The following is a 108,930-nucleotide window of genomic DNA, read 5'->3' on the forward strand; positions in this document are numbered from 1 at the left end:
TAAATAACTGATCCCAATAGTGCTACACCTTCGCTGTGCCATAGCCATTCCCCGGGAAAGGAGACACGGTATCCATGAAGTGTTTCACTCGGGCCAGCAGGTTTGCCATCCCTCTGCATTGATGATTGCGCGTGATGGTTTCATGTAACTTGTGCCATAGCCGTTCTATGTGATTAACCCAAGGGCTGTAAACTGGCTGGAACACCAGGCAGAACTTGGGATTCTTCTTCAACCATCGCTCGGTCTGTTTGCTTTTGTGAATGATGTAGTTATCGAGGATCAACGTGATGGTTTTGGCTCGTCGGTAGTGGTGGCGCAGCTTTTCCAGCATGGCAATAAACAGCGATGAGTTTTTCTTGATCCCGCTGACGTAAAGTACCCTTCCGTTGCCTGCGTGGAGAACGCCTGCCAGATAATGCTTGGCATTCTGCCCCGGTGTGACAACCCGCTTTTGCTGCGCTCTGAACATCCAGTCGGCTCCTAATTTGGGATTGAGGTCTATATCGACTTCATCCTCATAAAACACCGGATTATCGGCATCACAGCGGGCCAGCGCGGCGTCGATATTCGCCATTTTTTCCTGATAGGCTGGGTCTTTTATCCGCAAGGTCGGCACGGGCCTGCGCCAGACAATGCCCATACGAGGTAACCATCGGCGGAGCGTGGAGGCTGCCACATTGAGCCCTGTTAACCGATTGATTTTTATAGCCAATAGTTCAGTACACCAACGGCTGCGCTGATAACCAAAATCTTGCGGAGAAAACTGCATGAGCAGCACCAGTAGGGTGACAATCTTGGCGATAGGTAAGACTGGGGCACGGCCAGCCGGTAAGGCTTCTAGCGCATCTATGCCTTCATCTCGATACCACCGAAGCCAACGACCGATGGTCGAGCGCGCAGCGCCGGTAAGGTGATGAACATCGGTGATCGTGCGTCCTTCATGTAACAGCAAGATGGCCATCAAGCGACGAGCATGTCCTTTATCACGGGTGGCATGGATGATTTTGTGAATGCGGCGCCGTTGTGGTCGTGGCAGAGGTGGTAGGATAGGCATCAACTCAGTCCTTTGGGTGTGGCTTGTTTTGTTTAGCGACTAATCAGATCGCACAAACTGGACTGAGTTCCCTTCCTCCGGTGATCTACTATTCGGAACAGCTATTTAGGGTAACCGTATCATATTCACCGTAACCATCAATTGTCATAATGGCAGACTCTGAATAACCAGAGCAGAAGAAAGCGCTTGCCGCATGACAGGCATGATGTGCCACTGGAATTACTTGGCACTCTGGAAACATGGCCGAAACATTCGTTATTGTTTGTTGCGTGTAAAGATAACGATTAAGAGACCATTGTATATATCGAAGCAAATCTTTTGACACATCTTTATGAATACCTATGTGTCTCATTAATTCTTCCAGATAATTCATCGGATACATATCTTGCCGACATACCCGTATTTCTGGCAACACAGACAAAATACTGTCCTTGAGTATCAAGGACTGTTCTTTAACACAGAGACTGTCAATATAACTGAATAACTTATCGGTCACATACAGCTCAGGATCATGATTAAGCGCGATATATTTCAAACTCCCAAGCGCATGTTTTTTTATCAAATCGATAATTTTATTGATAGACATAATAGGAAAAGACCCATCATGTTTTATATTAGAAAACCGCTCCTCGGTTAAGCAATATAGAACATCGCCATTCATATTGACCAGCGACACGGCTGAATCATGTCCAAAATAATTAATGCCAAGAACAAGTTCTTTCATCATTGTCGCCCCTGATAGCATATGTTTTTATACCAGATCCCTGGGTGTAAAAAGCGGTGCATCGGGACTCACGATGCACCTGTTGTTTTTAAAAAAACTACAGAATAACACCCATTCGCGGATCAGGAACATGACCACACATCATCCGGTAACCATCGGTGAGGAAATATCTTGGCGGGTGGTAATATTCCAGCAAATCATTCGTCACAAGGAATTGGTCATTGATCTTATCTTTTCGCACAAAGATGGCATTGGTACCATTCAGATTACAACCAACCAATTGATATTGCTTTTTGTCTCCCAATTCGGCTAATGCTGCCAAACTTGCACCCTGATAATCCGTCAGATTCCAGATGTGCTTTTTGTCATATTCAATTGACCACTTCATTGGCGGCGGGAATTTAGCATTATATTCAATGACCACAACCCAGGGTTGCACAACATCAATTTTTTCCCAGACATAATAATCGTTGCCATCGATATCAACACATAACATGCCAATTTCCCCAGTGAAATGAGCACCTATCAACTGGTTGATATTATCTTTATCGATGAACTGATGTTCAAAATGCAGTTGCTCTTCCGCAATTTGTTTTTCAAACCGCTTTTTTATCAAGGTAGCATTAGCATTACTACCTTCAATCCACAAACCTTGCCAGCCCTGCTTCAACAGTAATAATGAATTATTTTCTAGACCATCACCAACGCCAAATTCGACAAATGAACGAGGCAAGCCAGGCCCCAGACGACGGAAAACTTCAGCCAACATTCCATCTTCATCGTGCTGTGAATAACACTTATATCCAAAAGGCTCCAGACGTCGTTTATCTTTATATTTTTCATCAGCTAGCAGCGCACGAATCTCTGACGCACAGAGCAAGGCATTGACTTTATCAATATAAGCAGATGTTCTATCTTCTTTGCCTGCTTCAAAGCCTTCTGATAGATCAATGAGCTTTACATTTTTTGCTAAACAGTCCGCGAAAAAATCACTCATGATTTCATTATGAAATGAAAGCGAGCAGATCAAAATATATTCTGGAGCAGCTTGAAATATGGTGTCACGGCCATATGTAGCAACGTTAAGTGTGGTATCAAATCCATCGCAGCATGATTTATCAGCAATGCCGATTAAATTACAACCTCTAAATACATTCTTTTGTATCAACTCCTTAGTCATAGCGCCAGCAGGATACAATAGCACGCGAGCTTGCGAATGAATGAGTTCGGGTAATAAACTGAATATCTTTTTGTATACACAATCATGGATAAAGGATGTCATCTCAGCTCCAAATTATTTTGTATTTAGCAGGTTATGCATTCCACGGATTAACTCATCACTAACGTGTTCTTGGGCAGCCGAAACACGTATATGTTGCCAATTTGGGTAATCCAGATGCCAATTTTCGCCATCATTAGGTACCCAGACCACAGTTTTAACACCATAGCCGGCTGCAATATGCGCACTCGCAGAGCGAGGAGTCAGTACCAGGGCAGCATGACGAATAAGTTTAAGCATATTCATTTCATCGCCGATATATGAGGCATTAGCCCCAGCAGCGATCAGTTCCTGATTAAATCGCTGTTTATCTTCGTCAGAAATATTATCCGTGGTGTTATTAGTAATATAATTTCCAGTCAGAACAACAGGTAAAGGGGAGTCCTGTATTATGCGCTTTATATCATCTAACGACAGATTTGGTTTAGCCCAATTGGCCGTTGGCTGTAATGCAATATAACTTCCAGGCGTTAGTCCTGTACAGGGGGATACAGTAGGTAACTCGAGGCCTGGATTAGATTCAAAATTAATACCTAAACCGAGATAATAGCATCCCAAATAATTCGCTGCGGGTGATGCATCTTTTTCTCGATGAAACAGCGCATAATTTTCTGGTAATGGATAAGCACCCGAACCCAATTTAACAAGGTCATCACCATAGGCAGAAACAATACTCGGCAAAGTATTGTAATAAACCGACAGATTAGGATTTCGTCGGGCAAACTCGCGTGCAGCGCTCAATGCACATAATTTATCACCGAGCCCCCAACCGGTTTCAATTACAATTTCAACCGCCATAGTATCTGTAGCGTTAATGGTTTCCGGAACATCTACGCAGCCGGGCCTTAATTGACTGATTTTCCGACAATCTAAAAACTCAGCTAATTCCTGTCGGAAAGTGGCATGCTCATAACCTGCGCAAAGATCAACTAATTCGAAATTTAGCTCCACTGCACTTGTGCGCAGTGAATCCATGATTTCATTGTGGTATCGGGTATTGGCTACCACCACCACATCAGGCTTCAAATCCGCGAGCGAGTCATAGCTAAAAGCAAAAAGACCATTGCCTGTTTTACCAATTTTCTTGCTATTCCGATCCAGCGCCCCTAACACATTGAAGTGACGAAAATAGCCACGGTAAACCAAGTTAAAAACTAACTCACAATGTGGAGCGAATACAATTCGCTTGTGTTTATGCTTCAACGGCTCGAGATGCTTCTGGTAGTTTTCAAGCACCACGGAGGGAAGCGGCGCAAGATAGCTCTGCATAAAAAAAGGCATAAAATACTCCTGCAACCATACCGGATTATAAGAATTCACCAAGCACGACTATCTCAATATTGTCTTCGCGCCAGTGCTTCTGTTGGAAATAAATTTCAGTACTATAGGCTGGCGAGAAGATAAGAATCGCATCCGGTTTAATCTCTTCAATTGCAGAATAAGGCAGCACTGGGATATTGACGGGTGGCACTTTACCTTCGGGATTTATATCGCAGAATGCCGCAACGTTCAGGTTGCGTAATTGTGTTTTTTCATACAGATCAAACATGGCCTTGCTGGCGGCCGCAAGCACAACTCTTTTACCTTCTTTAATCCAGCGTAATGCATGGGCATTAACCTGCTCCCGCAACCCCATAATATTGTCACTGATAGGGCCTGTACATTTATCACACAAGGATAAAACTCCTGTTTCCCCCTTATATAATTGCTGCTGCATTTTTTTGTGGCGTTCACCTTGCCAGATATCGACGAGGGTTTCGTTGCGCACATCACCAATAATCTGTTCACCATCGGCATCCCAACAACATGGCACGCACTCCCCGGTCCAAAGCACACATAACTCGGAACGAATTTTGAAACAGGTGCGTTTGTTATGGAATTCATCATCCAGCGCGACCACAGTAATATCGCCCCCTTTCGGGTGCTTGTCCGTGCGTTTTTCTATAAAGCGCACATTGTCATGCTGACCAAAGTGATCCATCATGTTGGTCAAATCTTCATCCATATTATGCGCAGTACGCAAAAACTGTATTGTTATTATGGTATCGGAGTTTCTGCGATCACGCTCGGAAATGAACTTTTCAATATTGTGTTTCACTTTTTCAAAGTGATTGTTGTTTCTTATTTTTTTATAAGCGACAGGATCCATGGTGTCGATGCAGCACAATACATTCCCACCATATTCCAACAACATGTCAATCTTGTCGTCATTCAATAAAATTGCATTGGTAGATACATTTCCAGGGCCATAACCATGAGCTTTGAAATATCGCAATGCTTCGCGCAATTTTGGATAGATTAGGGTGTCACCAAAGTGATGCAACCAATGAATCGGCATTTGATATTCACGGGATTGATCGACAATTTTCTTGAAAAGTTCCAAGTCCATATGCCCGATCGGCCGTTTCAGGCCGGCAGAACGAGCACACATGGTACAATCGATATTACAGTAATTAGTCAATTCAACCTGAAATAAACCTGGTGCCTTAATTGCGTCTGCCATTTTAACTCCTCTTAGCTCACCCCCCATACCGAGAGGTGACGCTATAACAATGTGTCATTATGAACCGAAAGCATCGCCATATTAGTTCATAAATACAGTTACTTTGCTTAAATAAACACCGATATTACTATCTAAAGACAATAATACGCGCGTGTTCTGCTTTATCGTCATAACACTGCCGGATCTCGGCACTTATTTCATTAGCAAAAGCCCGGGATGCGACAGTAAAACATGCCACATTCCGCTTTTTAGCTTCAGCCAACGTGATTACCTCATGCTCACCCAATTGAATACGGCTACTCAACGCCCGCCGATCAATCACACAATTGATGACAATCCCATGTGTCGTCAGGTACTCGTACACTTTCAACCCTAATTCACCCGCTCCATATAGCGCGGTTTGGCTAATTCCAGACTGTTGCAATTTTTGCAGCAACAACGGTGCAACTTTCTCATCATCCTGATAAGCGGCCAGTTCACCGCTCAGCTGTAATTGGTCAGGAAACGCCAAGGCTACGAGTCCGGGATACCAGGCAACACTGCGCAAAATCGGGTCCGAGCCATCCAGTGACAACTGATAGGCCTGTTCACCGCTGTGAACGCGCTCTTTAAGCGCCAATACTGCACTTTCAGCTAACAGCGGTTGGCTCATACCTGGCGCCATCGGCAGGGGTAAGTCGGCCAGCAGTCGGGCTTCGTGCCACATGGGATAAAGAATCAGGCGATAGAGCACCGCTAACAGGTAGTGACGCTGATGAAGTGACGGTTCCGCTATCATCCAGCCGGCAGCCGCAGCTCGCTCCCCCCATGCTAACAGCGTGTGAATAAATGCCTTGCTTGATGGCTGGTTGGCGATGCATTCCTCAGATTGCACCACCGCCAGCGGGATAACCTGGCCATCCGCAGACAATTGGTAACCCCGGGTCGAGCAGAGCGGACCATTGAGCAGGATCTCGCTGACCTCGGGATAGGCTGCCAGTTGCTGTGCCCAGCCGTGGCATGCTGCAGGTTGAAACACCTGCAGTTTTTGACTCAAGGCAACACGACTAGCTCGCTGACTGGCATAAAACATGAAGTAGTTAGCGTCATTCAGCCCTGCTAACTGATGAAGATTTTGCAATAAGCTACCACCACATCCCCAATCGAGAATGGCGATCTCTGGGCTGTTGGTTACCCCCTGCTGTAACAGATATTGCAGCAACCACTGTCGTTGTTGCTGCAGGTGGGCAACGATCTGCGGCTGGCAGCATTCCAACCAGCTCACCAGCTCACGCCAGTTTGGCGTCCGCTGCAAATCCGATAATGCCGAATGATGTTGTTCCGCCCAACGAGCCGGACACGTCAATCCGAGATCCTCTAGCAATTCGGCCAATGTATAGCCGCGACGCTGACAGAGCGAATGCAACAGCTCTAGCGACCAATCTCTGCTTGGCAGATAGCTGGATCGTCGGGAGACAGCCAGCGTCCTGACACTCAGCGAATGTCCGGGAATTTGCTGAATAAGACGCGCGATGACTTCACCTTCGCGCAACAGGCAAAATAGCGTAGAGATACCCTGCTTCTGGCAACGTGCGATGACCCAGCGTGCAAATGCATAAAGCACAGGCGCATAAACACGGCTGGCTATTGCACTGCTGACGGATCCATCACTTAACCAACGCCATTGCCGCCGCAAGCACTCCAATCCAGGGATAGCCAACGGAAAAAGACGCTGTTCGTATTTCAATTGCGCCAGATAATCATCCCCCAGACCAACATGACAGGCGTGTAGTCCTGAGGCCTTTGCCATCTGCAGATCGGTAATCTTGTCGTCCCCAATGTGTAATACCGATGCTGGCTGCCACTGCTGGTTAGCCAGCAGAAGCTGATACAAACGTCCATCCTGTTTGCTGGCTTGATTTTCGCCGGAAACATAGATCTTATGCAGCAACAGTTGGGGGGCCTTGGCCCTGAAGAAGCGCTGCAACAAACTGGCCGGCAAATACATATCCGACAACAGCACGATTGGCAGGCCTCGCTGTTGCTGGCCGACCAACCAATCAACCAGGAGCGAATTAAGCTGCCAACCGTCGTATTCCAGCTGCTGTTCCAGCTGTGCCAACTGCTCACCCTGCACGCTGGGCCAGCAAGCATAGATGTGCTCCAGACGAACCTCGCGGTGCCCCTCATGCTGCATCATCTGCCGCCGAGCCGCCGCTTCAGCCTCTTTCCGGTATTCAACAAAGGCGTCAGGATCCTCGTTATACAGCAATCCGCGTTCGTAGGCCTGCTCGGCCAGCCGCCGCCAAAGCTGCTCTGTAGTCCCGGCGTGACGGAAGATTAGAGTATCGAAAACATCACATGAAATGGCACGGATCGGCTGCGCATGAAGGATCCCATCTAGTTCCGATAGATAATTCATCACGCTTATCTCCTTGTCATCGGCTGGGCCAGGAGCTGATAGTGTTGCAATGCATTGTCCACCGCATCGTCCATATCGAAATAGCGGTATTCGGCCAGGCGGCCTAACGGTATTAACTGGGTAAAGCACTCCAGCCGGGCGCGGCAGTCGGCATAGCGCGCCTGGGCAGTGTCGGTAAACAGCGGGTAATAGGGCTCCAATCCCTGTTCAGGCTCGTAGGCACAGGGATACTCGTAGACGATGCTGGTGCCCGCGTGTACTTGCCCGGTCAGGTGCTTGAACTCGGTGATGCGGGTGTAGGCCTCTTCATTGGGGTAATTCACCGTCGTCACCGGCTGGAATTGCGGCTGCGCCAGGTGGCGATGTTCGAAACGCAGCGAACGGTACGGCAGTGGCTCACTGCCAGCACAGAGCACATCCAGCATGCCGGTGTAGATCAGCGGGCCGGTGAACGGGACACCGTCCAGCATGACACGCCCCTGTTCCCAGTCCAGCGCCACGCGAGCGCTCATCGGCGTCGACAACTGCAATTCGATGTTGGGGTGGGCCAGCATCGCCGCCACCATGGCACTGTAGCCCCCTTGCGGCACCGCCTGGAACGGATCGGTAAAGTAGCGATCATCACGGCTGACCACCACGGGTACCCGGGCGGTCACCTCCGGCGAAATCGCCTCGGGCGGCATGCCCCACTGCTTGCTGGTGTAGTTGACGAACGCCTTTTGATATATGAACTCCGCCAACTCGCCGAGCAGCGGATCGGCCTGCTGACGCAACGTCAGGATCGGCACCCGCGCCCCCTCGCCATAGCGCGACACCAGTGCCGCGATCAGCGCTTGCGCCTTGTCGGCGGGGAAACAACGTTCGATGCTGGTCAGGTTGAACGGCAGCGGCACCAGTTGGCCATCGATACGCGACAGCACCCGATGCTCGTAGGGATGCCACTGGGTGAATTGCGACAGGTAGTCGGCCACCGCCGGCTTATCGGTATGGAACAGGTGCGGCCCATAACGGTGGATCAGCACGCCCGCCGCATCCTGTTCGTCAAAACAGTTGCCGGCCAGATGGTCACGCTGCTCCAGCACCAGTACACGCCAGCCGAGCTGACTGGCCATGCGTTCGGCCATCACGGCGCCAGACAGGCCGGCGCCAACCACAATTGCCTGATAGGTCATGGATTTGCTCCAAATAGCTGTTGTCTGACCTGAACCGGATCGGCCCTGAGTTGCCACGCCAGCTGATGACGGTCGTCGAAGAACCAGCCCGGGGCCAGCGCGGCCACCTCGTTCACCGACTGTTGGAGAAAGTGGTTAAAGCGCGGCGTGTCCTCCTGGCGCAGAAAATAGAGCGCGGTGGAGTAGTACAGGTGAGCGCGCCCCTGGGCGATCACCAGCGGCGATACGCCAAACGCGGCCGCATTGTCACAGGCGCGCAGCATATCTTGCAGCGACTGTTCACGGCGTGCAGCGGACTGCCGGGTCTGGCCGCCAAAACTGTTGGCGTGATAGCGATAACGCCCCAATACCGCGGGAATAAAATCCAGCGTGCCGGGCTGCAACGCCAGATTCAGGATATGCCAGGGATAGTCGAGGATGATCTTGCAACCATCATCGATGGCCTCACCCATGCGCTCATGCCGGCGGAACATGATCGAGCTGGCGTTGACGAAACAGCCATAGCGGATCAGATCCGTGATATCGCCGACCGGGCGTAAATAGCGGTAGTTGTAATAGTCGCGGGTAAACAGCTTCAGCGTCCGACCGCTCTCATCGTCAAACATGTCGGCTTCGTGGTAACACAGCGTGCAGTGCGGATGGTCGTCCAGGTAGGCTGCCTGTTGTTGCAGCTTGCCCGGCAATGCCAGATCATCACCATCGACATAGGCGATATAGTCGCCGCGAGCCTCGCTCAGTAACCGTTTCTGAGTACGCGCCAAACCAATATTCTGCGGATTCTGCAATGCGCGCAGCTGCGGATAACGACTGGCCAGGTGCTGCATGATGGCCCAGGAGCCGTCGCTGGAGCCATCATCGATGGCGATGACCTCATAATCGAAATCGGCCTGTTGCGTCAGCAGGCTCTCGAGACAGGGGGCAATGAAACGCTCGAGGTTGTAGACCGGAACCAGCACACTGACTTTCATTCTTTATCCTATGTTATCGGTTCAATTTGACGCCAAGCGGCCGCGGCAGGCATGGCTACCGCACGACGCGATACGGGGAATGGCGCCTCATGCTGCGGCTCTGTTGCCAGACAGATACAAGTTGTATGCCAGCGCCCGTACACTCAGGGCTAAAGTGCGAACGCTTTCACACTCCGGGTTAGCCGGCACTGCGCTGGGCGCGGCATTAGCCGACCCGGGTCTGCCGGCTCATCTGGGCCAGCAGATCCTGCCCATCCCAGAACCAGTCAAACGCCAGCGCCTGACCTGGCACTACCAGCCGGTCGATGCGGGTGTCGGGATATTGACGCAGCCAGGCCGCCACCGCCGCAGGCGCAATGCCGACACAGACACAGGTCTGCACCTGATCACCGGCGGCCAGCCAGGACGGCACATCGGCGTAGTGCCGTTCCAGCAGCACGCCGCCGCCCGTCGCGATCTGTGTCTGCACCCCGCCAGGCTGCAACAGGCTCAGACTACCGACCGCAGTCTGCGCCAGCACCTCACCGCTGGCCAACGCCAGCTGGCTGTTCACCAGCCGCTCCATGCCGTTAGCCGGATCTTGGGCAAACGGTGCGGCCAACGCCGCCAACAACGCCTCACGTGCCGGAGCCGGCCAGTCACCCAACCAGACCAGCGTGGTCGGTGATGCACAGGCCTGCTGGTTAAACTGGCTGATGTCTTGCGCCAGCGCGGCCTGCTGGCGCTGGCGGCGGGCATCATCCAACGCCAGCCAGGCGGAAGCGTCGAGGAGCGCCAGCGAACGGCGATCCGGAAACACCAGTTCCCGCCCGCGTGGTGGCAGCGCTATGGCCCGGATGGCCGTAACGGTGGCATCGCCCCCCCACACGACGCGCAGATCGCACTGCGCCGATAACGCGGCGGTGATCGCCTCGTCATGGCCGTAACGAATGAACCGCACCCGAGCGGCGATCGCCTGCCACTCAGGCTTGGCTAACAAATCGGCGCACACGGCCAGCAACTGTTGCTGCACCGGATCCTGACGGCGCGAGAGGCGTACTATCGCACTGTTACCAGCCAGCAACGCCATCAGCCAGGAGAACACCCCCAGCGTCGGCACATTGGACGGCACCAGGTGCAGTGTCAGCCCCAGCGGCGAGCGAGAGGCATACGCCGGCAAGTGGGCGCGTAACGCGGCCGGACGCAACCAGAACCCCAACGCCACCAGATCGGGCCACGCCGAGCCCTGTGCCAACAACCGTTGCGACAGTGCGGCACAAAAGGCCATCACGCTGTCATCCGCCACCGGCAGCGGCGCTGGGGTAAAGCCCTGCCAGCCGGACGCCGGTAACACAAATTCGATACCCTGTTGCGGCCAGGACGCCGGTAACACAAATTCGATACCCTGTTGCGGCCAGGACGCCGTCATTGGAATGTGTCGCTGCATCCGCGTACCTCGGCTCCGCGCTGACGGCCCAGCACGCTAAAATAACGCCCGTGACGGCCACAGCGGCAGTCATCCTCACCCAGCAACACGCCGAGATCCTCGCTCAGCAGGCTATGGCCGGGATAGCTCAGTGGCAGTGCCGACAGCAGCTGCAGCAGGCCGGGTTGCCCCATCGGCAGCGGTGCCAGCGTCTGCGGATCGCGCACCAGCACATCGGCCAGCGCTGGAGCATGCAGATGGCCGGCCTCGCACTCGACAAACACGGTACCAACCTGTTCGACCATGCCATAGAAGTTGTGCACCCGGCTTAGCCCCAGCTGCTGCTGGCAACGCGCCTTGAAGGCGGCGTTATCCACCGCCAGGTGTTGCAGTTTCTTCCAGCCGCCGCTGTGGAACAGGATGCCCTGCGCCAGCGGTAGCGTCAGCCCGCGCTGGCGCAGCGGCTCCAGCAGACACTGCCAGACCATGAAGGTGAAGCCGAAGATCAGCACCGGCTGATTGGCATAGCGCTCGCAGAATGCCTCGATCACCGGCCAGTTCGGCTGCATCTGCTCATCCAGCGCATAGTGGTGATCGCGGCCCAGAAACGACAGCCCGAGCGCACCGGCGCCACGGGCCGAGAAGCCGCTGCGGTTCTGGATCAGTGCCGGCTGTTCAATCAGCAGCATCGGCAGCCGCTGTTTACCAAGAAACTCCTGCAGGATGCGCACCAGCACCTTGCTCTGCAGCGCGGCGGTGGTTTTGTCCAGCACGATGCGCGACACGGCGCCGGTGGTGCCGGACGAGGTCAGGGTCTTGAAACGCTCAGCCTCCGGCACGCTGGCCAGCAACAGGTGCTTGAACAGCCGTACCGCGAGAAACGGCAGCGCCGTCGCATCGCTCGCCACGACCGGCCAGCCGTAGCCGGCCAGTATGCGCGCAAATTCCGGACTGTGCTGTTGGTGCCACTGGTTCAGCGCATTGAGGCGCCGCAGCAGCAGGTCAGCTTTTTGTGCCTGGGGCAGGTCATAGACGGGGGCGTCCAGCAGCGCCTGCAGACTGGCCTCCAGCTCAGGCGTGCAGTGGGACTTGGCCTCGAACGCGTCACTCATGCCGTGGCCTCCTCAATCTGGCGTTGCAGCGCCGGGTAGTCGAGTTTGCCGGCAGCCGTCCGCGGCAACGTCGGGAGCGCGGCGACACGAAACAGGCTCGGGTGCAGGCCCAATTGCAGCTGCAGGTAGTCACGCACCGTGGCCACCTCGTCGGCCGCACTGCAGGCGATACGCAGCGCCTGATCCTGGCCACAGGCCACCAGCTCCCAGCCCAGATCGCGGCATTGCCGCTCCAGCGAATCGAGCTGCCAGCGCACACCGGAGAGCTTGATCTGTCGCTTCAGCCGCCCCGTGATAAACCAGAGTCCGTCGGCCGAGCGGTAACCCAGATCGCCGGTACGCAGCAGAGGATTCATGGGAGCAAGCGCCAGATCGGCCAGCGACTCGGCATAGCCGAGCATCACATTGGAGCCTCGATAGCCTAGCTCGCCCTCCACACCAGGCTCGGCAGCCATCTCGTTGCCCTGCTCATCGAGCAACAGTAGCTCACCGCCGGGAATGGCCACGCCGATGCTGTCCGGGTGGTCGGCCGCCAACTCAGGCGGCAGATAGCTGATGCGCGCCGTCGCCTCGGTCTGGCCATACATCACATAGAAGCGGATGCCCTGCTCCCGGCACCAGAGGGCATAATCGTGCACCCGCTCCGGCGCCAGCCGACCACCGGCCTGGGTCAGGATGCGCAGATGGGGCCACGCCTGGCGGCGCAGGCGCAGCTGCTCGTAGATCTGGTAGCTGTAAGGTACGCCGGTCAATTGCGTCACCGGATAGCGCTTGAGGCACTCCCAGAAGCCGCGCTGCAGAGGCGTCTCGTTGGTCAGCACCAATCCTGCGCCACACAGCAGATGGGAGTGGATCACCGACAGACCATAGGAGTAGGCAAACGGCAAGGCGGTCAGCGCCAGATGATCCGGCGCCATCTCAAGATAAGCGACGATGGACTCGGCATTGGCGATCAGGTTCTGCTCGCTCAGGCGAACCAGCTTGGCGCCGCCCGTGGAGCCGGAGGTGGTCAGCAGCAGCGCCAGTTCCGGCAACAGCGACATCGGGCGATGATGGCGGGGCACCGGGGCCGCATCCGGCCGGAGCCAGAGGTGCGGATCATATTGCTGCAGCAGTGTCTCGACGCTGGCCGCCGGCAATTCGGCATTCACCAGCAGCACGGCATGACCCGCCCACAGGCAGGCCAGATAATTGAGCAGGCTCGGCAGGCTGTTGTCCGCCTGCAGCAGCACCAGTTGCCGCCCGCTCGCCCGGGGCGATGCCCCCCAGAGCTGCACGGCCAAAGCCTGACTTTGCGCGCGCAACTCGGCGTAACTCACCATTTGTTCACCGGCATAGGCGGCGATGCCCTCGTGCTCCAGCAACCGCTGCCACAACCTCATATCAGCATGCCTCCATCGACACCGATCACCTGACCGGTGACATAGCTCGACAGCTCGCTGGCCAAAAATAGCGCCACCTTGGCCACCTCGTCGGCCGAGCCGATGCGGCCCATGGCGATGCTCTGCAGCCGCTGTTGGAACTTGTCGTCCGGCAACGAGTGCGCCATGTCGGTATCGATAAAACCCGGCGCAATGGCGTTGACGCGGATCTGCTGTGGCGCCAGCTCCTTGGCCAACGACTGGGTGATACCGATCACCGCCGCCTTGCTGCCACCATAGACTGCCTGACCGGCATTACCAACCCGGCCGATGATCGACGCCAGGTTGATGATGCTGCCGCCACCAGCACGCTGCATCATCCGCGCCGCATACTGGCTGCAATAGAGCACACTGAAGCTGTTGCTGGCGAAAGTGCGCTCCACTTGTGCCGGCGTCACCATGCCAATCAGCGCATCGTCCAGCACCCCAGCATTGTTGACCAATACGTCGAGGGTTTTGCTGTGGCTAAACAGCTCACGAAACAGCGTCTTGACCGAGTCGGCATCCGCTACGTCACAACTCAGGGCGTGACAGTCAATCCCATGTTTTGCCTGCAGCTCACCAGCCAGAACCATGCCCTGCTCGATATTCCGCACCGCCAGAAACAGGGTGGCCCCCTCGGCGGCAAAGCGCTCGGCCATCGCACGGCCGATGCCACGGCCGGCGCCGGTGATCAACGCACTCTTGCCGCTAAGCAACCCCATCAGGCTTCGATCCCGTACTTGGCCAGGATCTGCCGCGCCTTGGCCACCGAGCTCATGTCGATGATGTCATCGGTATCGAGCATGATCTCGTATTCGTCTTCGATGGCGGCAATTAGCGTCATATGAGCCACCGAGTCCCACTGCGGAATGCCCTGATAGGTCAACTCATCGCTGACCAACTCAGGAGCGATCGCCAGGGCATCGGCAAAGATCTGGACAAGGGATTTTTTCATCATCGGTACCTAATAAAACGTGAAACTTGATCGCGGGCCGAACGGTAGTGTTCGGGCACCAGTTGGTAGTGAATTAGCGGACCCTCCGCCTCACCGAATTGCTGGTAACCACAGGCTTCATGAAACCGGATTGAAGCCGGGTTAGTGGTGAAAATCTTGCCATAGAGCCGGGTCAGCCCCAATTGTTCAAACGCCATGTCATTCAGTGCAAAGGCGACACAAAACGGCACCAGGTTGCTGCGGAACTCATCCGGATAGATATACATGCCTGGCTCGGCCGTACCGGCCTGCCAGTCGACGGCGGTCAGGGAGGCGACCCCGATCGGTTGCTGACGAAACCAGGCCACGTAATAACAAGCGGAGTCCGAGCGCTGCAGGCGCTCAAACCAGGCCTGCTGCATCTGTGGCGTGATGAAGGTCTGATCCAGCATCTGGCTGGCAATTTTCGGGTCATTTCGCCATTGGCGTACCAATTCCAGCTCGTCGGCCTGCAACCGTCTGAGTTGCACACCATAACGTTCATAGCTGGGGCTGAAACCCGGGGGGGATACCCCTTGTGACATGCCAGTTCTCCTTACTGCCTGTTGGCGCCCCACTACGCCCGGGGCTCGACCCAAAACGAGACCCACTATACCATCCGAGGAGGTCGATAGCGGGATTGCACACTCATTTTTTGAAATAATTCAGTCAGTTGGTGACAGAGCGTACAGCCGATCCTATTATCGGCAACAAGCGTACTAACTTGAGCTCCACGCCAGGAGGGGCCCTATGACCATCGCCATCATTCCGGCACGCGGCGGCAGCAAGCGCATTCCACGCAAGAACATCCGCCCGTTTTGCGGACAACCAATGATCCGTTATGCCATCCAGGCAGCCCAGGCCGCCGGCTGTTTCGAGCGCATTGTTGTTTCCACCGATGACACCGAGATTGCCGCCCTCGCCCGCCAGTGTGGTGCCGAGACCCCCTTCCTGCGTGATGCGACACTGGCCGACGACCATACCGGAACCTCGGCCGTCGTGGTGGACGCCATTCGCCGACTCGATCGCCTCGGCATCCAGTCCGACCACTATTGCTGCATCTATGCCACGGTGCCGTTGATCCGTGCCAGCGATCTGCTGGCCGCCTACCAGCGACTGACGACCAGTACCGCCGATTATGCCTTCAGCGCCGCCGCCTTTGGCTTTCCCATCCAACGCGCGCTGCAACTAACCGCCAATGGCTGTGCCACGCCCTTCTGGCCGGAGAACATGGGCAAACGCAGTCAGGATCTGACCCCGGCCTATCAGGATGCCGGTCAATTCTACTGGGGACGGCGCGAGGCCTGGCTGGGTGGCCGCGGGGTGTTCGATGGCAACGGACTGGCCCAGGTGCTGCCGCGCTACCGGGTGGTCGACATCGACACCGAGGAGGACTGGCAACTGGCCGAACTGCTCTATCAGGCGCTGCAACAGCATGACGCCGGTTGATTACCTGTTTAGGCTCGATGCCGACAGCCAGATCGGCACCGGCCATCTGATGCGCTGTCTGGCCATCGCCGATGCGCTCCGCGCCCAAGGGGAACTTTGTGCCTTTGCCTGCCGACCACTGCCAGCCACGCTGCAACACAAGCTGCACACCTACCCGCTGCTGGAATTAGACGATGACGCGGCCTTCTGGTCGGCACTGACCGAGCTCACGCCGCGCTGGCTGATCGTCGATCACTATGGGCTGGATGCCGAATTTGAAGCCCAAGCCCGTCGTTTCGGCTGTAATATCTTGGTGCTCGACGATCTGGCCGACCGCCGCCATGACGCCGATCTGCTGCTCGATCAAGGCCCGCTGCGCCGCGCAGACGATTACCGTGCACTGCTCAATGCCGATTGCCAGTTGCTGCTGGGTGCCGACTATGCGCTGCTGCGGCCGGAATTCGTCGCCCGGCGCAAAACCGCGACTACACCATTTCACCGCGGCTTCATCAGTTTCGGTGGCGCCGATCCGGCTCACGCCTGCTTGCGCACCCTGCAGGCGTTGACGGCCACCCCCTGGTGGTCTGGCTGTGAATGGACCCTGCTGGCCGGTGCCGCCAATCCGGACTGGGAGGCGCTGGATCAGTGGCTGGCCGAGCATCCGGCGCGCGTCACCCTGTTGCGCCACAGCGATGAGGTCGCCCGCCTGCTCGCCGAACATGACTTTGCCATCGGCGCCGCTGGCGGCATGATGTGGGAGCGCTGTTGCATCGGTCTGCCAACTTTGAGTATCCCCATCGTCGCCAATCAGCAGTTCAATGATGCGGTGATCGCTCACTTCCAGCTGGGCGAGCGGATGACACTGAGCGAGCTGGACGAGCCGGCACGACTGGACGCTGCGCTCAGCCGCCTGCAGGCGCGGGCCGAACACTATCGCCAGCAGGGACAATCCCTGGTGGATGGTCAGGGGCTGACGCGCCTGACCGCTTTATTGAGGAAACGCCCATGAAGATTGCCGGACGCCCGATTGGGCGTGACCACGCCCCCTATCTCATCGCCGAGCTGTCGGCCAACCACAATGGCTCACTGGAGCGGGCGCTAAATATCGTGCGGGCCGCCAAGGAGGCCGGTGCCGACGCCGTCAAGCTGCAGACCTACCGCCCGGACACCATCACCCTGGATTCCGATCGCCCCGAGTTTCTGATCCATGGCGGTCTGTGGGACGGTAAACGACTGTACGATCTCTACCAGTGGGCCCATATGCCGTGGGAGTGGCACGCACCGCTGTTCGCCCTCGGCAGGCAGCTGGGTATCACCATCTTCAGCAGCCCGTTTGACTTCAGCGCCATCGACCTGCTGGCCGATCTGGATGCTCCGGCTTATAAAATTGCCTCGTTCGAAGCCATTGACCTGCCACTGATCCGCTACGCAGCGCAGACCGGCAAACCGCTCATCATCTCCACCGGCATGGCCAACGAGCGCGAGATCGGCGCAGCGCTGGAGACGGCCCACAAGCACGGCTGTGGCGAGGTGGCGCTGCTGCACTGCGTCAGCGGCTATCCGGCACCGGCCGCCGAATACCATCTGGCGACCATTCCCGACATGCGTCAACGTTTTGGCGTCGAGGTGGGCCTCTCCGACCACACGCTGGGCACGGCCACCGCCGTGGCCGCCACGGCGCTGGGCGCCACCCTTATCGAGAAACACTTCACGCTGCGCCGTGCCGATGGCGGCCCGGATTGCGCCTTCTCGATGGAGCCCGAGGAGCTGGCGCAATTGGCCGCTGATACCCGCACCGCCTGGTCGGCCATCGGCGCACCGCGCTATAGTCTGAGTGCCAGCGAGCAGCACAACATCCAGTTCCGACGCTCGCTCTATCTGGTCCAGACGGTAGCGGCCGGTGAGCGATTGACGGCCGCGCATGTGCGCTCGGTCCGCCCGGGATTGGGGCTACCGCCCGCCGATTACGACCGGGTGCTCAACGCCGTGGCACGCCGGGATCTGACGGCCAACACGCCGCTGAGCTGGGACGACCTGCAACCTCTTGGATGAATGCCGCACCAACAAAAACACTCCAGGCGCGGCCATGACGGCTGCACCTGGGGTGTTTGCAAGCGCTCAGGCCGGGCGCACACTACTGCCGCAATTGCAGATGCGGCCCCTGAATAAAATCCATCCCGTGCTGGTAGTGACGTTTGAGCGTGGCAAAGAACGCCAGGATCTGCGGTACCTGCTCGCGCACGCCCTCCAGCGCCACTGTTTCATCCTCGATACGGTACACAAATACGCTCAACATCGCATACAAGGTATTCAAGGTACCGGTCAGCACATAGGCAATATGACGCTGCCGGCTATTATGAATGGTCTGCAAATATTCTGATTGACGTTGCAGCATGCGAATAAATTCATAACGCGTCGCGGGAATGGTCTGCCACTCCTGTTGCAATTTATCAATAAACCAATTGAAAAAAGGCTGGTCCATATATTCCTTGAGCTGAGCGGCGTCATAATTAACTTCGGTCGTCATCTGCTCATAAATATGCTGAATCAATGTCGCTTTATCAAATTCTGGCCACGCAGTGACGGGCACCTCGGTTAACGGCAACGGTGTGGTTCCCCGAATCATGGCGCCATCACTGCAATTATGACATTCTGCCCGCGGGAAATTAGACAGCAAGACTTCAATCATCATCAACGAGGCGGAAAATAAATTATTGCTGATGACCTCGCCACCGAAATTACCAGGAATGATTTTATCGCCAGAGGCCAGCACCATGGAGGCAAATTCAGGTTTCGGTTTTCCATCCTCACCATAATACATACTGTACGTGGAGTGATGGTGGCCATCGACTTTAAATCCGTTATCCAGGCCAATCAGGAATAGCTTATTAAAGCCAAGATGCAGTGGCATGCTGATACCGATATTACCCACTAATGGATTGGCATGGGTAATCGCCAGCAGCTGGTCGACCGGCTGTTTATTGGCCAGCAACAACGTCAGCATCGGCTCATCGGCTTTCATGGTTAACGCCATATTTTTAAATAAGCGTCGGCACTGCGGGTGCACCACGTCGGTACTTAAAAACAGGACTTTTTCCAGATAGTCTGCCGGAATATTTTCCAACGAGCGCGGCACCACATCTACGCGTTCAGTAGCCACATAAATATCGGCCACTATACCGGCCCGATACAGGGATCCCAGTGCGGTACCACAAGCCAGAATAATCGCGTTACGCTGGTGCTGACGAATAAACGCCATCGCATCCTCATCCAGCGACGGGCCATTGGCAACCACCAGCACCGGCGTCGAGGCCAGGCCAGCTGGCAGGCTTGCGCCTTGGCGGATAAAGCGAATCCCGGCGCTGAGATTATTCAGGCTGTGAGACAAGGAAAAAAGGTTGTCATCAAAAAAGCCCCAGCCCATGCCCAGCTGATAAAAATCACGGATCACTGTTGCTTTAAGACTATTTAACGTCGGTGAATCATAATGCGAGAAATAAAAGCAGTTGGCGCACAGAAAGGTATTATTGCGCTCAGTGGAAATGGCGGCTCTAAGATCGACCATCACGTCGGCTTCTGTCTGGCCGACGAACAGATGCAACCCCATATTTTCCTGTTCCAGGTAACCGAGCAGTGAAGCCCAGTCAAAACAAAATAGCGAGGCGTAGAAAATATCTGCATCCGGCTCAAACACAAACAGATTGGCAACCTGGCATCTTTCATATAAATACGCAAGCTGATAACCCAATCCCAGTCCAAACATCATAGCCAACGGTATGGAATTCGGAATACCCTGAATCAGTTTATGTGTTTGATAGAATGCTTGATGTGTGGTCGTCAGTTTATTGAAAAACACAATATGCTCTTGCCCGAAAGGATCATATTCTTGATTCCGTTCAAACTGCATAATAGGGGTAGAACTGAGGGTGTTGGTGATCTGCTGTTGACAATCAGCAAACGGACTTTGGCCATAAAAGGCGTTCCCGTTATCTTTCCAGCGAACATTTGGCTCGCCATTTTCCGTACAGAAGAATTCAAGCTCGCGAGAAACCTTATAATTTTCAAACTTGTGAAAGATTGATGGAATCAGTCGTTCAAAAGCCTGCATATTTGCACTGAATTGCAGGGGTAAAACCTCCTGCATGGCTTTTTCTTGTTCGGCTAATGTCTTTATTTCTTCAAGCTTTTTTTCAAATTCGCCTAGTTCATTTATCCAGTCAGGCATATCATCACCGATTTTTTTTATATAATTGTGTTGCCTTGTTTCTCGCGGCAAACATTTTTAACTCATCAGCTAAGTTCGTATGCTGCTTAGTTAACTCACCCAGCCACTGCTCATGTTGGCATTTTATTTCCATGCAGAGGTTTCTGATATACTCCTTCTGCTCTGCCGACATATCCTTAACCTCGGTTAACTGATGCAGTATCTCATCACGCCGCGTCATCAGGTCAGCTGCCACCGCGAAATCACGCTCGGCAATAGACGTAACCAGACACGGCATCTGATTTTCCAGTTCTTCAATCAATTGCTGAGTCGTTACCGGATCCCTCATTGCTACACCTTGGCCTGTTGTTGCGCAAACGCCTTTTGCTTCTCAGTTTCCGGAATATTATCCCAGGCTGACTTGATAGTTATGATCAGGTTGGCCACTTCATCGATGGGCTCACACACCATGTTGCGGCTGGCATCCATCAGCCGCTCCTTCATGTAGTCATAGAGGGCATAGAGATCCTGCGGGATCTGGCCAAACGACAGATCCAGCGAATCCTGCAACCCATTCAGGATCGCCATCGCCTTGGAGATGGATGCCGACTTGGCGGCATAATCCCGACGCTCGATCGCGCCCTTGCTCTGCGCCAGCCGCTCCAGCAGCCCCTGCATCAGCATCTGGATAATGCGGTGCGGATCGGCAACCGCCATCTCCGCATCGAGACTGGTCGTTTTATATGCCTTCAGATTACGGTTGTACATGCACGGTCCTCTACATCAACAACACTCGGCGTTGAGAACAGAATAACTTAAGACGTACTCAGCAAGCTCAAATACGAGGCTGAGCTTTGCATCTGCGCCAACAGGGTATCGAGACTACCATATTGCGCCCGCAAGTTGGCTTCATACTTTTCAAGTTGATCGGCGGCGGTCGCCTCGCGAGTACTGAGATCCCGCAGGTCCGAGTTCAGCTGATCCTGACGCTGCGAGATCAGGCCCCCGGTCTTGGTGTACTCCTTGAGCGAGGTTTGCAGTTTGCCGGCAACCCCATTCTCGCCACTGAACAGCGCAACGACCTGTTCGTAGTTGTCATCCAGGGCATCATCAAACTTGTCGGAGTCGACGGACAGCTTGCCGTCGTTATCCATCTTGATACCAAGCTGGAAGATGCTGTTGATACCCGTCATCTCGCTGTTCGGCTCCATGACGGTATTGGCCATCAGGGTACGAATCGAACGCGGCATCGAGTCCCCGGCCAAGGCCCCGCCATCGTCCTGGCTCTCGCCGCCGACAATGGTATTGCGTTTACCCAATTCGGTCGTCTTGTCAATCAGGGTGTTGTAGGCGTCAACAAACTCCTGAACCAGCCCCTTGATAGCACTCTTGTCGGTGGTGATATCTACCTTGTTCGACTTGAGGTTGCCATCACTATCCTTGTCGGAAACGCGCAATACCGTGATGTCCAGCCCCTGCACCTTATCTTCGAAGGTATTGGTATCACTGGTCAGAATATTGCCATCGACGTCAATTTCGGCATTCGTCGATTGCTGGGTGCGCGACATGCTCGAGCCACTGACTGCCGTGGCACTGCTGGTGTCGGCCTCAAACATCTTCAGCTCCGTGGTACTACCACTGATCTTCAGGTCATTGCCTGCACCGGTCACGCCGGAGTCAATCACCAGCTTGGCCTTACCATCCGAGGTATTGACGATGTTGGCGGTCAGACCAAAGTTATCCGACGCATTGTTGATGCGTTTTCGGACCTGCTGCAGCGTGTCACCCTTTTTGACATCGACAGTGAATTCATTACCGTCACCCGCCGTCAACGTCAATGTGCCGTCTTCAGTAATCAATGACTCGGTAGAGCTATCGAAAACCCCTTCCACCTTGCTGGTGGTCGCCAATTTGTTGACGGTGACATTGTACTGACCATTCGAAGCATCGGTGTTGGAGCTAATTTTCAGAATCGGGTCATCGGTATCTTGAGTGATATTGATAGCCCGCTTGTTAAAAGCGCCCGCCGTTGAGAGCTTGGCTAACGTGGTATCGAACGTCGAAATGGCAGACTTAAGCTGACCGACACCGGTCAGCGTAATCTGCGTATTGGTTTTCTTGGTGGTTATAGGTTGCTGAAGCTGGGCCTTCTTGGCCGCCACACTCGCTGAAATAACACTCTCCAGATCCAATCCCGAACCTGCACCGGCTGATGTTATCGTTGCCATCTTCTTTCACCTCCTGAGGTCAGCTCTACCGTCAGGCCTTACGATCGAAAAGCAGCCCCTGCAATCCGCTGGCGCCAATCTCTCCTTCCCGCAATGCCTTGATCCGTTTGCTGATCGTCACTAACTCTTCACTTGGAATCTGACGTATGGTCTTCTGGGTATCGCTGTCGACAACCTTGATGATGGTTTGCTCAAGATCATCGTCAACCCGGAAACTCACCGCCCATCCCTTCGCATCACTAATCTCTTGCAAGTCTTGGGCCTGTTTTTCCATTTCATGCCGCTCAGACTCTTTCTTCTGGATCGCATCCTCCGCTTCAGCGGACTGGACTGTCTGGCTGGTTTGGGCTTTTTCCACGTCAGCCTTACTCACAAGGGCCTCGGTAGAATGAGCTTGAGCGGCCTTTCGGCCGCTCATATCACCTGACACCACAGAAGAAGTTACGGCAGACGAAGGATTGATCATGTCATTTGCCATTTTCCCTTCCCTCCTTTAGTCAGGACTCATCTCAGCTTGTTAGCCCAACAGGGACAGTGCAGCCTGCGGACGTTGGTTGGCCTGAGCCAGAACAGAAGAAGCTGCTTGTTGCAGGATGTTCTGCTTGGTCATGTTGGCCGTCTCAGTAGCAAAGTCAGCATCCCGGATACGGGAACGAGCGGCACTGACGTTTTCAGAGATGTTGGCTTGGTTACGAACCGTAGAGTCCAGACGGTTTTGCACCGCACCGAGATCCGCACGCTTGGAGTCAACGACCTTGATCAGGCTGTCAATGTTCTTCAGTACCGTCTGGGCATTATCCATGGTGGTAATACTGCTGATCTTGGACCAAGTTAACGAACCAGCACCAGAAGTTGTTGTTTCTTTAAAAGCTGATGTTGTCGCATCCCATTTTACTTCCGTATATGACGAGGCCTTACCAGCTAATCCACCTACGCCAAAACTGTTTGAACTCAGGTTAACATTGATGGCTTGACCCGCATCGGCACCGACCTGGAACTTGAAGTAGTTGCTAGAAGAACCGTTCAGCAGGTTTTGACCACCGAAGGTGGTGTCCTTGGCGATACGGTCAATTTCGCTGGACAGCTGGGCGTATTCAGATTGCAGTGCGGCACGGTCGCTGGAGGAGTTACTACCGTTAGCGGATTGTTGCGCCAGGGTGCGCATGCGCTGCAGCATGCTGGTGGTTTCATCCAGAGCACCTTCAGCGGTTTGAGCCAGAGAGATACCGTCGTTCGCGTTACGGTTACCCTGATCCAACCCGTTGATTTGAGAAGTCAAACGGTTGGAGATTTGCAGACCCGCGGCATCATCTTTGGCGCTGTTGATGCGCAGGCCAGAGGCCAGACGGGTGTAGGAGGTATCCAGGGATTTGGTGCTGTTCATCATGTTACGCTGAGCGTTGAGCGATGAAACGTTGGTATTGATATACAGACTCATGATTTTTCTCCTAAGCTATTAAAATTTAACTTTAATTCACTCAGGCTTTATTGTGTTTTGTGCCTGATATGTTTAGTTAACGGCGCCTTTTCACAAGACTTTAATTTCTTTTTTCTGCCTTTCTGGCAGTAATCGCCGCCTAACCTATATATCGGCCTCTATTCCTCACCCTTGAGAAAAAAATCGGGATTTTTTGTCACCTGACAGCCCACCCCCCGGCCATTGTGGCCACAGCCCGCATCAGACAAGGCGGGAGCGTGATCTTCACCCAGCCTTCAGAAACCGGCGCTGGCTCCCACTTTTGCACGCCAGCATTGCTCATCCCCACACCTTGCCCCTAAAATCGCCGCCCCATCATCTATTGGACGTGAGTTGTTCTCCATGCAGACACTGGTTGAGCAGATTGTTTACATCAGCGACATGTTTGGTACTGCGGTATTCGCGTTTTCGGGCGTACTGGTGGCCGGCCGTCTCAGGATGGATGGTTTCGGTGTCATGGTGCTGGCGGCGGTCACCGCCATCGGGGGTGGCACCATCCGCGACATGATCCTGGGGGCAACCCCCGTCTTCTGGGTGCGCGACCCCCTCTATATCTGGGTGGTCATTGCCACGGCGCTCATCGGCATGTGGATGGTCAAACTGCCCCGTCGCATGCCCTGGTATGTGCTGCCGGTGGCAGACGCCTTCGGGTTGGCGCTCTTTACCGTGATCGGTGCCCAGAAGGCCCTCAATTTCGGTACACCCGGGCTCATTGCGGTGATCATGGGCACCATGACGGGGGTTGCGGGCGGCATGATCCGTGACGTGCTGGCCCGGGAGGTGCCCATGGTGCTGCAAAAGGAGATCTACGCCACCGCCTGCATTCTGGGCGGCATCCTCTATACCCTGTCGCTGGAGGTCGGGGTAGACAGGGTCAGCGCCATGCTCATCAGCATGCTCGGGGTGTTTGGTCTGCGGGTGGCGGCCATCTACTGGCACCTCTCCCTGCCCACCTTCTCGCTGCAGCGCAACTGAGAAGCCTCAGAGTGGGCGAGATCCCATCCCGGCAGGGACAAGATTGAACCAAGCCGGCTTTTCTGTTGTCATACAGGGGTCGTTTCAAGCCGGAAAACCTCATGCAAAAACTTGGGCTCATTACCACGCTTGTTCTGATGATGGTGGCAGCGGCTCATGCGGGGGCACAGGCCCTGTTCGGGCGTCTGGCATCCACCCCGGTGCAGCAGTTCAACCAGCAGATCCGTCAGGCGAGCAGCAGTCAGCAAGGCTGGGTCAACGACTATCGCGAAGTGGCTCGCCGCTTCGTCGGCCATAAAGATGTACCCACCCGTATCCATGCTCAACAGCTGGACAACGATCTGGTGCTCTCGGTGGCCCTTGATGGCCAGCGTAGCGACATGCTCTACATCCTGACCCTGTTTCGCAGCAACAACCTGTGGCAGATGCGTCAGGCCGAGATGGGCTGGCGCTGTCAGGGTCAGGAAACCTTCACCCCGGTCCCCTGCCCCTGAGCATCTACCTTCATCCGAGTGAAATAAAAAATCCGGCGCCTTGGCCGGATTTTTTATACGCGTCTTGCCGTCACATCACGGACGGTAGACCTTGACGTTGGCAAAGCCCTTCTCTTTCAGGTAAAGCGCCTGCAGCTTGCTCATCACGCCGCGATCGCAATAGAGCAGGTAGGTCTTCTCTTTCGGCAGATCACCAAAGGCGGTGGCCAGCTTGAAGAAGGGGATATGCATGATCTCGCGCCCTTCCACCACCAGCGGCTTGTCGTCATGCTCCTCCATGGAGCGAATGTCCAGGATCACCTCGTCGTCACCGCTCTCGGCGGTGGTCTCCACCTCCTGCACCTCGGCGGCGGTCTCTTCACCGATGCGACGAATGTCGAGGTAACGGGCCTCGGCCACCACCTTGTCCAGAATGGCAAAGTCGAAGTTCTCCTCTTCCGCCTCGATGCGGGAGAGCTCGGCCTTCACGGTCGGCTTCTTGGAAATCACGCCGCAATACTCCGGCATGGTCTCCGCGAACTCCAGGGTGCCGATGCGGCGGGCTTCGCTGATGATGTCCGGCTTGTCCCAGGTGATGAGCGGGCGCAGGATCACCTTGTCGGTCACCCGGTCGATGACGTTCAGATTGGTGAGGGTCTGGCTGGAAACCTGGCCAACGCACTCGCCGGTCACCAGGGCCGGGATCTGGAACTCGTCGGCCACCTTGGCAGCGGCACGCATCATCATCCGCTTGAGCACCACCCCCATCTGGCCGTTGTCGATCTTCTCGAGGATCTCGGCCACCACCGGCTCGAAGTCCACCGCGGTGAAGCGCACCCGGTGGGAGGAGCCGAAACGGTTCCACAGGTGATAGGCCACCTGCTTGACGCCAATCTCGTGAGCCGCCCCACCCAGATTGAAGAAGCAGTAGTGCACCCGGCAGCCGCGCTTGATGAACTGGAAGGAGGCGACACCCGAGTCAAACCCGCCGGAGAGCAAGCTCAGCACATCTTCCTGGGTGGCGATGGGCATGCCGCTCAGCCCCTGGTGGATGGCGCTGACGATGAAAAGCTCCTCGCCATCGATCTCGAGGTTGATCTTCACATCCGGGTTCTTGAGGCGCACACCGTTGCTCACGCAGTGCTGGTTCAGACCGCCGCCCACGTAGCGTTCAATCTCCAGAGAGGAGAATTCGTGCTTGCCGTGGCGCTTGGCACGCACGCAGAAGGTCTTGCCCTCGAGCTGATCACCCCAGACAGCTTTCACCTGCTCGAAGATGTCGTGGAGATCGGTAAACTTGCTGGCCTGCACCTCGAGGAAGGCCTGAATGCCGGGGATGCAGGCCAGGGCTTCGATGGCCTGCTCGCGGAACTGGTCATTGCGGGAGCTCACGATCAGCTTGTCCCAATCCATCCGCACCCGGGCATCGTCGTCAAAGCGGCGCAGGACATTGCGGATATTGCCCTGCAGGATCTTGATAAAGCGCTGGCGAACCGACTTGCTCTTGATGGTGATTTCAGGGAACAGCTTGATAATGAACTTCATGGTAATGACTCGGGTGGCCTTGATTTAAGGGCGCGAATTATATCAGAACTTTGTGACCAGCGCCTACTGCATGAGCGGCCGCTCACATTCCCCTACGCAAAGTTTGCCGCATCCGGGCAATCATGCGTATATTCCCACCCCTGCATCCTGGCAACACAGCATTCATGAAAACCCATATCTACTACCCCGGCATGGAGGTACGCGACGAGCTCTGGCTCAAGTTTGCCCTGCTCTATCTGGAGCGGCTCGCCTTCGTCTTCACCGTCAGTGAGAAGAGCGGTCTCACCGCCCTGCTGGAGACCCTGCGCCAGCAAACCGACCTGCTGGCCGAGCCGCCACAACCCGCCTTCTTCGCCCATATCACGCCCCAGGTCGAGAGCCAGATTGCCGGCCTGGTCGCCCCCGACTTCGTGCGTCACAAGGTGTTTGGCAACAGGGAGCTCATCGCCCGCTGGCGTTCAGCCCCCAACCACGACTGCTTCTGCCCGGCTCAGGCGGGACTGGAGCGACTGCACGGGTTTTGTCTGACCCACGGCTTTGCGACGCAGGATGAAGGGGGGATCAGAATGGCGCGCCGCTTTGCCAACCTGCTCTCCATGCGCCTCGCCCGTGAGTGGGCACTCGCCAATGACGGCGCCCTCATCACGGATCACGACTATCTGGATCGGCTGCTCCACCTGCTCGAATCCCGCTACCACAACCGGGGCGGTCAGGATTGCTTCCACCTCGAGATCCCGCTGCAAGTGCCCACTCACCTGGCCGACATCCCGTTTGCAGAGCTCATTGCCCTGCGGGGGCGAAGCGGCTTTCGTCAGCAGCTCGCCGAGTTCCATCAGGCCCTCGATGCCCTGCTCGCCATGCTGGGCAGCGGCTACGCCGAACCCGCCGTGTTGACCCGCTTCGAGCAGGCCCAGCAGGGGTTCACACCCTTGCTGGGACCCGAGACCGTCACCCTGCCGCTCACCACGCTCGTCAGTACTGGCTTACCGGCCATGGCGATGATCCACCACCTCAAGGAGAGTCACCCACAGAGCGACCTGGTATTTCATCCCATCAAGAAGAGCCACTTCCACCAGCGCAAGAGCCGGCATTTCTTCACCCGGCTGGGGCAGGTCAAGCCCTGACTCCCCGCCTCTGCCGGGGAATCGACAATCAACTGACGGCATCGGGACCATCCCCGATGCCGTCAATATTCTGGCGCTCACCACGCCCTCAGGAGGGGTTTTCCAGCCGAAACTCGATGCGATCGCTGTTTCCCGCCTCATCCACCACCACCAGCTGATAGCGGCCCGCCTTGCTCACTACTTGATCCCCGTCCCAGCGCAGCCGCTGCCCGTTGAGAAACCAGGCCGGCTTGCCGACACCGCCGAGCACCTTGGGCTGCAGCCGATAGCGCTGGCTGCGGATAAGGTTGCCCTCCCCCAGCGCCAGGATGCGGATGGGGGCCTGCTGCTCGGCGCTCTGTCCCTCCCCCGCGCAGCCCCTGGCAAGCAGCGCCTGACGCCGCTCGCCCGGTGAGCGCCATGGCTCCAGCGACAGCGGCCAGAGCGCTCTAAAAGCGGATTGTGCCGCATCGTGGCAGCGGGTCAGCGTCGGCTTGCCCGCGGCGGTCAGTGCAACCTGGCGCAGCGGCGAGGGCCAATCCATGGGATCCGGCAAGGTGGGAGGGTCGCGCCCTTCCAGCAGCCAGGCGCTCTGATGCTGCAAACAGGCCTCTGGCAGGGTCGCGCTCGTCTTGCGCCCCAGCGGCCAGCAAACTTCGGCCTCGCTCACCGTGTTGGGTTGTGCCGGCAGGGGGCTGTTGTCCGAGAGCCGCGAATAGACAGAGAGCAGCAGCGGCACTGCCGCGCTCTGTCCATAAAAGCCGGGCATGGGGGTGCCATCGGGGCGCCCCAGCCAGACGCCGATGGTCCAGCGACCGGAGACCCCCATGGCCCAGCTGTCGCGATAGCCATAGCTGGTGCCGGTCTTCCAGGCCAGTCGGTTGGCCCGGCCGGTCGCCTCGCTGGCAAAGGGTTGGTCCGCACGTCCCTGGGCGCTCAATATCTGCCAGATGATCCAGGCGGCCCCCGGGCTCAGCAAAGGGCGCGACACCGCCTGCTGCCCCGCCAGCCAGACCGGCATCGCCACCTGCCCCTGCCGGGTCAGTGCGCTGTAGAGCGCCACCAGCTGCTCAAGCCGAATGCCCGCCGCCCCGAGCGCAATGGCCGGGTTGGGTTTGTCTACGAGCGCCAGTCTCACCCCGGCGTTGTCGAGACGGCTGACCAGCTTGTCTGCCCCAAGCGCCTCCAGCACCTGCACCGCCGGCACGTTGAGGGATTGCTGCAGCGCCTGGGCCAGCGTCACCGGTCCCTGAAAGGCACCGGAGAAGTTGGCGGGTCTATAGTCCGAGCCCAGCCTCGGCGCATCGGAGAGCAGGGAGGCCGAGTGCACCAACCCCTCGTCCATGGCCAGACCGTAGATGAAGGGCTTGAGGGTGGAGCCGGGAGAGCGGATCGCCTGCACCATGTCGAGGTAACCGTGGCGACGCAGATTGCCATACTCGGCGCTGCCCACATAGGCGCGCACCGCCATGGTTCTGTTGTCTACCAGGAGCAACGCCGCTGAGGTCTGCTCGGGGAAGCGACGGATATAGCTCGCCACCCGCCCTTCCAACCAACGCTGCAGATCGCCGTCGATGGTGGTATGCACCAAGGCCCCGGCCTGATGGTCGGCGGCGAGGCGGGCAAACAGCGGCGCCTCCATCGGCGTGAAGTGACCGCGGGCCAGCACAGGCTCGATACGCCCCTCCAGCCACACCTGTTCGGGCCAAACGCCCTGTGCCACCAGCCGCTGCATCACCTTGTCACGGGCGGTGCGGGCCCGCTCGGGATGCCGGTCCGGCCGGTTCCGGCTGGGAGCCTGCGGCAGCACCGCCAAGAGCGCAGCCTCGGCATAGGTCAGCTTGGCTGCACTCTTGCCGAGATAGGCAAAACTTGCGGCCTGCACCCCCTCCAGATTGCCGCCAAACGGTGCCCGGTTGAGGTAGACGGTAAGCAAGGTGCGCTTGTCATAGTGCCACTCCAGCTGCAGCGCACGCGCCATCTGGCGCAGCTTGCCGGGCACGCTCCTGTGGTAGGGCTCGATAAGACGCGCCACCTGCATGGTGAGGGTCGAGCCGCCCGACACGGCCCGCCCATAGCGCAGCCACTGACCGATGCCGCGCACCATGGCCACCGGATTGACCCCGGGATGACGCCAGAAGTAGCGATCCTCGTAGCCGAGCAATGCCTCGATATAGCGGGGGGAGACCTGCTCCAGGGTCACGGGGTAACGCCACACGCCGCTGGTATCGGCAAAGGCGCGCAGCGGTCGCCCCTTCATGTCGAGCACCACCCGCGCGTAGGCTGGATCGAGTGGCGGCGGCGGAAATAGTCGATCCAGCGCCAGCAATGACAGGAGCAGTGCTACAACGCCCAGCACCGAGTAGCGCAGCCAGCGTGGCAGACGGCCAATCCGGTGGCGGCAAATGCGGCCACCGTGACACAGTCGCAGCCAGCCGCGCCGCCAGAAAGTGAGCGGGCGAACCCGCTCAAGGGAGGGTTTGTTACTCAGAGATACGCACCTCGTGGATATCCTCACCCACAGCCCGGATCTCGGGTCGGTACATATCCTCCACCTGGGTCGGCGGCACCAGATAGCGACCCGGCGTCACCGCCCGCATCAGGTAGACCAGTTGCTGGTTGCTCCCGGCACTCAGATCCAGCGCCGCCGTGTAGCGGTCATCGCGAAACTCCTGATGCTTGAGGTAGTCATTCCACTCGCTCTGCCACGCAGGTTTCCCCTCGATGGAGAGCTCTTCCAGCTTGATGCTGTTGCCAAGGGCCGGATTCTCCAGCTCGAAGCCGGCGGGCACCATCTCCACCAGCAGGGCATCGGGCACCGCCGATTCACTGCTGACGTTGAGTCGCACCACCACCAGATCGCCCACCTTCACCTTGGTCGGGTCAAAACGCTGACCGTCGCTGTTGAACCAGCTGCGGGTCACGCTCATTCCCTTGCTGATCCGTGCCGGCGCCTGCTCGGGGTAACCGACCAGGGTGCGCTGCACATAGAGGGATCCCTTGCCCTCATTGGTAACCACACTGGCCGCCAGTGCCTCGGGGGTGCCCTGCTGCAGCGGAGCCGAACCGCTCAGGGATCCACTGCCAAGAGAGGAGGTCACCCTGGCCTGCCAGTCGACGGCCGGATCGACGCGGGCGAGTCGCAGCAGAGCGAGCCGCTCCTGAGTGCTGAGCCACTGACGATGGGCCAGGGTATCGGCCACCTTGGCACTGAGGGCCGGCCAGCGCTCCGCAGCCAGCTTGTGCTGGCGCAACAACGAAAGCTCAAGGGCTTCATCGCGCAGCGGCGAGCCGTAATCCCCGAGATAATCGTCCCCGCGCTCGGTCGCCAGTGCCCGGCTGAGGGCCTTGGCGGCGTTCTGCTCATCCCCCATGGCCGAGAGGGCCAGGGAGAGGTGCAAGAGCGGCAAACCCGAGCGGGCGTGATCGGCCTGCTGCTCCCAGACAAGGCGCAGGGTAGCGAGCGGCGCCTTGCCCACCCGGGCCAGCACATAGGCACTGTAAGCCTGATAGGCAAGACGGCTGTGCTCGGGGGCACTGCTCCAGCGCTCGCCATACTGGCTGTCGGTAAGATAGCTTTGCAGCCGATTCAGCGCCTGATTGAGCATGGCCTCCGGCACGGCGTCGCCGGCCTCCTTGCGCGCCAGCAGGTAGTCGGCGGCATAGGCGGTGAGCCACTGCTCCTCGTCGGAGCGGCCATCCCACAGGCCAAAACCGCCGCTTGGCAGTTGCAACCGCTGCAGCCGCTGCAGCAGGGTGCGCTGCACGTCCGCCTCGCTCGCCGCTTTCTTGCCCTCGATGGGTTTGCTCCAGGCGATGCGCTCATCCGCCGTGGTCAACAAGTAAGGCCAGGCACGGGACAAGGTCTGCTCCAGACAGGCGTAGGGGTAGTCGGCCAGCGCCTGCCACTGGGCTGCCGGATCCCAGGGCGGGGTGCCGGAGAGACTGAGCAGCCCCTGCAGGTTGGCGCGATCCAGCCCGGCCAGCTCAGCTGGCGCAAAGCTCATCTGCTGGCTGGGAGCCAGCATCTGGTAGCGCTGGCGAGTCTCGGCCGGCCAGGGAGAGCGTAGCGGCAGAGTCCAGTCGCGGCTGATGACAAAATCCTTGCCGCTGGCCGCCAACTGTAGGCTTGCCACACCGCTTGCCCCAGTCACGGTGAGCGGCAGGGTCAGCCACTGCTCCTCGCCGTTTTTCAGGGCAAGGGTGGGGGGCAGCTCGCCGTTTGCTTTCAGCCCGCCGTTGAGGGTCCAGGCAAGGGAGAGGATCTGATCCTCGCCACTCATGTTGCGCAGCTGCACCAGCGCCCGGGTCTCATCCCCTCTGGCGCCAAAGCGCGGCCAGCCAATCTCGGCCACCAAGGGCGCCACCACCTTGACGGCACGCTCGGCCTCACCGACTTGCTGTTCGTTCCAGGCCAGCGCCATCAGCGCCAGCTCGCCATTGAAGTTGGGCAGTTCGAGCGGGATCACCGCCTTGCCCTGCTGGTCAAAACTCACCTCGCCACTCCAGAGCGCAGCGATCTCGACCCGGCTCTCCAGCGCGCCGCCCTTTTTCAGCGGCGCACGGTCGCCCCCATAGTTGAGGCGGGCCAGCTTGCCATCTTGCGGCGGGATCACTTGCCCGTAGTTGTCGAACAAATCTTGGGCGAAGCGCTTGCGGCCAAAGAAGATCTCGAACGGGTCGAGGGGCTGGTAGTCGCTGATGTTGAGCACGCCCCGATCCACCGCCGCCAGCACCACCCGCCCCTGACTGTTGGGGGTGGAGGTGGCGGTCACTGCCAGTCGGGTGAGCGGCACCGCTTTATCCGGCGCGCTCAGGGTAAGCGGCAGACGACGCGCTTCCCGATCCAGGGTGAGCGGCACCAGACCGACCGAACGCAGGCTCTGCCCCTGCTGCTTGCCGACCGGTTTGGAGGCACTGTCTGGCGCGGCGATCTGGGCCGAGATATGCAGATCATGGCGCTGCCACTCGGGGCTGACCGGGATCTCGAACTCGCCGCGGGCATCCTTGGCATCGTTGCCGGCCCCCTTGAGCTCGATGCGCTGCCACCAGCGCAGGCCGTCGCCATCTTCCACCAGCAGCAACCCCTTGCCGGGGCGCGGGGCCACCAGGGTCACTTTGGCCTTGTCACCCGCCTGATAGGCGCGCTTGTCGAGGGTGATGGCGATCTTGTCAGGCCGTGCCTGCTCGCCACCGCCGCCCCAGGCGTAACTGCCTATTTCCACCCGCAGGCTCGATTGATGGCCCTGACTGTTCTCCACCTCCAATCGATACCAGCCCGCCGCCAGTGGCAGCGTGAGCGGGGTCGGCCCCTTGCCATCCAGCTGCAGGGTCTGCTCCTGCTCCAGATAGGGCTGGCTGTTGAACTCATACTTCCACCCCTCCCCATCGGCGTAGTGCCAGTAGTAGTCGCGGTACTCGTTGATAAGGCGCACTTTCACCACCCCCGCCACCGGCTGGCCCTTGTCATCGAGGTTGAGGATCTGGAAGGGGAGCGGCTTGCCCCCTTCCACCCGATCCGCCACGAAGTCGGCCTTGAGCGCCGGCCACTGGCTGCCCGCGGGCCAGCCATACTGGATGCGGCTGCGATTGACGGCGCGGCCACCGGGCTCGGAGAGCGACACCCGATAAGCCACCTCCAGCGGCCCGAGCGCGCGCACATTATCGAGCTCATCAGCTAACGAAAAAGTCCCCTGCCCCTGCACATCCAGGGTGAGATTCAGCGGCTCGAGATCCCTGGTCTGCTCGGCGAGCAGCACGTCACCCAGAGTGAACTCCTGCCACTGGGTAAAGGGCATGGTGGCGCGGCTTAACTTCACCTCCGCCTTCGCCTTGGTGGCACTGGCTGGTGCGCCGTAGAGATAGTCCCCTTGCAGCGGCAGGGTGAGGGCGGCGTCCAGACTCGTCACTTCCCCATCCGGCCCCTTGCCAAGCTGCAGTTTCAGCCGCTCCGGCAGAAACTCCTCCACCAGGAAAGGCCACTCGAAACGGCTGCCGGCGGCAGTCTTGAGGTTGATGGTCCAGCGCCCCAGCGGCGCATCATCCGGCAGACGCAGGCCGTAGTGGGCCGCGCCAAGATTGTCCGGTAGCAGGCGCTTTTGTTCGAGCAGCTGGCCGTCCGGCTGTTTCACCTCCAGCTCCACCGCCATGCCAGGAAGCAGCTGGCCATCCTGCCCTTTTAGCAGGATCTCGCTGTCGAGCCGCTCGCCGGGGCGATAGAGATCGCGTCCGCTGAACAGATAGAGCTGCTGGGCCTGCCAGGGCTGGGTGCCGAGCTCGAAGGTGGAGAGATCGAGGGCCGCGCCATCGAGGCGCAGCACCGCCAGATGCTTGCCCTGCTCGGCCAGCAGCAGGCGAGCCCCCTGCACCTGATCGAAGCGGCGATGACCTTGGGGGTCGGTGGTTTGCACCTGCAGCCGGTTGCCCTTCTGGTCGAGCAGGGAGAGCTGCACATCCTTGAGGGGGTCGGCGCTGGCCAGGGAGCTGACGAACACCTCCAGCTCATCGCGGTAACGGCGGGCACTGAGCCCCATGTCGCTCACCGCAAAGTAGGTGGTCTCCTTGCGCCAGTCGTAGTTGCCAAGGGGCGACATCACCGCAAAGTAGACGCCGGCCTCCGCCAGCTGCGGCTCCTTCACATTGATGAGGCGGGTCTCGCGCCGGTTGGCATCGAGCTCCAGCGCATAGCGGCCGCTGAACACCCGCTTGGCCCGCTTGGTGATCTGCTCAAGCTCCCAGTTGCCCATGCCGGCACCGGGGCGATACTCGGCCAGGAAACGGGGCAGATACTCCGCATCGACCCGGAAGAAGTCGATATTGACCTCGTCCACATTGACCGCGCTGATGGGCAGGCGCAGCTCGTCGCGCAGCGGCAATACCATGCCGCTCGCGGTAAAGGAGGCCCCCGCCTCCAGCGGCCGGGTCTTGAGGGTCCAGCGCTGGGGGGATGGGCCCAGCCCAGCCTTGAGGCTCACCTCGTAGCGTTTGTCGGGTTGCACGTTCGGGAAATAGAGGGTGCGGCCATCGTCGGCGAGGATCCACTCCCCCTGCACCTGCTTGCCCCCTTCACTCACAGAAAGCCAGCTCTGCCAGTTTGCCTTGGGCGCCAATGGGCCGGAGAAGACCAGCGCCAGCGCCGGGGCATCCCGATACTGGCGGGCATTGGCCTGCACCACGGAGGCGGGCGCCCCCGCCTCCTGCCGGGCCATCGGGTCAGTCGTCGGCTCCTGGCTGACAGGCTTGTCGGGGCCGCAACCAGCCAGCAGCAGCGCCGCCAGCCAGGCCACACGGGGAAGACGAGTCACGGGGCAGGAGAGAGAGAGGTGCATGGTGTTCATCCCGGGTTGGATCGCCGCAGCGCAGGAGCCAATAGAATAAAGCGTCACTCCCGGGAACACCAACTGCCATGTCGGGCGGCATCGGCCCCTGATGAAGAAACGGGCCACTCACTGGAGTGGCCCGTTTGCATACAGAGTGATCAATCGGGCCATTTCAGCCTGGAGGATCTACTCGGCGATCACCGTCTGCCAGGTCTTGAAACCGCCGGAGAGGTTCTTGACCCGAAAACCGTGCTGGCTCAGCAGGCGGCAGGCCACGTGACCCCGCAGTCCCACCTGGCAGCTGATGAGCAGCTCTTTATCCTTGGGCAACTCATCAAGACGGCTGCGCAGCTCGTCCAGAGGAATGTGCAGCGCCCCCGGAATGCGCCCCAGCTTGTCAAGTTCGGGGCCGTTTCGCACATCCACCACCTGCTGATGGGGGTGGCGAGCCTGCACCTCGGCTGCGTGGCAGAGCAGGGTGTCCCCCTTCAGGTGGTTGCTCGCCACGAACCCGGCCATGTTGATCACATCCTTGGCCGAGCCAAAGGGCGGCGCATAGGTGAGCTCCAGATCCTGCAGATCAAACACGGTGAGACCGGCGCGCTGGGCCACCGCCAGCACGTCGATGCGCTTGTCGATGCCATCCTTACCGATGGCCTGGGCGCCGTAAATCTTGCCATCGGGGGCAAACAGCAGCTTGAGGCTGACCGGGTGGGCGCCGGGATAATAGCCGGCGTGGCTGCCCGGGTGGACATAGACCTTCTCGAACGGCAATCCCAACTGCACCAGCCGCTTCTCATTGAGGCCGGTGCTGGCCACCGCCAGATCGAACAGCTTGCAGATGGCGGTTCCTTGCGTCTTCTTGTAGGTTTCGCTTCGCCCCAGCATGTTGTCGGCGGCAATGCGTCCCTGGCGGTTGGCGGGGCCCGCCAGCGGGATCAGCACGGACTCGCCGGTGACGAAGTCGGTCTCCTCCACCGCGTCCCCCACCGCGAAGATGAAGGGATCCGAGGTACGCATCCCGGCATCCACTTTGATGCCGCCCCGCGGTCCCAGCACCAGCCCCGCCTTGGCGGCGAGCAGGGTCTCGGGCTTGACGCCGATGGCGAGGATCAACAGGCCGGTGTCGAGATGAGAGCCGTCGCTCAGGGTCAGGCGCAGTCCACCCCGTTGGGCGGTCGCCACGGCGGCGGTCTTCTCGGCAGGCACCTCCAGGCTCTCGATGGCAGCGAGGCCGGTGCGCAGGCGCAGATCGATGCCCTCCTCCCGGATACGGGCATGGAGCAGGTTGGCCATCTCTTTATCCACCGGCGCCATCACCTGATCGGAGAGCTCAAGCAGGGTGACATCCAGCTTGCGCTGGTGCAGCGCCTCCATCATCTCCAGCCCGATGAAACCGCCCCCCACCACGGTGACGTGGCGGGGCTTGTCGTGCGCCAGCGCCGCCAGGATGCGATCCATGTCGGGAATGCTCCGCAGGGTGTGTACCCCCGGGCTGTCGATGCCGGGGAAGGGAGGCCGGATGGGGGCAGCGCCCGGGCTCAGCAGCAGCACATCGTAGGCTTCGCGCCGCTCTTCGCCGGTCAGCAGGTTGCGCACCAGCAGGCTCTTGCCGGCCCTGTCTATCTCGATGACGTCGTGAAACACCCGCACATCCACGTTGAACCGGCGCTTGAAGCTCTGCGGTGTCTGCAGCAGCAGGGCATCCCGATCCGGGATATCCCCCCCGATGTGATAAGGCAGACCGCAGTTGGCGAAACTCACGAACTCGCCCCGCTCGAACATCACGATCTCCGCCTCTTCGCTCAAACGGCGGGCACGGGCGGCGGCGGACGCTCCCCCGGCCACACCACCCACAATCAGGATCCGTTTCATCTGCAAGACTCCACTCAACAGGAAATGACCAATAAATTAGACTTATCTAATTTAGAATTCAATGAAATTTTGTTTGCCACGGATTTGCAGTATTCTTGCCCTCCGACAATTGCTCAACAGGATAGTGTCAGTTCATGTCGTCTACCGCGCTCAGCCATCTTCCGACCGCCAGCCAGGCGCCCCTGTTCTTCCGCCTGGATACCCGTAGTCAACGGCTGGTCGCCCTGACCGATGTGATGCAGACGCCGCTCCACTGGCTCGACGAGCCCCGCAGTGCCTGGCCGGCCCAATTGCCGGACGCCCTGCGCCAGCCCATCGAGCAGCGGCTGGCCAGCGGCAAGGGGGGCAAGCTGGTGCTGCGCTTTGACGCCCTCCTCTGGCACATTTCCCTCTCCCACGAGCAGGACGCCTTCTGGCTCATCTGCCTGCAGACCCAGTCCCAGGAGAGCGCCGCCAGCCTGTCCCTGCAACTGCCGCGCCTGAGCCAGATGGCCAGCCAGCTGCAGTATGACGCCATGCTGGAGAGCCTCAAGGAGTGCCTGGGGGCCGATCGCCTGATCCTCTGGCACTACCAGGCCCATGGCGCCCTTGGCGGCGAACAGCTGACCCCGGTGTTCACCCTGGGGGTGGACGCGCTCGGTGCCATTCGCGGAGACAGCCGTTACATCCGGGCCCTGCGCGCCCGGGGCGCCCTGAGTTTCTCGGAGGCGGCCCACCAGCCCATGCTGAGCCAGCACTACTATCTGGCCGATGCCAATGTCTGCTCCCGCCTGGACGGCGCCTTGCTGGAGCAGGAGAAGCTCATCGGCGTGCTCAGCCTGGAGTATGCCGAGAGCACCCTCATCAGCGATGACACCCTGCAACTGGTGCGTCATTGCGCCCGCTTGCTCGGCCACTGGCAGCCGGACCCCGTGGCGACCGACGCCCCGGACCTCGCGCCCCCACCCGGGCTTGCCAACCTGACCGGCAACGATTACTGCCGCGCCCTGCTGCGCTGGGCCATGGGCCTGAGCGGTGCCCACAGGGGCTGGATCGGCGAGTTTCAGCCTCGCGGTCAGGATCTCTGGCTCATTCCCCGCTGCGTGGTGGAGGGGGATGCCTTCGCCGTCGTCAAACCCATGCCCATGGACATCGGCCCGGGCCGGGAGATCTTCCAGCACGGGCAGAGTCTCTACGTGGAAGATCTGGCCCTGCGCTATCCCCAGTCCAGCCTGCTGCTGGCCCTCGACGCCAAGGCCTATGTCGGCATCCCCTTCCCGGGGCCAAACGGTCTCCCCCTGGGGCAGCTCACCCTGCTGCTCGCCACCCCCCTGGCCGATCCCGCGCCCCTGCTGGACGTCCTCTACGAACAGCGCGAGCGGGCCGCCAGCGAGTTGCAGCGCCTGGCCAATGACGATGCCCTGCGCCTGGCCGAAGTGGCCTTCAACACCCACGACGGCCTGCTGGTGATGGATCACGGGGGCATCATCCTCAAGGTCAATGCCTCCTTCAGCCGCATCACCGGCTTTGCCAGCGAGGAGATGCTGGGCCTGCACATCGACGCCCTGAGGCCCACCTACTATGGCGACACCCTCAAGGAGGAGGTGATCGCGGCGGTCAACCGGCAGGGATACTGGCTCGGGGAGGAACAATGCCTGCACAGGGAGGGACACCTCTTCCCGGTGCGGCTCATGGTGAGCGGGGTCAAGGACGAGGAGGAGGAGATCAGCCACTTCGTCTGCAGCTTCCACGACATCACCCAGGAGAAGGAGACCGCCCGCCACATCGAGCGCCTCGCCTACTACGACGACCTGTGCGATCTCTACAACAGGCGCAGCCTGACCGACATCATGCAGCGCACCCTGCAGGCCCCGAGTGGTCAGTGGGGGGCCCTGCTGCTGCTGGATCTGGACAACTTCAAATCCATCAACGACTCCCTCGGTCACGCCTGCGGCGATCTGCTGCTCCAGGCCGTGGTGGTGCGACTCAAGTCCCTGCCCCAGGAGAACCTGGTGCTCGCCCGCACCTCGGGTGACGAATTTGCCCTGCTCTTCACGGCACTGGGCCAGGGCTATATCACCGCCAAGATCCTGGCGGAGCACTTTGCCCGGGAGCTGATGGGGATCTTCCGTGCCCCCTTCGACATCGGCGATCACAAGCTGCACTGCAGCGCCTCCGTGGGGATCAGCCTGTTCAGCGATGACGACAAGGATCACCTTGTCCTGATGCAGCAGGCCGATACCGCCGTCCACATGGCCAAGCGCGCGGGCCAGGGCAACCATATCTTCTTCAGTGAAGCCATGGCGGAAAAAGAGAAGAGCAAGCTTTCTCTCAACAACCAGCTGCGCGATGCCCTGCGCAACAACGAGCTGGTGCTGCACTACCAGCCCCAATACCGGGTCGACAACGGCACGCTCTCGGGCATAGAGGCGCTGCTGCGCTGGCAGAAGGCCGACGGCACCATGGTGCCACCCGGGGAGTTCATCCCCATCGCCGAGGAGACCACCCTGATCCAGGAGATAGGCTACTGGGTGATGAAGACCGCCTGCGCCCAGTACAGCTTCTGGCTCAACAACGGTCTCGCCATCCCCCATCTGTCGGTCAACGTCAGCGCCCGCCAGTTCCACACCGCCGGTTTCGTGCAGCAGGTGGAGTACATACTGCGGGACACCGGGGTGCCCCCGTCGCGCCTGTTGCTGGAGATCACCGAGTCCGTGGTGCTGGAAAACCGGCTGGAGAGTATCGCCAGGATCCGCCAGCTCAAGGCCCTCGGCCTGCTCATCTCCATCGACGACTTCGGCACGGGTTACTCCTCCCTGGCCTATCTGCGGGATCTGCCCGCCGACGAAGTGAAGCTCGACAGAAGCTTCATCCAGACCCTGGTCCACAGCGAACAGGACAAGGCCATCGTCAAGGCCATCCTGGATCTCGCCCGGGTGTTTCGTTTCACCGTCACCGCCGAAGGAGTGGAGGAAGAGGAGCAGCTCGCCGTGCTCAAGGCCTTGGGATGCCAGCATTATCAAGGCTTCCTCACCAGTCGGCCGCTCCCCGTCAAGGCACTGGAGAGCCTGCTGGGTGCCACCCCTGCGGGCTAAACTGGTAGGATTTATAGGGCTTTCTGTCATAAAATAACGACCGCTCGAACCTTGTCCGCACCATTGGAGTCGTCTATGTCAGTCATTAACCGGATCCCCGCCGTTGAATCCAAGGGACCTGCCACCCCCGGCACGCAGCGGATCCCGACCGTTGAAGCCAGCGACACCGGCACTACCGACATCATTGGCCGGATCCACTCCGTCGAGACCTGCGGGACCGTCGACGGCCCCGGCATCCGCTTCATCGTGTTCATGCAGGGCTGCCTGATGCGCTGCAAGTATTGTCACAACCGGGACACCTGGGACACCCAGGGCGGCCGCGAGGTCACCGTGCCCGAGCTGATGAAGGATCTCACCAGCTATCGCCACTTCATGAATGCCTCCGGCGGTGGCGTGACCGCCTCCGGCGGCGAGGCCATGCTGCAGCAGGAGTTCATCGCCGAACTGTTCACCGCCTGCAAGGCACAGGGGATCCACACCTGCCTCGACACCAACGGTTTCGTGCGTCACTACGACGAGTTGCTCGACCGGGTGCTGGACAACACCGATCTGGTGCTGCTCGACATCAAGCAGATCAACGACGAGAAGCACATTCCCCTCACCCACGTCAGCAACAAGTACACCCTGGAGTTCGCCCGCTACCTGGCCTCCCGCGGCCAGACCATGTGGATCCGCTACGTGGTGGTGCCCACCTGGTCCGACGATGACGAGAGCGCAGAAGGACTCGGCCAGTTCATCGCCGAGCTGGGAGAGTGCGTCGAGAAGGTGGAGCTGCTGCCCTACCACGAACTTGGCAAGCACAAGTGGGACGTGCTGGGAGATACCTACGATCTGGTCGGCATCAAGCCCCCCAGCAAGGAGACCATGGACAGGGTCCAGGGCATCCTTGGCAAGTATCACCCCAACGTGAAGTATTGAGACAGGAGGCCGCCCGGCAGAGGGCGGCCTCTTTTCATTGCGCCGGCATTCGCCACGGCGCCATCACCGACAGCCGCATCCGGGGGAACCGCTCATGAGTGAAGGACAAGTCGCCGCCCTCCTGCTCTGGCTGGTGCTGCTCGCCTTCAGTCTGAACGCCTCCCTGCTGCGCACCCTTGGCGCCCACCCGCTCTATCAGCATCTTTGCCTCGGCGGCGCCATCGTGCTGGTACCGCTGTGGACCTTGCGGGCCGGGTTGCACGAGGGGCTCGAGATCCACTTTCTCGGCCTCACCAGCCTGACCCTGCTGCTGGGCTGGCGCCTCGCCCTGCTCGCCCCCTGCCTCACCCTGCTGCTCCTCGCTTACTTCGGGGTCATCCCCATAGCCGACATTGGCTGGCAAGCCCTCATCGGCGTCGCCCTGCCGGTGGCCACCAGCTGGCTACTGTTTCTGGGGAGCTGGGCCTGGCTGCCTCGCCACCTCTTCGTCTATCTGTTCGTGGCGGCATTTCTCGGGGGGGCGCTGAGCATTTCGGCCAAGGTGATCGCCAGCGCCCTGCTGATGGGGGTGAGCGGCACCTACTCCTGGCACACCATCAGCGCCGACTACCTCTCCATCTGGCCGCTGCTGCTCTTCCCCGAGGCGCTCCTCAACGGCATGACCATGACCCTGCTCGCCGTCTATCGCCCCCACTGGGTCAACACCTTCTTCGACAGGGAGTACCTGGGGCGCTGAGCCTGCCCGTGGTCCATAAAAGAAGCCCGCAGTTGCGGGCTTTTTCTCTGCTGGCAGTCAGACGCTGCGCGGGCGCAGGTGGGCATGCCAGCGGGCTTCCCACTTCTTGAACAACCAGACGATGACGAAGGTGAGCAGCATGTAGAGCAGACCTGCGGTCAGGAACGCCTCGAACGGGCTGTAGTAGCGGGAGTTGATGATCCGCGCCGCCCCCGTCAGATCGACGATGGTGATGATGCCCGCCACCGCCGACCCCTGCAGCATGAAGATCACCTCGTTGCTGTAGGCCGGCAGCGCACGGCGAAACGAGTTGGGCAGGATGATGCGGGTGAGGGTCTGCCAGCGGGTCATGCCGAAGGCGCTTGCCGCTTCTATCTGTCCCTTGGACATGTTCATCACGGCGCCACGCACTATCTCGGCGGTGTAGGCACCGGTGTTGAGAGTGAACGCCAGCAGGGCACAGAACCAGGCTTCCGAGAAGAGGGACCAGGCCGCACTGTTCTTGAGCCACTCCCACTGGGCGGCACCGTAGTAGATGATGAAGAGCTGCACCAGAAGCGGGGTGCCACGGAAGAAGTAGATATAGGCCCAGATTGGCCCCTTTATCAACCAGTTGCGGCTGTTGCGCAGTATGCCCATGGGCACCGCCAGCATGAGCCCCAGCATGAGCGAGGCGGCCACCAGCCAGATGGTGGTATAGAGCCCCTCCCAGTAGGTGGGCCACTCCTTGAGAATGATCGAGAAATCCATGGCTTACCTCGTCTTGATGGCGTAGTGACGCTCGGCCCACTTGAGCGCCGAGGTAGAGACTGCGGTGAAGACCAGGAAGATCAGCGCCACCGCCATGTAGAAGGTGAAAGGCTGCTGGGTCGAGCCCGCCGCGAGCGATGCCTTTCGCACCATGTCATCGAGCCCGATGATGGAGACCAGGGCCGTGGTTTTCAGCAGCACCAGCCAGTTGTTGCCAAACCCGGGCAGGGCGTGGCGCATCATCTGGGGAAAGAGGATCCGCACAAAGACCTGGCTTGCCCGCATGCCGAAGGCACGGGCCGCCTCGAGCTCCCCCTTGTCCACCGCCAGGATGGCGCCGCGGAAGGTCTCGGTCATGTAGGCGCCGAAGATGAAGCCGATGGTGGCGACCCCGGCCGCAAACGGGCTGATGTCGATGTAATCGGGCAGCAGGGAGACCCACTCCTGGTTCGGGTTGCTCGCCAGCAGGTGGTTGTTGTAGGCCTCGTTGACCCAGGTGCAGATCCCGTTGATGAGCACCTGGCCACCGAAGAAGAGCAGCATCATCAGCACCAGATCCGGGATGCCGCGAATGACGGTGGTGTAGGCCGCCGCGATGCCGCGTGCCCACTTGTAGGGAGAGAGCTTGGCCAGGGCCCCCAGCATGCCGAGCACCAGGGCCAGCAGCAGGGAGGCAAGCGCCACCTCCAGGGTGATCCAGGCCCCCTCCAGCAGAGAGGTTTCGTATCCTTTCAAATCAAACATATGCAATGCAGCTCCATCGCAATCGGGCCCGTCACTCCCAGCGGAAGGCAACGGGCCCGATGACTACTGACGGGATCAACCTGTCGTTGTTCGCCTGACGTCGGCTTACTCGCCGTACACGTCGAAGTCGAAGTACTTGTCGTTGATTTCCTTGTACTTGCCATTGGCACGCAGGGCCAGGATGGCGGCATTGAATTTCTCTTTCAGATCCTTGTCAGCCTTGCGCACCGCGATGCCGGCACCCTCGCCAAACCACTTGGGATCGGTCAGTTTCGGGCCGATGAACTCGAAGGCATCGCCCCCTTCCTTCTTCAGCAGGCCGTCGCTGATGGCGGCGGAGTCGGCCATCACGTAGTCGACACGGCCGGATTTCAGATCGAGGTAGGCTTCATCCGCAGTGCCGTAGCGCTTGATGGTGGCATTGGGGAAGTTGTCGGTGATGTAGGTATCCATGGAGGTGGCACGCTGCACGGCGATGGTCTTGCCGTCCATGAAGGCCTTGTCAAGCTGGATCTCGGTCCCTTTCTTGGCGGCGAAGCGCGCCGGGATGTGCTGGTACTTCTGGGTGAAGTCCACCTTCTTCTTGCGCTCTTCGGTGATGTCCATGGTGGCGATGATGGCGTCATACTTGCGCGACAGCAGCGCCGGAATGATGCCGTCCCAGTCCTGCTTGATCAGGGTGCACTTCACCTTCATCTCTTCGCACAGGGCGTTGGCGATGTCGATGTCGAAGCCTTTCACCTCGCCGCTCGGCTCGGTCCAGGAGAAGGGGGGATAGGCCCCTTCCACCCCGATCCGGACCTCTTTCCACTCCTTGGCCATCAGGCTACCGGAACACAGGGCCGTCATCACGGCAGTCGCCAGCATCAGCTTGTTCATGTATCTCTCCTTGATAAACACGTCGATCGTTGAAAGTACGGATGGTTGAAATTGAATCCCGTCCATCAATAGATGGACGAGATGAATTGCTTGAATCGCTCCGACTTGGGATGGGCGAAGATCTCCTTGGGATTGCCCTCCTCCTCCACGCGCCCCTGGTGCAGGAACATCACCTTGTTCGACACGTCGCGGGCGAAGGACATCTCGTGGGTCACCACCATCATGGTACGCCCCTCTTCCGCCAGCTCGCGCATCAGGCCAAGGACCTCCCCCACCAGTTCAGGGTCGAGGGCCGAAGTAGGCTCGTCAAACAGCATCACCTCGGGCTCCACCGCCAGCGCCCGGGCGATGGCGGCCCGCTGCTGCTGACCGCCGGAGAGGTGACCGGGATAATAGTCGCGACGCTCCCACAGCCCCACCCGGTTGAGCAGATGCTCCGCCTTGGCGATGGCCTCGGCACGGGGCACCTTGAGTACCTGGATGGGCACCTCGATGATGTTCTGCATGATGGTCATGTGGGACCAGAGATTGAAACTTTGAAACACCATGGCCAACCGGCTGCGGATACGCTCCACCTGGCGCATGTCTTCCGGCAGGCGTTCGCCGGAACGGCTGGTTTTCATCCGGATCAACTCCCCATGGAGGGAGACGCTGCCCGATGAGGGGGTTTCAAGCAGATTGATACAGCGTAGAAAGGTCGACTTCCCCGAACCCGAGGAGCCGATGAGGGAGATCACATCCCCCTTGTGGGCCGTCATATCGATGCCCTTGAGCACTTCGTGGGTGCCAAAATACTTGTGCAGATCACGAACTTCCAGTGCGGCAACGTCGCTCATCCATTACAACCTTGTCTGTCCCTAGACGCCGCTTCGGCGTGACTCCACCACCGTCCATTTAACAAAACGTTAACCGATGGCAACCTTCAGCGAAAATATCATTGAGGTAGTGAAAAAACAATACAGAACCGAGGTATTTGGTGTTTTATCTGTATTTTTATTGGCCCATTGAGTATTTTTCAGCACTTTGTCTGCATAAAATCCATTTTTTGTCGCACCTTCCCTACCGCTCTTTTATACCCGCAGCGCACTGGTAGCAAGCATATTTCACCATATCCGCCAGATGTCACCCAAAAGGACTTTATTCACCCGGGCAGATTCCCCTTCTCTCGTCATTTCATGGGGATGAAATTGATTTTTCAGGTGATGTGGCCCTCTTTCTCTGTTTGCGTGCACAGCTGACTGTCATCAAAAAACACAACAATATGATAAAAAAGTCCCGTATGGGCCATGCTGATGCACAGATCCGTGACACAGGTGCAACAAGTCGTGATAAGGTGCCGTTTTTCCACGTTTTGTGATCGAGGCCCCGATGTTGCTCAATGTGTTGCTGATCCTGCTGCCGCTGGTGATCGGCTATCTGGTTCCCCTCTCTTCCGCCCGTCTGATCAAGCTGGTCAACCAGTCCCTGGGCAAGATGGTCTACCTCATCCTGTTCCTGATGGGGCTGGGGCTGGCCTATGTGGAGAACCTGGGCAGCAACCTGGCAGTGATCTTCAAGGTGGCAGGGGTGATGCTCGCCGCCATTACCCTCTGCAACCTGCTGGCCCTGTGGTGGCTGGACAAACGCAGCCCCCCCACCCACGAGGCCAGCGACGGCAAGATGCCGAGCAAGCTGCACCTGTTGTGGGAATCCCTCCAGCTCTGTTTCGTGGTGCTGGGGGGCGTCTTGCTGGGGCTGGTGGTGGACCTGCGCGCCCTGCCCATCGACAAGTTGAGCGAGTGGGCCCTGATGCTGCTGCTCTTGCTCATCGGCATCCAGATGCGCAACTCCGGCATGCGCCTGCGCCAGATCCTGCTCAACCCCTGGGGCATGAAGATCGCGCTCACCGTCATCCTCAGCAGCTGGCTCGGCAGCCTGCTGGCCGCCCAGCTGCTCGGCATGCCCTTTGCCCATGGCCTCGCGATGAGCTCCAGTTTTGGCTGGTATTCGCTCTCCGGCATTCTGGTAGCGGACAAGCTGGGCCCGGTGCTGGGCTCCGCCGCCTTCATCAACGATCTGGGGCGCGAGCTTATCGCCATCCTCATCATCCCGGTGCTGATGCGCCGCCACCCCAGCGCCGCCATCGGCTACGGCGGCGCGACGGCGCTGGACTTCACCCTGCCTGTCATCCAGAAATCCGGCGGCATCCAGGTGGTGCCGGTGGCCATCGTCTCCGGCTTTATCCTGAGCCTGCTCGGCCCCATTCTGATCCTGGGGTTTCTCGCCATCTGAACCCCATGGCACGACAAAGCCCGGCACTGCTGCCGGGCTTTTTGTTTATGAACTGAACGGGCTGGATGACAGGCGCCGGTATTCAGGTGCGCCACCGCCCCCCACTCATCACCCGCTCGATGGCGAACGTATCAGGATCGATCAGCAGCAGATCCGCATCCTGCCCTACCCCCAGGGTACCCTTGCTCGCAAGCCCCAGCGCCCTGGCCGGATTGGCCGTCACTACCGCCAGTGCCGTCTCCAGCGCCACCCCCTTGCCGCAGGCCGCCACCACCTCCTGCCACAGGCTCCCTATCTGGCCGCAGCGCAGCTCGATGAGCCGCCCCTCGCCGTCAAAGCGCGGCAGACTGGCGTTGGCATCCGAGCTGAAGCTGATGCGATCCACGGGCACGCCCGCCGCCAGCAACGCCACCAGGGCGTCGGCCGCGAGCCGCTCCCCGTCATCCAGCAGATCCGGGAAGCTCGACGTGGTGAGGTCGACCCAGCCACCTGCCCGACCCCACTCGATGGCCTCGGCAAAGAGCCAGGGATTGCGGTTGCAGTGGGTGGGGTAGAGCTGGCGAAGCGGGATGTCGGTGTCATCGCGCAGGGCCCGCAGGGGCGCCAGCGCCCCGCGGCCATCCCCCAGGTGAAAGAAGCTGACGCCACTTTTGCCGGACAACAGCCCGGCCACCCGCGCCTCGCTCGCCAGCCGCGCCAGCTCGTCGTGGGTGGGGGCGCTGGACCTGTGATCGCTGATGGCCACCTCCCCCACCCCCAGCACCTCGGGGATCAGCATGATGTCCGACTCCACCGTGCCGGTGAGGGTCTTGACCGGCAGGTGGTAGGAGCCGGTGTACATGAAGGCGCTCACCCCGGCGGCGCGAAACTCGCGTACCTTGCCGAGCACCTGGGCCGGGCTGCGGGTCAGGCTGTCGGTGCCGAGCGCCGCCACGAGCGTGGTAACCCCCGCCGCCAGAGCTTCCCTTGCCGAGAGCTCCGGCGTGCGAAAGCCGAAGCCTCCCTCGCCGCCCCCTCCCGCGATATGGGCGAGCGGGTCCACCAGTCCGGGCACCAGATAGCGGCCGCCAGCGTCCACCCGCGTCAGTGGCCAGTCAGCCGGAACCGTCAGTCTCTTGCCCATCCAGGCGATTCGGCCATCCGCCACCAGCAAATCCTGCTGGCCGAGCGGGGCCGGACTATGGATCTGCGCACCCTCGATCAGGGTCAACATGGGGTCTCTCCTTGCTGCATGAAAAAGGAGGGAGCAGGCTCCCTCCGACTGTTACCCATCAACCGCCATAGATATCGTACTTGAAGTACTTCCGGTTGATCTCCTGATACTTGCCGTTGGCGCGCAGGGCCTTGATGGCGTCGTTCAGCCTGGCCCTGAGATCCGGATCCCCCTTGCGCACCGCGATCCCCATGCCGTCGCCAAACCATTGACGGTCAGTCAGGGCCGGCCCCACATAGTCGAACTTGTCGCCCCCTTCCTTGCCAAGCAACCCCTGTTCGATGGCCGAGGCGTCGGCCAGCAGGGCCAACACCCGTCCCGCCTTCAGATCGAGGTAGGCTTCATCGGCACTGCCGTAACGCACTATGGTGATGCTGGAGCCGAAGTTGTCGGTCAGGTACTTGTCGTGGGTGGTGGCCCGCTGCACGCCGATGCGCTTGCCCGCCATCCCTTCCGGCGTCAGCGTCAGTTCGGTGCCCCTGGCCGCCACGAAGCGGTTGGGAATGTGGGCATATTTCTCGGTGAAGTCGACCTTCTTGCGCCGCTCGTCGGTGATCGACATGGCAGCGATAATGGCGTCGTACTTGCGCGACAGCAGGGCCGGGATCATGCCGTCCCAATCCTGGGCCACCAGCTCGCACCTGACAGCCATCTGCTGGCACAGGGCGTTGGCAAGATCGATGTCAAATCCCTTGATCTCTCCGGACGCATCGGTCCATGAGAAGGGGGGATAGGCCCCCTCCACGCCAAAGCGTACCGTCTTCCACTCCTTGGCGGTGACGGGGGCAGCGAGCAGACAGGCAGCAACAAGGGCTGACAGGGTCAGTGTGGTCTTCATCATGAGTACTCCATTACATAGAAAGCGCACAGGCGCGGTCAAGGCATCGCAAGCGCGGGCAAGCGATGGCTAACAAACGGCAAAACGCGGATGAGCAGGATTACGCCGCCATGGGCATCAAAGATCGACGGGTATCAATGATCGGCGGGTGTCAACGAACTGCTCCGGGGCCTCGACCTATTCGTCGAACCACTCGGAGAGATAGAAAGGCTTGAAATAGAAGGCCAGAAAAAAGCCTCTGGCTTTGCGCATCATGATGGTTTGTCGCGTCCTGTGACAAAGATGGCAAGCACCTTACCACGCCTCAAATTTGCCCGGCAAGGGGACTTGGGGATGAAACATCCTGCCCATGGTCAATCCGGCCACGATTCGTTAGGCTCGGATCACCCGTTCACGCCCAGGCACGCGAGCTCCATCCCATGAATTTTCTCGCCCACCTCCATCTGGCGGCCCATACCGGCAGCTCCCTCACCGGCAACCTGCTGGGGGACTTCATCAAGGGCCCGCTGCCGACGGGTCTGGCTGACCACTTCGACGAGGGGATCTGGCTGCACCGCAAGATAGACGCCTTCACCGATGCCCACCCGGCCCATCGGGCCGCCGTGGCGAGCTTCGCCCCCCCCTGGCGCCGCTTCGGCGGCATTGTGGTGGACATGCTCTACGATCACTGGCTCAGCCAGCACTGGCAGAGGTTCAGCGCAGCCCCCCTGCCCCGCTTTCTGGCGCAGAGCTATGGTCAACTTCTCCTGGATCATCACAGCCTGCCACAGGGCCTGCCGATGGCCCTGCGGCACATGGCCGAGCAGGACTGGCTGGCCTCCTACCAGTACCGGGAAGGGGTGGGGGCGGCCCTCAACGGCATCGGTCGTCGGCTGCGCCGCCCCGTGCCGCTCGGGGAGGCGCTCCACGCCCTGGATCAGGCTCGCTGGACCGAGGCCGAGCACGCCTTCCTGCACTTCTACCCGGAGCTAATGCGCTTTTGCGAGGCGCAGATCGCCGCCCACCGCACGGCCACCTCATCCCCACCATAAAAAACGCCCCGAGCGGGGCGTTGTCATCGGGGGAATGCTCAGGCCTTGGGGCTGGCCGGCAGGAAGCGAAACGCCTTGGCCGGGACGAATTTCTCCGCCGTCTCCCCCGCATAGAGCTGCTGCTCGGTCAGGGGCAACTTGCGCACCGGGGCCCCCGCGGCGAGATCCAGCTTGTCCATGCTCACCCAGAAGGTGTTGGGCAGATGGGTCAGCTCGAAGTAATAGCGGCGATGCTGCTGATCCGCCACGCTGCGCCACAGGGTGGTGGAGATGTTGGGCTGATCCGGGGTGCTGATCCCCATGGGTACCGAGACATTGCGCATCACGCTCATCACCCCGGCCACCGCCTCGTTGGCCTGGTCGGTCTTTGGCAGGGTCTTGATATAGAAGGAGGCGCGGGCAAAACGATCCGCCGAGCGGTTGGTGCCGGGCAGCATGGTGAGACCGCCAATCTCCTCCCAGTAGTCGTTGAGAGCCAGTTGCTTGTCAAAGGTCGGCGAGTTGGTCATCACCTGATAACTGCGGTCGTGGTAGATCTGCAGCTTGCCCCCCACGTACTGGAAGATGGCGGAATCGCCGCTCGCATCGGAGAGGGAGAGGTGCAGCTGGCCCGGCTTGCCATCCGGGGTCAGGGTGGTCACCACATAGAATTCATCTCTGGAGAGGGCCTCGACCGCCTCGGCCACGGTGGCGAAGTTGTCCAGCGCGTACTGGGCCCAGAGCGAGATGGAGAGAGTCTTGCGCGGATCCTTGTCGCTCGGGGTCACATACTCGGACTCGGTCAGATAGAGGAGGTTGGCCACCAGCCCCTTCTCGTTCATGCCGTCGGCGGTGCCCGCATCGAAGCCTGCCGCCACCACGGAGCCGTAGCGCGACGTCCACGTCATGGAGTGCGCACCGGCCTCCCCTTCCCGTGCGATGCCACGGGGCAGCGCCCAGAGATTGGTCGGCATGGCGCTGCGCCAGTCCATGGTACGACCGGTCACCACCAGCGCTCCCTCCCCCTGATAGACGGCGCGGGTACAGGCATCAGCGAGGGAACTGACGGAGAGGGAGACGGTCAGGGCCAGCAGGGTCTTGTGCAACAGGGGGGAACGCAGGATTGTCATATGGATCACTCGAGTCTGTTGAAAACACAAGCATACCCCTTTTTGCATAACAGGGGCTGACTGAGGCTGGCAAACCAGGTGACAGATCTGTCAACAGAGGTGCTACCCTGCCAATCAGCGATCAATATCCATAAATTAATCAAAGAGATAAGCAAGCCACTTCGGGGCGATACCGCCAGATGCCATTCGCTGGCTTGCGTCGGTTTCAGACACATACCCTGCCCGCCAGCAGGCGGACAGGGAGGGGCTCAGCCTTCCTTCTTGCGGATACTCAGCCCCAGCTCGCGGCCGCGCAGGCGGGCATAATAGATGGTGCCCACAAACGCCAGGGTGGTGAGCACCAGCTCCACCACCGCCAGCCACCGCTCCCCCTCATCCGTGGTGATCAGGGTCAGGGCGTGCAGGAAGTAGGGCATCAGCACGAAATTGCCCCAGGCGTGGGTGTAGGGATTGCCCTGCACTATGCCCTTGAGGGGGAAGAGCAGCGGCACCGTCCAGATCACCGGCAACAGCCAGGGGGCGAGATCCGGGTGGGGCGAGAGCCAGAGGTGCCAGAGCAGCACCCAGGCCAGCAGGCCGAAAAAACCGGCCAGGGTCAGCAGGCGAGCGAAGCGGGTGCTCACTTGAGGATCTCCAGCACCTGCTCGGGCGGACGGCCGATGCGGGCCTGCCCGTTCTTGATGACGATGGGGCGCTCGATGAGCTTGGGGTGCTGGTGCATGGCACGAATGAGGTCATCGCCGCTCACCTCGCCGAGCCCCAGCTCCTTGTAGAGATCTTCCTTGGTGCGCATCAGCTGTCGGGGATCCGTGAAGCCAAGCTGATTCAGGAGGGTGCGGATCTGTGCCTCGCTCGGGGCCTGCTCCAGATAGAGCACCACCTCGGGGGCGACCCCGTGCTGTTCCAGCAAGGCCAGGGTTTCACGGCTCTTGGAGCAGCGCGGATTGTGGTAGATTTGGGTCTCGCTCATGATAACTCCCTGATTAATCGCAAGATGGGACAAGAAATGGCGCTATTGTAGGGGAAACGGATGGTCAGGGTAAGCGGGAAGGCTATGGAAATGAAACGGATCTGTTGGCTGATTGTGGCAACCCTGCTGGGGGCCTGCAGCCCGGCACCCGACTTCACCGACGGCGCGGGAAAGAAGGTCAGCCTCGCGGATCTCGGTGGCAAGCCGCTGCTGGTCAACTACTTCGCCCCCTGGTGCGCCCCCTGCCTGCGGGAGATGCCCCTGCTGGCAACATTGCACCAGGAAGGTCAGATCCGGGTGATCGCCATCAACTATGACCCCGCCTCCCCCGCCGAACTGACCGAGCTGGCACAGCGCCACGCCATCAGGGTTCCCCTGATGATCCCGGATGACGACGCCCGCCTCCCGTTCCCAAGGCCCGGGGCGCTGCCCACCAGCTATCTGCTCGATGCCAGGGGCACGCTGCTGGAGACCCTGGTGGGGGAGCTGGACGAACAGAAGCTCGCCGAGATAAAACGCCGCGTGGCGAGCGCCCCATAGCAGAGCCATCCATCACTCTCATTTCTTCATCATCAAGATGCGTTGAAACCGATGAAAGGCCCTATTTTAGCCTGCAAAACAAGGCGGGGTGCCCCCAAAGGAGCACCCCGCCTGCCATCAACCCGCTCCGGACTCAGCCCTTGAGGCTGTCCAGATCCTTCTTGGCCCGCTCCAGCTGGGTGATACGCGCCTCGATGCGGGCCAGGGTCAGCTTGTCGCTGGTGGTGCCCCGCGCCACGATCAGTTCGTCGATGGCCGCCTGATAGTCCCCGCGCAGGGAAAGGGTCTCCGCCCGTGCCATGTGCAGGTCCGTCATTCTGCCCGCCTTGCGGTAGGCGTCCGACAGCAGGCTCCAGGCCAGGCTGTTCTCGTCGTGCTCCCGGGCATAAGGGTCCAGGATGGCGATGGACTTCTTGTAGTTGCCCCCCTCCAGATAGGCGTTGCCGAGGTTCACCACCACCACCTCGTTGTCCGGCATCCGGGTGCGGAAGCGCTCCAGTCTGGCGATGGCCTGGGCGCTGCGCCCCTTGGCGAGATCGATGTCGGTCAGGGCATCCACCACGAAGAGATCCTCCGGGTGACGGGTCGCCAGCTCCTGCATCAGGGTGTCGGCCTCGTCGGTGCGCTTGAGCTGCAACAGGGCCAGCGCCTTGCCATAGATGGCGGCATCCTTGAGGGGGTAATCCCCCTTCTGCAGGCGGCTGTCGAAGTAGGTGAGCAGCGCCTGGGGCGTCTCGGTGCCATAGCGCACCTGGATGCGCACCTTGGCCAGCCAGAAGTCCAGGCTCGGCGGCAGGGCGCGCGCGCCATAGCTCCCGGCCCGGGCACGGGCTTCGCTGATCCGGGTCTCCGGCAGGGGGTGAGTCAGCAGCATCTCCGGCGGCTTGCTGGCATAGCGGTACTCCGCCGCCAGCTTCTGGAAGAAGTTGGCCATGCCCATGGGATCGAACCCGGCGTCATACAGCGTCTTCATGCCGATGCGATCCGCCTCGTATTCGTTGTCCCGGGTGTAGTTGATGGCCGACTGCATCGACAAACCAAGCGTGGTCTGCAAGGCCGCGATGCCAGCGGTGGGGTTGATCACCGCGAGTGCAATGGAGCCCACCAGGCCGGCCAGGGTCATGGCGGAGCTGCTCGCCTGTGCCTCCATGTAACGGGCGATGTGACGCTGGGTCACGTGGGTGATTTCGTGGGCCAGTACCGAGGCCAGCTCGCTCTCGCTCTCGGCGTAAAGGAAGAGGCCGGTGTGCACCTTGACCCGGCCACCGAGGAAGGCCGCCGCGTTGATGCTGGGATCGTTGATGAGGAAGAAGGTGAACGGGAAGCGCACCCCGTCGGCATTGGTCAGCAGCCGCTGGCCCAGATCGTCGATGTATTCGTTGAGCACGGGGTCATCGATGATGGGCAGGCCCGCCCGGGCAAAACGCATGAAGGCGTTGCCATAGCGCACCTCCTGCTCGATGGGCAGTGCGGCGACCCCGGCGGTACCGATGTCGGGCAACTGGTTGCTCCCCTGGGCGTGGAAGGTCGCCCCCATCAGGGTGACCAACAGGGGAAGCGATGCTATCAGGGGGGAAAAACGTGCCACGTTATCTCTATCTCCAATCAGACCCCAGCGGGCATCGGCAGAATACCCTTGCCATTCAAGGCCCACAAGCGTTGTTTCATGCTCTCATCACGGCCATAATGACCGCCACGCACGAGATGGAGTTCTCATGGAACAGCTCGACCTGACCCCCTGGCGTTGTCCCGAGCCCCTCATCCGGCTCAAGCTCTGGTTGCGCCAGGCCCGGCCCGGTCAATCCGTGTGCATCCAGCTCGGGGATGCAGGCTCCCGGCAGGACATTCCCGCCTATCTGCGCCGTCAGGGTCACCATGTCCAGACCCGGGAAGAGTCAGCTGCCCGCCTCTCCCTGCTGCTCGTCGTTGCCCGTCCCCCTCGGGACGCCCTGCTCGCCCCCGAGCCCATGCCACCCACCCCGTGAGCCGCCATTCAAGGAAGCCTCGATGTTAGATGTATTGAAGCGCTGGTATCAGACCCGTTTTTCCGACCCCGATGCCGTCACCCTCTTCCTGCTGCTGGTCTTCTGCTTTGCCGTGCTCTGGCTGTTTGGGGATCTGCTGGCACCGCTGCTGGTGGCCCTGGTGATGGCCTATCTGCTGGAGTGGCCGGTGAGTCGCCTGCAACGAGGCGGCCTCTCTCGCACCGTCGCTACCAGCCTGGTCCTGCTGTTGTTCATCACGGTGACGACCCTGATGCTGCTGGGCCTCATCCCGACGCTGGTGAGCCAGGGGGTCAACCTGGCCAAGGAGGCCCCCGCCATGCTGGCCCATGCCCAGGACTATGTGCGCACCCTGCCGGAAAAATACCCCGAGATCATCGACGTCAGCCTGGTGGAAACCATCATCGACAACATTCGCCAGCGCATCCTGACCGGCGGCGAACAACTGGTGAGCGCCTCTTTGAGCTCCCTCATCAACGTGGTGGCCATCCTCATCTACGCCATCCTGGTGCCCCTGATGGTCTTCTTCATGCTCAAGGACAAACAGGTGCTGATGGGAGGCCTGCGCCGCTTCCTGCCCCGCAACCGCACCCTGGTGAACCGGGTCTGGGTGGAGATGAACGACCAGATCATCAACTACATCCGCGGCAAGGTGATCGAGATCGTCATCGTCGGCATCGCCACCTATGTGCCCTTCGCCCTGATGGGATTGCGCTACTCCGCCCTGCTGGCGGTCGCGGTGGGCTTCTCCGTGCTCATCCCCTATATCGGTGCCGCCGCGGTGACCGTGCCGGTGGCCATGGTGGCCCTGTTCCAGTGGGGGCTGACCCCCGACTTCGCCTGGCTGATGGTGGCCTATTTCGTGATCCAGGCCCTCGACGGCAACCTGCTGGTCCCCCTGCTCTTCTCCGAGGCGGTCAACCTGCACCCGGTGGCCATCATCATCGCCGTGCTGGTGTTTGGCGGTCTGTGGGGCTTTTGGGGCGTCTTCTTCGCCATTCCCCTCGCCACCCTGGTCAAAGCGGTGCTCAATGCCTGGCCCAAGCGGGAAGATCTCCCCCGCCCCGCCCCCTGACCCTGGCAAGGGGCGAGGCCGGGTCTCGCCCCTTCCAGATACCGGCCACCAGCAGCACCTCCGTGACGCTGGCTCATGCTTGCCTTGTCGGGTTTAATTGAAAACCGACATCCGTTTGACTTGCTACGCCGGTCTGATTCGTTCCCACGCCCACCCACCGACAAGGATCTGTCATGTCCCCAGTCCCTGCCCTGCGCCATGCCTCTCTGGGTGCCTTTCTGGCACTGCTGTTCTGTTCTCCCGTCCGGGCAGACCTCGATATCGGGGCCCTCAGCGCCTTCTCCAGCGACAGTCCTGACAGCCCCATTCCCAAGGGGCTGGTGCTGGGCGGGGCCGTCATCGGCGGTCAGGCCCGTTACCAGCACCAGGACGATACCCTGATGCCCATCCCGGGGGCCCTCTATTTTGGTGACAACCTGATGTATCTGGGGGATCGGGCCCGCTACTACCTCAGCCGGGATGGCAACCTCTCGACCTATGCCTTCGGCCGGATGCGCTTTGGCAACATGGACCCGGACGACGCCCACTTCCTCCATGGCATGGAGAAGCGCAAGGGGCAGTTCGAAGCGGGGTTCGGGGCCGATCTCATCACTCCCTACGCCCTCTGGAGCGTGCGGGCCACCACGGATGTGACCGGCACCAGCAACGGTCAGGAGCTGATGCTGTGGGCCAACTTCCCCATCATCCGCGGTCCCCTGCTGCTGATGCCGGGAGCCGGCGTGATGCTGCGCAGCCACAACCTCGCCAACTACTACTTCGGCGGTGTCTCGCAAGACGAAGCGAGGGCGGACAGGCCGGCGTGGAACACGGGCACCACCCTCTCCCCCATGGTCTCTCTCATCGGCAGCTATCGCTTCAGCGCCAACTGGATTGGCGGCTTTGGCATCAACTACGAGCGCTACAACGACGACATCGCGGACAGCCCCATCGTCCAGCATCAGGGAGAACTCTATGCAGGCTTCGGGGTGGGCTACATCTGGTAGCCCCATCCGGACTGGACAACAAAAAAGGAGCCCATGGCTCCTTTTTTACGGCTATCCGGCGCAGCGTCACCCTGCCACTTCGGCGAGAAATTCGGCGAGCGCCTGGTTGATGAACGCGGGGTTCTCCAAGGTCGAGATGTGACCGGCCCCCGGGATCTCCCTGAACGGGCACCCCAGCACCTCGGCCATCAGATACCCCTCCAGCACAGGGCGAGCCTTGTCCTCGCACCCCGTCATCACCAGTGCGGGCAGCCTCATCTCTTCGAGCCAGTCGATGCGATCCTCCCGGGTCACGAAGCTGCGCCCCACCGCCACCAGGCTCGCCACCTTGTCGGCGGGCCATTGGGCCAGCCGTGCCTTGAAACCGGCCATCAGGGCCGCGTCCGGTTGATGGGCGAAGAAGAGCGGCGCCACCTGATCGGCGATGGGCGCAGGCACGGCGCCGACCTGTTCGATCATCGCCAGCATGCCGAGATAGCGCTCGCAGGTGATCTGGGGTTCAAGGCCGACGAAGCTGTCCATCAGCACCAGGCCCTTGAGGCGAGCAGGCGCCATGCGCGCCAGCTCCACGCCCCACATGCCACCGATGGAGAGCCCCACCAGCACGCACTCGTCGATGCCAAGGGCATCAAGCAGCGCCAGGTGATCCCGGGCCAGGGTCGCCAGGGTGCAGGGCCCCTCGGGCAGCACATCGGAATCCCCGTGACCCCAAAGCTCGGGCACGATGCAGCGATACTGCCCCTTGAGGGCCTCGATTTGCGGTGCCCACATGGCACTGTCCCACAGGTAGCTGTGGCCAAAGAGCAGTGCCGGACCCTGCCCCTCGTCCAGATAGGCCATGCGGCGGCCCGCTATCTCCATAAACTGCTTCATGTTTTCTCCTGTTGCCAGCGGCGATGAAACTGGCTTTCCTGTTTTTCTGTTGCCAGCGGCTGATGAGGCGGCAGTGTAACACGCCACCCTTGGCAGGGGTGCCCGCCTGGTGCAAGCTGGAGAGACTCACAACGAGGAGTCACCAAGGAGAGGATGATGGCCAAGGAAAAGAGCAAGAAACGCCCCCGTCTGGACAAGAAGACCTACGAACATCACCTCGCCCACCTGCAGGAGGAGCTGGTCAAGTTGCAGGAGTGGGTCAAGCAGGAGGGGCTCAAAGTGGTGGTGCTGTTCGAGGGGCGCGACGCCGCGGGCAAGGGGGGCGTCATCAAGGCGATCACCGAGCCCCTCAACCCCCGGGTCTGCCGGGTCACCGCCCTGCCCGCCCCCTCGGATCGGGAGCGTACCCAGTGGTACTTCCAGCGCTACGTGGCGCACCTGCCCTCGGCGGGCGAGATGGTGCTGTTTGATCGCTCCTGGTACAACCGGGCCGGGGTCGAACGGGTGATGGGCTTTTGCAGCGACGACGAGTATCGCGAATTCCTGCGCGCCTGCCCCGAATTCGAGCGGATGTTGATCCGCTCCGGTATCACCCTCATCAAATACTGGTTCTCGGTCAGCGACGAAGAGCAGGAGAAACGCTTCAAGGAGCGCATCAATACTCCCATCAAGCGCTGGAAATTCAGCCCCATGGATCTGCAATCCCGCTCCCGCTGGGTGGAATACTCCCGCGCCAAGGATGACATGTTCACCTACACGGATACCGAGGATTGCCCCTGGTTCGTGGTGGACGCCGACGACAAGCGCCGCGCCCGCCTCAACTGCATCTCCCACCTCCTTGGCAATGTGCCCTACGAGGCGATCCACTACGAGCCCATCACCCTGCCTCCCATCAAGACCGAAGGGTATGAGCGCCCGCCGCTCACCAGCCAGCACTTCGTGCCGGACGTCACCGCCGCCCTCGAGTCAGACAAGCACGGGCAGTGACGGGTTCCGGCCAGCCGCCCCCGCTGGCCGGAACCCGGGCTTCGGATGACGGGCAATAAAAAGCCGGTCTTGCGACCGGCAAAAGGCATTGAACGTATAGAAAGGAAAACCTGGCACTCTCGCCCTCTCAGGCGCGGATATATTTGGCCGTGCGCGGGAACGCCTGTTCTTTGGCATCGAACAGGTAGCAGGCTTCGGCCGGGATGCCGACGCTGTACTCCTGGCCGGTGGCCACGTCGATGTCGGAGCTCGCCTTGACGGTGAAGTCGTGACCATCCACGTCCATGTAGACGAAGGATTCTGCCCCCAGGTGTTCGGCTACCTGCACCACGCCGCTCACGCGGCTGTCGGCATGGGCATGACCCAGCGGCACCAGGTGCTCGGGGCGAATGCCCAGCTCCACCTTGTCACCCACCGCGCCGCGACGGGCATCCACCCGGGCACGCACGGTATCGCCGGAGGTGAGCTTGACCACGCACTCCTGCTCGCCGATCTCCACCAGCTCGCCCGCCAGGAAGTTCATCTTGGGGGAGCCGATGAAGCCCGCCACGAACTTGTTGTCCGGGTTGTGGTAGAGCTCGAGGGGGGTGCCGAACTGCTCCAGGTTGGTGGCCGCCTCGCCCTTGAGCGGGCTCAGCACCACGATGCGGTTGGCCAGCGTCATGGCCTCCACCTGGTCGTGGGTCACGTAGATGATGGTGGAGTTGAGCTCCTTGTGCAGCTTGGCGATCTCGATACGCATCTTGACCCGCAAGGCGGCGTCGAGGTTCGACAGCGGTTCGTCAAACAGGAACACCTGCGGCTGCTGCACGATGGAGCGGCCGATGGCCACCCGCTGACGCTGACCGCCAGAAAGGGCCTTGGGCTTTCTGTCCAGCAAAGGCTCGAGACCCAGGATCTCGGCGGCGCGCATCACCCGCTTGTGGATGTTCTCCTTGTCCATCTTCTTGAGCTTGAGGCCAAAAGCCATGTTCTCGTAGATGTTCATGTGCGGGTAGAGGGCGTAGGACTGGAACACCATGCCCACGTTGCGCTCCACCGGCGGCACGTCGTTCATGTAGCGCCCGCCGATGGTCAGCTCGCCGCTGGTGATGTCTTCCAGACCCGCGATCATCCGAAGCAGGGTGGACTTGCCGCAGCCGGACGGGCCGACGAAGACGATGAACTCCCCTTCCTTGATGTCGAGGTTGATGCTGCGCAGGGTGTCCTTGTGGACAGCCGGGTCGTAATTTTTGCGAACGTTGTTGAGTACTACTTCAGCCATGTCGAGCTCCGCTCTTGAATCTTTGCAAATCGTGATGACGGGGGGAGCCAGCTCCCCCGGCCATGAACCGTTAACCTTTCACGCCGCCTGCGGTCAGACCGCCCACCAGCCAGCGCTGGGCGAGCAGGAAGACGACCGTGATGGGGAAGCCTGACAGCACGGCGGCTGCGGCGAAGTCACCCCACAGGTAGTTCTGCGGATAGAGGTACTGCTGGGCCCCGACCGCCAGGGTCAGATTGTTCACATCCTGCAACAGGATGGAGGCCATGGGCACCTCGGTGATGGAGCCGATGAAGGCCAGGATGAACACCACCGCCAGAATTGGCACCGACAGGGGCAGCAGGATCAGGCGGAACGCCTGCCACGGAGTAGCGCCATCGATGGCCGCCGCCTCCTCCAGGGAGGAGTCGATGGTCTCGAAGTAGCCCTTGATGGTCCAGACGTGCAGGGCAATGCCCCCCATGTAGGCCAGGATCAGGCCGCCGTGGGTGTTGAGACCCAGCCAGGGGATGTAGTCACCGATCTTGTTGAAGAGCGCGTAGATGGCCACCAGTGCCAGCACCGCCGGGAACATCTGGAAGATCAGCATGCCCTGCAGGATGGTGGACTTGCCACGGAACCGCAGACGGGCGAAGGCGTAGGCACAGGTGGTGGAGAGCACCACTATCATCAGGGCGGTGATGCCCGCCACCTTGATGGAGTTCCACAGCCAGGTCAGCACCGGGAACGGCGGCGGCGTGATGCTGCCATCGGCGTTGGTGATGGACATTCCGAGCGCCAGCTTCCAGTGATCCAGGGTCGGATTGGTGGGGATGATCTCCCCCACCGAGAAGTTGCCGTTACGGAACGAGATGGCGATGACCATGATCAGCGGGAAGATGATCAGTGCCAGGAAGCCCCACATCACCAGGTGGGTTGCCCACACCCGGTATTTGACTGATTTGGGTTGTACGATTGCCATGTTGAAGCCTCCTTACAGTTGCTTGTCGGCTTTGGACAATTTCAGGTTGAGCAAGGCCAGCGCACCCACGATGAGGAAGATGGCGGTGGCGATGGCACTGGCCAGACCGTAGTCCTGACCACCCGAGCCCTGGAACGCGATCCGGTAGGTGTAGCTCACCAGCAAGTCGGTGGTCCCGGCCGGCGTGGTGGCCCCGATGATGTCCGGCGCCCCGTTCGTCAACAACTGGATAAGTACGAAGTTGTTGAAGTTGAAGGCAAAGGATGCAATCAACAGCGGTGTCAGCGGCTTCATCAAGAGCGGTACGGTGATCTTGAAGAAGTTCTGTACCGGCCCCGCCCCGTCCATGGCGGACGCCTCGTAGAGATCTTCCGGAATCGCCTTGAGCAGGCCCATGCAGAGGATCATCATGTAGGGGTAACCGAGCCAGGTGTTGACGATGAGGATCATCACCTTGGCCAGGAAGGGATTGGTGTACCAGTCCGGCTTGATGCCGAAGGCCGCTTCCAGGAACAGGTTGATTTCACCGAAGTTCTGGTTGAACAAGCCCTTGAACACCAGGATGGAGATGAACGCCGGTATCGCATAGGGCAGGATCAGCATGACCCGGTAGAAACCACGCCCCCTGAGCTGCTCCCACTGCACCAGACACGCCAACACCATGCCAATCGCCAGGGTGAACGCCACCGAACAGGCGGAGAAGATCACGGTCCAGACGAAGATCTGCATGAAGGGACTCTGGATACCCGGGTCCGTCATGATGCGCATGAAGTTTTTCCAACCCACGCTCACCACGAAACCGGGGGCAATGCCCTTGCCGACGAAGTGACCTTCCGCATCGATGTACTGGTAGAAGCCGGTGTCACCGTTGGGCTGCATCAGCTCGCCGCTCTGGTTGTCACGCAGCAGGTTGCTGTCCTTGATCATGACGCCGGACTTGAGCACGGCGCCGTCGACCAGCTGGGTATAGAGCTGTTTCTGGGCGGCGAACTTGCGCAGGCTGCTCAGGGTCAGATGGATATTGCCTTCGGGCAGTACCACATCCAGGGCACTCAGGTGGGTGCGGTGATCGACGATGGCACGAATGGGTGCCGCCTTGTCGGTCGCCTCCCCGGCCAGGGGTTGCAACTGAACAACCTGGGGCTCGTCACGGACCCGTCCTTCACGGGCGGCCAGGGTACGCGCCTTGTTGTTCAGCAAGGTAAGGGGTTGACTGATAAAGGATTGGTCGTCCTGTTTCAGCAGCAGCTGAAACTGATTGTTCTCACCACCCAGGAGGGTGAAATCGAATTCACCGCCGGTCACCTTGTAGGTTTTTTTCAGATGGTAATCCCGTGCCTGCTCAAGGGAGAGCAAGTTGGATCCCGAATAGTTGGTGAAGGCGATGCCGATCGTGTAGGCAAGAGGGAAGATGATAAAAACAACCATGCCTGCCACACCGGGGAAAATATAACGGTGGGCATAGGTCTTCTTGTTCATGAAGACATAGAGACCGACGGAGACGACCACCAGATCGAGCAGGGCAAATACCCACTCGCCGCTGGCATACATCATCACGGCCGCATAACCATTAAGCACTGCGATCAGTGCCGCCATGGTCCATTTCAGCCAGACGTACTTGTCTTTCTTCGGACCGGCATAGGATTCGATAGAAGGTACTACTTCCATGCCAATTAACCTTTATTGCGCCAAGAGAGATTGAGAGAGTGGGAGGCCCGAAGGCCTCCCGGGTAGTGCATGCTTACTGGACGATACGCTTGGCAGCGGTATCCAGGGCTTCGTCAACACCCTGACGGCCAGAGGTGATGTTCTTGAGGGCGGTTTCGAAGGAGGACCAGAAACGGCTCATCTCGGGCACGGACGGCATCGGTTCGCCGTTCTGGGCGTTCAGCATGGTGGCCTTGATGTTGGGGTCGGCTTCCAGGGTCTTCTGGAAGGACTTCAGGGCCACGGCACCCAGCGGCTTGTCGGCGTTCATCGGCGCCAGACCGGCATCGGTCAGCAGGTAGTTCTCGAGGAACTCGATGGCCAGATCCTTGTTCGGGCTGGCGGCGTTGATGGTGGCACCCAGTACGCCAACGAAGGCCTTGGCGGGCTTGCCTTTCAGGGTCGGCAGCTGGGCTACGCCATACTTGATGCCGCTCTTGTCCAGGTTGCTCCAAGCCCAGGGACCGTTGATCATCATGGCCACTTCGCCCTTGTTGAACTTGGCGTCCATCACACCGTAGTCAATGCCCTTCTCCAGGTGACCGGATTTGATCATCTCGGAGATGTAGCCGACGCCGGCCTTGGCACCTGCGTTGTTCACGCCGGTGTCTTTGACGTCATAGCCGGTGGCGGTCTTCTTGAAGGCGTAACCACCGTTGGCAGCCACCAGGGGGTAGCTGAAGTAGGGGGTGTCATAGGCCCACATGATGGCGCGCTTGCCATTTTTCTTCAGGTCTTCGTCGATCTTGGCGATCTCTTCGAAGGTCTTCGGCGGGTTGGGCAACAGATCCTTGTTGTAAATCAGGCTGACGGCTTCTACCGCGACCGGGTAGCCATAGGTCTTGCCATCGACGGTCATGGCATCCCAGGCGAATTGCTCGAACTTGGCCTTGGTGGCGGTATTCGGGGTCACGGGAACCAGCAGACCGGACTTGACCCACTCACCGTAACGGTCGTGAGCCCAGAAGAAGATGTCCGGGCCGTTGCCGGTGGCGGCGGCTTGCTGGAATTTGACTTCAACCTGATCCGGGTGGGCGACGGTGACCTTGATGCCGGTTTCGGCTTCAAACTTCTTGCCGACTTCGGCCAGGCCGTTGTAGCCCTTGTCACCGTTGATCCAGATGGTCAGCTGACCTTCATCAATGGCAGCAGTGGCAGAGCAGGCCACGCCCAAGGTAGCCAAACCGATCAGGGATGACAGCAATTTCTTTTTCATGAGCCTTTCCTTGTATTAGTTCCGCGCTGTAAGAGCATTGTGTGCAGATGCATATTATCCCAAGCAGTCAATGCCTCACATGACACGCCTCGCATTTTTGAAATGCAATTACGTATTTTCTTCCAGAAAGTTATGAAAACATTTTCTTATTTCAGCGACTTAGGAAGGGATATCCCCATATTTTTGCCAAGATATGGAAATTAAATTACAGAAAGGAAATCAATTTACGTCATTGAAAGGGATTTCACCCCACTGAAAACCCTTTCATTCCCGATATTTTGTTCAATGTGTTAACAAAAGTACTGAGGTGGTTTCCATCTACATCACCCCCTTAAATAAAAAGGCACCGGAGCGGACTCCGGTGCCTTTTTGCAAGAAATGACGGCTGGATCACATTACGACTGGCGCAGCAATTGATCCTTGAGATTGGGCGGGACTCCCCTGATGGTCAGGGTGTCGGTCTGGGGATCGTAAAAGACCCGGCTGTTGAGCAACTTCTGCTCGAAGCTCAGAGTCAGGCCGCCACCGGAGCCCACAAACTTGGTCAAGCCCCGCAGGGTGGAACGGTCCGCCGGGAAGCGCTCCTCCAGCTCGTACTCCTGACCGATGAAGCTGTAAAAATCGAGGTCCCCATCACCGGGCAATTCCGCCGACAGCTCCTTGATCTCGATCTCCTCGCCGGCGCTGGCCTGCTCGGTGCAATATTTGAAGACCTGCTTCTTGTAGTCATTGCGCTCGGCCGGTTCGAGCTGGCGGCTGTCGCAGTAATCGTCCACCGCCTGCAGCAACCCCTTGTTCTGGATCTTGGCATCCATGCCCTCCCGGGCCCCCAGCAGATCCATGAAGAAATCCCCCAGCTTGCGACCGACCCGGCCCTTGCTGAAGGTGATATAACGACGCGAATCCCCCTGGGTTTTCCACTCGGTGAGATCGATGCGGGCCACCAGATTGAGTTTGCCGATATCCAGGTACTGGATGTGGCGCAGCTCCAGCGCCTCGCTCACGGTGACGCTCTCCTTGCCTTCCAGCAGGGCGATCATCAGGTAATCCACCCCCACATAGTTGTACTTGGCAATCAGCAACACCCCCTGCTCGTCCAGGGCATGCTCCACCAGCTGCTTGACCAGCATCTGGGTCAGGTTGACGGAAAAGGGGACGAACTCGGTCTGCTCCGCCAGCAGCTGCTCCAGGGCGATGCGAAAGGCGGGGGAAGGCTGCTTGGGGGCGTCTTCCCCCTCCGCCAGCTCGGCGACGGCGGCCTCGGGATCGGCGAAGAAGCCAAAGCCCTTTCCCCCCTTGCCGTTATAGATGCGATGCAGCTCCGCCATCAGCCCTTGTACCGCCTCGTCGGCAGGCAGGGTCTGGCTGCGGGTATCGGCGTGGGGCTGGCCATCGTTGCCCGCCCGCAGGGAGTGAAGAATGATCTTGTCGATATCGAGACTCATGTCACAAAGCCATAGTGTTAGCCGAAAGGGTGAAGTATTATAAGGCGCTTTGAACCGAGGTGAACCCAAGATTATGCCCATCGTATCAAAGTACAATAACGAGCAGTTTGACGCCCTGATGAACGACCTGATCACCGCCCTGGAGAAACACAAGGCACCGGTGGATCTCAGTCTGATGGTCCTTGGCAACTTGACCACCAACATCATCAACGGCATGGCCCCGGCCCAGCGCCAGGCGATCACCGAGAAGTTCATCCAGGCACTCACCGCCTCGGTGGGCCATCGCCACGATGCGCACTGAGTTTCTTCGCATTCTTTGATGTTTTTCAAGCAGATGGATCATTATGGTCGAAACCGGCAACCCCTATCGCGATAATGTCTCTCGCCTGATCACCTGGGGGCATTGGTTCTCCTTCTTCAACATCATCCTGGCCATGCTGATCTCGACCCGTTACCTGGGCGCCATCAGCTGGCCATCGACCACGCTCGGCGTGACCTATCTCGTCATCAGCTGGATAGGTCATTTCTCGTTCCTGAGCTTCGTCACCTATCTGCTGACCATCTTCCCCTTGAGCTTCATCCTGCCCAGGGAGAAGCCGCTGCGCTTCATTTCATCCATCATCGCCACCCTGGCGCTGGTGCTGCTGCTTATCGACACCCAGGTGTTCCAGCTGTTCAAGTTCCACTTGAATGGCCAGGTGTGGCAACTGCTGCTGGATCAGGCGCAGACCGAAGAGGGCTCTATCTGGAGCATCATCTTCGTGGCGGTGCCCGCCATCTTCCTGCTGCAACTGCTGCTGTCGGCCTATGTGTGGCGCAAGATCAACAAGCGCAAACGCCGCCAGTATGGTAATCAGGTGGGGCTGGCCCTGCTGGTCTGCTTCATCCTGACCCATCTGGTCAACAGCTGGGCGGATGCGACCCTGTATCAACCCATCACCATGCAGCGCGCCAACTTCCCCCTCTCCTACCCCATGACCGCCAGGAGCTTCCTGGCCAAGCATGGCTGGCTCGACCTCGAGCAGTATGAGAAGAAGGCCGAAGATCAGGGAAGCGCTGAGCACCGTCTGCTCTATCCCTTGCGCCCCCTCAGCGTGAGCGCACCCAGCGATCACAAGAACCTGCTGGTGGTGGTGGTCGACTCCCTGCGAGCCGACATGCTCAACAACATCAACATGCCCAATCTGCAACGCTACGCGGACAACCACTTCAATTTCCGCCAGCACATGAGTGGTGGCAATGATGAAGCCATGGGGATGTTCAGCCTCTTCTACGGGCTGCCCGGCCACTATTACGGTGACATCCGGGCCGACAAGCGCCCCCCTGTGCTGTTCGACGAGATGCTGCGTCAGGACTACCAGTTCGGCCTGTTCGGTGCACTGGAAGATGCCAAGCAGTATCGCCAAAGTCTGCTTGCGGGTCTGCGCAAACAGGTCTTCGTCTCCCGCCAGACCGATGACCGCAGGCTCATCGACGACTGGCAGCAGTGGCTTGGCACGCGCACCGCGGACAGACCCTGGTTCTCTCTGGTCTATCTCTCTAGCCCGGGGGATTATCAGGTGCCCGCCAGCATCAAGGGTCCCTTCCAGCCCGAGTTGACCCGCTTCAACCCGGCCACTGCCTATCGGCCCGAGAACCTGCAGAAGCTGGAGAACCGCTACAAGAACGCGGTCTTCTATACCGATCAACTGCTGGAGCAGATGCTGACCCAACTGCAATTGCAGGGGCTTGATGAGCAAACCATCGTCGTGGTCACCTCCAACCACGGTCAGGAGTTCAACGAGACCCAGAGCAACAGCTGGGGCTATGGCAGCAATTACTCGACCTATCAGGTGCAGGTCCCCCTGGTGCTGGCCTGGCCTGGTGCCGAACCTGCGCCCCAGGCGCAGGCGAGCAGCCACCTGGATCTGGTACCGACCCTGATGAAGAACATGCTGGGTGTACGCAACCCCTATCGTGACTACAGCACGGGGCGCAACCTGTTCGAAGCCAGTACACGCACCTGGCTGCTGGCGGGGGATCAGAATGACTTCGCCATCTATCAGGGCAACACCATCACCCAGTTCAACAAGCAGGGGGACTTCGAGCTGCTGGACCGCGACACCTATCGCCCCATCAAGCACGGCACCCCGGACATGGGCACCCTGATCCAGGTGATGAACGAGCTCAATCGCTTCTATCGCGCCCCCTGATCAGCGCCAGCACACCTCCTTGAGCCCGCCCCTATGGCGGGCTTTTTCTTGCCCGCACCACACCCATACTCCTGTTTCTCATGGCGTCATTCGCAAACGTATGCCACCACCTTACTGATTTATCTCTCAAAAAATTCAATTCGATCAATATCATAAAAACAAAATGATAATGATTGTCATTTATTGATCTGCTTGACTCCCTCTGCAATAATCCGCGCCCTCAGGCTTAAATAATAATTATTCTCAAATATGAAAATTCGACTTCTTCACTACTGGCCCATGCTGCTGTCCGGTACGGCGCTGGCTGCCAGCGATCCCGCCGGGGTCGACACAACGGACATGCACCCCGAACTCAAGGGGCGCGAAACCATCGTGGTCAAGGGACAGCGCATCGAGCAGAAGCTCTCCGACGTGTCCGGTTCCATCACCGTCATCACGGAGGAGGATCTGGATCGCCAGGTTGCCACCGAGCTCACCGATGTGTTCAAGAACGAACCCGGCGTCTCGGTGACCGGCTCCGCCGGCCGCCCCCAGAACATCATCATCCGCGGCATGGGCGGCAACCGGGTGCTCATCATCAAGGACGGGGTGCGGGTCAGCGACGGTTTTGGCGCCGACGACCTCAACGACAAGGTGGGCCGCTTCAGCTTCGATCTCGACGACGTCAAACAGATAGAGGTGGCCAAGGGAGCCGGTTCCTCCCTCCATGGCTCCGATGCCATCGGCGGCACCATCGTCATCAGCACCAAGCAGCCGGAAGATTACCTTCAGGGCCAGGATGCCTATCTCAGCAGCAAGGTGCTGCACGATGGCAGCAGTGACAAGCAGAAGCTGAGCGCCACCGGCGCCGCCCGGATACGGGATACCGAACACCTGCTGCGCCTCTCCGGCTGGCAGGGACATGAGACCGCCAACTACGACGAGAGCCGCATCCCGGCGGATCTGGATGGCCTCAGCGCCTCCACCAGCTCTCGCATCCAGCTGAACGAACATCATCTGCTGCGCCTCGAACTCGACTACTTCGAGGACAACGCCGAGCGGGATCAGGGGCCGCGCGAAGTGCCCCAGCCCGATGGCAAGTGGCAGGTGCGCCAGTACCACGAGCAGGGCAGCCAACGCACCCAGGGGGGAAAGCTGGCCTGGGAAGCGAGAAACCTCGACACAATACTGGCTGACAGCCTCACCTGGAGTGCCTACGGCAATCACTCGAAAAACACCGCCAACAAGCGCAGCCTGCTGCAAAACGATCTGCTGAGCGGTTATCCGCGCTATCGCAGCGAACGGGAACTCGCCACCTTCACCGAAGACAGGATCGGTACCGAGCTGGATGTGCGCCGGGATCTCGCCACCGGCCCTCTCGCCCATCAGCTCAGTTACGGCATCGAGCTCGAGCGCACCACCCACGAGCGGCCGGTGGAGAAGCTGAGTCTGGAGGCCGGCATTCCCCAACCCGGCCAGTCCGCCCCCTTCAGCCGCGCCCGTACCGACAGGGCCGGAGTCTGGCTCGGCGACGTGGCCAGCCTGGGCCAGTGGCAGTTCACCCCCACCCTGCGCATGGATCACCAGTGGCTCACGCCGCTGGACGGCAGCCACGACAGCAACCACAGCTGGCACCTCTCCCCGAGCCTGGCCACCAGCTACCGCTTCAACGACCAGTGGCGCAGCTGGCTCAGCTATGCCAACGGGTTCCGGGCGCCTTCCTACGACAAGGTGTACGGCAATATCCCCCACTACTTCGCCCTGCCGCCCTTCGAGATCATCGCCAATACCGGGCTCAAGGAGGAAACCAGCCACAGCATCGAGTGGGGGCTGAGTGGCGAGGGGGACAACTGGAGCATCAAGCCAGCGCTCTTCTACAACCGCTACTACAACTTCATCGACTGGCGCGAGGTGGGGCTGCGCCTGAGCGATGGCGTCATCCTGCGCCAATATCGCAACGTCGCCAAGGCCGAAACCTGGGGGGCCGAACTCGCCGCCAGCTACTGGCTGACCCAGGAGTGGGAGCTCGCCACCAAACTCGGCTGGGTCGATGGCGAGGACAACAAAGGTGAAGCGCTGCGCACCCTGACGCCCCTCGAGGGCAACACCCGTCTGAGCTATCAGGCCAATGAGTGGAGCCTGGGCATTCAGGCGGACTATGCCGCCGCCATGAGCCGGGTGCCCACCTGCGGCAACAGCCTGACCGGCCGCCAGGGGGACTGCCTCGAAAGTGCCGGCTGGCTCAGTTTCGCCCTGACGGCCGACTGGCTGGTCACCGACGCCCTCAAGGTCAACCTCAAGCTCGACAACCTGTTCGACACCCGCTACACCCGCTATCAGGATGTGGCCGGGCTGGAAGCCGGGACCGATGCTTCCCTCTTCACCCAGAGCGGCCGCACCCTGAGTGCCAGCCTGCGCTACACCTTCGTGGGGATCTGATGCACAGCCTATTGATCCTGGCCAGCCTGCTGGCCACGCCGGCACCCGCCTCCCCCCTGCCTGAGGCAACCCTGGAGGCCGCGCCCCTCATCCCCGAGCGCCCGCAACTGATGAAGGGGGAGATAGCCCGTCTCGATCCCTATGGTGGCTGGCGTGACGACAGCCGCCAGGATCCCGCCCTCCTGACGCTGCTGCGCGAGCAGAACCGCTGGACCGAGCGGCAGCTCGCCGACCAGGTGCCACTGGTGCAGCGCCTGCAGACGGAGTGGCAGGGCCGGGAGCGGGGCGCTCCCGTGCCGGACGACTGGTTGAGCCAGGCTGGCAGCCAGTGGCGCATGGAGGCGGACGGCAGCCTGTGGCAACGCAGCGACGCCAATGACGCTCCCCGAAAGCGGCTGGCTCCCCGCCAACCTGCCGAGGGGTATTACGAGCTCGCCGCCTGGGCCCTGCACCCGGACGGGCAACTGCTTGCCCTGGCCGAAGACCGCAGGGGAGATCGGGACTACCGCATCACCCTGCTGGATCTGGCGAGTGGCGAGACACTGGCCTCTTTGCCTCACCGCGCCGGCGATCTGCTCTGGAGTCTGGATGGCAAGACCCTCTACACCCTCGCCAACGAGCACCAGACCCTGCGCCCCTGGCAACTGCTGGCCTGGCAGGATGGCAAGGAGACCCTGGTGTATGAGGAGCGCGATCCCGCCTGGCTGCTCGGCCTCTATCGCACCACGGATCGCCGCCACCTGGTGCTGCAAAGCAACAACCACGACAGCTCCGAGCAATACCTGCTGGACGCGGGTCGGGCCGACCTGCTCAAGGGGCGCGAGCGCGGCCTCGAATACTACCTGGATACCCAGGGGGACAGGGTGCTGCTCAAGAGCAACCGGGACGGCGCCCTCGGCCTCTATCAGGTGGCCGACTTGAGCCAGGTTGCGAAGGGAGAGTGGCAACGGCTCTGGTCCGGCGAGGGCCGGGAACTCGAGAAGTGGCGCCTCTTTGCCCGGCACACCGTGCTGCAATACCGCAAGGAAGGGGATGACTGGCTCGATGTGCTGGACGCCAAAGGTGCGTTGACCCACAGCCTGCCGCTCACCGATGGCGCAGGCACGGCCTGGATCCAGGGCAGCCAGGAACCGGCCAGCGACAAGGCGCTCATTCGCCGCCAGGGGATGGCCGAGCCACCTCACCAGCGCTGGCTGGATCTCGCCTCCGGCGCCTGGGAGGGGACACCTGAGAGCAGGGGCACCTCCCCCTATCAGAGCGAGCGGCGCTGGATCGCGGGCAAGGACGGGGTCAAGGTGCCTGTCTCCCTGGTCTGGCGCAAGGGCATTACCCACCCCCGGGCACTGCTGCTCTACGGCTATGGGGCCTACGGCACCCCCATGCGCCCCTACTACCAGCCCCGGGTGCTGAGCCTGCTGGATCGCGGCTTCGTCTACGCCATCGCCCATGTGCGCGGGGGCGGTCTGCTCGGCGAATCCTGGTACCGGGAGGGTCGTGGCCGGGACAAACAGCACAGCGTGGATGATTTTCTCGCCGTAGCCGATGCCCTGGCACGGGATCCCGCCATCGATCCCGCCCGGCTGTTTGCCATGGGCGGCAGCGCCGGCGGCCTGCTGGTGGCTGCGGCACTCAACCAGGCGCCCACCCGTTTCGCCGGGGCCGTGCTGCAAGTTCCCTTCGTCGACCTGCTGGGCACCATGCAGGATCCCGAGCTGCCCCTCACCCGGCAGGAGTACGCCGAGTGGGGCAATCCGGCCATCCCGAGTGACTATGCCGCCATGCGCCGCCTGAGCCCCTACGACAACCTGCACAAGGCCCCTTATCCCCCCGTCTATGTGACGGGCGGCCTGCACGACAGTCAGGTGCCCTACTGGGAACCCCTCAAGTGGATAGCCCGCCTGCGATCCCATAGCACGGGAACAGGCCCCTATCTGCTGCGCACCGAACTCGACGGCGGCCACCTGGGCGCCCCCCGAACGGCGGCGCTGCGTGCGGCGCAGGAGTATGCCTTCCTGCTCACCCTGGCGGGCGTCAACCACTGACCCCTTGTCCTCTTTTTCTGGAGTGAACCATGAAACCCTCTTCCCTGGCCCTCTGGCTGGCGGCAACCCTGATCTCATCGCCGCTGCTGGCGGCCGATCTGCAGTTTGTCGATGAACAACCCTTGACCACGACGCCGAAGCGCTGGCTCGAGCAGCGCCTCGGTGTGCTCCTCGCCCCCGATTACGACAGGGCCAGCCTGCTCGGCCACCATTACAGCTTTCGCCAGCTGGTGAACGGCCTGCCGGTGGCCGCCACCCAGGCCGCCGTCAGTGTCGACGGGGACGGCCGCCCCTGGCGCCTCTATCACAACCTGCGCCCTTTGCAGAGCACAGCGCCCGGCTGCGATGCCAGCGGCACCCTGGATCCCCTGCTCGCCACCCTGCGCACCGACGACAACCAGATAGAGACGCTGGGGCCGGTCGAAGCCTGGTACTGGCGAGACGGCGATACCCTGGTGCCTGCCCTGCGCCAGCGGGTGCGCGAGCACAAGGCAGGCAATGCCAAGGCCAGCCAGGTGCAGCTGTTTGCCCGTTGCGACGGGGAGCAGGAGCTTGGCCGTCTCGGGGATCAGGCAACTACCCACCCTCTGCATGTCGCCGATGCAGGCGATATGAAGGTTCAGGCACGGGTGTTCGACCCCGATCCCCGCACCCGCCTGCAGGACGCCAGCCTGGTCTGGCACGATGAGCTGGTGCTGGCACAGGCCGCCTACCAGGATCCGGTTCCCCTGCCGGTGAGCCTGCAAGCCGGGCAGTATCGCCTGAGCGGCCCCCATGCCAGGGTGGTGGATGTCATGGCCCCCGAATCGGCCCCCTACAGCAGCAGTGACGTGCAGGGTTTTCGCCTGACCCGGGACGATCGCGGCTTTGCGGACATCAACGCCTACTACCATCTGGATCTCGCCCAGCGCCACCTCAAGGCGCTCGGCTTCACCGAGCTCATCCCCGGGGCGCTCGACATCGACACGGACGCGGGCTATCAGGACAACTCCCTCTACGATCCGTTCGAACGCAGGCTGGAGCTGGGTCGCAGCGGCGTGCCCGATGCCGAGGATCCCATGGTCATCTGGCACGAGTTCGGCCACGGGGTACAGCACCACATCCTGCCGGATCTCGGGGAAGAGGGTGACTGGGGAGCCATCGGCGAGGGCTTTGGCGACTACCTGGCCGCCAGTCAACGCCAGCGCAGCGAAGCCGGTCGCCAATTCGAACCCGCCATGGTGTTCAACTGGGATGCCCGCTTCACCGACCGCACCCCGCGCCAGCTCGACGATCTGCGCGCCCGCTACCATCCGGACTACCGCTACCCGGCCCACCGCACCATCAACGGCAGCAACGGGGATCAGCTCTGGGGCACCCCGCTGTTCCAGGCCCTGCTGACGGCGGTGGCCGAGCACGGTGAGGCGGCCAGGGACGAGTTTGATCGCGTCATCATCGAATCCCACTTCGGCCTGGGGCCGGCCATTCGCATGCCGCAACTGGCCCGGATCACCGTGGATACTGCAGCCCGTCTCTACCCGACGCGAGCCTATGCCCGTCTGCTGGAGCAGGCATTTCGCCAGCACGGGCTGCTGCAAGCTCCCGTCAATATTGCCCTCGCCGAGGGGAGCGCCATCCCGCTGGGGCAGCGCCAGTCGGTGCAGCTGACCCTCAGCAACCCGGGCAAAGGGGAAGTGACCCTCAATGAGCTGGCCCTCACCCTGCCAACCGGGTTGCAGGCCGATCCTGACAGCTGGCAACCAGCAACCCTGGCCGCCGGTGCCAGCATGACCACCACCCTGCGCCTGCTGGCCCAGAGCCCGCTCGCCTGCGGCGACGAGGCGAGCCTCTCGGTGAATCTCGCCATGAGCGGTACCAGCCCCACCGAGCGCCAGTGGCAGCAATCCCTGACCCTACCCATCGGCACCCCCGTCATCAGCCGGGCCAGTGGTCGGTCACAGCGACTGAACGATGCCCAGAGCGAGGAGGTGCGCGGCTTGAGCGAAACCAGCCTGCTGCTGGAGAAGAGCGATGCCCGTGTGAGCGACAGGCTGCAACTGAGCCTGGATCTGCAGCACGAGGCGCTGGATGAGCTGGAGATCTGGCTCAGCTCCCCCGCCGGCACCCGGGTCCAGATCTGGGACAAGGGTTACAGCCCCCTGCCGAGCCTGAAAGGGGTCTTCCCCACCGAGTTGCAGTCCCTGCAACCCTTCAGCGCCTTCGAAGGAGAACCCCTGGCCGGTCGCTGGACCCTGGAGGTGGTGGACAGCAAACCGGGCAATCAGGGTTTCCTGAACGGGTGGAGCATCAGTCAGCGTACCGGCGCCCAGTGCGGCAACACCGTGCCCGTGCCGGATGACGGCATCATCCGCTTCGATACCTCGGACAGCAGTGGCGGGGGAGCCTTCCCCCTGCTCTGGCTGCTGCCGCTGGCCCTGTGGCGCCGTCTGCGTCGCCTCTGACTCTCCCTATATAAAGAAGAGAGGGGCCAAGGCCCCTCCAAGGACACACCATGACCATGAGAATGACCCCGATCGTCTGCCTGCTGGCCCCCCTGCTCAGCGCCTGTGGCGGCGGTTCGGACGAGGCTCCCCTGACCGCGCCGGACTACCGCCTGACGGTCAGCCTGCCCGCTGCGGGCACCCTGTGCATCAACCTGAACCAGAACGACGGCTGCGAAGCCAATGAGCCCGCCGTCAGCGGCGAGGCCGGTGCCCACTCCCTGACCCGGCGCCACCCTGATCTGCTCACCACTCCTCTGCTGTTCATTCCGGCGGATCCCGCCGCCCTGCCCCTGGCCCACCCGGCGGCGCGCCAGGACAACCAGCACCTCACCCCCAGCCCCCTCAGCACCCTGCTGCAGACGCGTATCTCGGACGGGCTGCCACCGGCTCAGGCCCTGACGGACGTGCTGCTCGCCCTGGCCCCCCTTCACCCCGGCCCAGATCTGGCGGCACTGGCGCAGCTGGGCGACTTCAACCGCGCCCTCGCCGAGCTGGCCCTCGCCGCCTTCGATGACGAGGCCACCCTGCCCACCTTGGCCGCCAGCGAACGCCGCCTGCAGATCTGGCAGGGGCTGGTCACCCTGCTGCCCGAGCTCGCCCGGCACTTTGCCGCCAGCCCCGAGCTACTGAGCCAGCAGGCCAGACTCGCCGCCGTGCTGATGCAGCAGCAACCTAGGGCGTTGGTGACCGCCAGCGGCGTCACCACCTACACGGACGGGGTGGATTACCTGCTGACCCAGGAGCCTGCGGATCACCCGGGCCAGGAGGCGAGCCTGGGCCAAGCGCCCCTGCGCTATCGCAAGCTGGACGGCAAGGGGCAACCCCTGGCGGACAATGCCGACGAGTGGGAGTGCGTGGAGGATCTCAATACCGGCCTCGTCTGGGAGAAGAAGCTCGATGATCCGGACAGTCCGCGGGATCTGCACAAAGTCTTCGCCTGGGAGTTTGGCAACTATCACCCCAGTCAGGCGGAGCTGGATTATGCCTGCCCCGAGGGGGAAGCTATCTGCTCCACCGAGCAGTATCGCCAATGGCTAAATGGACAACGACTCTGCGGCATAGGGCACTGGCGCCTGCCCACGGCCCAGGAGCTAGGCAGCCTGCAACACTACGGCTCCCTCGCCCGCCAGGATGGCCAGCTCGTCACCCTGGATGTGCGCTACTTCCCCGACGTCGGTCCCTCGAGCGGCGACTTCGATGGCAGCTACTGGACCCAGACCCTGACCCCATCCCGGCGCCTCGAGAGCGTCCCCATCGCCGTCATCAGCCCTCAGTTCCTGGGGGAGGATGCGGGCACCGATTACCCCTATGGCGTCCAGAACGAAAATGAAATCAATGCCATACAACTGCGCCTTGTGGCCGAGGTAACCCGATGAACAAGTATCTTCTGACCCTGCTGCTCACCCTGTGCAGCCCCCTGGCACTGGCCATCGCCATCTGCGACGACGCCCTGCCCCGTACCAGCCCCACCGCCCGTTTCCAGGATCACGGCAACGGCACCGTCACCGACAGGGGCACCGGTCTGACCTGGATGCGCTGCCAGCTCGGCCAGACCTGGCGCAACCAGAGCTGCGAGGGGGAACCCACCCGCCTCTACTGGCAACAGGCACTGCAGACGGCGGAACGGATCCGCACCGAACCGAGCCATGCCCTGTATGGCTTTGGTGGTCATCACGACTGGCGCCTGCCCACCATCAAGGAGCTCGCCAGCATTCTGGAGTCCGCCTGTTACAAACCGGCATTGAACGAAACCATCTTCCCCCGCGCCATGGCCGGGGATGGCAAGGAGGTGAACGACGGCTATGTCTATCTCTGGTCCTCCACCCCGGTGCCGGCCCTTCAGGGCGTCGCCTACCTGGACATCACCAGCGGCTCCGTCGCCCAGCGCGCCCCCCGCGCCTGGGCGAAACAGGTCCTGCTGGTGAGGTGACAGCCTGGACATGGGGGCCACCCGGCCCCCTGTTTGACACGATGCAAGAAGCGCCAGGGTGACCCTGACCGTCAAAAAAGCATCAAATTGCGTCATGTGATGCCTGTTCAGGGCGGTTTTGCACGCCGCAGCGCTGGCATGAAACCGGCAGAGCGGTTAGTCTAGCGGCGTTGAACCAATCCCAAGAGGTACAGATGAAAACCGTGTTGCGTTTTAGCCTGCTGGGCGCCTTGTTATTGGGTGGCCATGCCTTCGCCGCCGAACCGAAAAAATTTGATATCAGCATGTTCCCCGCCGCCGAAGTGAACCAGGAACGTGTCGTGATCCGTCTGCCGGAAGTCGAGAACGAAGCCGACATGATGGTCGAGCTGCAAGTCGGCAAGAAGATGCTGGTCGACTGCAACCTGCCCCGCTTCGCGGGCAATCTGGAACAGCACAGCGTCAAGGGCTGGGGTTACAACTACCTGACCCTGGGCCAGGTCACCGGCCCCGTCAGCACCCTGATGGCCTGCCCAGACGGCCAGAAGAAGGAGAGTTTCGTCCAGATCTACGGTCAGGGCTTCTTCGTGAACTACAACTCCAAGCTGCCCTTCGTCATCTATGTGCCCCAGGAGTACGAGGTGCGCTATCGTCTGTGGCGTGCCGACAACCTGGCACAGCCAGCCATGATTGAGTGAGTGCCGCGCACTCGGGTTCAGCTCAGTCATGATGATAAAAAGGCGCCATACGGCGCCTTATTTTTAGCTTCCGAGCCCGTTCTTGAGCGGTTTTTCCTGTACAAAATCTGACATAACTCCACTATTTTTCAGGCTTTTTTGTGCAGCGCACCGCAAAATGCCCCCTCGGGATGCGACAAACCCTGTTCGATAAAAGATATTTATTAACATAGTAAGAAAATTGATTTTGCACTCTGCGACGGCCTGATGATACTTGCCCGCAAAGGTCAAACTAACCAGAACAAGAGCACTATGAGCTTCGAATCAGACAAGCGTTTCAACGACTTCAAACATTTTCCCCGTGGCCTGCGTCGCAGTGGCGAATTCACCGTGGCCGAAGCGGACAGTCTGGAAAAATATGGCACCGTGATGCTGGCGCTCTATCAGGGCAACCTGGCCCCGCGCGATGACGTAGAAAGTGCCTTTATCGAACAGGTCAAATCCGGCGCAGCCGGCAACAACCCCCACGCCAAGGTGTGGTTCAAATACCTGAAGGTGATTGGTCCCAAGCGCGTGCACCGTCTGTGCACCGTCGCAGGCGGCGCCAATGAAGATGCGGGTGGCAGCTTTGAAGGCGGCGGTGGCGGCAGCGACGAGTCCCTCGATTAATGGATACCGAGCTGCTTCGGACCTTCATCGAGGTCAGCAAGACCCGGCACTTTGGCCGGGCGGCTGAAAATCTCTACCTGACCCAGTCGGCGGTGAGCTTCCGGATCCGCCAGCTCGAGCAGCAACTCGGGGTCAGCCTGTTTGCCCGTCATCGCAACAACATCCGCCTGACTGCCTCCGGTGAGCGTCTGCTGCCCTACGCAGACGCCATTCTGCATACTTTGGGGCGCGCCAAGCAGGACGTGGCCCTCTCCCCCGGTTTCAGCCAGCAGCTTGCCATCGGCGCCCCCGCCGTCTTCTGGGAGCTCGACTTCAACGACTGGCTCAACCATGTCTATGCCCTGGCCCCCGGCCTCGCGGTGCGCCTCGAAACCGCCTCCCGCGAGCACCTCTGTCGCCAGTTGCTGGAGCGCTCCCTCGATCTCGCCCTGCTCTCCGAGCCGACCAAGATCGACGAGATTGCCCTGCACCCCATCGGCGAGCTGGTGTTCGAACTGGTGAGCCGGGAGCCGGCCGCAAACGCCGACAGCCTGATGCAGATGCCCCACATTCATCTCGACTGGGGCACCAGCTTCGAACCGCCATCGAGCCGATTGCAGAGCCTGCAGAAGACCCCGGTGCTGCATTCAAGCTCCGCCAGCATGGCCCTGCAATTCGTGCTGGCCAACGGTGGCGCCGCCTACCTGCCAAGGCGCATGGTGAGCCCCTTCCTGGAGCAGGGGCAGCTTCATCTGGTGGAAGGGGGCCAATCCCTGAGCCGCCCGCTCTACCTCGCCTATCTGGAGAAATCCGACCGCCGGGAGCTGATCGATCAGCTGCTCACCCTGCCGCTGGGCTGGCATGACGCCGACTTGCGTCAACCGCCTGCCGAATGAAAGAGGGCGATTTCACGCCCAGACCTGTGTTTTCATCTACCTTGGTTATCGGTGCAGCACAAACAACATGAAAAAGGGGCCATCAGGCCCCTTTTGTATGGATGTCTTTGTGCATCAGCCGTGATGACGACGGTCGTTGGCCTGGGCCAGCAGGGTGCGACTCTCGCGCAGGAACTCCTCCGCCCGCTCGCCGAAGAAGCCGGAGACCTGGCTGAAGGCCTCGATGAAGCCCTCCCTGTCGCCCCGCTCCAGCAGGCCCAGCGCCTCGCCGAAGTTCTGGTAGTAACGACGGATCATCGCGAGGTTCTGCGGCGACGACAGTATGATGTCGGCGTAGAGGTGGGGATCCTGGGCAAACAGCCGTCCCACCATGGCCAGCTCCAGCCGGTAGATGGGAGAGCTTAAGGCAAGCAGGCGGTCGATGTTGGCCTGCTCCCGGGAGAGGTGCCAGCCGTAGGCGAAGGTAGCAAAGTGGCGCAGCGCCTGAATGAAGGTCATCGCCTCGTCGTGGGCCTTGGCCTCCACCTGCTGCAAACGCGCCCCCCAGATGGTCATCTGCTCCAACAGCCACTGGCTGGCGGCGGGCTCGCGCCCCTGACAGCAGACGATCACCTGCTTGGCGAGGCTCGCCACGTCCGGCCCGAACATGGGGTGCAGCCCCAGCACCGGCCCCTGGTGTACCGCCAGCATATGGGCAAGCGGTTCACTCTTGACGCTGGTCACGTCCACCAGCAGGCAGTCCGCCGGCAGGTTGCCGAGCCGGTCGATCACCTGGCAGGTGACGTCGATGGGCACCGCCACCATCACCAGCCCGGCGCCGTGCAGGATCTCGTCGGCGCGTGGCCAATCGGCCTGACCCAGGGTTTCGACCCGGTAGCCCGAGAGGCTGAACAGGTTGCCGAACAGGCGGCCAAGCTGCCCCTGGCCACCGATGATCACCACCTTGCCGAGCTCAGGCTTCATGCACTTGAAGTGGTGCTCCTTGTCGCTGGCGGACTCCAGAATATAGGACTCGCGCATCACCCGGCGCAGCACATCCTCGATAAGGTCCCCCGGCACCCCCAGTGCCTCGGCCTCGGCGCGGCGGCGGGCCAGCATGCTCGCCTCCCGATCCGGCGCGTAGATGGGCAGGCCGTGCCGGCTCTTCACTTCCCCCACTTCCCCCACCAGGGCGAGACGGGCAGCCAGCAGATCAATCAGCTGCTTGTCCACCGCATCTATCTTGTCCCTGAGGGCATTCAACTCTTCCGCCATGTCCAGTCCCTGCTGGCGCCGCCCGCAGCGACGCCCTGTCATTCAAGAGGCAACAAGGTATCACTGCGTGGGCCGTGATACCTCGATGGTTCAATCAGTTACAACAAGATACCACGGCTTATGCCGATGTTCTGGCCAAAAGTGGTGCCGCCAGCTGGCTGTGGCAGCGGGCCAGCAGCGCATCCGTGGTCTCCCAGTCGATGCAGGCATCGGTGATGGAGACGCCGTAGCGCATCTCGCACTTGGGCTGCTCGCTGGACTGGTTGCCTTCGAACAGGTTGGATTCGAGCATCACCCCGATGATGGAGCGGTTGCCCTCCTGGATCTGGTGAATGACGTTGTCGGCCACCTTGGGCTGCAGCCGGTGATCCTTGCTGGAGTTGCCGTGGCTGCAATCCACCACCAGACCGGGCAGCAAACCCGCCTTCTCCAGCGCCTCTTCCGCCAGCGACACATTGACCGAGTCGTAGTTCGGGTGCTTGCCGCCGCGCAGGATCACATGACCATCCGGGTTACCCTGGGTCTGCAGCAGCGCGACCTGACCCTGCTGGTTGATCCCCATGAAAGCGTGGGGGCTGGAGGCCGCCTGCAGCGCATTGATGGCGGTGCCGAGGTTGCCGTCGGTGCCGTTCTTGAAGCCGACCGGCATGGAGAGGCCGGACGCCATCTCCCTGTGGGTCTGGGATTCGGTGGTGCGGGCACCGATGGCCGACCAAGAGAAGAGCTCCGCCAGGTATTGCGGGCTGATGGGGTCGAGCGCCTCGGTGGCCAGCGGCAACTCCAGCTCGGCCAGCCAGCAGAGCAGCTCGCGGGCGCGGTGCAGACCCAGCTCCACGTCAAAGGTGCCATCCAGGTTCGGATCGTTGATAAAGCCCTTCCAGCCGACCGTGGTGCGCGGCTTCTCAAAGTAGACCCGCATGACAATGTAGAGAGAGTCCTGATAGGCGTCATGCAGCGCTTTGAGTCTGGTTGCGTACTCTTTGGCGGCGTCCATGTCGTGGATGGAGCAGGGACCACAGATCACCAGCAGGCGGTGATCGCGACGGTGGATAATGTCGGCGATGGTATTGCGGGCCCCTTGCACGAATGCCAACGCGCGATCGGAGATGGGCAGTTTCTCCTTGAGCTGGGCAGGCGTGATCATCACTTGTTCGGACTGGATATGGATGTTGTTCAGGGGATCTCTTTGCATCTTCTCATTCTCTCTACTGTTTCAAGCCAAGGGCGCTGACCGTATATTTTTATTTACACAAGTCAGCGCTTTGTTACGCAACCGCCCCCACCTTACCAAGGAAAAACAAACAATCAAGTGAAACCAGCGTCTTTGCACGCTGATAGATGGATAAATGACCAAGAATGCAGAGTAAAACAACTCAAAAGTAGCGACTCGCGAGGCCAAATTAGCCCCGAATCGTAAACATTAGATTACATCCATCCATTTCAATATCATCTCTCTGTCCCCCTCTCATGGCCCCTCATCCCGGCGATGACGCCGGGCACAAAAAAGCGGGGCACCTGGCCCCGCTTGCATTCCCGTGTTGCTCTTCTTTTATTATTTGCCGTGGGCCTTGATAGCCTCGACCGCCTTGTCGGGGAAGTCGCTGAATACCCCATCCACATCGGCCTGGTAGAGGAAGATGTTGAGCAGGTCGGTGAAGTCTTTCGCATAGGCCGGGATCTGCCCCTCATCCTGACGGAAGGTATAAGGATGCACCTTGAGACCGGCCGCGTGGGCCTCTTTCACCATGCCGGTGAAGACCGGCTTGCCGGGAGTGCCCGGCTCGGTTACCACCATGGGTTTCCAGGGACCTATCCCCTCGGCATAGGTGGCGATGGTCTTCATGGCCCCCGGCTTGAACATCCAGTCGTAGTCATAGGGGGTTGCCTTGCCCTTGGCATCGTAGACCATGGTCTCGTTCCAGTCGGTCTCGGCCATCAGCTGCACCAACTTCAAGTCCATACCCATGGCGGGCATCAGCTCGCTGTTGATGCGCTTGAGCTCGTTGGCATCGAAACACTGCAGATAGACCTTGTCGCTCTTGCTGGTGTAGCCGTACTCCTTCAGTACCTTGAGCACAGCCCTGGAGATGTCCTTGCCTTCGTGGCGGAACAGCCAGGGAGCCTTGATCTCCGGGTAGATGCCGATGTGCTTGCCGGTGCTCTTGTTGAGCCCCTGGATCATCTCGATCTCTTCCTGGAAGGTGTGGATCCTGAAGCTCGACTTCCACAACGGGAAGCGCGCCGGATAGACCGGCACCTGCTTGCCGTCCACCAGTTGGAACGGCTCGGTCATGCGCAGGGAACGCACCTCGTCCAGGGTGAAATCCACCACATAGTAGCGACCGTCCGGGCGGGCCCGGCCGGGGAAGCGCTCGGCCACGTCCGTGATGCCATCGAGGAAGTGATCGTGCATCACCACCAGCTGGTCATCCTTGGTCATCACCAGGTCCTGCTCCAGATAGTCGGCGCCCATGCCATAGGCCAGGGCCTTGGATTCCAGGGTGTGTTCCGGCAGGTAACCGGAGGCACCACGGTGGGCGATCACGATTTTGCCTTCGTCAGCGGCCAGTGCGGGCAGCGCCAGGGCAGCCCCAAGGCCAAGGGCTATCAGGGTACGGTGAGGTTGCTTCATCAAGAGGTCTCGTTGTTATGGTGTGTAGGATGCAGGTAATTGTTATAGCAGGGGTTTATTGCAGTTTGACGGCGGGCGGCAAAGGCCGCCCGCCATGGGTCATCAGCAGGCTTCGGGCAGGGCGTGGTGGTGCTCGAGCAGCCAGGCACCGAGCTGCTGCTGTTCGGATTCCGACAGGCGCAGCCCCAGCTTGCTGCGGCGCCACAGGATGTCCTCCAGGGAGTGGGCCCATTCGCGCGCGATGAGATAGCGCACTTCGGATTCATACAGTCCGGCGCCAAAGTGCTGGCCGCGCTCCTCCTTCAGCCAGAGGCGGGCATGAGCGCCATAGGCTTCGGCGATGCGCAGGGCGCTGCGATCGTCGAGCCAGTCGAATTCCAGCGCAAAGGCACGCGCCAGTTCACGCACCGAGCAGTCGAACTCGCCACCGGGCAGCCGGCAGGAGGCGGTCCAGTCCTCTCCCATCTGGCTGAACCAGGGCTTGAGCTTGTTGCAGGCGGCCTGGGCCAGCTTGCGGTAGGTGGTGAGCTTGCCGCCAAACACCGACAACAGCGGCGCGCCGTCGGATTCACCACTGAGCTCGAGCGTGTAGTCCCGGGTCACCGCCTGGGGTGAATCGGACTCGTCGTCACACAGGGGGCGCACCCCGGCATAGGTCCACACCACGTCTGCCGGGCTTATCTGCCTGGTGAAGTGGGCATTGACCACCTTGCACAGATAGTTGATCTCGGCATCGCTGATCTTGGCCTCCCGCGGGCTGCCCTTGTGCTCCACGTCCGTGGTGCCGATGAGGGAATAGTCCTGCTGGTAGGGGATGACGAAGACGATGCGGTTGTCCTCGTTTTGCAGGATGTAGGCCTCTTCGCGCTCATGGATGCGCGGCACTATCATGTGGCTCCCCTTGATGAGGCGAATGCCGCGGGGGGATTTCTCGCTCAGGCTCTCGTCATAGAAGGTCTTGACCCAGGGGCCCGCCGCATTGACCAGACCACGGCAGCTGACGGTGAACTGCTCGCCCCCTTCCCGCTCCAGCGTCAGGGTCCAGTGCTTGGATCCGCGCACCGCCTTGACGCAGCGGGTACGGGTCTGCACATCGGCGCCCTTGTCCCGCGCCAGCATGGCATTGAGCACCACCAGCCGGGCGTCGTCGACCCAGGCATCCGAGTATTCAAAGCCCTTGTTGATGCCGCTCTTGAGACCGTCCTGTGGCAGGAAGCGCAGGCCGCAGCTCCCCTTGAGCTTGTCCCGCTTGGCCAGGTTGTCATAAAGGAAGAGACCGGCTCGGATCATCCAGGCCGGACGCAGGTGCGGGCGATGAGGCAGACGAAAACGCATGGGACGGGCGATGTGGGGAGCCATGCCGAGCAGGACCTCCCGTTCCGCCAGCGCCTCTTTCACCAGCCGGAATTCGTAATGTTCGAGATAGCGCAGGCCGCCGTGGATCAGCTTGCTGGAGTTGGACGAGGTGGCAGAGGCGAGATCGCTCGCCTCGAACAGCGCCACCTTCAGCCCCCGCCCCGCCGCATCTGCCGCGATGCCGACCCCGTTGATGCCGCCGCCGACGACGACCAGATCATAATGTTCGCTCATGTTCACCTACTTTCTTATTTTGTGTTTGCCATGACAGCAATGTTTGATTTCGCTCATATTAGAACATGAAAAACCAATAAACGAACATTTCGTGAGAGAAATGTGATCGCGATTGTTTTCACAATGCTAAAAATGCTGCCAGTCGGTGACGGCCTGGCAAGGCTAAGGTCTGCCGGAAACAGCCATTTCGGGCAGGGAGGAGAACAAAGAGTGCCGGATGGGGGTGCCCATGGGGCAAGGTGATGAAGGCGATGACGTGAATTCCTCGCAGGCGCCTAGCGTCGGTGCAAACCGGGTGCCCGAGTGCGGGGGCAACATCAGGGGGTCAAAGAAGGAGTATCAGCGCCAGGAACTGGCCGCTTAGGCGCCGCAAGGGAGACGCCGCAGGCCGGGAGGGCCAGGAAAAAAAGCGGCCGCCCCGAGGCGGCCTGATGCCTGTGCGGGGAAGCTCAGCAGATATGGCAGGCGATCTGATGCTGGGACATCAGTCGCATCAGCTTCTCCGGCGGCTCCTGATCCGTGAACAGGGCGTGGATCTGGTTGAGGTTGCCGAGGTTGACCATGGCGTTGCGGCCAAACTTGGTGTGGTCGGCGGCCAGGAACACCTGGCGGGAGTGGGCGATGATGGCCTGGGCGATCTTCACCTCGTGATAGTCGAAATCGAGCAGGGAGCCGTCGCTGTCGATGCCCGAGATGCCGATGACGCCGTAGTCCATGCGAAACTGGCCGATGAAGTCGCGGGTCGCCTCCCCGACGATGCCGCCATCCCGGTTGCGAATTTCACCGCCGGCGATGATGACGGTGAAGTCATCCTTGGCGGTCAGGATGCTGGCGACGTTCAGGTTGTTGGTGACCACGCGCAGCTCCCGGTGGTCGAGCAGGGCCCGGGCGATGGCCTCGGTGGTGGTGCCGATGTCGATAAAGAGCGACGAGCCGTCGGGGATGTTGGCGGCCACTTCCCGGGCGATGCGCTCCTTCTCCTTGAGCTGCATCACCTTGCGGGCACTGTAGGCGGTGTTGACGGTGCTCGAATGCAGTGAGGCCCCGCCGTGATGGCGCCGGATCTTGTTCTGTTCGGCGAGATCGTTGAGATCCCGGCGAATGGTCTGGGGGCTGACGTCAAAATGGGTCACCAGATCGTCGGTCGAGACGAAACCCTGCCGGGTCAGGACGTCCAGGATCTCCAGATGTCGTTGGGTTTGCTTCACGCTTGCACTCCGCAGATGAGACGAAAAAAGGCCCCGGCAGGTGCGGGGCCTTTGGCAGTGTACCTGATCCCTTTTCCAATCGATAAGGGCAGGATCACGTTTTATGCCTTATGGGCAGCCGCCTTGGCGGCAATCGACTCGTTCTCGTGCTTGAGGGTCATGGCCAGCAGGATGATGGAGAGCACGCAGGAGACGGTGAGCACCATGAAGCCGCCGTCCCAGCCGAAGTGGTCAACGGTGTAGCCCAGCATGGCGTTGGCCGCGACCGCGCCACCCAGATAACCGAACAGGCCGGTGAAGCCCGCCGCGGTACCGGCCGCCTTCTTGGGCGCCAACTCCAGGGCGTAGAGGCCGATCAGCATGACGGGGCCATAGATGAGGAAGCCGATGGCGACCAGGGCCATCATGTCGATGGTCGGGTTGCCCGCCGGGTTGAACCAGTAGACCAGCACGGAAAGGGTCACCAGCACCATGAACAGGATGCCTGCCGGGGCGCGGCGGCCCTTGAACATCTTGTCGGAGATCCAGCCGCACAGCAGGGTGCCCGGGATCCCCGCCCACTCATAGAGGAAGTAGGCCCAGGAGGAGTGATCCACGCTGAAGTCCTTGGCCTCTTTCAGATAGGTGGGCGCCCAGTCCAGCACGCCGTAACGGATGAGGTAGACGAAGGCGTTGGCGATGGCGATGTACCAGAGCAGCTTGTTGTGCAGCACGTACTTCATGAAGATCTCCTTGGCGGAGAACTCCTGCTCGTGGCTTTCGTTGTAATCCTTCGGGTAGTCGTTCTTGTACTCCTCGATGGGGGGCAGACCGACCGATTGCGGGGTATCGCGCATCACGAAGAAGGCGATCACCGCGATGGCCGCCGCCGCCGCCGCAGGCACATAGAAGGCGCTGCGCCAGTCGTTGAACCAGCCCATGCCGAGGATGAACAGGGGGCCTATCATGCCGCCGCCCACGTTGTGGGCCACGTTCCAGACCGAGACGATCTCACCCCGCTCCTTCTGTGACCACCAGTGCACCATGGTACGGCCGCAGGGGGGCCAGCCCATGCCCTGTGCCCAGCCGTTCAGGAACAGGAGCACGAACATGATGCCAATGCTGGAGGTAGCCCAGTGCATGGTCCCCATCATGAACATGATGCCTGCCGAGAGCAGCAGACCGGCGGAGAGGAAGTAGCGCGCGTTGGATCTGTCCGACACGTTCCCCATCAGGAATTTGGAGAGACCGTAGGCGATGGAAACGCCGGAGAGGGCCAGACCCAGATCCCCGCGGGAGAAGCCCTGCTCGATGAGGTAGGGCATCGCCAGACTGAAGTTTTTCCGTACCAGGTAGTAACCTGCATACCCGAAGAAGATCCCGAAGAACACCTGCCAACGCATGCGCTTGTAGAAGGGATCCACCTTGTCGGCCGGCAGCCGGTCGATATGGGGTGCAGGCCTGAAGAGACTAAGCATGTTCTGCTTCCTTTTATTGTTGTTCTGGGCGGTTGAGGACGCCCCGCTCATGCCGGCGATCAGACGCGTCTTGATTCGCAAGCGAGCCTATTGTGCTCATTTGTGAACATTTAATCTGTGATGAGCGCTAAATTATTGCAGTTTTATTACAAAAATTGTGACGTAGTGAGTGAACGCGCATCCAGGGTCAGCCCACGCATGGCGTGGCTTTTAGCTACTCACTAAGGAGTAATATGGCCGACAACTGTTGCTTTTCGTCACATTTTCTTAGCAATGAATGGGATCTTGCCCACATTTCCGGTGGCGAGGGTATGGTGAATTGACGCAGAAGGTTTATTTTCTCTCTCGTCCAAGAACGAGCGCAAACGAGCATAACGTTTGCGCAAGCTCAAAAAACAAGAAGAAACGTTTTCGGGCGCAATGAATGGGAATGAAAGATAACAAAACGGAACATCAAACCTACTGTGGGTGGATATAAGGAATAACAACTATGAGCATACAAAGACCCAATACCCTGCTTGGCGAGTGCCTCGCCGAGTTTATCGGCACCGGCCTGCTGATCTTCTTCGGCGTCGGCTGCGTGGCCGCCCTGGTGCTGGCTGGCGCCAACTTCGGGCAATGGGAAATCTCCATTACCTGGGGCCTGGGTGTCGCCATCGCCATCTATGTCACCGGTGGCATCTCCGGTGCCCACCTCAACCCTGCCGTGACCCTGGCGCTGATGACCTTCTGCGGCTTTGACAAGCGCAAGGTGGTGCCCTTCATCATCGCCCAGATAGCCGGGGCATTCGCCTCCGCCGCCCTGGTCTACGCCCTCTACAGCAACCTGTTCACCCAGTGGGAGCTGACCCACAACGTGGTGCGCGGCAGCGTCGAGAGCCTCGGCACCGCAGGCATCTTCTCCACCTACCCCAATGCCCTGCTCTCCAACATGCAGGCTTTCGCGGTCGAGATGGTGATCACCGCCGTCCTGATGCTGGGCATCATGGCACTGGGTGACAACAACAACGGCGCCCCCAAAGGCTTCGCCGCCGCCCTGCTCATCGGTATCCTGATCGCGGTGATCGGCGCCTCCCTCGGCCCCTTGACCGGCTTTGCCATGAACCCGGCCCGTGATTTCGGCCCCAAACTGTTCGCCTTCGTGGCTGGCTGGGGTGACGTGGCCCTGACCGGTGGTCGTGACAACCCCTACTTCTGGGTCCCCATCCTTGGCCCCATCGTCGGCGCCCAGATCGGTACCGCCCTGTATGTGAAAGTGCTGGCTCCCTGCGTCCCGGGCAACCGCGTCGCCACCGAAGAAGCCGCCAAGCTGTCTAACAAAGAAGAGGCCGCCGCCTGAGAGCGGCCCTCCCCAACGTGTAACAACGTGGAAAATAAAAACGTGGAGAACATCATGTCTGCTGAAAAGAAATTTGTCGTTGCGCTGGACCAGGGCACCACCTCCTCCCGTGCCATTGTCTTCGATCAGGACGCCAACATCGTCGCGACCTCCCAGCGCGAATTCACCCAGCACTACCCGAAAGCGGGCTGGGTCGAGCACGACCCCATGGAGATCTGGGCGACCCAGTCCTCCGTCTTCACCGAAGTGCTGGCCAAGAGCGGCCTGCACAGCGAGCAGATCGCCGCCATCGGCATCACCAACCAGCGTGAAACCACCGTCGTCTGGGAAAAGGCCACCGGCAAGCCCATCTACAACGCCATCGTCTGGCAGTGTCGCCGTACCGCTGCCATCTGCGAAGAGCTCAAGGCCCGGGGCCTGGAAGAGTACGTTCGCGAAAACACCGGCCTGGTGCTGGATGCCTACTTCTCCGGTACCAAGGTGAAGTGGATCCTGGACAACGTGGAAGGGGCCCGCGAGAAGGCAATGAACGGCGAGCTGCTGTTCGGCACCATCGACACCTGGCTGGTGTGGAAGATGACCAACGGCGAGGTGCACGTCACCGACCCGACCAACGCCTCGCGCACCATGCTCTACAACATCCGCGACCTGAAGTGGGATGAGCGCATGCTGGACGAGCTGGGCATCCCCGCCTCCATGCTGCCGCAAGTCAAACCCTCCTCCGAGGTCTATGGCTACACCACCCGTGGCGGCGGCGCCCGCATCCCCATCGCCGGTATCGCCGGTGACCAGCAGTCCGCCCTGTTCGGCCAGCTCTGCTTCGAAAAAGGGATGGCCAAGAACACCTACGGTACCGGCTGCTTCATGCTGATGAACACCGGCACCGAGCCGGTTCGCTCCAGCAACGGCCTGCTGACCACGGTCGCCATCGGCCCGAAAGGGGAAGTGAATTATGCCCTCGAGGGTGCGGTATTTATGGGTGGCGCCACCATCCAGTGGCTGCGCGATGAGCTCAAGATCATCCACGATGCCCGCGATACCGACTACTTCGCAAGCAAGGTCGGCGACACCAACGGCGTCTACCTGGTACCGGCCTTCGTCGGTCTGGGCGCCCCCTACTGGGATCCGTATGCTCGCGGCACCATGGTCGGCCTGACCCGTGGCGCCAACCGCAACCACATCATCCGTGCGGCGCTCGAATCCATCGCCTACCAGAGCCGCGACGTGCTGGATGCCATGCAGCAGGACTCCGGCATCAAGCTGGCAGCCTTGAAGGTGGATGGCGGCGCCGTGGCCAACGACTTCCTGATGCAGTTCCAGGCTGACATGATGCACACCCCTGTGGTGCGTCCGACCCGCATCGAGACCACCGCCATGGGCGCCGCCTTCCTGGCCGGCCTCGCCGTGGGCTTCTGGAAGAGCTCCGAAGAGCTGGAAGACAAGTTCAGCGTGGACCGCGAGTTCATCCCGCAGATGGACCGCGACGATCGCGCCAAGCGCTACAGCGGCTGGAAGAAGGCGGTGGAACGTTCACGCCGCTGGGCCGAAGAGGAGTGATGGGGTAACCGACGCGTCCTTGAGATGAAAAAAGCAAAGAGGCCGACAGCGATGTCGGCCTCTTTTTATTGGCGAGCACGACTGTTCTGACCGCCCCCGACCCCAACCCTTCCCTTGCCAAGGGGTGGGAGAAAATGACCCCTCCCCCTCGTGGAGGGGGTTGGAGCTGTCGACATGCCCTCTACAACGCCTCAGCACCGAGCTGCTCTTTCAGGAAATCGAGCCAGACCCGCAGCCGGATGTCCCGCTGGGCATCGGAGTAGAAGACCGCATGGATGGGGCGCGAGGCGCCGCTGTTGCTGCGGGCCAGCACCTCCACCAGCGCCCCGCTCGCCCTGTCATCCCCCGTCATGAAGTCCGACAGGCAGACGATCCCCTGCCCCGCCAGCGCCAGCTGACGCAAGGTTTCCCCGCTGCTGGCCCGCAGGGTCGGGGTGATGGCGAACCTGTCCCCCTGCTCCTCGCTCAATAGGGGCCAATGATTGAGGTGATCGGGGTGCAAAAAACCGAGCAGCTCGTGGCCCGCCAGCAAGTCAGCTGGCTGGCGCGGGGTACCGCGTGCCTTCAGATAGTCGGGGGAGGCCAGCAGCCGCAGCCGCGAGCGGCCCAGCGGCAGGGCCCGCAGGGAGGAGTCCGTCAGCTCACCGATGCGAATGGCCATGTCCACCCGCCGCTCCATCAGGTTGATGAAGCCCTCGGAGCTGTGCAGTTGCAGCTCGATGGCGGGGTAGCGGCGGCGAAACTCGCCGATGATGGGCACCAATCTATGCAGGATGAAGGGGGTGGCGGCGTCCACCCGCAATATGCCCTCCGGCTGCTCCCGGCGCATCAGCAGCAACCCTTCCGCCTCGCTCATCTCGGTCAGGATCTTCACCGCCCGCTGATAGAACCAGCTCCCCTCCTCGGTCAGGCTGACCCGCCTTGTGGTGCGGTTGAGGAGCACGGTGGCGAGCTTCTCTTCGAGGCGCTTGATGCCGCGGCTCACCACGGAGTTGTCCATGCCGAGATTCTCCGCCGCCTGGCGAAAGCTACCCGCCTCCACCACCGCCACAAACAGGGTCAATTCATCGGAATGGGTCTTCATTGTTGTCATCCTGGCAAGAGTAATGGGTCTTTATAGGTGCAATGGCCGGGAGTTGGCAAGACAGGCGTCGCTTCGTATCGTGACGCACCACCTGTTTTATCTGCGCCCTTGCCAGTACAATGCCGCTAACCGGCACCGTATGGCGCCACACTATGACAGGGACGATCCATGACATTCGACAACAGGCTGGCCGCCGCCCATCGGGAGCTGGCCGAGAAGGGCGTGCAAACGCTCAACTACAACCCGCCGATCATCTGGCTGCTGCGAAAGGCGGGGTTCACCATCAGGCCGCCCCACTACGAACGCTTTATGATCAACGTTCTTGCCCTGGGACTCCCCATCGGCGCTATCTGGGGGGTGTTGATGTGGTGCCTCGGCTGGCAGGATGAGGTGAGCCCGGGGTTTGCCCTGCGCCAGAGCCTGCTCTTTGGCATCGGGCTCGGTCTGCTGATGGGGACCTGGTTCTGGTTTCGGCGCAAGCAGCTCAAGCTGACCCCCTGGGACGCCTTGCCCCACTCCACGAGCCGCACGCAAAAGCGCTGGCAACCGAAATAACCACCGATGTCGACAAGGAGCGCCTTATGACCAGGGCCCATGAAAAACTGAACTATGTGGAGTTTGCGGCCAGGGATATTGCCGCCACCAAAGCCTTCTTTCAGGCCGCTTTCGGCTCGCTGTTCGCCGACTACGACCCCGATTATTGCGCCTTCGAGGGAGAAGGGCTGGATGGCGGCTTCTACCGCACCGAACTGTGCAGCCAGAGTGCTCAGGGCGGGGCGCTCCTGGTGTTCTACAGCGCCGATATCGAGGCGACCCAGAGCAAGGTGAGCCAGCATGGCGGCACCATAGTGCGCCCCCTGTTCGATTTTCCCGGTGGCCGCCGCTTTCACTTTGTCGAGCCCAGCGGCAATGAATTTGCGGTCTGGTCCGAACCGGCCAGCGCTTGATAATATTCCGCCCTCCCCTGGCCCACCTGCACCACGACCAGCCATGGGGAGGCCACATTGCTGCACTCACCTCAATAGTGTTTTGCGACTGCTGCCCTGTATCCCTCAGTCTGGGGCGGGCATACTGACTCCCGTCTTAACGAGGAGGTTCAGATGCCATCCCCCCTGATTGTGATTGCCCAGCTTGACGCCAAACCCGAATTCGCCGCCCAGTTTCGCGCCGCCCTCGAGCCGCTGATCGCCGCTACCCTGCAAGAGCCAGGGTGCCTTCGCTACCAGTTGCACCAGAGCCTGGAGAGCCCCCACAGCTGGATGCTGTACGAGGAGTGGGAGAGTGAAGCCGCCCTGCTCGCCCACCAACAGCAGCCCCACTACATCGCCTTTGCCAGCCTCGCCTCCCCCTGGTTTGCCAACCGGGTCGTGAGCCGCTACCGGCGCGCCTGACTGCCTCCGCCCTCGGCGCAGGCAAAGCCCATCATTTGAGCGTAGAAACACTAACCTGAGGAATTTGATGATGAAGATGCCCAACCTGGGTCTTGGAACCTTCCGCCTGAAAGATCAGCCCCTTCGCGACTCCCTGCTCCAGGGGCTGGAACTTGGCTACCGCCATATCGACACCGCCCAGATCTATGACAACGAGGCCGACGTCGGCCAGTTGATGAGCGAGAGTGGCGTGCCCCGCCAGGATATCTACCTGACCACCAAGGTGTGGACCAGCGAGTTCGGTCCGGGCAAGGTGATCCCGAGCCTGGAAGTGAGCCTGGAAAAACTCGGCACCGACTATCTGGATCTGGCGCTTATTCACTGGCCCTCCCCCCAGGATGAGGTGCCGATGGCGGTCTATCTGGAGCAGCTCGCCGAGGCCAAAACCCGGGGCCTGACCCGCGAGATCGGGGTCTCCAACTTCACCGTGGCCCAGCTTAAACAGGCCATCGAGATTTTGGGGCCGGGCGTCATCGCCCATCAGCAGGTGGAGATCCACCCGCTGCTGCAAAACCGCAAGGTGGTGGAATTCTGCCAGGCCCACGGTATCGCCATCACCGCCTACATGCCGCTCGCCTATGGCAAGGTGCTCGCCGAGCCGCTGCTGATGGAGATCGGCCAGCGCCACGGCGTCTCGGCGGCGCAGGTGTCTCTGGCCTGGCTGCTGGCCCAGGGCATGACGGTGATCCCGAGCTCTACCAAGCGGGAGAATCTGGCCGCCAACCTGGCCGCGCTGAAGGTACGGCTCAGCAGCGACGAGATGGCCGCCATTGCCACCCTGGATCGGGGTGAGCGCTGCGCCAACCCGGACTTTGCGCCGAATTGGGATTAAACCATGGCCTCTCGATTCGGCGGTGGATAGCGGCGACCCTCACGAACAGACTGCAACCACGGGCTATCCCCTCTCCCTATGGGAGAGGGGGAGGGGGAGGGCTGGCTCTTCTATTCAGGTCATCAGGCCTTAAACCAGATAGCCCCCTCATCCCCAGCCCTTCTCCCGCCAGGGGAGAAGGGAACAAATAAGGCTCAATGACATTCTTCAGCACCAGCGGGAGGCACAATGCCTCCCGCTTTTTTGTCCCCAATACCGCGCGTCACTGCCACCCGCGCCGCTGGCCCCCTCCCCTGCAACCTTCCGCTGCCCTTCCCTCTTTATTCCCAGTTCGGTCTGTACGTTTTGTCTCTGCACCCACCTCGCACGCTACGGCCGCTCTTGCCGCAGTTGCCTCGACCACTCCCAATACCCCATTTCACGGCCCCATTGCTGCTGATTTGGCAAAAGTAATTTGACGTTGCCGTCATTTTTACCAACAAACACCCTCGGCATACTGGCGCCATTCTCCCGTCGGGAGTCCCAATCCAAGGAGTTGTTATGCCACTGGCGTTATTTGCCCTCACCTTAAGTGCCTTTGCTATAGGCACCACCGAATTCGTGATCGTGGGGCTCATCCCCACCATCGCCGAACAGCTCAATGTCTCGCTCCCCTCGGCGGGCCTCCTGGTCAGCCTCTATGCCCTTGGGGTGGCCATCGGCGCCCCCGTGCTCACGGCACTCACCGGCAAGCTGCCGCGCAAGTGGCTGCTGGTGGGGCTGATGGCCCTCTTCACCGTCGGCAACCTGCTGGCCTGGCAGGCCCCCGGGTACGAGAGCCTGATTGTGGCCCGCATCCTCACCGGGCTGGCCCACGGGGTCTTCTTCTCGGTAGGCAGCACCATCGCCACGGGTCTCGTGGCCAAAGAGAAGGCGGCCAGCGCCATCGCCATCATGTTCAGCGGCCTCACGGTCGCCCTGGTGACCGGCGTCCCGCTTGGCACCTGGATTGGTCAGGTCTTTGGCTGGCGCGAGACCTTCCTGGTGGTGAGCCTGCTCGGCCTCGTCGCCATGGTGGGCAGCATGCTGCTGGTACCGGGGAACCTGCCGAAGGGGGCCGCCTCCAGCGTTCGCGAGCAGCTCTCGGTGCTCACCAGGAAGCCCTTGCTGCTGGTCTACGCCAAGACGGCGCTCGGTTACGGCGGTGCCTTCACGGCGTTTACCTTCCTCGCCCCCATCCTGCAACAGGTGAGCGGCTTTAGCGCCGGCGCGGTCAGCCTCATTCTGCTGGTGTACGGGGTATCGGTCGCCGTCGGCAATATCTGGGGCGGCAAGCTCGCCGACCGGATGGGCCCATTGCCCGCCCTCAAGCTGCTGTTTGCAGGTCTCGCCGTGGTGCTGCTGGTGCTCACCTTCACCGCACCGCACCCGGTGCTGGCGGTACTGACCGTGCTGGTGTGGGGCGCCTTCGCCTTTGGCAACGTGCCGGGTCTGCAGGTACTGGTGGTGAAACAGGCCGAGCGCCACACCCCCAATGCCGTGGATGTGGCCTCCGGCCTCAACATCGCCGCCTTCAACGTCGGCATTGCGCTGGGCTCCGTGGTCGGCGGTTTCGTGGTGGAGCACCTCGGCCTGATGCACACCCCCTGGATTGGCGCCCTCATCGTGCTGCTGGCCTACGGCCTCACCCATGTCAGCGAAGCGGGCGAGCGCCGCGCCGCCCTTGCCTGACCCCCGGGCAAGCAAAAGGCCGACACCCTGTGTCGGCCTTTTTTTCATGGGCAAGATGCGAGGCTCAGGGCTCCTTGAGATCCTCATCGGCAGCCCAGCGCGCCTCCAGCCAGAGCAGGTTGACCAGCCCGCAGAGCAAGGCGAACCCCAGCCCCAGCAACCAGGTGAAATACCACATATCGCGTTGATCCTTGTGTTGAAGCGGATTAGTAGAGGCTGTGGCCGTGCTGGCGCACCTGCTCGGCGCTGACCCTGCCGCGCACCACCCGGTATACCCAGAGGGTGTAGCCGATGTTGACCGGCATCAGTACTCCGACGATCCCCAGCATGATAAGCAGGGTGCGCTCGCTGGAGGTGCTGTCCCACAGGGTCAGGCTGCTGGCCGGATCCAGGGACGAGGGCAGCACGAAGGGGAAGAGCGCGATGGCCACGGTCAGCATCATGGCGGCGCAGGCACCGCCGCTGGCAACGAGAGCCAGCCCGGACTTGCCGAAGCGGCTTGCCAGCGCGCACACCAGGGGCAGCAGGAGCCCGAGCACAGGCACGGCCCAGAGCACCGGATGGGCGACAAAGTTGCCAAGCCAGCCCGCCGGCACCGCCACCACCTCTTTCATCAGCGGAGTGAGGGCGCCGTTGAGATCGCCGATGGCCGTGATGCGATACCCCGCCATCTCTCCAAGCCAGACGCCGCCAAGGGCAAAGAGGGCGCTCGCCAGGGGGCCGAGCCAGAGGGCGAGGCGGGCGCTGCGCGCCGCTATGGCCCCCTGGGTCTTGCACTGCAGGAAGCTGGCACCGTGCAGCAAGAGCAGCGCCAGCGCCGTCCCCATGGCGGTCAACAGCAGCGGCCAGTGGAACGCAAAGGCGCCATAGTGGATGCGAAGGGCCGCATCGAAGCGAAACGGCAGCCCTTGCAGCACGAGGCCAAGGGTGGCACCAAACACCAGGGTCGGCAGCAGACCGCCCACCACCAGGGCGCGGTCCCACCAGCGGCGCCAGACCGGGTCCGGCAGCTTGCTGCGATAGTCAAAGCCCACCGGGCGCAAAAAGAGACCGAACAGCAGGAACATGAAGGGCACGTAAAGCGCCGAGAAGGCGGCGGCATAGACCAGGGGCCAGGCGGCAAACAGGGTGCCGGCACCGGCGATGAGCCACACCTGGTTGCCCTCCCACACCGGCCCCACGCTGTTGAGCAGCACCCGCCGCTCGTCATCCGTCTTGCCGACCACGGGCAGCAGCATGCCGACCCCGAGATCGAAGCCATCCATCACCACGAAGCCGACCAGCAGGAAGAGCACCAGCCCCCACCAGATCACTTTCAGGGTTTCGTAATCCATCAGGCAGGACTCCCGTTTTGCAACACTTCACCTTGATAACGACCCGTCTGCAGGCTGGCAGGCCCTTTGCGGATCACATGACGCAACAAGAACAACTCCACCACCAGCAGGCTGCTGTAGATGAGGAAGATGGCGATGAGGCTGAACCAGAGCTGCCCCGGTTGCAGCAGGGAGACGGAGGCCGACACCGGCAGCACGTCGCTGATGGTCCAGGGCTGGCGACCGAACTCTGCCACGAACCAGCCCGCCTCGATGGCAATCCAGGGCAGCGGGATAGACCAGAGCAGGGCCCTGAGCAGCCGCGGGGATTGCACCAGCCTGCCCCGGCACAGTTGCAGGAAGGCGGCGGCAAAGAGCGCCAGCAGCGCCACGCCGATGCCCACCATCAGGCGAAAGCTCCAGAACAGCGGCGCCACCTGGGGGATGGAGTCCTCCACCGCCTTGGCGATGGCCCCCTCGTCCGCCTTGCCAATCTCCTTGGCATAGGGGGTGAGCAAGAGGCCGTAGCCCAGATCGCTGCGGTGGCGCTCGAAGGTGGCGCGGGCCGCCTGGTTGCTGCCGTCTGCCCGCATCGCTTCGAGCGCCTCGTGGGCCAGCATGCCGCTGCGAATGCGCGCCTCGTGCTGCGCTTTCAGATCTTTGAGGCCCGTCACCTGCTCATCCAGGGAGCGGGTGGCGATGATGCCCATCAGATAGGGGATCTTGATGGCCGCGTGGGTGGTCTCGGCACGCTGATCCGGCAGGCCGAACAGGGTGAAAGAAGCCGGGGCGGGCTCCGTCTCCCACTCCGCCTCGATGGCGGCGAGCTTGACCTTCTGCACCTCCCCCGAGCGATAGCCCGACTCGTCCCCGAGCACGATGACCGAGAGGATGGCCGCGAGGCCAAAGCCCGAGGCGATGGCAAAGGATCGCAGGGCGAAGCGCACCTCCATGCCGCGCAGCAGATACCAGCTGCTCACCCCCATCACGAACAGGGAGGCCGCCACATAGCCTGCCGCCACCGTGTGGACGAACTTGACCTGGGCCACCGGGTTGAAGATGACCGCGGCCACGTCCACCAGCTCCATGCGCATGGTCATGGGGTTGAACTCGGCGCCGACCGGGTTTTGCATCCAGCCGTTGGCGATGAGGATCCAGAGGGCGGAGAGGTTGGAGCCGAGCGCCACCAGCATGGTCACCAGCAGGTGCTGACCGCGGGAGAGCTTGTCCCAGCCGAAGAAGAAAAGGCCCACCAATGTAGACTCGAGGAAGAAGGCCATCAGCCCCTCCACCGCCAGCGGCGTGCCGAAGATATCGCCGACATAGTGGGAGTAATAGGCCCAGTTGGTCCCGAACTGGAACTCCAGGGTGATCCCGGTGGTCACCCCCATCACGAAGTTGATGCCAAACAGCTTGCCCCAGAAACGGGTGATGTCCTTGTAGATCACCTTGCCGGTCATCACGTAGGCCGACTCGGCGATCACCAGGATCCAGGACAGCCCCAGGGTGAGGGGCACAAACAGAAAGTGGAACATCGCCGTCGCCCCGAACTGTATTCGGGAGAGGCTGACCACATCATCCAGGCTTATCATGCATGACTCTCTATGTTGCATTTAACGGACAGGTTTTCGCCCGCCAAGTACACCATGGTCCATGACACCTATAACAGATGCAGTTATAGTGAAAAACACCTATAACAGTTTGGGCCCACCATGTCCCGCTACGGCCAGTTGGCAGACCAGCTGCAACAGCAGATCACGAGCGGCCTCTGGCAGCCGGGGGAGCGCATCCCCTCCATCCGCCAGAGCTGCAAGACCCATGGCCTCAGCCCCATGACGGTGCTCCAGGCCTATCAGTTGCTCGAAAGCCGGGGCCTCATCCTGGCGCGGCCCCAGTCCGGCTACTACGTCAAGGCCGCGAGCACGGCCCGGCGGGAGAGCCAGCCCCAGCAGGCCCGCTACAGCGGCTCGGTGGACATCAACGATCTGGTGTTCGAGGTGCTGCAGGCGAGCAAGTCACGGGAGCTGGTGCCCCTTGGCATGGCGGTGGCGGACCCGACCCTCTTCCCACACCCCCAGCTCGGTCGGGCCCTCGGCAGTTGCATGCGCCGCCTCGATCCCTTCAGCACGGTGGCAGATCTGCCCCCCGGCAACGAGGCACTGCGCCGCGCCATCGCCCGGCGCTACGCCGGCGAGGGGATGGCGGTGGATCCCCAGCAGATCATCATCACCACGGGGGCCATGGAGGCGCTTTCCCTCAGTCTTCAGGTGCTGACCGAGCCCGGCGACTGGGTGGTGGTGGAGTCCCCCACCTTCTACGGCGCCCTGCAGGCCATCGAGCGGCTCAAGCTCAAGGTGGTGGAGATCCCGGTGATCCCCGGGGTGGGCATCGATCTCGCCCTGCTGGAGGAGGCCCTCGCCCAGCGCCCCGTCAAGGCGTGCTGGCTGATGGGCAATGTGCAGCACCCCCTCGGTCACACCATGCCGGATGAGCACAAGCATGCGCTGATGGGTCTGCTCAACCGCCATCAGGTCCCCCTGGTGGAGGATGACGTCTATGCGGAGCTCTATGTCGGGCGCGAGCGGCCAAGGCCCATCACCCATTGGGATACGCGGGGAGAGAGCCTGCTGTGCGGCTCCTGGACCAAGTGTCTGGCGCCGGGCTTTCGGGTCGGCTGGGTGGTGGCGAAGCGCCACGCCGAGCGCATCCAGCGGCTGCAACTGATGTCGACGCTCTCGACCAATGTGCCCAGTCAGCTGGCGCTGGCCGACATGTTGCGCCAGGGCGGGGTGGACGCCCACTTTCGCCGCCTGCGCCACACCCTGGCCCAGCGCCAGCAGCAGATGCGGGCAGCCCTGATGCGCCTCTTTCCCGAGGCGCGTATCTCCTCCCCGGATGGGGGCTACTTTCTCTGGCTCGAATTTGACGCCCGCCTCGATGGCCGGGCGCTCTATGCCAGCGCCATCGAACAGGGCGTCTCCATCGCCCCCGGGGCCCTCTTCTCCAGCCAGGGCCAGCACAACCACTGCCTGCGCCTCAACAGCTCCCATCCCTGGAGCCCGCAACTGGACGCGGCGCTCAACCGGCTTGCGGACCTCATCGCCCGGCAACGGGAAACCTGGCAGAGCCCCCCTGACGCCTCACACGACAAGGGCCCGTAACGGGCCCTTTTGCAAGCGAATGCGCCTTATCTGGCCATGGTCTGTGACTGGGCCTTGAAGCCCAATCGCTCGTAGAGGGCCCTGGCCCGCTCGTTGAAAGCCATCACCTCCAGGCGCAACTGGCTTGCACCCCGCGCCTTGCCCCACTGGTCCCCGTGGGCGATCAGCGCCCGGCCGATGCCCCGGGAGCGGAGCCCCTCATCCACCACCACGGTCGTGATGCGGCAGACGGGCAGCTTGCTGAGAAAGGGGACGCTCTCGTTGAGGTCGATGCGGGCGGTGAGAAAGCCCGCCACCTCTCCCGCCACCACCGCCACGCAGAAAAGACGCGCCTCGTCGGCAATGGCGCCGAGCAAGAAGACCCTGTCCTCCGGGGACGGGGGGCAGAACACCTCGGGCACCTGCTCGAAGTGGAGCTGACCTATCTGCCGGTTCAGGGCCAAAATAGCGTCGATATCCTGTTCAGTTGCCTTGCGAATGTCCACCTGATGCTCCTTGCAGTGAGGGTCGCCAGCGAGGAAAGAGGCTCGGCGGTCACCCTTTGGAACCCGCATCTTATCGGCTCGTCACGGCAATCAACAGCCCCCCGGCAACGACAAGGCCCCATGACGGGGCCTTGTGGACAATCCTGATGGCAATGCGGGATCAACCCGGCGCCCCCAGCTGGGCCACCTGGCGCTCTATGCTCCCCTTGAGGTTGTCATCCAGCTTCAAGGCACGCGCCAGCTCGTCCAGATAGCCGCGCTCCATGAAGTGATCCACCTCGATGGTCAGCAGGGAGGCGAGGTAGACCTCGGTCGCCAGCTCCATGTCGGTCACTTCTCGCGCCAGGACATGGGGGTCGAGGGGGCGGGAGAGCTCGGCGTCAATCCAGCGGGCCGCATCCCGCTCCCCCTGTTCGGTCAGGTACTCCTGGATCTTCTGGCGCTCGGCGGCATCGATGTGGCCGTCGGCCCGGGCTGCCGCCACCATGGCGCGCACCAGCAGGTTGGCGCGGGCATCCAGGGCCTTGCCCTCCAGGGTGTCAAGGGGCTGGGTCGGCTGGGCCGGGGTGGACTGCTGGGTCTGCCAGTCCTGATAGAGCTTGTAGGCCAGCCCCCCGAGGGCTGCCGCCCCCCCCACCGCCGCCACCTTGGTGCCATATTTGCGCATCTTCTTGTTGCCAAGCAGCAGCGCCATGGCCCCGGCGGCCAATCCCCCCTGCGCCATGCCCTTCATCTGGGCCTTGCGCGTGTCACCACCGTCGTTGAGCCAGCCCTTGCCAGCTCCCATCAATTGCTCCAGCATCTGTTTCATGGGGCCTCCTCGCTCGCGTGATGAGTCATGCTGGGCCGCCTGCGCTGAACTCAAGGTGAATGACGACGCAGACAAGAAGAGGCGCTGGTTGGATCAGTGCCGGCCCCGACCGCTGCTATTGTCCCCGGGGGACAGCCAAGGAGTCCCCCCTTGCCTCGACATAAGGAAGTACCATGAGCGCCCGTGAACTGACCCTGCAATTTCTCGCCGAACCCGCCGATGTCAACTTTGGCGGCAAAGTCCATGGCGGCATGGTGATGAAGTGGATTGACCAGGCCGGCTACGCCTGCGCCGCCGGTTGGTGTGGCGGCTATGCCGTCACCGTCTATGTGGGGGGCATCCGCTTCTTGCGCCCCATCCAGATAGGCCAACTGGTTGAGGTGCACGCCAAGGTGATCCACACCGGCACCACCAGCATGCACCTGGCGGTGGATGTCTACAGCCGCCACCCCACCGACCCGGAGCGGCGCAAGACCACCCACTGCATCATCATCTTCGTGGCCATGGACGAGCATGGCAAACCCACTCCGGTGCCCCAGTGGCAGCCGGTGAGCGAGAGCGATCTGCAGTTGCAGCAGTACGCCAAAAAGCTGATGGCCCTGCGCGAGGAGCTGGACAAGGAGATGCGCCAGCACATGTGACCCGTCCCGCCCCGGGCTGCCGGGGCGTGTCTTCGCGCCGCCGGGCGCTATAATGGCGACCACCCTTGCCCTTGAGAACCCAAGATGTCCCTGGAAAATGCCCCCCCCGAGGTCCAGCTCGCGGTGGATCTGATTGAACTGCTGGAAACCAACCACATCGCCCCCGCGCTGGCCCTGGCGGCACTCGCCATCGTTCGCCGGGATTATGAGCGCAAGCTCGAGGAAGGTCGGGAGGCCTGAGCGCCCCCGCAGGAGGCACCATGTCAGCCCCCATTCGCATCGAACAAGGCCGCGCCATGCTCCTCGGGGGGCTGCGCCGTCACCACCCCTTCGAGCAGGGGGACTTCGCCGGCCAGTGGCGCGACCTCAGCGCCCTGCTTCCTCTGCCGGGACAACTCGGTGAGCACGCCTATGGCGTCATCTGCGCCGCCACCGACACCCACTGCGAATACCTCTGCGGGGTGGAGGTCGCCGCCCTGGAGGTGCTGCCTCCCGGGCTTGGCCGCATGCGCATCGCCCCCCAGACCTACGCCATCTTCTTGCATCAGGGGCATGTCGCGACCCTGCCGCACACCTGGCGCCAGGCCCTGGCGTGGCTCGCGCAATCGGACTATCAATCTGCCCAGCAGCCGGATTTCGAGCGCTACGGCGCCCGCTTTGACGCCGCCACCGGCAGCGGCGAAGTGGAAATCTGGCTCGCCGTGGTACCAAAACAGGCCCTGGCCTGACCCCTGGCCGCCCGGGCTACCTCGGCCCCATCACCTCGTCACAGAGCGCGATCAGCGCCTCCCCCAGCCGGGCGAGGGGCTCGCTCGTGCCCGGCCCCTGGTGCAGGGCCAGCTCCACCGAGCGCACCGCAGGCCAGTGGGTCAGCACCACCTGATCCGGTTGCAGCAGGCGCGCCGGCAGCAGGCTGACCCCGATCCCCGCGCTCACCGCCCCTTGCAGGCTGGCGAGACTGCCGCTCACATAGGCGATGCGCCAGGGGATCCCCTCGGCATCCAGGGCGTCGGTCATCTGGCGCCGGTAGAGCCCCTCGCTTGGAAACACCACCAGAGGCAGGGGGTCGCGCCCGGCGGCGGGCCACTCCCGGCTGTCAACCCAGGCCAGGGGCTCGCGCCAGCGGGCGATGGGCTCCCCCTGGCCGCGCCCCTGCTTGATGAGGGCCAGATCCAGCTCTCCCCCTTCGAACGCCTGCCACAGGGCATGGCTGAGATCGCTTTGCACCTCCAGCCGCACCTGCGGGTGCGCGCGGGCGAAGGCGGCCAGCACCGGGGTCATGGCCCCCGCGGCAAAATCCTCCGGCACCCCGAGGCGCAGGGGGTGGCTCGCCTCGCTCACCCGCTCCCCCGCCCGGGCCAGCAGCCCCAGGATGCGGCGCGCCAGCCCGAGCAGGGTCTCCCCCTGGGCCGTGGTCACCACCTGGCGGCCGGATCGGTCGAGCAGGGTGCAACCCAGCTGCTGCTCCAGGCGGCGCATCTGCTGGCTCAGGGTGGACTGGGTGAGGTGGATACGCTCGGCGGCGCGGGTAAAGCTGCCGGTTTCGACGATGGCGACGAAGCTCTGCAGCAATTGGGGGTCCAGCAGGGGGCGCTCCATGGGTAATCTCCATTTATAAAACCACTGGAAGTCATTTTATCATTTAATTTCCAAATGATGCGGCGACCCTCTAGGCTGCTGTCCTCCCCCTTTTTGCCAGGATATGACCATGCCACCCCCTTCCCAGTACGGTGCCCGCCTCCTCAACTCCCTCACCGCTGCCTCGGCCCCCAGCCATCAGGAGTGGCTGGAGCAGGCCCTGCACCTGGCCCTGACCCATCGCCAGCAAGGGGGGCGCCCCTTCGCCGCCCTGCTGGTGAGGGAGAACCGGCTGGTGGCGAGCGCCGTCAACCGCATGCTGGAGGCGGGGGACCCCACCCGTCACGCGGAGCTGGAAGCGCTGCGGGAAGGGAGTTGCCAGGGGCCGCTGGCCGGGGCCATCGTCTATGCCAGCGGGCACCCCTGCCCCATGTGCCTGTCGGCCCTGGTGATGAACGGCATCCAGGCGGTCTACTACGCCTTTGACAACGACGATGCCGCCCCCTTCGGCTATGACAGCCGCGCGGCCTACGCTGCGCTGCGACTGCCGCTGAGTCCTCCGCCCCTGCCCCTCATCAAGCTGGCAAGCCCCATCGCGGCCGAAACCCTCTACGGTCCCCTGCCCCATGCATAAGCGCCGCCTCCCCCCGGGCAGCGGCGCCTTGCTGGTGCTGGTGATCCTCATCGCCCTCAACCTGCGCCCCTTCCTCACCGCCATCGGCCCCCTGGCCCCTCGCATCGACGCGAGGCTGGCCCTCGGGGTGGATACCCTGGCCTGGGTCACCCTGCTGCCCCTCTGGCTTATCGGGGTCGGCGTGCTGCTCACCCCGGCGCTCCTGGGTCGCACGGGCCCGCGCCCCCTGCTCGGGGCGGCCCTGCTGCTGCTCGCCCTTGGCAGCGCCCTGCGCGTCGACCTGGCGAGCGGCGCCCTGCTCATCGCCAGCGCCGCCCTGTGCGGGCTGGGCTCGGCCCTGGTGCAGGGGGTGCTGCCCGGCCTCATCAAGGAGGGGTTCGCCCAAAAGGTGCCCCTGGTGATGGGGATCTTCTCCGCCTGCATGATGGGGGGCGGGGCGCTCGGGGCCGTGCTCACCCCACGCCTTGCCGAGTATCTGGACTGGTCTCGGGCGCTGGCGCTCTGGGGCCTGCCGGTGCTGCTGGCCCTCGGCTGGCTGGCCTGGCGGGTGCCCCTGCCCACCCCGGCCAACACGCCCGCCCCCACCGGGGAGCAGCGGCTGCTCCCCCTGCCCCGCACCTGGCTGCTCATCGCCTGTTTTGGCATCATCAACAGCGGCTACGGCATCGTCGTGGCCTGGCTGGCCCCGGCCTACATGGCGGCGGGCTGGAGCGCCCAGCAAGGGGGCGAGCTGGTGGCCTGGCTCGCCCTGGCCCAGACCGCGAGCGGCCTTGGCCTGCCCCTGCTGGCAGCCGGTCGGCTGGACCGCCGCCCCTGGATGGCGCTGGCCATCGCCATGCAGCTGGCGGGCTTTGGCGGCCTCTGGCTCGCTCCCCAGACAGCCCCCCTGCTCTGGTGCTTGCTGTGCGGCGCCGGGCTTGGGGGGAGCTTCTCCCTGATCATGGTGATTGCGCTGGATCACCTGCCCGACCCGCGCCGGGCGGGCGCCCTCTGCGCCCTGATGCAGGGGGTTGGTTTCATGGTGGCGGCTACCGGCCCCTGGGTGGCGGCCCGCCTGCACCATGCAAGCGGTGACTTCGCCGCCGCCTGGCAGTGGCAGCTCGGCGCCCTGGTCCTGATGAGCCTGCTGGTGGTGCGTCTCAACCCGCGCCACTACCCAGGGGCCATGGGCCTGCCCCCGGAGCAGGCCATGGCTGTGCAGACGGCAGGCCACAAGCCTGCCTGATCCGGCGAGCACCGGCCTTGGGGGCCAGAAAGCACAACACCGGCCTTGGCCGGTGTTGTTCATCAGGGTGCGGGAAGGCCCGGCGCTCAGCGCCCCTTCTTCTGGCGCCCGCCCTGCCCTGGCCGCGGTTTGCCCGGGGCGGGTTTGCCCCCCTTGCCGGGCGCGCTTTTACCTGCTGCCCCTTTGCCCGCCCCGCCCTTGCCTGCGGGGCTCTTCTTCTCGAAGGCCTCGGGACCCGGGACATTGGGCCGCCCGCCAATCTCGTGATCGTCGCTGCGCCGCGGCTTCTTGCCCTGGGCCGGGGTGCCGGCCGCAGCTGCCTTGGGCTTGGCCATCTGAGCCCCCTTGGCCGGTTTCGCCTCGGAGGAGGAGTCCTCAATGAGCTTGAACAGCTCGATCAGCTCGTCGTCGGTGAGGTCGCGCCACTCCCCCACCGGCAGCCCCTTGAGGCTGACGTTCATGATGCGGATGCGCTCGAGCTTGGTCACCTCGAAGCCGAAGTGCTCGCACATGCGGCGGATCTGGCGGTTCAACCCCTGCACTAGCGTGATGCGAAACACGAAGGGGGCCTCTCGTTTCACCTTGCACTTCTTGGTGACGGTGCCGAGGATGGGCACCCCGGCCGCCATGCCCCGGACGAACTCGTCGGTCACCGGCTTGTCCACGGTCACCAGGTACTCTTTCTCGTGATCGTTGCCGGCGCGCAGGATCTTGTTCACCAGATCCCCGTGGTTGGTAAGGAAGATGAGCCCCTGGGAGTCCTTGTCGAGGCGCCCTATGGGGAAGATGCGGGTGCTGTGGTTGACGAAGTCGACGATGTTGTCCTTCTCCCCCGCCTCCGTGGTGCTGACGATGCCCACCGGCTTGTTGAGGGCGATGAAGACCAGGCTGTCGGCTTCGCGCGGCTCGATCACCTGACCGTTGACCTTGACCAGATCCCCGGCAAACACCTGATCCCCCACTCCGGCCCGCTTGCCGTTGATGAAGACGTTGCCCTGCTCGATGAAACGATCGGCCTCACGACGGGAGCAGATGCCGCTCTCGCTGATGTATTTGTTCAGGCGCATGGATTCATCGGCCAGCATGGGTCACCTCCCGGGTCGGATGGGCCTTGAGAATGGCTGGCTGGATCAGCCGCGCTGTGGTCGGGTTCGTCTGCATACAACTCCATGAAATAAGGGCCTGCGCTCTGCATGTTCGGCAAAAAGCGCCGCTACAGTAGCACATTGCACGCGCACGCGCCCGGCCCCGTCGCACCCTGGCCGCTGGCTCACAGGGGGTGCTGCCCTTGATGCAGCAGCAGGCCCCCATTATCCAGCGTGCGGTGACGCCGCGGCCCTGATTGGGCTGCACCGCACACTCCCCGCCTCTTTTCACTTCATGGTGCTCACTTCATGGGCCGGGCCCCCGCCGCCGAAGATAGGGTGCGGCCTTCGGCAGATAGCCAGATGATCTAACGCTTGATATTTATCCAGCAAAAATGCATAAAAAGATTCTGGTCATCGCGAATTATCTGCTCTGACCCGCCGACGACGGGAAATGACACCCCCATCGGGACGCAACAACGGGCCCCTTGAGCCCCGCGAACCCTGAAGACGGGCATGATCCCCTCTCTGGCAGGACGCCACTTTCATCATTCACGACAGGAGTTAAAGATGAGTCATTCCCTCTCCCAGGAGGCCTTTCTGGCCCAGGTCGCCAGCCGTAACCCTCACCAGCCCGAGTTCATCCAGGCCGTGAGTGAGGTGATCGCCTCCATCTGGCCCTATGTGGAGCGCCACCCCCGCTACCTGCAACACGGCCTGCTGGAGCGACTGGTGGAACCCGAGCGCCTCGTGCAGTTTCGGGTGAGCTGGGTGGATGACCAGGGCCGGGTGCAGGTGAACCGCGGCTACCGGGTGCAGCACAGCTCCGCCATCGGCCCCTTCAAGGGCGGCATGCGCTTCCACCCCTCGGTGGATCTCTCGGTGCTGAAATTCCTCGCCTTCGAGCAGACCTTCAAGAACGCCCTCACCACCCTGCCCATGGGCGGCGGCAAGGGGGGCAGCGACTTCGATCCCAAGGGCAAGAGCGAAGGAGAAGTGATGCGCTTCTGCCAGGCCCTGATGCTGGAGCTCTATCGCCACCTGGGGGCCAACACCGACGTGCCGGCGGGCGACATCGGGGTGGGCGGGCGCGAGGTGAGCTACATGGCGGGCATGATGAAGAAGCTCACCAACAGCGCCGAGTGCGTCTTCACCGGCAAGGGACTCTCCTTTGGCGGCAGCCTCATTCGTCCGGAAGCCACCGGCTACGGCCTGCTCTACTTTGTCGACGCCATGCTGGCCCATCGCGGCCAGTCCCTCGATGGCCTGCGGGTCTCGGTGTCGGGCTCAGGCAACGTGGCCCAGTACGCCATCGAGAAGGCGATGGCCCTCGGCGCCCGCGTCATCACCGCCTCCGACTCCGGCGGCACCGTCTATGATCCGGACGGCTTCACCCCCGAGAAGCTGGCCCGTCTGATGGCGCTTAAAAACGAGCAGCGCAAGCGGGTCGCCGATTACGCCCATGAGCTCGGGCTCGAGTTCTTCAGCGGCCGCACCCCCTGGCACCTGGCGACCGACGTCGCCCTCCCCTGCGCCACCCAGAACGAGCTGGATGCCGAAGATGCGGCGCAGCTTATTGCCAACGGCGTGCAGCTGGTAGCCGAGGGGGCCAACATGCCCTCCAGCGCCGCCGCCATCCGTCTCTTCCACGAAGCAAAGGTGCTGTTCGCCCCGGGCAAGGCGGCCAACGCCGGCGGGGTTGCCACCTCGGGCCTCGAGATGAGCCAGAATGCCCAGCGCCTCTCCTGGACCCGGGAGGAGGTGGATGCCCGCCTCAAGGGAATCATGACCAGCATCCATGCCACCTGTGTCCGTTACGGTCAGGATGATGACCATGTGAACTACGAAAGCGGCGCCAATATTGCCGGCTTCGTCAAGGTCGCCGACGCCATGCTGGCGCAAGGGGTCTGCTGAACGCCTTGGCCCGGTGCTTCCCCCTCAACACAACGGCAGCCCTCGGGCTGCCGTTGTGTTTGGTGCCTGGCGCGACTTCACACTCGCTTCACCCAGGCATGAAAGTCTCCCATCCGTTCCATCTCGCTGACGAGGATGACAAGATGACGATGAAAATAGGTGCCCTGCTGATCCTGGCCGGGCTCGGCTGCTTTGTGGCCTTCAACCTGCTGGGCTCCACCCTCGATGCCCAGGGCTTCCTGCACGAGCCCTTTGCCCTGCTGCCCCTGGGCTATCTGCTGCTCTTCACCGGCATGGTGCTCACCGTGATCCCTCTGCTGCGCAAGGGGCGCACCAGGGCGCAATGACACAAACCGCAAGGTGCCAGGAGCTCAGCAATAACGGCTGATCTCGATGAGGTTCCGATCCGGGTCCAGACAATAGACCGATTCGATGGGACCACAGGCACCGCTTTTCATCACAGGCCCCTCCACTATCTCGACCCCCTGGCTCGCCAGTTGGGCCATCACCTGATCCAGGGGCCAGCGGGTGATGAGGCAGAGATCCCCCGACCCCACCTGCGCCCGGTTGCGCACCTCCTCCCCCAGCAACTGCAAATTGATCTTCTGGTTGCCAAAGCGCAGCGCCCGGCGCCCCGCCCCGAAGGTGATGGGTTCCATCTTGAAGGCGCCGCTGTAAAATGCCACCGCCCGCTCAATGTCGCTGACCGTCAATACCAGATGGTCGATATGGCTGATCATGCTTGCTCCCTGTCATGGTGATTGCCGCACCATCATACCCACCCGCCTCAATAGAAACTGTGGCATGGTGCACAGGAGGGCTAACCACTTATTTTGACTAGGGAAATACCTTAACGCACGGCAGCACACGCCTTGTCACGCTGGGCCAGCAGGGTTTCGTCATCACTGCCCATGGCCGCCAGAATAGCCTGATTACAGGCCCGCTCCGCGAGCTTCCCCGGGCTCGGCTGGGCATCGGCGATCTCCGCGATCATGGGGCGATAGCCGATGGCGGCCGAGCAGTACATGGTGCGGTACTTGGGAAGCTGCCAACTGCTGTCGTCTTGCCGTGTCAGGTCATCGCACAGTTTGCCAAACAGTGCCTGCGCCTTGACCGTGCACTGACTGAAGCGCCGCACATCTTGCTCGTAGGGACGGCAGACACTTTGCTGTTTTATCTGCCAGAGCTGGAAAGAGAAGGGAACCTGCTCTCCCTCATAGGGCACTACCAGCGTTTTTAGCTCGGTGCCATAGATATCCGTCACCTGTTGCTGCACCAGATTGAGATAAGCCGAAAAAAGATAAGATATTGGATCCATCACCACCTCCCTGTGGTTCGCCTTCTCTATCTTCGCCACCCATGGCTAGGGAAGGTGCGAATAAGCGGGGAAATTCTTCTCGGCTGACTCAGTCATTTCATTTTTTCATGTTTGAGCCGATTTTTTCTCCCGTAAATGCCTTGAATCAGCCTATTTAGACCGTTTCTTCGCCATTTAAGGCGTTATTCCCAGTTTTTAG

At 61.3% G+C, this 108,930-nt stretch carries 97 protein-coding genes; 41 read left to right on the top strand and 56 right to left on the bottom strand.

Annotated elements, in window-relative coordinates; all coding sequences use genetic code 11:
* Positions 1–22: 22 nt before the first annotated feature.
* The 14 genes from AB5Y54_RS11685 to AB5Y54_RS11750 all read right to left on the bottom strand — a co-directional run bounded on the left by AB5Y54_RS11685 (position 23) and on the right by AB5Y54_RS11750 (position 15,539).
* Positions 23–1,054, bottom strand: a complete 1,032-nt coding sequence (locus tag AB5Y54_RS11685) for an IS630-like element ISAhy2 family transposase (RefSeq protein ID WP_001809438.1) — start codon at positions 1,052–1,054, stop codon at positions 23–25.
* A gap of 88 nt (positions 1,055–1,142) precedes the next feature.
* Positions 1,143–1,781: a carbamoyltransferase N-terminal domain-containing protein gene (locus AB5Y54_RS11690; protein WP_368153832.1), complete on the bottom strand. Its 639-nt coding sequence runs from the start codon at positions 1,779–1,781 to the stop codon at positions 1,143–1,145.
* Between the two features lie 94 nt (positions 1,782–1,875).
* Complete coding sequence (locus AB5Y54_RS11695; RefSeq protein WP_368153834.1) at positions 1,876–3,060, bottom strand: hypothetical protein; 1,185 nt, start codon at positions 3,058–3,060, stop codon at positions 1,876–1,878.
* Between the two features lie 12 nt (positions 3,061–3,072).
* Positions 3,073–4,338: a hypothetical protein gene (locus AB5Y54_RS11700; protein ID WP_368153836.1), complete on the bottom strand. Its 1,266-nt coding sequence runs from the start codon at positions 4,336–4,338 to the stop codon at positions 3,073–3,075.
* A 25-nt stretch (positions 4,339–4,363) separates the two neighbouring features.
* On the bottom strand, positions 4,364–5,560 hold the full coding sequence (locus AB5Y54_RS11705) for a radical SAM protein (RefSeq protein ID WP_201896669.1): 1,197 nt from the start codon (positions 5,558–5,560) through the stop codon (positions 4,364–4,366).
* A 127-nt stretch (positions 5,561–5,687) separates the two neighbouring features.
* Complete coding sequence (locus AB5Y54_RS11710; protein ID WP_327785919.1) at positions 5,688–7,961, bottom strand: HAD family hydrolase; 2,274 nt, start codon at positions 7,959–7,961, stop codon at positions 5,688–5,690.
* A gap of 5 nt (positions 7,962–7,966) precedes the next feature.
* The gene (gene glf / locus AB5Y54_RS11715) at positions 7,967–9,133 is read right to left on the bottom strand and encodes a UDP-galactopyranose mutase (protein ID WP_368153838.1); all 1,167 of its coding nucleotides are present in this window, start codon (positions 9,131–9,133) and stop codon (positions 7,967–7,969) included.
* Positions 9,130–10,101 carry a glycosyltransferase family 2 protein gene (locus AB5Y54_RS11720; protein WP_368153840.1) on the bottom strand — a complete coding sequence of 324 codons (972 nt, stop codon included), beginning with the start codon at positions 10,099–10,101 and terminating at the stop codon, positions 9,130–9,132. Before AB5Y54_RS11720 ends, glf begins: the two co-directional genes overlap by 4 nt.
* A 205-nt stretch (positions 10,102–10,306) precedes the next feature.
* On the bottom strand, positions 10,307–11,527 hold the full coding sequence (locus tag AB5Y54_RS11725; RefSeq protein WP_368153842.1) for an acyl-CoA reductase: 1,221 nt from the start codon (positions 11,525–11,527) through the stop codon (positions 10,307–10,309).
* Positions 11,506–12,564 (bottom strand): acyl-protein synthetase, encoded by a 1,059-nt coding sequence (locus tag AB5Y54_RS11730; RefSeq protein ID WP_368153870.1) that lies wholly within the window; start codon positions 12,562–12,564, stop codon positions 11,506–11,508. Before AB5Y54_RS11730 ends, AB5Y54_RS11725 begins: the two co-directional genes overlap by 22 nt.
* A 50-nt stretch (positions 12,565–12,614) precedes the next feature.
* Entirely contained in the window at positions 12,615–14,000 is a 1,386-nt protein-coding gene (locus AB5Y54_RS11735; protein ID WP_368153844.1) for an AMP-binding protein, read from the bottom strand.
* Positions 13,997–14,743, bottom strand: a complete 747-nt coding sequence (locus AB5Y54_RS11740; protein WP_234925175.1) for an SDR family NAD(P)-dependent oxidoreductase — start codon at positions 14,741–14,743, stop codon at positions 13,997–13,999. Before AB5Y54_RS11740 ends, AB5Y54_RS11735 begins: the two co-directional genes overlap by 4 nt.
* Positions 14,743–14,976 (bottom strand): acyl carrier protein, encoded by a 234-nt coding sequence (locus tag AB5Y54_RS11745; RefSeq protein WP_053288544.1) that lies wholly within the window; start codon positions 14,974–14,976, stop codon positions 14,743–14,745. The genes AB5Y54_RS11740 and AB5Y54_RS11745 overlap by 1 nt, the downstream gene beginning before the upstream one ends.
* Positions 14,976–15,539, bottom strand: a complete 564-nt coding sequence (locus AB5Y54_RS11750) for a GNAT family N-acetyltransferase (protein ID WP_201896675.1) — start codon at positions 15,537–15,539, stop codon at positions 14,976–14,978. Before AB5Y54_RS11750 ends, AB5Y54_RS11745 begins: the two co-directional genes overlap by 1 nt.
* Before the next feature lie 205 nt (positions 15,540–15,744).
* Here AB5Y54_RS11750 and pseF point away from each other — a divergent pair, with 205 nt between their 5' ends.
* Genes pseF through pseI form a run of 3 tightly spaced genes read left to right on the top strand, consistent with a single transcriptional unit; the run spans position 15,745 to position 18,474 of the window.
* A complete protein-coding gene (gene pseF, locus AB5Y54_RS11755; protein ID WP_201896676.1) occupies positions 15,745–16,443 on the top strand; it encodes a pseudaminic acid cytidylyltransferase in 699 nt (232 codons plus the stop codon).
* Positions 16,430–17,431, top strand: a complete 1,002-nt coding sequence (gene pseG / locus AB5Y54_RS11760) for a UDP-2,4-diacetamido-2,4,6-trideoxy-beta-L-altropyranose hydrolase (RefSeq protein ID WP_201896677.1) — start codon at positions 16,430–16,432, stop codon at positions 17,429–17,431. The genes pseF and pseG overlap by 14 nt, the downstream gene beginning before the upstream one ends.
* Positions 17,428–18,474: a pseudaminic acid synthase gene (pseI, locus tag AB5Y54_RS11765; RefSeq protein ID WP_201896678.1), complete on the top strand. Its 1,047-nt coding sequence runs from the start codon at positions 17,428–17,430 to the stop codon at positions 18,472–18,474. Before pseG ends, pseI begins: the two co-directional genes overlap by 4 nt.
* Before the next feature lie 82 nt (positions 18,475–18,556).
* Here pseI and AB5Y54_RS11770 read toward each other — a convergent pair whose 3' ends face one another.
* Genes AB5Y54_RS11770 through AB5Y54_RS11795 form a run of 6 tightly spaced genes read right to left on the bottom strand, consistent with a single transcriptional unit; the run spans position 18,557 to position 24,292 of the window.
* A complete protein-coding gene (locus AB5Y54_RS11770; RefSeq protein WP_270833901.1) occupies positions 18,557–20,647 on the bottom strand; it encodes a motility associated factor glycosyltransferase family protein in 2,091 nt (696 codons plus the stop codon).
* 4 nt (positions 20,648–20,651) lie between these two features.
* Positions 20,652–20,975: a hypothetical protein gene (locus tag AB5Y54_RS11775; RefSeq protein ID WP_270833899.1), complete on the bottom strand. Its 324-nt coding sequence runs from the start codon at positions 20,973–20,975 to the stop codon at positions 20,652–20,654.
* A 2-nt stretch (positions 20,976–20,977) separates the two neighbouring features.
* Positions 20,978–21,394: a flagellar export chaperone FliS gene (gene fliS / locus AB5Y54_RS11780; protein ID WP_270833897.1), complete on the bottom strand. Its 417-nt coding sequence runs from the start codon at positions 21,392–21,394 to the stop codon at positions 20,978–20,980.
* A 47-nt stretch (positions 21,395–21,441) separates the two neighbouring features.
* Complete coding sequence (gene fliD, locus AB5Y54_RS11785; protein WP_270833896.1) at positions 21,442–22,854, bottom strand: flagellar filament capping protein FliD; 1,413 nt, start codon at positions 22,852–22,854, stop codon at positions 21,442–21,444.
* Positions 22,855–22,885: 31 nt separating this feature from the next.
* Positions 22,886–23,332: a flagellar protein FlaG gene (locus AB5Y54_RS11790; protein ID WP_368153849.1), complete on the bottom strand. Its 447-nt coding sequence runs from the start codon at positions 23,330–23,332 to the stop codon at positions 22,886–22,888.
* A 39-nt stretch (positions 23,333–23,371) separates the two neighbouring features.
* On the bottom strand, positions 23,372–24,292 hold the full coding sequence (locus AB5Y54_RS11795) for a flagellin (protein WP_280094424.1): 921 nt from the start codon (positions 24,290–24,292) through the stop codon (positions 23,372–23,374).
* Positions 24,293–24,673: 381 nt separating this feature from the next.
* On the opposite strand from AB5Y54_RS11795, the gene AB5Y54_RS11800 reads away from it, so the two are divergent.
* On the top strand, positions 24,674–25,306 hold the full coding sequence (locus tag AB5Y54_RS11800) for a trimeric intracellular cation channel family protein (protein WP_039038658.1): 633 nt from the start codon (positions 24,674–24,676) through the stop codon (positions 25,304–25,306).
* A 101-nt stretch (positions 25,307–25,407) separates the two neighbouring features.
* A complete protein-coding gene (locus AB5Y54_RS11805) occupies positions 25,408–25,800 on the top strand; it encodes a hypothetical protein (RefSeq protein ID WP_039038657.1) in 393 nt (130 codons plus the stop codon).
* 75 nt (positions 25,801–25,875) lie between these two features.
* On the opposite strand, the gene thiI is transcribed toward AB5Y54_RS11805, so the two are convergent.
* Positions 25,876–27,324: a tRNA uracil 4-sulfurtransferase ThiI gene (thiI, locus tag AB5Y54_RS11810; protein ID WP_039038656.1), complete on the bottom strand. Its 1,449-nt coding sequence runs from the start codon at positions 27,322–27,324 to the stop codon at positions 25,876–25,878.
* A 164-nt stretch (positions 27,325–27,488) separates the two neighbouring features.
* Between thiI and AB5Y54_RS11815 the strand changes: the two genes are divergently transcribed.
* Positions 27,489–28,448, top strand: coding sequence for a hypothetical protein (locus AB5Y54_RS11815; RefSeq protein WP_010674284.1), 960 nt, complete (start codon positions 27,489–27,491; stop codon positions 28,446–28,448).
* 88 nt (positions 28,449–28,536) lie between these two features.
* Here the strand turns inward: AB5Y54_RS11815 and pbpC are convergent, their stop codons facing one another.
* From pbpC to AB5Y54_RS11830, 3 genes are all read right to left on the bottom strand, one after another.
* Positions 28,537–30,945 carry a penicillin-binding protein 1C gene (gene pbpC, locus AB5Y54_RS11820; RefSeq protein WP_053288553.1) on the bottom strand — a complete coding sequence of 803 codons (2,409 nt, stop codon included), beginning with the start codon at positions 30,943–30,945 and terminating at the stop codon, positions 28,537–28,539.
* Positions 30,911–35,755 carry an alpha-2-macroglobulin gene (locus AB5Y54_RS11825; RefSeq protein WP_368153853.1) on the bottom strand — a complete coding sequence of 1,615 codons (4,845 nt, stop codon included), beginning with the start codon at positions 35,753–35,755 and terminating at the stop codon, positions 30,911–30,913. Before AB5Y54_RS11825 ends, pbpC begins: the two co-directional genes overlap by 35 nt.
* Before the next feature lie 177 nt (positions 35,756–35,932).
* The gene (locus AB5Y54_RS11830) at positions 35,933–37,621 is read right to left on the bottom strand and encodes an FAD-dependent oxidoreductase (RefSeq protein ID WP_053288554.1); all 1,689 of its coding nucleotides are present in this window, start codon (positions 37,619–37,621) and stop codon (positions 35,933–35,935) included.
* A gap of 134 nt (positions 37,622–37,755) precedes the next feature.
* Between AB5Y54_RS11830 and AB5Y54_RS11835 the strand changes: the two genes are divergently transcribed.
* The 3 genes from AB5Y54_RS11835 to AB5Y54_RS11845 all read left to right on the top strand — a co-directional run bounded on the left by AB5Y54_RS11835 (position 37,756) and on the right by AB5Y54_RS11845 (position 42,349).
* Positions 37,756–40,695, top strand: coding sequence for a GGDEF and EAL domain-containing protein (locus tag AB5Y54_RS11835; protein ID WP_053288555.1), 2,940 nt, complete (start codon positions 37,756–37,758; stop codon positions 40,693–40,695).
* Positions 40,696–40,770: 75 nt separating this feature from the next.
* Complete coding sequence (gene pflA, locus AB5Y54_RS11840; RefSeq protein ID WP_010674272.1) at positions 40,771–41,613, top strand: pyruvate formate lyase 1-activating protein; 843 nt, start codon at positions 40,771–40,773, stop codon at positions 41,611–41,613.
* A gap of 94 nt (positions 41,614–41,707) precedes the next feature.
* On the top strand, positions 41,708–42,349 hold the full coding sequence (locus AB5Y54_RS11845; protein WP_125117168.1) for an energy-coupling factor ABC transporter permease: 642 nt from the start codon (positions 41,708–41,710) through the stop codon (positions 42,347–42,349).
* Between the two features lie 57 nt (positions 42,350–42,406).
* On the opposite strand, the gene AB5Y54_RS11850 is transcribed toward AB5Y54_RS11845, so the two are convergent.
* From AB5Y54_RS11850 to AB5Y54_RS11865, 4 genes are all read right to left on the bottom strand, one after another.
* Positions 42,407–43,099: an ABC transporter permease gene (locus tag AB5Y54_RS11850; RefSeq protein ID WP_125117167.1), complete on the bottom strand. Its 693-nt coding sequence runs from the start codon at positions 43,097–43,099 to the stop codon at positions 42,407–42,409.
* Between the two features lie 3 nt (positions 43,100–43,102).
* Complete coding sequence (locus AB5Y54_RS11855; protein WP_010674269.1) at positions 43,103–43,843, bottom strand: ABC transporter permease; 741 nt, start codon at positions 43,841–43,843, stop codon at positions 43,103–43,105.
* A gap of 105 nt (positions 43,844–43,948) precedes the next feature.
* Entirely contained in the window at positions 43,949–44,722 is a 774-nt protein-coding gene (locus AB5Y54_RS11860; RefSeq protein ID WP_010674268.1) for an ABC transporter substrate-binding protein, read from the bottom strand.
* A gap of 65 nt (positions 44,723–44,787) precedes the next feature.
* On the bottom strand, positions 44,788–45,558 hold the full coding sequence (locus AB5Y54_RS11865) for an ABC transporter ATP-binding protein (RefSeq protein WP_010674267.1): 771 nt from the start codon (positions 45,556–45,558) through the stop codon (positions 44,788–44,790).
* Positions 45,559–46,090: 532 nt separating this feature from the next.
* On the opposite strand from AB5Y54_RS11865, the gene AB5Y54_RS11870 reads away from it, so the two are divergent.
* Complete coding sequence (locus tag AB5Y54_RS11870) at positions 46,091–46,993, top strand: lysine exporter LysO family protein (RefSeq protein ID WP_041215456.1); 903 nt, start codon at positions 46,091–46,093, stop codon at positions 46,991–46,993.
* 82 nt (positions 46,994–47,075) lie between these two features.
* On the opposite strand, the gene iadA is transcribed toward AB5Y54_RS11870, so the two are convergent.
* Together iadA and AB5Y54_RS11880 are read right to left on the bottom strand one after the other, a co-directional pair.
* Positions 47,076–48,206, bottom strand: a complete 1,131-nt coding sequence (gene iadA, locus AB5Y54_RS11875) for a beta-aspartyl-peptidase (RefSeq protein ID WP_279986509.1) — start codon at positions 48,204–48,206, stop codon at positions 47,076–47,078.
* A 58-nt stretch (positions 48,207–48,264) separates the two neighbouring features.
* Positions 48,265–49,047, bottom strand: coding sequence for an ABC transporter substrate-binding protein (locus tag AB5Y54_RS11880; RefSeq protein ID WP_323896989.1), 783 nt, complete (start codon positions 49,045–49,047; stop codon positions 48,265–48,267).
* A gap of 416 nt (positions 49,048–49,463) precedes the next feature.
* On the opposite strand from AB5Y54_RS11880, the gene AB5Y54_RS11885 reads away from it, so the two are divergent.
* Positions 49,464–50,075: an ACP phosphodiesterase gene (locus AB5Y54_RS11885; protein WP_236758411.1), complete on the top strand. Its 612-nt coding sequence runs from the start codon at positions 49,464–49,466 to the stop codon at positions 50,073–50,075.
* Positions 50,076–50,113: 38 nt separating this feature from the next.
* Here AB5Y54_RS11885 and AB5Y54_RS11890 read toward each other — a convergent pair whose 3' ends face one another.
* The 3 genes from AB5Y54_RS11890 to arsC form a co-directional block, all read right to left on the bottom strand.
* Complete coding sequence (locus AB5Y54_RS11890; protein WP_201996753.1) at positions 50,114–51,184, bottom strand: linear amide C-N hydrolase; 1,071 nt, start codon at positions 51,182–51,184, stop codon at positions 50,114–50,116.
* Between the two features lie 248 nt (positions 51,185–51,432).
* A complete protein-coding gene (locus AB5Y54_RS11895; protein ID WP_043155315.1) occupies positions 51,433–51,807 on the bottom strand; it encodes a DUF2069 domain-containing protein in 375 nt (124 codons plus the stop codon).
* Positions 51,804–52,154 (bottom strand): arsenate reductase (glutaredoxin), encoded by a 351-nt coding sequence (gene arsC, locus AB5Y54_RS11900; RefSeq protein ID WP_049637103.1) that lies wholly within the window; start codon positions 52,152–52,154, stop codon positions 51,804–51,806. Before arsC ends, AB5Y54_RS11895 begins: the two co-directional genes overlap by 4 nt.
* Before the next feature lie 60 nt (positions 52,155–52,214).
* Between arsC and AB5Y54_RS11905 the strand changes: the two genes are divergently transcribed.
* Positions 52,215–52,694 carry a TlpA disulfide reductase family protein gene (locus tag AB5Y54_RS11905; protein ID WP_319873302.1) on the top strand — a complete coding sequence of 160 codons (480 nt, stop codon included), beginning with the start codon at positions 52,215–52,217 and terminating at the stop codon, positions 52,692–52,694.
* Positions 52,695–52,827: 133 nt separating this feature from the next.
* Here the strand turns inward: AB5Y54_RS11905 and AB5Y54_RS11910 are convergent, their stop codons facing one another.
* Complete coding sequence (locus tag AB5Y54_RS11910) at positions 52,828–54,282, bottom strand: M48 family metalloprotease (protein WP_223918331.1); 1,455 nt, start codon at positions 54,280–54,282, stop codon at positions 52,828–52,830.
* Between the two features lie 127 nt (positions 54,283–54,409).
* On the opposite strand from AB5Y54_RS11910, the gene AB5Y54_RS11915 reads away from it, so the two are divergent.
* From AB5Y54_RS11915 to AB5Y54_RS11925, 3 genes are all read left to right on the top strand, one after another.
* Positions 54,410–54,679, top strand: a complete 270-nt coding sequence (locus AB5Y54_RS11915) for a sulfurtransferase TusA family protein (RefSeq protein ID WP_042880621.1) — start codon at positions 54,410–54,412, stop codon at positions 54,677–54,679.
* Positions 54,680–54,701: 22 nt separating this feature from the next.
* Positions 54,702–55,772: an AI-2E family transporter gene (locus AB5Y54_RS11920; protein ID WP_029314318.1), complete on the top strand. Its 1,071-nt coding sequence runs from the start codon at positions 54,702–54,704 to the stop codon at positions 55,770–55,772.
* A gap of 173 nt (positions 55,773–55,945) precedes the next feature.
* Entirely contained in the window at positions 55,946–56,755 is an 810-nt protein-coding gene (locus tag AB5Y54_RS11925; RefSeq protein WP_232091055.1) for a MipA/OmpV family protein, read from the top strand.
* A gap of 66 nt (positions 56,756–56,821) precedes the next feature.
* On the opposite strand, the gene AB5Y54_RS11930 is transcribed toward AB5Y54_RS11925, so the two are convergent.
* Positions 56,822–57,628, bottom strand: coding sequence for an alpha/beta fold hydrolase (locus AB5Y54_RS11930; protein ID WP_041212789.1), 807 nt, complete (start codon positions 57,626–57,628; stop codon positions 56,822–56,824).
* Positions 57,629–57,784: 156 nt separating this feature from the next.
* Here AB5Y54_RS11930 and ppk2 point away from each other — a divergent pair, with 156 nt between their 5' ends.
* A complete protein-coding gene (ppk2, locus tag AB5Y54_RS11935; RefSeq protein WP_052815679.1) occupies positions 57,785–58,615 on the top strand; it encodes a polyphosphate kinase 2 in 831 nt (276 codons plus the stop codon).
* A gap of 127 nt (positions 58,616–58,742) precedes the next feature.
* Here the strand turns inward: ppk2 and AB5Y54_RS11940 are convergent, their stop codons facing one another.
* From AB5Y54_RS11940 to yejK, 5 genes are all read right to left on the bottom strand, one after another.
* The gene (locus tag AB5Y54_RS11940) at positions 58,743–59,879 is read right to left on the bottom strand and encodes an ABC transporter ATP-binding protein (protein WP_010674252.1); all 1,137 of its coding nucleotides are present in this window, start codon (positions 59,877–59,879) and stop codon (positions 58,743–58,745) included.
* 70 nt (positions 59,880–59,949) lie between these two features.
* Positions 59,950–60,840, bottom strand: coding sequence for a maltose ABC transporter permease MalG (gene malG / locus AB5Y54_RS11945; RefSeq protein ID WP_010674251.1), 891 nt, complete (start codon positions 60,838–60,840; stop codon positions 59,950–59,952).
* 12 nt (positions 60,841–60,852) lie between these two features.
* Positions 60,853–62,508 carry a maltose ABC transporter permease MalF gene (malF, locus tag AB5Y54_RS11950; protein ID WP_041212787.1) on the bottom strand — a complete coding sequence of 552 codons (1,656 nt, stop codon included), beginning with the start codon at positions 62,506–62,508 and terminating at the stop codon, positions 60,853–60,855.
* A 73-nt stretch (positions 62,509–62,581) separates the two neighbouring features.
* On the bottom strand, positions 62,582–63,763 hold the full coding sequence (gene malE / locus AB5Y54_RS11955; protein ID WP_041212786.1) for a maltose/maltodextrin ABC transporter substrate-binding protein MalE: 1,182 nt from the start codon (positions 63,761–63,763) through the stop codon (positions 62,582–62,584).
* Positions 63,764–64,158: 395 nt separating this feature from the next.
* The gene (gene yejK, locus AB5Y54_RS11960; protein ID WP_039038628.1) at positions 64,159–65,208 is read right to left on the bottom strand and encodes a nucleoid-associated protein YejK; all 1,050 of its coding nucleotides are present in this window, start codon (positions 65,206–65,208) and stop codon (positions 64,159–64,161) included.
* Between the two features lie 73 nt (positions 65,209–65,281).
* Here yejK and AB5Y54_RS11965 point away from each other — a divergent pair, with 73 nt between their 5' ends.
* From AB5Y54_RS11965 to hdfR, 10 genes are all read left to right on the top strand, one after another.
* Entirely contained in the window at positions 65,282–65,509 is a 228-nt protein-coding gene (locus tag AB5Y54_RS11965) for a YejL family protein (protein WP_039038627.1), read from the top strand.
* A 43-nt stretch (positions 65,510–65,552) separates the two neighbouring features.
* Complete coding sequence (locus tag AB5Y54_RS11970) at positions 65,553–67,400, top strand: DUF3413 domain-containing protein (RefSeq protein ID WP_041212785.1); 1,848 nt, start codon at positions 65,553–65,555, stop codon at positions 67,398–67,400.
* 249 nt (positions 67,401–67,649) lie between these two features.
* A complete protein-coding gene (locus AB5Y54_RS11975; RefSeq protein ID WP_104452732.1) occupies positions 67,650–69,818 on the top strand; it encodes a TonB-dependent hemoglobin/transferrin/lactoferrin family receptor in 2,169 nt (722 codons plus the stop codon).
* Positions 69,818–71,860 (top strand): prolyl oligopeptidase family serine peptidase, encoded by a 2,043-nt coding sequence (locus AB5Y54_RS11980; RefSeq protein ID WP_102948247.1) that lies wholly within the window; start codon positions 69,818–69,820, stop codon positions 71,858–71,860. Before AB5Y54_RS11975 ends, AB5Y54_RS11980 begins: the two co-directional genes overlap by 1 nt.
* Before the next feature lie 29 nt (positions 71,861–71,889).
* The gene (locus AB5Y54_RS11985; RefSeq protein ID WP_102948246.1) at positions 71,890–74,301 is read left to right on the top strand and encodes a proprotein convertase P-domain-containing protein; all 2,412 of its coding nucleotides are present in this window, start codon (positions 71,890–71,892) and stop codon (positions 74,299–74,301) included.
* Between the two features lie 50 nt (positions 74,302–74,351).
* The gene (locus AB5Y54_RS11990; RefSeq protein ID WP_103858821.1) at positions 74,352–75,719 is read left to right on the top strand and encodes a DUF1566 domain-containing protein; all 1,368 of its coding nucleotides are present in this window, start codon (positions 74,352–74,354) and stop codon (positions 75,717–75,719) included.
* Positions 75,716–76,273: a DUF1566 domain-containing protein gene (locus AB5Y54_RS11995; protein ID WP_043155288.1), complete on the top strand. Its 558-nt coding sequence runs from the start codon at positions 75,716–75,718 to the stop codon at positions 76,271–76,273. Before AB5Y54_RS11990 ends, AB5Y54_RS11995 begins: the two co-directional genes overlap by 4 nt.
* Positions 76,274–76,467: 194 nt before the next feature.
* Positions 76,468–76,950: a serine protease inhibitor ecotin gene (gene eco, locus AB5Y54_RS12000; RefSeq protein ID WP_010674240.1), complete on the top strand. Its 483-nt coding sequence runs from the start codon at positions 76,468–76,470 to the stop codon at positions 76,948–76,950.
* Positions 76,951–77,241: 291 nt separating this feature from the next.
* Positions 77,242–77,598, top strand: coding sequence for a DUF413 domain-containing protein (locus tag AB5Y54_RS12005; RefSeq protein WP_010674239.1), 357 nt, complete (start codon positions 77,242–77,244; stop codon positions 77,596–77,598).
* Entirely contained in the window at positions 77,598–78,473 is an 876-nt protein-coding gene (hdfR, locus tag AB5Y54_RS12010) for an HTH-type transcriptional regulator HdfR (protein WP_039038620.1), read from the top strand. The genes AB5Y54_RS12005 and hdfR overlap by 1 nt, the downstream gene beginning before the upstream one ends.
* A gap of 114 nt (positions 78,474–78,587) precedes the next feature.
* Here the strand turns inward: hdfR and tyrA are convergent, their stop codons facing one another.
* The 6 genes from tyrA to glpT form a co-directional block, all read right to left on the bottom strand.
* Entirely contained in the window at positions 78,588–79,727 is a 1,140-nt protein-coding gene (gene tyrA / locus AB5Y54_RS12015; RefSeq protein ID WP_048207358.1) for a bifunctional chorismate mutase/prephenate dehydrogenase, read from the bottom strand.
* Positions 79,728–79,845: 118 nt separating this feature from the next.
* Positions 79,846–80,919 (bottom strand): 3-deoxy-7-phosphoheptulonate synthase, encoded by a 1,074-nt coding sequence (locus AB5Y54_RS12020; protein ID WP_010674236.1) that lies wholly within the window; start codon positions 80,917–80,919, stop codon positions 79,846–79,848.
* Positions 80,920–81,279: 360 nt separating this feature from the next.
* Positions 81,280–82,359 carry a glycerophosphodiester phosphodiesterase gene (glpQ, locus tag AB5Y54_RS12025; protein WP_103243388.1) on the bottom strand — a complete coding sequence of 360 codons (1,080 nt, stop codon included), beginning with the start codon at positions 82,357–82,359 and terminating at the stop codon, positions 81,280–81,282.
* Positions 82,360–82,461: 102 nt separating this feature from the next.
* Entirely contained in the window at positions 82,462–83,949 is a 1,488-nt protein-coding gene (gene glpD / locus AB5Y54_RS12030) for a glycerol-3-phosphate dehydrogenase (protein ID WP_039038617.1), read from the bottom strand.
* 449 nt (positions 83,950–84,398) lie between these two features.
* Positions 84,399–85,157, bottom strand: coding sequence for a DeoR/GlpR family transcriptional regulator (locus AB5Y54_RS12035; protein WP_010674233.1), 759 nt, complete (start codon positions 85,155–85,157; stop codon positions 84,399–84,401).
* Between the two features lie 101 nt (positions 85,158–85,258).
* Complete coding sequence (glpT, locus tag AB5Y54_RS12040) at positions 85,259–86,614, bottom strand: glycerol-3-phosphate transporter (RefSeq protein WP_041212777.1); 1,356 nt, start codon at positions 86,612–86,614, stop codon at positions 85,259–85,261.
* A gap of 490 nt (positions 86,615–87,104) precedes the next feature.
* Here glpT and AB5Y54_RS12045 point away from each other — a divergent pair, with 490 nt between their 5' ends.
* Together AB5Y54_RS12045 and glpK are read left to right on the top strand one after the other, a co-directional pair.
* Complete coding sequence (locus AB5Y54_RS12045) at positions 87,105–87,953, top strand: MIP/aquaporin family protein (RefSeq protein ID WP_039038615.1); 849 nt, start codon at positions 87,105–87,107, stop codon at positions 87,951–87,953.
* A 54-nt stretch (positions 87,954–88,007) separates the two neighbouring features.
* Entirely contained in the window at positions 88,008–89,510 is a 1,503-nt protein-coding gene (gene glpK / locus AB5Y54_RS12050) for a glycerol kinase GlpK (RefSeq protein ID WP_010674229.1), read from the top strand.
* A 181-nt stretch (positions 89,511–89,691) separates the two neighbouring features.
* Here glpK and AB5Y54_RS12055 read toward each other — a convergent pair whose 3' ends face one another.
* Complete coding sequence (locus tag AB5Y54_RS12055) at positions 89,692–90,594, bottom strand: LysR family transcriptional regulator (RefSeq protein ID WP_041212776.1); 903 nt, start codon at positions 90,592–90,594, stop codon at positions 89,692–89,694.
* Positions 90,595–90,762: 168 nt separating this feature from the next.
* Between AB5Y54_RS12055 and AB5Y54_RS12060 the strand changes: the two genes are divergently transcribed.
* From AB5Y54_RS12060 to AB5Y54_RS12080, 5 genes are all read left to right on the top strand, one after another.
* Complete coding sequence (locus AB5Y54_RS12060; protein ID WP_114522610.1) at positions 90,763–91,149, top strand: DUF6404 family protein; 387 nt, start codon at positions 90,763–90,765, stop codon at positions 91,147–91,149.
* A 26-nt stretch (positions 91,150–91,175) separates the two neighbouring features.
* On the top strand, positions 91,176–91,541 hold the full coding sequence (locus tag AB5Y54_RS12065; protein WP_368153866.1) for a VOC family protein: 366 nt from the start codon (positions 91,176–91,178) through the stop codon (positions 91,539–91,541).
* A gap of 153 nt (positions 91,542–91,694) precedes the next feature.
* Positions 91,695–91,985: a putative quinol monooxygenase gene (locus AB5Y54_RS12070; RefSeq protein ID WP_041212774.1), complete on the top strand. Its 291-nt coding sequence runs from the start codon at positions 91,695–91,697 to the stop codon at positions 91,983–91,985.
* A gap of 67 nt (positions 91,986–92,052) precedes the next feature.
* Positions 92,053–92,856 (top strand): 2,5-didehydrogluconate reductase DkgB, encoded by an 804-nt coding sequence (dkgB, locus tag AB5Y54_RS12075; RefSeq protein WP_368153867.1) that lies wholly within the window; start codon positions 92,053–92,055, stop codon positions 92,854–92,856.
* Between the two features lie 540 nt (positions 92,857–93,396).
* Entirely contained in the window at positions 93,397–94,566 is a 1,170-nt protein-coding gene (locus AB5Y54_RS12080; RefSeq protein WP_042865230.1) for an MFS transporter, read from the top strand.
* A 64-nt stretch (positions 94,567–94,630) separates the two neighbouring features.
* On the opposite strand, the gene AB5Y54_RS12085 is transcribed toward AB5Y54_RS12080, so the two are convergent.
* The 3 genes from AB5Y54_RS12085 to AB5Y54_RS12095 are packed head-to-tail and all read right to left on the bottom strand — an operon-like array spanning position 94,631 to position 97,471.
* Positions 94,631–94,744 carry a CydX/CbdX family cytochrome bd oxidase small subunit gene (locus AB5Y54_RS12085; protein WP_010674207.1) on the bottom strand — a complete coding sequence of 38 codons (114 nt, stop codon included), beginning with the start codon at positions 94,742–94,744 and terminating at the stop codon, positions 94,631–94,633.
* 28 nt (positions 94,745–94,772) lie between these two features.
* A complete protein-coding gene (cydB, locus tag AB5Y54_RS12090; protein WP_201889790.1) occupies positions 94,773–95,900 on the bottom strand; it encodes a cytochrome d ubiquinol oxidase subunit II in 1,128 nt (375 codons plus the stop codon).
* Complete coding sequence (locus tag AB5Y54_RS12095) at positions 95,900–97,471, bottom strand: cytochrome ubiquinol oxidase subunit I (RefSeq protein ID WP_048207353.1); 1,572 nt, start codon at positions 97,469–97,471, stop codon at positions 95,900–95,902. The genes cydB and AB5Y54_RS12095 overlap by 1 nt, the downstream gene beginning before the upstream one ends.
* A 120-nt stretch (positions 97,472–97,591) precedes the next feature.
* Here AB5Y54_RS12095 and AB5Y54_RS12100 point away from each other — a divergent pair, with 120 nt between their 5' ends.
* Positions 97,592–99,040, top strand: coding sequence for a PLP-dependent aminotransferase family protein (locus AB5Y54_RS12100; RefSeq protein WP_202043935.1), 1,449 nt, complete (start codon positions 97,592–97,594; stop codon positions 99,038–99,040).
* A gap of 26 nt (positions 99,041–99,066) precedes the next feature.
* On the opposite strand, the gene AB5Y54_RS12105 is transcribed toward AB5Y54_RS12100, so the two are convergent.
* Both AB5Y54_RS12105 and AB5Y54_RS12110 read right to left on the bottom strand, forming a co-directional pair.
* A complete protein-coding gene (locus AB5Y54_RS12105) occupies positions 99,067–99,525 on the bottom strand; it encodes a GNAT family N-acetyltransferase (protein WP_200164446.1) in 459 nt (152 codons plus the stop codon).
* A gap of 160 nt (positions 99,526–99,685) precedes the next feature.
* A complete protein-coding gene (locus AB5Y54_RS12110; protein ID WP_042015902.1) occupies positions 99,686–100,336 on the bottom strand; it encodes a tellurite resistance TerB family protein in 651 nt (216 codons plus the stop codon).
* Positions 100,337–100,509: 173 nt separating this feature from the next.
* Here AB5Y54_RS12110 and AB5Y54_RS12115 point away from each other — a divergent pair, with 173 nt between their 5' ends.
* From AB5Y54_RS12115 to AB5Y54_RS12125, 3 genes are all read left to right on the top strand, one after another.
* Entirely contained in the window at positions 100,510–100,977 is a 468-nt protein-coding gene (locus tag AB5Y54_RS12115) for an acyl-CoA thioesterase (protein ID WP_010674201.1), read from the top strand.
* Positions 100,978–101,061: 84 nt separating this feature from the next.
* Entirely contained in the window at positions 101,062–101,217 is a 156-nt protein-coding gene (gene rsmS / locus AB5Y54_RS12120) for a pleiotropic regulatory protein RsmS (protein WP_010674200.1), read from the top strand.
* Positions 101,218–101,237: 20 nt separating this feature from the next.
* The gene (locus tag AB5Y54_RS12125) at positions 101,238–101,705 is read left to right on the top strand and encodes a GyrI-like domain-containing protein (RefSeq protein ID WP_039038603.1); all 468 of its coding nucleotides are present in this window, start codon (positions 101,238–101,240) and stop codon (positions 101,703–101,705) included.
* Between the two features lie 16 nt (positions 101,706–101,721).
* Here the strand turns inward: AB5Y54_RS12125 and AB5Y54_RS12130 are convergent, their stop codons facing one another.
* Positions 101,722–102,564, bottom strand: a complete 843-nt coding sequence (locus AB5Y54_RS12130; RefSeq protein ID WP_324046967.1) for a LysR family transcriptional regulator — start codon at positions 102,562–102,564, stop codon at positions 101,722–101,724.
* A gap of 121 nt (positions 102,565–102,685) precedes the next feature.
* Between AB5Y54_RS12130 and AB5Y54_RS12135 the strand changes: the two genes are divergently transcribed.
* Positions 102,686–103,189: a nucleoside deaminase gene (locus AB5Y54_RS12135; protein WP_227263539.1), complete on the top strand. Its 504-nt coding sequence runs from the start codon at positions 102,686–102,688 to the stop codon at positions 103,187–103,189.
* Positions 103,182–104,414 carry an MFS transporter gene (locus AB5Y54_RS12140; protein ID WP_368153868.1) on the top strand — a complete coding sequence of 411 codons (1,233 nt, stop codon included), beginning with the start codon at positions 103,182–103,184 and terminating at the stop codon, positions 104,412–104,414. Before AB5Y54_RS12135 ends, AB5Y54_RS12140 begins: the two co-directional genes overlap by 8 nt.
* 86 nt (positions 104,415–104,500) lie before the next feature.
* On the opposite strand, the gene rluF is transcribed toward AB5Y54_RS12140, so the two are convergent.
* Positions 104,501–105,499, bottom strand: a complete 999-nt coding sequence (rluF, locus tag AB5Y54_RS12145) for a 23S rRNA pseudouridine(2604) synthase RluF (protein WP_368153869.1) — start codon at positions 105,497–105,499, stop codon at positions 104,501–104,503.
* Positions 105,500–106,069: 570 nt separating this feature from the next.
* Between rluF and gdhA the strand changes: the two genes are divergently transcribed.
* Together gdhA and AB5Y54_RS12155 are read left to right on the top strand one after the other, a co-directional pair.
* Complete coding sequence (gene gdhA, locus AB5Y54_RS12150; RefSeq protein ID WP_109422413.1) at positions 106,070–107,413, top strand: NADP-specific glutamate dehydrogenase; 1,344 nt, start codon at positions 106,070–106,072, stop codon at positions 107,411–107,413.
* A gap of 143 nt (positions 107,414–107,556) precedes the next feature.
* Positions 107,557–107,760, top strand: a complete 204-nt coding sequence (locus tag AB5Y54_RS12155; protein WP_114522603.1) for a DUF3955 domain-containing protein — start codon at positions 107,557–107,559, stop codon at positions 107,758–107,760.
* 24 nt (positions 107,761–107,784) lie between these two features.
* Here the strand turns inward: AB5Y54_RS12155 and AB5Y54_RS12160 are convergent, their stop codons facing one another.
* Positions 107,785–108,153 carry a VOC family protein gene (locus tag AB5Y54_RS12160; protein WP_045525366.1) on the bottom strand — a complete coding sequence of 123 codons (369 nt, stop codon included), beginning with the start codon at positions 108,151–108,153 and terminating at the stop codon, positions 107,785–107,787.
* A gap of 110 nt (positions 108,154–108,263) precedes the next feature.
* On the bottom strand, positions 108,264–108,731 hold the full coding sequence (locus AB5Y54_RS12165; RefSeq protein ID WP_114522602.1) for a hypothetical protein: 468 nt from the start codon (positions 108,729–108,731) through the stop codon (positions 108,264–108,266).
* Positions 108,732–108,930 lie beyond the last annotated feature (199 nt).

It is taken from the genome of Aeromonas sp. s9, assembly GCF_040907765.1.
Taxonomy (GTDB): Bacteria; Pseudomonadota; Gammaproteobacteria; order Enterobacterales; family Aeromonadaceae; genus Aeromonas; species Aeromonas caviae.

Coding starts and splice junctions, on each gene's coding strand:
- malG (WP_010674251.1), bottom strand. CDS start 60,840: ATGGCAATCGTACAACCCAAATCAGTCAAATACCGGGTGTGGGCAACC.
- AB5Y54_RS11880 (WP_323896989.1), bottom strand. CDS start 49,047: ATGATGAAGACCACACTGACCCTGTCAGCCCTTGTTGCTGCCTGTCTG.
- pseF (WP_201896676.1), top strand. CDS start 15,745: ATGACCATCGCCATCATTCCGGCACGCGGCGGCAGCAAGCGCATTCCA.
- AB5Y54_RS11845 (WP_125117168.1), top strand. CDS start 41,708: ATGAGTGAAGGACAAGTCGCCGCCCTCCTGCTCTGGCTGGTGCTGCTC.
- AB5Y54_RS11990 (WP_103858821.1), top strand. CDS start 74,352: ATGACCATGAGAATGACCCCGATCGTCTGCCTGCTGGCCCCCCTGCTC.
- glpK (WP_010674229.1), top strand. CDS start 88,008: ATGTCTGCTGAAAAGAAATTTGTCGTTGCGCTGGACCAGGGCACCACC.
- AB5Y54_RS12045 (WP_039038615.1), top strand. CDS start 87,105: ATGAGCATACAAAGACCCAATACCCTGCTTGGCGAGTGCCTCGCCGAG.
- AB5Y54_RS12160 (WP_045525366.1), bottom strand. CDS start 108,153: ATGATCAGCCATATCGACCATCTGGTATTGACGGTCAGCGACATTGAG.
- thiI (WP_039038656.1), bottom strand. CDS start 27,324: ATGAAGTTCATTATCAAGCTGTTCCCTGAAATCACCATCAAGAGCAAG.
- AB5Y54_RS11980 (WP_102948247.1), top strand. CDS start 69,818: ATGCACAGCCTATTGATCCTGGCCAGCCTGCTGGCCACGCCGGCACCC.
- AB5Y54_RS11930 (WP_041212789.1), bottom strand. CDS start 57,628: ATGAAGCAGTTTATGGAGATAGCGGGCCGCCGCATGGCCTATCTGGAC.
- AB5Y54_RS12065 (WP_368153866.1), top strand. CDS start 91,176: ATGACCAGGGCCCATGAAAAACTGAACTATGTGGAGTTTGCGGCCAGG.
- AB5Y54_RS12100 (WP_202043935.1), top strand. CDS start 97,592: ATGTCCCGCTACGGCCAGTTGGCAGACCAGCTGCAACAGCAGATCACG.
- fliS (WP_270833897.1), bottom strand. CDS start 21,394: ATGTACAACCGTAATCTGAAGGCATATAAAACGACCAGTCTCGATGCG.
- rluF (WP_368153869.1), bottom strand. CDS start 105,499: ATGCTGGCCGATGAATCCATGCGCCTGAACAAATACATCAGCGAGAGC.
- AB5Y54_RS11720 (WP_368153840.1), bottom strand. CDS start 10,101: ATGAAAGTCAGTGTGCTGGTTCCGGTCTACAACCTCGAGCGTTTCATT.
- AB5Y54_RS11825 (WP_368153853.1), bottom strand. CDS start 35,755: ATGCACCTCTCTCTCTCCTGCCCCGTGACTCGTCTTCCCCGTGTGGCC.
- AB5Y54_RS11690 (WP_368153832.1), bottom strand. CDS start 1,781: ATGATGAAAGAACTTGTTCTTGGCATTAATTATTTTGGACATGATTCA.
- AB5Y54_RS11735 (WP_368153844.1), bottom strand. CDS start 14,000: ATGAGGTTGTGGCAGCGGTTGCTGGAGCACGAGGGCATCGCCGCCTAT.
- AB5Y54_RS11815 (WP_010674284.1), top strand. CDS start 27,489: ATGAAAACCCATATCTACTACCCCGGCATGGAGGTACGCGACGAGCTC.
- AB5Y54_RS12070 (WP_041212774.1), top strand. CDS start 91,695: ATGCCATCCCCCCTGATTGTGATTGCCCAGCTTGACGCCAAACCCGAA.
- AB5Y54_RS12125 (WP_039038603.1), top strand. CDS start 101,238: ATGTCAGCCCCCATTCGCATCGAACAAGGCCGCGCCATGCTCCTCGGG.
- pseI (WP_201896678.1), top strand. CDS start 17,428: ATGAAGATTGCCGGACGCCCGATTGGGCGTGACCACGCCCCCTATCTC.
- AB5Y54_RS12115 (WP_010674201.1), top strand. CDS start 100,510: ATGAGCGCCCGTGAACTGACCCTGCAATTTCTCGCCGAACCCGCCGAT.
- glpD (WP_039038617.1), bottom strand. CDS start 83,949: ATGAGCGAACATTATGATCTGGTCGTCGTCGGCGGCGGCATCAACGGG.
- AB5Y54_RS11925 (WP_232091055.1), top strand. CDS start 55,946: ATGTCCCCAGTCCCTGCCCTGCGCCATGCCTCTCTGGGTGCCTTTCTG.
- AB5Y54_RS12095 (WP_048207353.1), bottom strand. CDS start 97,471: ATGATAAGCCTGGATGATGTGGTCAGCCTCTCCCGAATACAGTTCGGG.
- AB5Y54_RS12110 (WP_042015902.1), bottom strand. CDS start 100,336: ATGAAACAGATGCTGGAGCAATTGATGGGAGCTGGCAAGGGCTGGCTC.
- AB5Y54_RS11850 (WP_125117167.1), bottom strand. CDS start 43,099: ATGGATTTCTCGATCATTCTCAAGGAGTGGCCCACCTACTGGGAGGGG.
- cydB (WP_201889790.1), bottom strand. CDS start 95,900: ATGGATTACGAAACCCTGAAAGTGATCTGGTGGGGGCTGGTGCTCTTC.
- ppk2 (WP_052815679.1), top strand. CDS start 57,785: ATGGCCAAGGAAAAGAGCAAGAAACGCCCCCGTCTGGACAAGAAGACC.
- tyrA (WP_048207358.1), bottom strand. CDS start 79,727: ATGGCGGAAGAGTTGAATGCCCTCAGGGACAAGATAGATGCGGTGGAC.
- eco (WP_010674240.1), top strand. CDS start 76,468: ATGAAAACCGTGTTGCGTTTTAGCCTGCTGGGCGCCTTGTTATTGGGT.
- yejK (WP_039038628.1), bottom strand. CDS start 65,208: ATGAGTCTCGATATCGACAAGATCATTCTTCACTCCCTGCGGGCGGGC.
- AB5Y54_RS11705 (WP_201896669.1), bottom strand. CDS start 5,560: ATGGCAGACGCAATTAAGGCACCAGGTTTATTTCAGGTTGAATTGACT.
- iadA (WP_279986509.1), bottom strand. CDS start 48,206: ATGTTGACCCTGATCGAGGGTGCGCAGATCCATAGTCCGGCCCCGCTC.
- fliD (WP_270833896.1), bottom strand. CDS start 22,854: ATGGCAACGATAACATCAGCCGGTGCAGGTTCGGGATTGGATCTGGAG.
- AB5Y54_RS12140 (WP_368153868.1), top strand. CDS start 103,182: ATGCATAAGCGCCGCCTCCCCCCGGGCAGCGGCGCCTTGCTGGTGCTG.
- AB5Y54_RS11800 (WP_039038658.1), top strand. CDS start 24,674: ATGCAGACACTGGTTGAGCAGATTGTTTACATCAGCGACATGTTTGGT.
- AB5Y54_RS11915 (WP_042880621.1), top strand. CDS start 54,410: ATGGAACAGCTCGACCTGACCCCCTGGCGTTGTCCCGAGCCCCTCATC.
- AB5Y54_RS11855 (WP_010674269.1), bottom strand. CDS start 43,843: ATGTTTGATTTGAAAGGATACGAAACCTCTCTGCTGGAGGGGGCCTGG.
- AB5Y54_RS11745 (WP_053288544.1), bottom strand. CDS start 14,976: ATGAAAAAATCCCTTGTCCAGATCTTTGCCGATGCCCTGGCGATCGCT.
- AB5Y54_RS11700 (WP_368153836.1), bottom strand. CDS start 4,338: ATGCCTTTTTTTATGCAGAGCTATCTTGCGCCGCTTCCCTCCGTGGTG.
- AB5Y54_RS11865 (WP_010674267.1), bottom strand. CDS start 45,558: ATGAGCGACGTTGCCGCACTGGAAGTTCGTGATCTGCACAAGTATTTT.
- AB5Y54_RS11890 (WP_201996753.1), bottom strand. CDS start 51,184: ATGACAATCCTGCGTTCCCCCCTGTTGCACAAGACCCTGCTGGCCCTG.
- pseG (WP_201896677.1), top strand. CDS start 16,430: ATGACGCCGGTTGATTACCTGTTTAGGCTCGATGCCGACAGCCAGATC.
- AB5Y54_RS12155 (WP_114522603.1), top strand. CDS start 107,557: ATGACGATGAAAATAGGTGCCCTGCTGATCCTGGCCGGGCTCGGCTGC.
- AB5Y54_RS11740 (WP_234925175.1), bottom strand. CDS start 14,743: ATGGGGTTGCTTAGCGGCAAGAGTGCGTTGATCACCGGCGCCGGCCGT.
- AB5Y54_RS12020 (WP_010674236.1), bottom strand. CDS start 80,919: ATGCAAAGAGATCCCCTGAACAACATCCATATCCAGTCCGAACAAGTG.
- AB5Y54_RS11985 (WP_102948246.1), top strand. CDS start 71,890: ATGAAACCCTCTTCCCTGGCCCTCTGGCTGGCGGCAACCCTGATCTCA.
- glf (WP_368153838.1), bottom strand. CDS start 9,133: ATGACCTATCAGGCAATTGTGGTTGGCGCCGGCCTGTCTGGCGCCGTG.
- arsC (WP_049637103.1), bottom strand. CDS start 52,154: ATGAGCGAGACCCAAATCTACCACAATCCGCGCTGCTCCAAGAGCCGT.
- AB5Y54_RS12005 (WP_010674239.1), top strand. CDS start 77,242: ATGAGCTTCGAATCAGACAAGCGTTTCAACGACTTCAAACATTTTCCC.
- AB5Y54_RS11995 (WP_043155288.1), top strand. CDS start 75,716: ATGAACAAGTATCTTCTGACCCTGCTGCTCACCCTGTGCAGCCCCCTG.
- AB5Y54_RS11920 (WP_029314318.1), top strand. CDS start 54,702: ATGTTAGATGTATTGAAGCGCTGGTATCAGACCCGTTTTTCCGACCCC.
- AB5Y54_RS12060 (WP_114522610.1), top strand. CDS start 90,763: ATGACATTCGACAACAGGCTGGCCGCCGCCCATCGGGAGCTGGCCGAG.
- AB5Y54_RS11725 (WP_368153842.1), bottom strand. CDS start 11,527: ATGCAGCGACACATTCCAATGACGGCGTCCTGGCCGCAACAGGGTATC.
- AB5Y54_RS11775 (WP_270833899.1), bottom strand. CDS start 20,975: ATGAGGGATCCGGTAACGACTCAGCAATTGATTGAAGAACTGGAAAAT.
- AB5Y54_RS12165 (WP_114522602.1), bottom strand. CDS start 108,731: ATGGATCCAATATCTTATCTTTTTTCGGCTTATCTCAATCTGGTGCAG.
- AB5Y54_RS11790 (WP_368153849.1), bottom strand. CDS start 23,332: ATGGCAAATGACATGATCAATCCTTCGTCTGCCGTAACTTCTTCTGTG.
- AB5Y54_RS11710 (WP_327785919.1), bottom strand. CDS start 7,961: ATGAATTATCTATCGGAACTAGATGGGATCCTTCATGCGCAGCCGATC.
- pflA (WP_010674272.1), top strand. CDS start 40,771: ATGTCAGTCATTAACCGGATCCCCGCCGTTGAATCCAAGGGACCTGCC.
- malF (WP_041212787.1), bottom strand. CDS start 62,508: ATGGAAGTAGTACCTTCTATCGAATCCTATGCCGGTCCGAAGAAAGAC.
- AB5Y54_RS11770 (WP_270833901.1), bottom strand. CDS start 20,647: ATGCCTGACTGGATAAATGAACTAGGCGAATTTGAAAAAAAGCTTGAA.
- malE (WP_041212786.1), bottom strand. CDS start 63,763: ATGAAAAAGAAATTGCTGTCATCCCTGATCGGTTTGGCTACCTTGGGC.
- AB5Y54_RS12085 (WP_010674207.1), bottom strand. CDS start 94,744: ATGTGGTATTTCACCTGGTTGCTGGGGCTGGGGTTCGCCTTGCTCTGC.
- AB5Y54_RS11695 (WP_368153834.1), bottom strand. CDS start 3,060: ATGACATCCTTTATCCATGATTGTGTATACAAAAAGATATTCAGTTTA.
- glpT (WP_041212777.1), bottom strand. CDS start 86,614: ATGCTTAGTCTCTTCAGGCCTGCACCCCATATCGACCGGCTGCCGGCC.
- dkgB (WP_368153867.1), top strand. CDS start 92,053: ATGATGAAGATGCCCAACCTGGGTCTTGGAACCTTCCGCCTGAAAGAT.
- hdfR (WP_039038620.1), top strand. CDS start 77,598: ATGGATACCGAGCTGCTTCGGACCTTCATCGAGGTCAGCAAGACCCGG.
- AB5Y54_RS11805 (WP_039038657.1), top strand. CDS start 25,408: ATGCAAAAACTTGGGCTCATTACCACGCTTGTTCTGATGATGGTGGCA.
- AB5Y54_RS12080 (WP_042865230.1), top strand. CDS start 93,397: ATGCCACTGGCGTTATTTGCCCTCACCTTAAGTGCCTTTGCTATAGGC.
- AB5Y54_RS11750 (WP_201896675.1), bottom strand. CDS start 15,539: ATGTCACAAGGGGTATCCCCCCCGGGTTTCAGCCCCAGCTATGAACGT.
- AB5Y54_RS11795 (WP_280094424.1), bottom strand. CDS start 24,292: ATGAGTCTGTATATCAATACCAACGTTTCATCGCTCAACGCTCAGCGT.
- AB5Y54_RS11940 (WP_010674252.1), bottom strand. CDS start 59,879: ATGGCTGAAGTAGTACTCAACAACGTTCGCAAAAATTACGACCCGGCT.
- AB5Y54_RS11975 (WP_104452732.1), top strand. CDS start 67,650: ATGAAAATTCGACTTCTTCACTACTGGCCCATGCTGCTGTCCGGTACG.
- AB5Y54_RS11905 (WP_319873302.1), top strand. CDS start 52,215: ATGGTCAGGGTAAGCGGGAAGGCTATGGAAATGAAACGGATCTGTTGG.
- AB5Y54_RS11860 (WP_010674268.1), bottom strand. CDS start 44,722: ATGAACAAGCTGATGCTGGCGACTGCCGTGATGACGGCCCTGTGTTCC.
- AB5Y54_RS12135 (WP_227263539.1), top strand. CDS start 102,686: ATGCCACCCCCTTCCCAGTACGGTGCCCGCCTCCTCAACTCCCTCACC.
- AB5Y54_RS11885 (WP_236758411.1), top strand. CDS start 49,464: ATGAATTTTCTCGCCCACCTCCATCTGGCGGCCCATACCGGCAGCTCC.
- AB5Y54_RS11830 (WP_053288554.1), bottom strand. CDS start 37,621: ATGAAACGGATCCTGATTGTGGGTGGTGTGGCCGGGGGAGCGTCCGCC.
- AB5Y54_RS12055 (WP_041212776.1), bottom strand. CDS start 90,594: ATGAAGACCCATTCCGATGAATTGACCCTGTTTGTGGCGGTGGTGGAG.
- AB5Y54_RS11835 (WP_053288555.1), top strand. CDS start 37,756: ATGTCGTCTACCGCGCTCAGCCATCTTCCGACCGCCAGCCAGGCGCCC.
- rsmS (WP_010674200.1), top strand. CDS start 101,062: ATGTCCCTGGAAAATGCCCCCCCCGAGGTCCAGCTCGCGGTGGATCTG.
- AB5Y54_RS11870 (WP_041215456.1), top strand. CDS start 46,091: ATGTTGCTCAATGTGTTGCTGATCCTGCTGCCGCTGGTGATCGGCTAT.
- AB5Y54_RS11965 (WP_039038627.1), top strand. CDS start 65,282: ATGCCCATCGTATCAAAGTACAATAACGAGCAGTTTGACGCCCTGATG.
- gdhA (WP_109422413.1), top strand. CDS start 106,070: ATGAGTCATTCCCTCTCCCAGGAGGCCTTTCTGGCCCAGGTCGCCAGC.
- glpQ (WP_103243388.1), bottom strand. CDS start 82,359: ATGAAGCAACCTCACCGTACCCTGATAGCCCTTGGCCTTGGGGCTGCC.
- AB5Y54_RS11970 (WP_041212785.1), top strand. CDS start 65,553: ATGGTCGAAACCGGCAACCCCTATCGCGATAATGTCTCTCGCCTGATC.
- AB5Y54_RS11685 (WP_001809438.1), bottom strand. CDS start 1,054: ATGCCTATCCTACCACCTCTGCCACGACCACAACGGCGCCGCATTCAC.